This is a genomic window from Acinetobacter sp. 70_2 (genome assembly GCF_056736115.1).
Map to the genome: position 1 here is coordinate 230,687 of NZ_JBWZIP010000013.1, position 115,343 is coordinate 346,029.

The window sequence follows — 115,343 nt, forward strand, 5'->3', positions numbered from 1 at the left end:
GCAGTTGCCCCATAGTACTTTGTTTTAAACCTTCACGCTGCTTGATCGTTTCAACATAACGGGTAATGGCAGGATGTGATTCAATCGCATTCATTTTTAATTGCCATAGCAGCATCGCCCCGACACTTACATCTGCTGCGGTGAACTGTTCACCACATAAATATGGATTTGCTTCACTTAATCCTTGAACCAAAGCTTGGTAAGCATCGTTGTAATCACCATAACCAACAAACATTTTTTGCTCAGGAGTGACTTGTATTCCTAAAGCTTTATCGACGCCAGCTGCTTCCCAAGGGCCTGCCATCATAAACAACCAGCGATAGTACAAACCACGCTTTGGATCATTCAAGGCTGGTGCTAAACCTTTGTCACTAAACTTGTCCGCTAGATATGCACAAATTGCCCCTAACTCATAAATAACGACATCGCCATCTACCAATACAGGTACCTTTCCAAAAGGATTAAGTTTTAAATATTCTGGTGATTTCATCTCAGTTCGGTATGCGACTTCAATACGCTCACATTCAACACCAAGCTCGACTAAAAGCCAGTCGATAACTACACCACGCGATTCTTTGTTAGTATAAAGTTTAAGGCTCATTTTTATGGCTCCTTGTTTATCGTGGTTCTAGTCTACAAGTATCTTTTGTCAGTTTTTGTCAGTAGTCCTTTGCGATTCTTGTGCCCACCACTGCTGGAACAGTTGCTGTTTAAATGATGGATATAACTCTTGGGTTAAACTCAAGTGTTGAATACGATCCATTCTAAAATGCCGAAAGTCCTGTCTTAGTTCACACCATGCAGCCAACACAATTTTGTCATTAAAATATCCCAAGGCAAAAGGCCACAAAGTTCGAACGCTACTTCGCTGTTGTTCATCATGATAATGCATCGAAATTTTGACTTGCTGCCGAATGGCTAAACGTATCTGTTCGACTTGTTTTTCATCTACAGGTAGCCATGTGTTAAATGCTCTTAAAGTCGTCTGCTGTAATAAATATTGACGATGCTCAGGCAAAACAGAATTTAATTTAGCTAAGATTGAGGTAGATGCCGATTGTAAAGATTGATCAGGTACACTCTTCAACCAATACAACGCCAAAAAAATAGCTTCAACTTCATTTTCATTGAGCGTCATTGGTGGCAATACAATATCTTCTTTAAGCTGAAACCCTAATCCCGCCGATGCATCAATTCTCACACCTTGTGCACGTAGACTATCAATATCACGGTAAATACTACGAACACTAATTCCCATGCGTTCAGCCAAGACTTGGGCAGTCACTGGATAACGGAATTCACGGAGTTGTTGTAAAAGATTTAACAAACGAATAGAACGACTCATTTTTCTCGTCTTATTGTTATTGGACATACAATAAGAGGGAATAAATTCCCCCTTCTTATATCATTCTAAATTACGCTACATCTGCTTTAGATAACTTTGCGTACTCTCTTAAAAAGTTATGCAGCTCAGGTACATCTTTAGCAATCGTTAAAGGCTGGAACTGTTGTAGAACTTCGATCGAATGCACACCATAGCCAACACCAATACGTGGCATACCTAAACGCTGTGCCATCTCAAGGTCATAGCTACTATCGCCAATCATGACTGCACGCTCGACACTTACTCCAGTTACAGTCAATATTTCTTGCAACATAAGTGGATCTGGTTTTGAACGAGTTTCATTGGCTGCGCGAGTAACATCAAACAGATGAGTACTCTGTGTTTTTGCAATCACACGGTCTAAGCCACGGCGGTTTTTACCTGTCGCTACAGCAAGTTTTAAACCTTGGGCTTTTAAATCATGGAGTAGCTCAGAAATACCCTCAAACCATGCATCACTTGTCGAGTTTGCAATATAGTGATCGCCATATGCTTTTAAAATCGATTCATGTAGCTCTGGCGCTTCCGGAAATAAAGTTTGCATCACTTCCGGTAAACCTAAACCGATAATACTTTTTGCAGCTTCATCAGTCAGAGTTAACTCATGCTGCTCTGCTGCATGCTGTAAACTTGCAACAATCTGACCAACAGAATTATATAAAGTACCATCCCAGTCAAAAATCACTAATTCGGTTTTCAGACTCATTTTGCTACTCTCAAAGCCTCTAATAACTGGGTCATGTCTTCTGGTAACGGTGCTTCGATAGTCGGATAACCCGGAATATCTAAACGCATGGCATGTAAACACAAACGGCGTGCTTCAGGACCCGCATAAGCAGTGTTATGTCCATATTTATCATCACCCACCAATGGATGTCCAATGCTTAAACCATGTACGCGAATTTGATGAGTACGGCCTGATAGAGGTGACGCATGTACCAACGTGGCATTTTTAAAGCGTTCTGCAACCACCCATTCAGTTTTACTTGGCTTACCTTCTTTAGATACACGTACACGACGCTCGCCATTTGGTAACTCGTAACGAAATAAAGGAGCATCAATGAGTTGTTTATCAAGGCTCACCTGACCTTTTACAATGGCGGCATAGGTCTTACGAATTTTATGTTCACGCAACATATCTTGTAGCAACTTTAAAGTGCTACGTTTTTTGCTAATCATGACTAGACCAGAAGTATCACGGTCAATACGGTGAATCAGTTCTAAATATTTTTTACCTGTTGCCGCGCGTAGTGCCTCAATCAAACCATATGCCACACCACTCCCACCATGTACGGCAATACCTGATGGTTTATTTACAACTAATAATCCTTCATCTTCGTAAACTACACGGCTTAATAAACTTTGTGCCACACTGTCGCTTACAGGAACAGCATTTTCATCTTTTTGTTCATAGCGAATAGGCGCAACACGAATCTGGTCCCCAATTGCAAGTTTGGTCTCGGCTTTAATACGTTTTTTATTTACGCGAACCTGACCTTCACGAATCAAACGATAAATTCGACTCTTTGGTACACCCTTCAAACGTGAAAACAGGAAATTATCGATTCGTTGTCCTGCTTGATGCTCATCCACCTCAAACCAAGTGACACTTTGCCATTGCTGTGTAGAATTCATACTAATATTTAAACCTGAAATTTTACGAAATTTGATTAATAAATGACCGATTAGCTTAGTTTTTTCACAAGAAATCTAAGCTTAGCCCATAGGCAGATGCTGCAAGGTTTGATATAGTCAGCGCACGGATACCACCGTAAGTGAACATCTAAAGGGAAATTTCCCTGATTGAAACCTCAATCAAAATGATGCTTTCATCACCAGCTCGGACAGGTCCTAAAGAATTATGCCGACGCCGAAGGCTTATTATATCGGCAAAATGACAAACTGTTGCGTTTAATTCAGTTTGTTCAAAAAAATATGTTACCAACTCTAGTTGGTTATGGAACGTAAACTGATACACATCAGACAAATCGATCCTTAATGTTGCCTTCAGGCTAAAGCGTTGATGCATTGGAACTGCCGAAAGCACCGATACGATGAGCATTCCGTATCAAACTTCCAATAAAGAAGTCACTTCGCGCCCAATGACAGTGAAAGTCATTAACCAATGCACCGCTCACCCGCCAGTGAAGCAAAAGGGAATTCCGATTTAAAGGTTGAAGCAGTATTGCCTACATCACAGACGAGAATCGAAGCTAAGGCTAAATGTAGCCGGTAACAGATGACTCAGACCACAAGTATTTTGAGATCTGGGAAATGATCCGTCATGTTCGATGTTCGTTCAGAACCTTTAAGTTTGTTAGGTTTGTTTGTGTGAGTCACTATTAGGTGTCACACCCATGAAACGTATGTTGATTAATGCAACTCATGCCGAAGAAGTTCGCGTTGCACTTATCACTGGTAATCGTCTTTACGATTTTGATTTAGAGAATCGTACCCGAGAACAGAAAAAATCCAATATCTATAAAGGCCATGTCACCCGCGTAGAACCTTCATTAGAAGCTGTTTTTGTTGAATACGGCGCAGGTCGTCAAGGCTTCTTGTCTATGCGTGAAATTGCGAATAGCTATTTTCAGGCAGATCCACGTCAAACTTCAAACATTCGTGAACTTATTACTGAAGGCACAGAGCTTTTAGTTCAGGTTGAAAAAGAAGAACGTGGTAATAAAGGTGCAGCCCTTTCTACTTTTATTTCTCTTGCAGGCCGTTATTTGGTTCTTATGCCAAACAACCCGAAAGGTGGTGGTATTAGCCGTCAAATTTCAGGCTCAGTGCGTGAAGAGTTAAAAGAAATCTTGGCATCTTTAAATGTACCTCGTGGTATGAGCGTTATTGTACGTACCGCTGGTATTGGCCGTACTCAAGAAGAATTACAGCTCGACTTACAACACTTGCTTGACCTTTGGGCACAAATTCAAAGTACAGCAAGCTCCGGCCCTTCTCCGATGCTTGTTCATCAGGAAGCTGGCGTTGTAACACGTGCGATCCGTGATTACTTACGTGATGACGTTGCTGAAATCTTAATTGATAGCGAACAAGCTTATAACGAAGCATATAACTTTGTTAAAGCAGTCATGCCACGTCAATTAGACAAATTAAAAACTTATACTTTAAACGAGCCTTTGTTCGCTCATTTTGGTATTGAAAGCCAAATTCAAACTGCTTACGAACGTGAAGTAAAACTTCCTTCTGGTGGTTCAATCGTGATTGACCAGACTGAAGCTTTAGTTTCAATCGACATTAACTCTGCGAAATCAACTCGCGGACATGATGTTGAAGAAACTGCACTGAACACAAACCTTGAAGCAGCAGAAGAAATTGCTCGTCAACTTCGTCTTCGTGATATTGGCGGTTTAGTTGTCATCGACTTCATCGATATGACTAAAGAACGCAACCAACGTATGGTTGAAGCAAAACTCCGTGAAGCAACCCAAAGCGATCGAGCCCGCATCCAGTTCGGTCAGTTGTCTCGTTTTGGCTTAATGGAAATGAGCCGTCAACGCTTACGTCCATCGCTTGAAGAAGCAACAGGTTATGTATGCCCTCGCTGTCATGGTACAGGCATGGTTCGTGACCTACGTTCGCTTTCTCTTTCAATCATGCGTAAAGTTGAAGAGATTGCTCTTCGTGAACGTCATGGTGAAGTTCAAGTTGAAGTTCCAGTTGAAATTGCAGCCTTCTTGCTTAATGAAAAACGCCATAGTCTGGTGTATTTAGAGCAAACTTCTGGTGTACGCGTAACTGTATTACCTCACCCGCACTTAGAAACTCCACATTACGAAATTGCTTATAACCCAGATGGTTTTGCTCCATCTAGTTATGAACGTACTGAAGCAACTCGTTCGAGTGAGAAAGAGTTAGGTTATGAGTCTTCTGAATGGCATTTAGAAGAAGCAGATCATGGCCATGCTCATGTAACAGCTCCAGCTTCAAAAAATGGTTCTGCTCAGAAAAAGACAAGCCATGCAACTCAACCTGTAGCACAACAGCCTGCAGCTCAAAAAGCAGCAAGTCCTTGTGCATGGTTAGAAAACTTATTTGTTCAAAAACAAGCGCAAACTGTTGATCAATCTCGTTCAGCACAAAATGCAGCTGCTGCGATTGAGCAAATGGTAAATACTGGTGCTGTTAGCCGTGGTCAGTTCGGTCAAGTAGCTGTACCTGCTGTTGCAGAAGTTGCGCCAGTTCAAACAAATAACGCTTATATTTCACAGTCACCTGTGAAACAAGAAGTTCGTGAACATGTTGAAAAAGATGATAAATCTCAACAACAACGTCAGAACAACAAAAAGCGTAAACACAAAGAGCAACGTGAACAACATCATCAAGCTCATGAACAACAACATCAAGTTCATGAAGAAGTGGTTCAGTTGTCACGCCAAGAGCAACGTGAGTTAAAGCGTCAGCAAAAACGTCAACAACAGCAAGATCAGCAACATCAAAATAATGATGTACAACAAACTGAAAATGTTGTTCCACGTCGTGATCGCAATAATCAACAACGTCCAAACCGTCCAAATCGCCACCGCGATCCAAGCGTATTAAATGAAAATCAAAATACGCCGGCACCAGTTGTTGTTGATGAAAAACAAATTAAAGTTGATGTGATTGATGCGCCTAAGCAGGATGTCATGAACACTGCTTTAATTATCAATGTTGATCAAGGTCAAAGCGAAATTGTTGCGCTTACACCTGAACGTCAAGTTGAACATGTTGAGTCTGCTCCTGTAGAAGTTGCTCCAGAGCCAACACCAGCTCCTGCTGTAGAAGAGAAAGCTGTTGTTGCTGAAGCAAAAAATGAAGCTCAGCCAACTGAACAAGCTGCTCAGCCACAAATCCAACGTGCTAGCAATGACCCTCGTATGCGTCGTCGTCAGCAACGTGAGGCTAAACAAGCTAAAGCTGCTGTTCCATCTATTGCGCCATCGCAAATTCCAACTTTGGCACAATACACAATTGGTAGCTTAATTCGTCATGTATATGGTGAAGACTGCACCGTATTGATTGAACAATTTGGTTTAGTACCAACCTTTAATCGTGCATTGCAGAAGTTTGCAGAACAGTACGCAAGTACGTTAGTAGTTGAAGTAACTTCTGAAACAGAAGAGAAAAAACCGGTAACTCGTGATGCAGAACTTCCAAGCCATAAACCAGCTGAAGAAGCAGAACCAGCACCAGTGCTTCCGCTTACTCCATCGCAAGCACCGACTCCACGTGTTGCAAATGACCCACGTGAACGTCGCCGTTTAGCAAAATTAGCTGCGGAGCAAGCATTTGAGCAAGTGAAACAACAACACTCTACTCAAGAAGAAGTAGCTGCGCCTGCTCCTGTAGTAGAAGAAACTGTTGTTGCTCCTGTTGCCGAAACACAAGCGCCTGTTGAATCAAAGCAACAACCGCTTGAGCTTGATCAGTCAACTGAAGTTGCACAGCCTGAAGCTGCTCCGGTAGAAGAAAAAACTACAGAAACAGTAGTTGAAGCTCCTGTAGCAAAAGAACCTGCGCCATCAAAAGCAGCAAGCAAAGCGAAAGCAGCCGTTGAAGAAACAGCAGCTCCAACTGAAGCGACAGCTGATGCTGAGTCAGAAGACGCTAAAGCCGACAAGGACAAACCAAGTCGCCCTCGTCGTCCTCGTGGCCGTCCACCAAAAAAAGCTAATCCTGTAGCTGAGTAAGCCATTTGCTCAATTGCAGCTAATTTAAACAAACCTAGTCATTTCGATGACTAGGTTTTTTTTGTTATTTTTAACCAATTAGGTTGATTGCACTAGAAGAAAAGTTTTAAAAGCATGGTGAACCATGAAAACTATTGGACTTTTTGCCCACACAACCTTTTTTGGATTGATCGAAAAATAAATAGGATTGATATGAGCCAGACAACACAGACCGATATCATTACGCTTGGTGATGTTGCCACAAGACTTCCTAGCTTCATTCCCAAAGTACCCCATATCCTAAATGGTCTTAAACAGGCTTATTTAAGAACATCACATACTCCAACAGGTTTGGGTATTGCTTTTGAAAAAGCTGTTAAACGAAATCCGAAAGGCACGGCATTATTATTTGAAGATCAAAGTTATTCTTATGAAGCTTTAAATGAATGGGCAAACCAGATTTCCCATTACTACCTTTCCCTCGGAGCGCGTAAAGGGGACGTCATTGCTGTAATGATTGAAAACCGCTCTGAGCTAATCGCAACAATTGTTGGTTTAGCTAAAATTGGGGTGACCATTGCACTTGTGAATACCTCCCAAGTCGGTAAAGTTCTCGCTCATAGCATCAATCTAGTAAAACCGATTGCCGTTATTGCTGGTGAAGAAGTTCGAGCTGCTATTGATGAAATTCGCCAAGACTTAAATGTGCCTAAAGACCGTTTCCATTGGTTCGCAGATCAAGCAACTCGTCAAAACTCAGGTACAGCACCTCAAGGTTATGCCAATCTAGCTGAACAAATTGATCAATTTCCAAAATTCAACCCATCGACTACTCGTTCTGTGACGGGTAATGATGGTCTATTCTATATCTACACCTCTGGTACAACAGGTTTACCAAAGGCTGTTATTTTCAAGCATAGTCGCTGGACATTAGCGTATGGCACTTATGGCCACATCTTAAACTTAGGCCCAGATGACGTTATGTACGTCACCTTACCGCTTTACCATGCAACAGGTGTGGTGGTTTGCTGGTGTGGTGTCATCGCAGGAAGTGCAACACTTGCAATTCGACGTAAATATTCGACCAGCGCATTCTGGAAAGACGTTCAAAAATTTAATGCGTCTGCAATTGGTTATGTTGGCGAACTTTGCCGCTACTTAATGGATGCCCCTGTTACCGAACTTGACCGTAACCATCGTGTCACCAAAATGATCGGTAATGGCATGCGGCCAAATATTTGGGACAAGTTCAAACAACGTTTCGGTGTTAAAGAAGTCCTTGAGCTTTATGCATCAAGTGAAGGTAACGTTGGATTTAGCAATATTTTCAACTTTGACAACACAGTTGGCTTCTCTCCTACACCATATGCCATTGTTCAGTTCGATAAAGAAAAAAATGAACCAATCCGTGACAAAAACGGCTGGTGTCAAAAAGTTAAAGCAGGTGAAGTAGGTCTATTAATTGGCAAAATTACTAGTCGCTCTCCATTTGACGGTTATACCGACCCTGAAAAGAACAAATCAGTGATTTGGAAAGATGTTTTCAAAAAAGGTGACTCTTATTTCAACACCGGTGATTTAGTTCGTGACATCGGTTTCCGACATGCACAGTTTGTGGACCGTCTAGGCGACACTTTCCGCTGGAAAGGTGAAAACGTATCGACCACTGAAGTGGAAAACATGGTATGTGAATACGAAAAAATCGCTGAAGCTGTCGTTTATGGTGTAGAAATTCCAAATACCAATGGCCGTGCTGGTATGGCAGCCATCACACTGGCAGATGGTGAAGAGTTAAATGATGCAGATTTAACCGAAATGGTATCTGTATTTAAGAAGTGTTTGCCTGCTTATGCTGTACCGGTGTTTTTACGTGTACAAAAAAAGGTCGAAACAACAGGTACTTTTAAATATCAGAAGAATAAACTGAAAGAAGATGCGTTTAATCCGAGCAAAACTTCTGAACGTTTACTCGCTTTATTGCCTGGTGCAAGCAGTTACTGTGACATCACAACTGAAATTTTTGACAATATTCAGGCATATAAATACCGTTTTTAGTTCATTTTTTAGCTAAACAAGAGGAAATCGTGCTTTTTATAGGCAATCATGCAAATGTTTTTAAATTTCCTCTTGTGTTAGTTGAATAACTTGCTAAAATACGCGACATCAAAACGATACGGGTCGTTAGCTCAGTTGGTAGAGCAGCGGACTTTTAATCCGTTGGTCCCGCGTTCGAGTCGCGGACGACCCACCACTTATCTGTTTTGAACCTATTTGGGTCGTTAGCTCAGTTGGTAGAGCAGCGGACTTTTAATCCGTTGGTCCCGCGTTCGAGTCGCGGACGACCCACCAAATTCTAAAAAGCCTCTCACAATTTGAGAGGCTTTTTTTATTGTTATCTTATTTTCTTTTTATGACTAAAAGATGACGATGCATTTGCGATTTAAAACCTCTTCCACCCAATTCATAAAGACTTCTAATCGTTTTGGAATATAACTTCGGTTCGGATATAAAATATTAAGTGGAAGTGATGGTGCACTATAAGTACTAAGCACCTCAACCAAGATTCCCTGCTCAATCTTATCTTGAACGTCATAGTAAGGAACTTGAATAATCCCCAAACCTGCACAGGCCGCAGCACTATAAGCTTCGGTATTATTTACGCTTAAAGCACTATCCATCATCACGGTTCCCCCCTGATATACAAATTCACCCTGCTTTTCGCCTACGGCTCCAGCATAGTTAATCAGTTTGTGCTGAGATAAATCTTCTAATTGTTCAGGCGTACCATACTGTTTTAAGTAATGGGGACTTGCACAGTTCACCATGACCAAATGACCAATAAATCTTGCAATTAAACTACTGCTATCTAACTCACCTACCCGAACAACACAGTCAATTCCCTTTTCAATTAAGTCAGTCATGTCATCAGAACTATTGAGCTGCAAATGAATATCTGGATAGCGTTGATAAAAATCTGACAGCTCAGGAATAATCACTTGATGCACGATACGACTGGGCATTGAAATTTTTAATGTGCCGCGATAATGCTGTTTTTGCATCTGGATCAGTTGTTCTAATTGTTCATAGTCAAACAACAGGTTTTGGCACTCTGGCAATATTCGCTGTCCATCTTGCGTCAAGCTTACTTTACGGGTGGTACGGTGAAATAAGCGTACTCCATAGTGAGTTTCAAGTTGTTGAATAGCACTAGTTACCGTTGAGCGAGGTAGATCGAGTCGATGTGCCACCTCACTAAAACTTTGTCGTTTAGCGACTTCTGTAAAAATAAAAAATTGCTGCAACCGATCCATTTTAATTGTTCGTATTTTCTGAATAGTTAAACCAAACTAGCATAATTGATCAAAAATTACCGCCAATCTAGACTAAAAACACATTAAAACAAGTCATCATAGGAACAACCATCATGGCAACTCATACGCTTAAAGATAAAGTTGTACTGATTACTGGCGGTGCAAAAAACTTAGGTGGACTCATTAGCCGTAAATTTGCAGAACAAGGCGCAAAAATCGCAATTCACTACAATAGTTCAGAAACACAAGCGGATGCAGAACAAACACTCGCAGATGTAAAAGCATTCGGTGTAGATGCTGTTTTAATTCAGGCAGACCTAACTCATATCGATAACATCGAAAAACTTTTCGTAGATACCAAACAGCATTTTGGTGGAATTGATATTGCCATTAATACAGTTGGAAAGGTTTTAAAGAAATTATTTTTAGAAACCACCGAACAAGAGTTTGATAGCATGAGCGATATCAACTCAAAAATTGCCTATTTCTTTATTCAATCGGCAGGTCGTCATTTAAATGACGGCGGAAAAATCTGTTCAATCGTGACTTCTCTTCTGGCAGCCTACACGGGTCTCTATTCAACCTACGAAGGTTTAAAAGCACCTGTTGAGCATTACACCCGCGCTGCATCAAAAGAATTTGGAGATCGCCAAATTTCTGTGACTGCTGTTGCACCCGGTCCCATGGATACACCTTTCTTTTATGGTCAGGAGTCTGCCGAAGCAGTCGCTTACCATAAATCTGCTTCAGCTTTAGGCGGACTAACTAAAATTGAAGATATCGAACCTCTAGTTCGCTTTCTAGTGACCGACGGTTGGTGGATTACGGGTCAAACCATTTTTGCAAATGGGGGCTATACCACCCGCTAAAATTAAAAAAGCCGCATCTCATTGTGCGGCTTTTTCTTTAGGACTATTGGATTATAAGAACTCTTCGAGTACCGAATTTAAGAAAATATGCCCCTGCTCTGTACAAGCCAAACGAGAACTATCCTCTACTAGTAGCTTTCTAGCTCGTAGTGAAGTGAGTACCTCATTTAAATAATCTAAGCTTAAGCCTGTACGCTGTTCATATAACTCAGCCTTCACACCATCATTTAGACGTAAAGCATTCATCATAAACTCAAAAGGTAGCTCATCGGCCTCAATCTTTTTCATTTGCAAATGTTCGGCTGGAACCTTAGCTAAGTAATCTTTTGGCAAACGTGTCTTTTGGAAACGATACACGCCATCTGGATGTGTTACTTTGCCATGTGCACCTGCACCAATCGCAAGGTAATCACCAAATTGCCAATAATTTAAATTATGGGCTGAAGGTTGTTCTTTACGCCAAGCCGACACTTCATAATTGATAAAGCCATTTGCTTTTAGATAGGCTTCGCCTTGCTCTTGAATATCTTCTAACACTTCATCTTGAGGTAAAACAGGCTGAGTTCGGAAAAATACGGTATTTGGCTCAATAGTAAGTTGATACCAACTGATATGTGTCGCACCATGCTCTACAGCAACCTTTAAATCATAAAGTGCTTGTTCTAGCGTTTGCTCAGGTAAGCCATGCATTAAATCGACATTAACTCGCTTAAAGCCTGCTTGTCGTGCCTGCTCAATTGCATCCATAGCATTGTTTGCTGAATGAATACGCCCAAGCTTTTGCAAGTGATCGGTATTAAAAGTCTGTACTCCAATCGACAAACGGTTAATACCCGCCTCTAAATAACCTGCAAACGGGTCATGTTCTAATGTCCCCGGATTTGCCTCTAAGGTAATTTCACAATCATCTTCAAAGTTAAGCCGTGACTTAAGCTGTTCAAATAGCCATGCATAACCTTTGGCAGAAATAAGTGAAGGCGTCCCCCCACCAATAAATACACTGTGAATTGAACGCCCTTGGGCCATCTCGACTTGAGTTTCAAAGTCGGCTACCAATGCTTTTAAATAGGTTTGCTCGAGTTCTGCCGAAAGCGCACCATCAGGCACGGCATGCGAGTTAAAGTCACAATAGGGACATTTACGCACGCACCAAGGCATGTGGATATATAAAGATAACGGAACAGAAGCAGGATTTAATACAGCCAAGGAACAAGGTCCAATTTACACAATATTTCTATTTTAACATGACTGCATCAATGGGCTTATGAAAACATACCTTAATTGCTTTAGACTGTTTTTAAACATACTTAAATATTGATAAAAATGATGAAATTCTCTAGTCAACTTTTCCTGATCTTACCCTTAGCTATGGGAATCGGTGTTGCCATGGCTTTTCAAACCGCCATTAATGCTCAGCTTCGTGAGCAATTACACTCACCTTTGCAAGCGGCATTATTATCATTTTTCATAGGTACTATTGTTTTAGCCATTATGGTGTTCTTCCAAAGTGCCGAGAAACCCACTTTAAGTGAAATATCTAATATTCCATGGCTTCTTTGGACCGGAGGATTCCTTGGGGTTTATGCAATTAGCATGAGCATTTATACTGCACCTAAGCTTGGTTTTTTAACCTTTACAGGACTAGTCGTTTTTGGACAATTGGTTATTTCTATGTTGCTTGACCATTTTGGATGGTTAGGTACAGACAAAACTCCTGTTACATGGCAACGTTTTCTTGGTGGAGTGGTCATCTTTGCTGGTGTGTTACTCACCCTACAGCGCTAGTTTCATTTTTATATTTATAAAGAGTATCTTTTGTGTCGAATGTCACGTCGTTTCGGACTGAATTAAAACAACTCTTCCATTTAATGCTACCTATTTTAATTACGCAGTTTGCTCAAGCAGGGTTCGGATTAATTGACACCATTATGGCAGGGCATTTATCTGCAGCAGACTTAGCTGCTATTGCAGTAGGTGTAGGTCTATGGATTCCTGTTATGCTCCTTTTTAGCGGGATCATGATTGCCACTACACCGCTAGTTGCAGAGGCAAAAGGCGCTAGAAATACAGAACAAATTCCTGTTATTGTTCGTCAGTCATTATGGGTTGCCATCATTTTAGGTGTAATGGCTATGCTCATTTTGCAGCTTATGCCGTTTTTCTTACACGTGTTTGGTGTCCCAGAAAGCTTACGACCTAAAGCAAGCTTATTCTTACATGCCATTGGGTTAGGTATGCCAGCCGTAACCATGTACGCAGCGCTACGTGGCTATTCAGAGGCTTTAGGTCATCCTCGCCCTGTAACCGCGATTAGCTTATTGGCCTTAGTGGTTTTAATCCCTCTAAACATGATCTTTATGCATGGCTTAGGACCAATACCTGCTTTAGGTAGCGCAGGCTGTGGCTTTGCAACCTCCATTTTACAATGGCTCATGCTGATTACATTAGCAGGCTATATCTATAAAGCTTCTGCTTATAGAAATACGTCTATTTTTAGCAGATTTGATAAAATTAACCTGACTTGGGTTAAAAGAATCTTACAGCTTGGTCTGCCAATTGGTTTAGCTGTATTTTTTGAAGTAAGTATTTTTAGTACAGGCGCATTGGTTCTTAGTCCACTAGGTGAAGTGTTTATTGCCGCGCACCAAGTGGCTATTTCAGTTACTTCGGTATTGTTTATGATTCCGCTTTCACTTGCGATTGCCTTAACCATTCGCGTGGGAACCTATTATGGTGAAAAGAACTGGGCTTCCATGTACCAAGTGCAAAAGATTGGTTTGAGCACAGCAATACTTTTTGCTCTATTAACCATGTCATTTATTGCCCTAGGCCGTGAACAAATTGTCTCGGTTTATACTCAAGACATAAACGTTGTTCCTGTTGCGATGTATTTACTCTGGTTTGCAATGGGTTATCAGTTGATGGATGCCCTACAGGTCAGTGCTGCCGGCTGTTTAAGGGGTATGCAAGACACCCAAGCACCGATGTGGATTACGCTTATGGCGTATTGGGTTATTGCTTTCCCTATAGGGCTTTATTTGGCACGTTATACCCATTGGGGCGTAGCTGGCGTATGGCTAGGTTTAATTATTGGCTTAAGCATTGCCTGTGTTTTACTGCTCTCACGGCTCTACCTAAATACAAAGCGCCTAAGTCAAACCTAATAAAAAAGCCGATGAAACATCGGCTTTTTTATTTTATGCAGACTTTGCCCGCGGGCTTGCTCCAATTTGCCAGACAAAAGGTAAATCCGTACGGTTTACTTCCCAATCTCCAATCACTTTTTCTTTATAAATAAGCGGATTATGTGAAGACACAGTCCGCGCATTACGCCAGAAACGGTCAAGTTGTTTCACTTGGCTACTTGCCGATGCACCCAAGGCATTAAATAACTGACTTGTTAAATCAAGCACTAGGTTAGAAATTACGACCTGCCCTTGTGCCGACTCAAGCTCGGCATCTACATTAAACTGGTGCTCTTTCACTTCAGACTCGGCAAAATGACTTTCATAGGCCTTTTGCAATGCCTCAGCGGTTTTTAAGGTAATTGCTTCACTTGCATACGCTTGAGCGGATGCCTTACCCACCACTTGTAAAACTTGTGGGTCGTGACGAACCAAGTCACCATTACCATGACTGAAAATACGTTTACGTTCACGAATTTCCTGACTAAACGTTTCAACTGCGGCACGCGCAATACCCGTTAATGTTGCAAGGTGCACCACCTGATAAAAAGCGGTTTGATACTTAAAACGTTGATCAAATGGAATGAGGTGTGAAGCTGGCAAATGGACCTGATGTACTTTTAAAGTACCACTGCCTGTTGTCTTTTGACCAAAGCCATCCCAGTCATCAATTACGCTCACACCTGTTTCATGGCGGTAAATAGCAGCAATCACATGACGATCATTCACTTCATCGTAAGCAAATAAATCAATCCAGTCTGCAAAAATACTTCCTGTTGAATAGTACTTTTCACCATTTACCACCAAGTTACCCGAAGCGTCTTTGGTGACTCGTGTAACGACATCACCAATCTGTACATTTCCAACTTCTGTCCATGCGTTTCCGACTAAATCACCTTGTACAAAGCGCTGAAACCAGACCTCTTGTGAGTGCTCTTTATGAGCAACCAAACGGTCTTCAACAAATGCAAAATGACCACGTAAAGCTTGCACAATATTGGAGTCAGCTTCTGCTAGCTCTGCTAAAAGCTGGAACAGTTGAGGTAATGAAACCCCATCTCCACCATATTTACGGGGTACTCGTACAGCACCCAACTTGGCTTCTTTTAGCCACTGAATCGGTTCAAAAGGTAAGATTCGCTCTTTTTCCCGTTGAATTGCCCCTTGTGCAATTTTTTCAAAAACGGGACGGAATCTGTTTGCAACCTTTTCATAATCCGCGCCTACCGATAGTTCTTCTAATTCAATTTGAGCTGTTGTCATCGTTATTCTCCTAATCTTGTCTTTTCTTCAATTTAGCTCCATGCATGACGAGGTGGTTGAACTCCATTGAGATAATAGTTACCGACAATGTGATACTTCCAGCGCACAGGGTCATGCAAGGTATGGGTACGGGCATTGCGCCAGTGACGGTCAAGGTTGAGTTCAGATAAAGTAGAACGCGTACCCGATAGTTCAAAAAGCTTATTGGCAGCCAAAATAGCAATTTCTGTGGTGAGTACTTTTGCCTCGGCAACCAATAGTGTGGCTTGGTTTACATGCTCTTCGGTGGTGTCAGCAATGGCCTGATCAATTGCATCTGCGGCCAAGTCCAGTACTGCTTCTGCTGCACGCAGTTTAATTTTTAGGTCACCAATATTTGCAATCGTGTAAGGGTCATCACTGGCTTTTTCCAGACCTGAATCAATCCATGCACGGCTATGATTTTTGACATATTGAATCGTTTCTTCAATTGCACCACGCGCAATACCTGCATCGACCGCAGCCTGAATAAACTGAGAAATAGCACCTGCTGGTGTTGGGCGTTCAAATGCTTGGTAAATCGGAACTAAATATTCTTCACGTACAGGCACCTGATTTAGTTCTACCGTACCGCTAGCCGTAGTACGTTGTCCAAAACCAGACCAGTCATTAATAATATTGACCCCAGATGTTTCACGTGGCACAAGTGCAGCATAAGGTTGCCCCTGTTCATTTACAGCAACAATTGGAATCCAGTGGGCGAGCAAGGCACCCGTTGCAAAGAATTTTTTGCCATTAATTTCATAACCATGTTCGGTCTTTTGAAGTTTAGTCGTGAGGTCCGCGACTGTCTTACTGTGTTTTTCCGAAAATGCATTACCGAAACGAATTCCCCTTAGCACCAAATTAAAGAAGAACTGTTGCTGTTCAGGTTTCGCATCTAGTCTTAAATGTTCAATAAAGGCCAAGTGATTTTGAGGCAACTGAGCAAGAGATGGATCAACACTCGCAATTGTTTTAATCACTTCCGCTAAAGTTCGATATTTAACTTGCGCGCCACCAAATTGCTTAGGTACTGTAATGGCCCATAGGCCACTTTGTGAGAACTGTTGAATTTCATTTAAGGGTAGACGGCGTTCTCTGTCTCGATCAGATGCTTCTTGTGCAAACTCTTGAGCAAGTTGCTTGGCAATCTCAATTGCCTCTTCATCAGAATGAATAATATGCGCATCTTTCGACTGCTCAAACACAGATAAAGGAACCGCTTGAGAGCGCCCATAGGACGAATTTAGACTGGTCATAACTTTTATTGTCTCTATTTCTTATTTAACATGTCATTCACCTTAGCACTAAAAAAACAGCGACTTTATAGATATTAAAGCTTTGTTTATGAAATGAATTTTGAAAAGCTTTTCACATTTTTTACTTTAAAAATAACGTTTTGTTTTTCGAAAATTTTCTTACATGCGCTAAACAATTTCATATAGGCTTTTTAAGTTTTGTCACCTATGATCAAAACTAGACAATATTATGTTGTAGTCAACGAGGTATCGAAGATATGGCAAAGAATGCAAGTTCACCTGGCAAACGATTTATGAAACTTGCAGGAATGACCGCGAGCATTGCAACAAAAACCGTTTCTAACTCGATTCGAAACCTGACTGCGGATGAAGAACAGAAACTGGCTGCAAAAACTAAATTGTTTCAAGATATCGGTCTACAGATTGCAGACACCTTAGGAGAAATGAAAGGTGCTGTCATGAAGGTTGGGCAAATTGCATCGCAATATAAAGATATCTTCCCACCAGAAGTTGCAAAAGCAATATCAAAACTACAACGTCAAGCTCCAGCCATGCCTTTTTCTGCGATTCAGCAACAAGTTGAACGTGAGCTTGGAAAACCACTCAATGCTGCCTTTAAATCTTTTGATGAACAGCCTTTTGCTGCTGCATCAATTGGACAAGTTCACAAAGCAGTTTTGCCAAATGGCCAACAAGTTGTAGTTAAGGTTCAATATCCCGGTGTTGATGAAGCCTGCGAAAGTGACTTAAAACAAGTACGTTTAGCACTACGCTTAATGGGTGTACTTAAAATTGATAAAAAACTGCAAGATCAACTTTTTGCAGAGATTCAAGATAGCCTGTCAGCAGAGCTTAACTATGAAATTGAGGCTCAAAATCTTGAGGTCTTTAAAACTTTTCATAGCAAGTTAGATGGCAAAATTATTATCCCGACTGTTTATAAAGATTACTCTTCAAGACGAATTTTGACTTTAAGCCTTGAACAAGGTGACAGCATTGAAACTGCTAGTTCTTGGCCTATCGAAATTCGAAACACAATTGGCCGTCGTTTAATCCGTGCTTTGGGTCAGGAAATGTTCTTTTTAAAACGTTTTCACTGTGACCCTCACCCAGGTAACTTTGCCTTTCGCCAAGATGGCAGTGTCATTATTTATGACTATGGCAGTGTTAAAACGCTTTCCAATGAAATTGTGTATAGTTTCAAACGACTAGTGAATGCAGCTCGTCATGAAGATATCGACTTAATTGAAACAGAATTACTTGCCTTGCACTCTTTGAACGAGAAAGGTAAATTTCCGAGTGACCTTTATAAGCTCTGGATTGAAGTGTTATTGCGTCCGCTTACCACAACCTATGACTTTGCAGAGAACTCATCACATCATGATGGCATGTTACTTGTGAAGAAGTCTTTAAAATATTGGGATGTCTTTAAGCCTTCACCAGATACTTTAATGGTCAATAGAACCATTTCAGGACACTACTGGAACCTCATTCACTTAAAAGTACATGACAACCTAAATGATTTATTTGAAGAACTTGTTCCGCCGTCTAACTAATTCAATGAACTGATTAATGTAGCCTTTTCGAGGTTACATTGACTTATTTAATGTTATGTTATAACATTTCTTTAATCAAAAATAATTTAGGACAATCTCTCATGCGTAAAGATATTCATCCTGCTTATCAACAAGTGTTATTTCATGACACTAATGCAGACGTCTACTTCTTAATTGGTAGTACCATTCAGACGAAACAAACTAAGGAATATCAAGGACAAGTCTATCCTTATGTGACTCTTGATATTTCGAGTGCTTCACATCCTTTCTATACAGGTGAAGTACGTCAAGCAAGTAATGAAGGCCGTGTTGCAAGCTTTAACAAACGCTTCGCTCGCTTCAATCGTAAGAGTTAATCTTACGTTAAGTTTTAACCAATACACTAAAATCATTGGAAGCCTAAGACTATCTCCTCCACTTAGGCTTCTTTTTTTATGTGGATTTTTTCTATACTTTTTCAGTTGTGTATAAACTAAAACTTATCCACATCTTGTCTAGAAAATATTCTCAATTTTCCAAATATCCCATCATTTTTTTATAGCTCCCAAGCTTTCAAAGCGTGTATTCGATGCTATGCTTAAGCCCCATTTGATAGGAAGTTTAAGATTATGGCACAAGAGTTACTTGCCCAATTACAAGCAGGCACAGCAAAATTTTCAGATGTTTTAGCTCATATTGAAGCACGTTACCAACACACTCCAACAGCTTTTCAAAATGGTGCACAGCATAACGCAGCGACTGAAAATCAAGGCAGTGCAAAAGTTTTCTCTTTTGCCAAGTTACAAGGTTTAGATCAAGCACAAACTTTAAGTTTATTTGCAGAGCACTATGCATCTGTATTGGCTACCCCAGAGGGAACTGATCACCAAAATATTCGTCAGTTTATGCAAAATGGTTGGGATGGTGTGAAGTTTGAAGGTCAGGCTTTAACTGAAAAATAATAAGATTTAAATAAATAATAGAAACGTCTTAATTTTTATTATGAGCACTGCCTTAAATGGAAGTGATATCCAAATGATGGATTGTATAGGCTAACCTTACTTTTCAAGGATGAAAAGTAACAAAAATCCTTTGTTACGCTGATGCTACATCCATGTAGCACAGCATAACGACGGCATCCCTGCCGTCTGTCACGATAGTAAATGACTAATTATTAATTAAACTATTTGATTAATCTTTTATATTCGATACGCGATAACGTCATTCGCAACCTGCGTGGCATCAATAAAAGTTTGTTTTTGCAAAGCATAAGATAAATGGATTCAGTGAACAGGTTCTGCGAATGACAGATGCCTTTGGTTACTTTGGGCAAAACCAAAGTAACTTAATTAGCTGCTTCCATTAGATAACTCAACGATAAGACTCCGTCGTGAAAATCCTACCCAACACTCAACTTCGATGAGCTCTCACAACTTGAAATCATGGTCAATTCTTAAATATAAAAACTCAATGTCCCGCTACCCAATAATAAGTCGCCAACCCCAAACACGTAAAAATTAACGATCCAATTAAATGAATAGAAATAGCCAACATCGCCATGCCCAACTTACCACTTTGCAATAAAGTCACAATCTCAATCGAGAACGTTGAAAACGTAGTTAAAGCACCACAAAAGCCGGTGATTACAAAAAGCTTATAGTTCGGACTTAAATCACTATGAGCAAAATAAGCCATCGCAAACCCAATAATAAAGCCACCGACTAAATTAACAGTGACAGTACCCAGTGGAATTTGCGGATAAATTGGGTTGAGTTTTAAACCTAAAAACCAACGCAACCACGCCCCTAGCACTGAACCTACAGCAATTGAAAGTAAAGGATAATACATAGAACCACCCCTTTAGTGAGATGCTAAAAGAGCAAACAAAAATGATGGGAAAGGTGACATGGCGTACTCCAAAAATAAGCAGAGTACGCAATAACCTACGTACCCAGCGATATAAATACATGAGGGTAACGTAGGCATCATTAGCCGATATGGCGGTTTTTCAAGGGAGGAATGCCATCTCCCCGTTTTAAGTATATTAAATCATCTAAAATTTGATTAAAACATACTTTTTAAATCATGGACGTTCATCGTATTGCGGTAAATCGTCACAAATGCTTTCCCACTCTGCTTTTGAAGCAGCAAAAATATGCATTGTCGGCTTTTGATCTAATGGTGTATCGAGTGACCCAATTCTTACACGATATAGTTCAGGTTGGGCATCACGCGAGCTAATAAGCGGTGAACCACATTCGCTACAAAACCAGCGATACACACCGTTCACAGCAAATTTTTTGACGAGATCTTCACCTTTGGTAATTTTAAAATCTGTACTTTTAACAGGAGCATTGGTGGCAAATGCTGTTCCATTGGATTTTCGGCACCGTTGGCAGTGACACTGAATAATATCTCCGATATCGCCTTTAATTTCATAGCGAATACCCTGACATAAACAACTTCCTTGATAAACTGGTGATGCTTGAGACATGTTCTCGTAAATCCTATTATTATTGATCGCTCAAAAATAACACTTTTCACATATCAAACATAGTACCGAATTTGCCGTTATTTCTCTAAGAATGAATGCACACCTTCACCAGCCGCTCGTCCTGTAGCAAAACATGCTGTAAGCAAATAGCCGCCTGTAGGAGCATCCCAGTCCAGCATTTCACCACAACAAAAAACACCTGAGGTTTGTTTAAGCTCTAGGCTTTCAGTTAATGCACCTTGCTTAACACCACCAGCACAGCTAATTGCTTCCTCAATAGGCCTAAAGCCATCTAGCTTAATTTGAAGTACTTTAATTTGCTGAGCTAAAGCCTCTGGTTGGCTCCATAGCGCTTTATCAACCACTTCTCTAATTAAGTTAATTTTGGCCGTGTCTAAGCCTGCTTTACGCCAGATATTGGTGAGCGATTGTTTTTTACTAACCTGCAATTTTTTAATTAACTGTGACAACTCTACATCAGGCAATAAATCTAAAAATAGATTTAAGCTTTTTCCTTGTTTTTGTTGTTCTCTTAAAGCTCGTCCAAGTTTATAAATGACACCACTTTCTAAACCATAGTGAGTAATCACAATATCGCCATGAGTAACTTGGCTAGGCTCAACCCACGCATTGATACGCTTTAAAGGTTCACCAAAACAGCTTTCCATAAAAGCTGACCAAGTGTGCAATACTCCTGCATTACTTGCTTGAAAAGGTTCAACACTGGATTGATCCATCCATTGCTGCCAAGCACCATCGCTACCCAATTGGGACCAAGATACAGCCCCACAAGCCAATACGACTGCATCGTATTGTTGGGTAAAAGTCTTGCTGCTTTGATTATTTTGGTTTTCTAAAGTCACAGTTGTACCTTGCAAATTAATACAACGATGTCGATAAAAGAATTTAACCTGTTGTTCTGCTAAACGTTTTAACCAAGCACGCAGTAAAGGAGCAGCTTTCATTTCGACAGGAAAAATACGACCGGAACTACCCACATACGACTCTATTCCTAGACTTTTCATCCAGTTCTGAATCCAGACTGCACCCCATTTCTCAACCCACGGTTTAAGCCATTCTGCATGGTCATAACGTTCAATGAACTGGACTAATGGTTCAGCATGCGAGATATTCAAACCTGTTTTACCAGCCATCAAAAACTTACGCGCAGCCGAAGATTTTTGCTCAAACACATCAATTTCATAATCATACTGGCTCAGTACCTCAGCTGCCATTAAACCAGCCGGACCAGCACCGATAATGGCAACCCGCTTATTCGCCATGTGTTTGCCCTTGCAATGGCGCAAACTCATCAAATCGAGTTTGATAACCTTCAGGCTTGGTCATAATGAGCTGCTGACAAAGCTCGCCACGCTCTAAATATTTAATTTCAAAATGAGTACGCGCAGAGGTTTGCACAATTTTTTCTTTTTGGTAAGGCAGCTTCCACACATTTAATAACTGTTGTTCAGCTTCTTCAATATATTCAGGAATATTACTTGCTAAAGTAATAGTTCCACCTGTTTTCAGGCGTGATAATAAAAACTCAAAAAATGGCATATTCAACCAGCGCTGTGCCGGATTATGAGGTTCAGGGTTCGGATAAAGAATAAAAAAATGTTCAACTTGTGCAGGGTGTAAAGCATGTACCACCCACGGCAAAGCATCCGCATGTACAGGTACCAGATTTTCTCGTGGTTCTAAACCATGCTGCTTTTGCATTGCCAAGAATTTTTCTCGGGTTCGTTCAATCGCATATAACGTGTGCTGTGGATTTTGCCCACTGAATAGCAAAGCATGTTTACCTTTGCCCGCCCCAATTTCTACACAAATTGGAGTATTTTCAATTGGGGTAAAATCGCGAGGCGCTTGCATACGTTGTGCTTGAAATTGACGAATCTGCATAATCACATCAAACTAAATAAAAATCGGCACAAGTCTAACAAGTCACCTGACTTTTGCCTAATCTATTTCTCTTCACTTTGAGGATATCGCTTTATGCCACGTACATTCCCCTGCCCACGTTGTGGTGAACCAAGTGTTTGGGAAGGCAATGAATTTCGTCCATTTTGTTCTGAACGTTGTAAACTCATTGATTTAGGCGCTTGGGCAAACGATGAATATAGACTGCCTACCCAAGATGCTCCTCAGCAAAACAAGGGTAGTCAGCATGAAGATGATTATGAAGATTAACCCGCTTTACCTGCGACAAACGGGTTAAATTTTTTTTCATAGCCAATGGTACTCATTGGACCATGACCTGAAATAAATTGGGTTTGATCTGGCAAGCTAAAGCATTCACGTTGAATCGATTCAATGAGTTGCTCATGGTTACCACGTGGAAAGTCTGTTCTTCCTATTGAGCCTTTAAACAGGACATCGCCAGTCCAGAGTAAGCCATGATTCTTGTTATAGAACATGACATGCCCTGGTGTATGTCCTGGTGCGAAGCGCACCTCAAACTCATCTTCACCTAGTTTTAGCACTTCGCCGCCTTCAAGCCATTGATCAACTTTTACTGGCTGTGGAATTGGAAAGCCATAACGTGCTGAAACTTCCTGAATCATATCTAGCCAGAACTGATCTTCTTTATGTGGGCCAACAACAGGAACACTCCATTCTTGTGCGAGTTCACCCACTGCCCCTGCGTGATCTAAATGCCCATGAGTCAGCCATAACGCCTTTACTTTTAAACCTAAGGCTTCTACTTCTTTCTTCAAAACAGCAGCGTCACCGCCTGCATCAATCAAAACTGCTTCTTTTGTTTCACTGTCCCAAACTAAAGAACAATTTTGAGCAAAAGCAGTAACTGGAACAATTTTGACTTGCAGCATAAGAACCTCTGGCTAAAACGCAATTAACGGTGGGCTAAGGTATGGGTAAGGGCATCAAGATTAGCCTGAACTAAACCTGCAAGCAAATCAATATGAGCCTGATCACTGTTTAAAGCAGGAATGTAAGCATAGCTTCCGCCACCTGCTTGTTGAAATAGTTCAGCATTTTGAATCGCTAACTCTTCAAGCGTTTCTAAACAGTCAGCAGAAAAAGCAGGACTTAAAACCTGAACTGACTTAACGCCCTGCTTAGCCCAATCTTCTAAAAGCTGGTCAGTATAAGGCTTCACCCATTCTTGTTTTCCAAAACGTGACTGGAAACTAATCGCCCATTCATCAGCTTTCAAATGCAAAGCTTCAGCGACTAACTTTGCAGTAATGCGACAACGGTCTGCATAAGGATCACCTTTGTCTGCATAAGGCTGTGGAATACCATGAAATGACATCAATAGTTTTTCAGGCTTACCATGCTGTGCTTGATAAGCTAAAACACTTTCTGCCAGTGCTTGAATAAACATTGGGTGCTGATAGTAGTCTTTAATAATGGTCAAACCCGGCAAATTGCGCTGAGTAGGAATCCACTTAGCAAATGCGTCGTATAACGGTGCTGTCGATGTGGCAGAATATTGAGGAAATAAAGGCAATAAAATGACATGCTCTTGTGGATGAGCTGCTAGTTTTTCTAAAACTGTATCAATACCCGGATTACCATAAGTCATAGCGGGTAATACAGTTAAATCAAATTGTTTATTTTCACGCTCTAAATAAGCCTGCACACGTTTTGTTTGCTCAAACACAATTTCACGCATTGGCGAATCGGTAGACCATACCGAAGCATAGGCATGCGCTACTCTTTTTGGACGAAAAGGCAAAATAAACAGATTCAAAATAATCCACCAAATGAATTTTGGAATTTCAATCACACGTGGATCAGATAAAAACTGCTTTAAAAAACGGCGCACCGCTGGGACAGTTGCCTCATCCGGTGTGCCTAAATTCGCTAAAATGACAGTAACTTTCGGTTTTTGTTCAAACGACATGCGCAAATGCCTTTCAGTTCATCTTATGACACTAATGTAACAGTTTTCATGGTCATATCTAAATTGAATTGCTCTAAGCTTTTAATCGAGTCACCCGATGATTCCATTTATAACTCAGCAAGAGCTTTTGCGCTTTTGTCGTTACCTTCCATAAACTATGTTGTTGATCAGTCTTGGTTGGAACAATCCAGCCTTGTGATTGCATTTGATTTTTAATGCGGAATAGCGCTTTATGATTAATCTGTGCACCAGCCACCGCATGTGCTCTTGGTAGCTCCTGACGGGCATCTTCTAACCCAGCATGATTGAGATACTCATTAAGACAAGTTCCAAAGCTTTCTTCTGGCATGGCTGTCTCAAAATGTTTAGCCAAAATACTTAAAAGTTGTGACCAAGTCATTTGTCTCTGGCGCTTAAGCTCTTTAAAGTTACCATCTTGAAAAGCTTGAATCTGATATTCAAACGCAAAAACATCTTGCGGAGCCACTTCATTAGTTGAAGTTGATGACTCTGTGAGTTGTTGTTCTAACTGTAAAACTTTACTTTTTAACCGATTAATTTCATCTTCTAACTGATGCGCTTGACGTGCTGGAACCCAGCCCTGTCCCATATGTTGTTCAACCATTAAAGGTATATTTAAACGAACAGCTAGCTCTAAATCACGTGGGCTTTTAAAGTAAAATACGTGGTGAGCTTCGTGTAATAGTTTTTTTCTAAATGCGAGAAATTTTTCTTTAAGCTGCGGATGAGCCTCTTGTAAATGCATATCCCTGCTTTCAGGTTGTTCATGCATAAATACCACAATAGGTTTAGCTCGACTTAAAGCATATTCATACTCTAAAGCAAAGTAGCTAGCACCAGAAATGGATTGCTCACCATACTGACTACCTAACAGTAAAACCACATAATCCGATTCATCAATTTGCCGACGGGCAAGTGTTGTAGTTAAAGGACTTCTATACTCTAAACCCCAAGCAAAAAAACCCATACTGACTAATGTTTGAGAGAGAACCATACGTTCAGGTTGCATCTCGCGACCTGACGTTGAAATAAAAATCTGATAGCGTGTATCGAGCATAACAATACCCTTATCGCCCCATAATCTTAATATGGCCTAAATAAGCCAAGACTATGAACCGCCCCAAATAAGAAAAAATAAATATAAAAAACGCTTTCTTCTGAATGCCTACAACAGAGCTCAACTCAGATTGTGCAGCGTCCATGTCAATTCTTGTGGAATCATATTCTGTAAAACAGGTTGCAATGCATCGGCATTATTACCACTTACATAACATTCAATACGTGCAACATTCTGACGTATTTGGTCACATAATAACTCATTTTTTATTAAAATACGGGCTGTTTGTCGGGCAACTGCCAATCCCGAATCAACCAGTGTGAATTGGTTATCAAAAAGATGATGAATTGCTTCATTTAAGAACGGATAATGCGTACAACCGAGCACTAAATAGTCAGCCCCTTGATCGGCCGCAGGCTGTAAAACCTCTTTTAATGCATTCAAACAAACAGGGCTCATTTGCTGCCCTGCTTCGACACAAGGAACAAGTTCCAAATTGGTTAAAGTCATGACTTTAACACCCGCTGGAACAGCAAATTTTTCAACAACATCTTTAATAAGTTGCCCACGAAAAGTAGCAGGTGTGGCCAACACAGCAACCACTTTAGAACGTGTCTGTAATACGGCAGGTTTTAATGCTGGTACTAAACCAACAATTGGAAAGTGCTCGCCATAATGTTCACGTAAATGGTCAAGACTAAATGCTGAGGCAGTATTACATGCCACAACCGCAATTTTACAGCCTTGACGATATAGCCAATCAACAGCTCGGGCTGTGAGTTCTCTGATTTCGTCATCAGAACGCGGGCCATAAGGAACATAGGCCGTATCGGCATAATAGACAATACGTTCGTTTGGCAAATATCTGGCAATTTCCGCTGCAACCGACATTCCTCCAATTCCCGAATCAAAAATACCAATAGGGGCATCTGCTGATGCTTTAGGCATAGATTCTAATTCAGTAAATAAAGGCTGTATGGCTGTCATGGCAGTACTAGAGTGTCGCAAAATTTCACTCTATAAAGCTTAAACCTCAAGCGCCTAATTGCAAGTGCAAATTACCACTTTTTAACTGCAAAATGGTTTCATCTTTATCATTTTCGACCAGTGTTCCATAGTTCACGAGATGATAAAAAGCTTGGCGTTGAATAAGTGCATTAATACCAAATCGGACATGCACATAAGGGCGTAATTCGCCTGCATATTCCCGCATAAAAATCGGGTGTTCTGCATCAACCAAAATCACATCTTGATTGGTCGTCGTCAGTTGCAAAAACTGATCACCTGAAATTTCGACCTGATCCACCTGATTGACCAATAAAGGTTCATCTTCAACTTCGATTTCAATTTGTTCTACAGGGGTTTTCAGGTAGAATTTACCCTCTTCTTTCCATAGGACTTTGGTAAACAAATCCAATAGGGCTTGGCGCTTGATTAATTGACCTTCGTGCCACCATTCTCCATTGGCTTTAACCGTTAAATCCATTTTACCGCAATGCTTTGGATGCCATTGCTCTAAAGGTGGGATTGACCTTTTGTGACTTTGCTGTACATCTTTTAAGTATTGTGCAATGTTCATTAAGTTTTTATCATCAGATAACGGTATTTTTCCCATATCCGATGGGGAATTATTTTGATTTACCATAGTTTATGCCTTGCTGACGAGAAAATATGACGACTCAGCCAATTGGCTAGATCATGGTTTAAAACTATACTAGCCAAAACGATAAAAGGCACAATAGCATATTTGCGCCTATGGATTAAAACTCACGGCAGCACCGGATGATCTGACATTACGGTTGCCACCTTTAAGTATTGAGGAGTCCTACATGGAACACATCGAACGCGAATCGATGGAGTTTGACGTTGTCATCGTAGGTGCAGGACCTGCAGGTCTATCTGCTGCGATTAAGATCCGTCAATTAGCGATTGAGAATAACTTACCCGATCTTTCAGTTTGTGTAGTTGAAAAAGGCTCTGAAGTAGGTGCGCATATCTTATCTGGTGCTGTACTTGAACCACGTGCTATTAATGAACTTTTCCCGAACTGGAAAGAAGAAGGCGCGCCTCTTAACGTACCTGTAACTGAAGACAAAACTTTCTTCTTGCTTTCAGAAACTACGTCTAAAGAAGCACCTCACTGGATGGTTCCAAAAACCATGCACAATGACGGTAACTATGTTATTTCACTAGGTAACGTGGTTCGCTGGTTAGGTCAAAAAGCTGAAGAATTAGAAGTTTCTATCTTCCCTGGCTTTGCTGCATCTGAAGTGCTTTACCATGAAGACGGTACTGTAAAAGGTATTCAAACTGGTGACATGGGTATTGGTAAAGATGGCGAACCAACGCATAACTTTACTCCGGGTTATGAGCTTCACGCTAAATACACCCTCTTTGCTGAAGGTTGCCGTGGTCACTTAGGTAAACGCCTGATTGCGAAATATAATCTTGATAAAGATGCTGACCCTCAGCACTACGGTATCGGGATTAAAGAACTTTGGGAAATTGACCCAGCAAAACATAAGCCGGGCTTAGTAATGCACGGTGCTGGCTGGCCATTGGCTGAAACTGGTTCTTCGGGTGGTTGGTGGTTATACCACGCTGAAAACAACCAAGTGACTTTGGGTATGATCGTGGACTTGTCTTATGAAAATCCACACATGTATCCATTCATGGAAATGCAGCGCTGGAAAACTCACCCACTGATTAAACAGTATTTAGAAGGTGGTAAGCGTATTTCTTACGGCGCACGTGCTGTAGTGAAAGGCGGCTTCAACTCATTGCCTAAATTGACTTTCCCAGGTGGTTGCTTAATTGGTGATGATGCAGGTTTCTTAAACTTTGCAAAAATCAAAGGCTCACACACTGCCATGAAATCAGGCATGTTATGTGGTGAAGCTGTATTTGAAGCGATTGCTGCTGGTGTAGAAAAAGGCGGTGACCTTGCGATTGCTCGCGTTACTGAAGGCGAAGATTTATTCGTTAAAGAATTAACTTCATACACTGACAAATTTAACAACAGCTGGTTAAAAGAAGAGCTTTATAACTCTCGTAACTTTGGCCCTGCAATGCATAAATTTGGTCAATGGATTGGTGGTGCATTTAACTTTATCGACCAAAACGTCTTTAAAGTGCCATTCACTTTACACGACTTAAAGCAAGACTTTGCTGTATTGAAAACTGTTGATGCAACTAGCTTTAAGCCAAACTATCCAAAACCAGATGGCAAGCTTACATTTGACCGTTTATCTTCGGTGTTTATCTCAAACACTGTACATGAAGAAAACCAGCCAGCTCACTTGAAGCTTACTGATCCTTCAATTCCAGTGAACGTAAACTTACCAAAATGGGATGAGCCTGCACAGCGCTACTGTCCTGCTGGTGTTTATGAAATCATGGAAAATGATGATGGCTCTAAACGCTTCCAGATTAACGCAGCAAACTGTGTTCACTGTAAGACTTGTGACATTAAAGACCCATCTCAAAACATCACATGGGTAACGCCTGAAGGCGGCGGTGGTCCAAACTATCCAAATATGTAATTCCTTAAAAAAACTCCCCTCAAGTGAGGGGAGTTTTTTTATTAGAATATCTTCGATTTTTTACCAAATACCATAACGGTTGGCCCAATGGCTGTATGTGCAGCACCATAGTCCTGATGAATCTCAATTCGATAATCATCACATTGATAGATATATTTATTGTTCTTTTGCACCCAACCTTTTTGGGGAACCTTAAATTTGTTAAGAATTCTACTTTTAAAAAGATCTAAGTCCGTCTCATAACTTGCCATAGGGCCATCAAGAAAACTCAAACTAAAGGAAGTGATCATTCCGGTATCTAGATCATAAGCAATATGACCAATTCCAGTGACGCCTGTTTTTTTGATCTGGGGATCAACCCCATCGGCAAACTCTAAATGATAACTATCTCCTCCTAACACCACTGGTTTTACTGTAGGGTGAAGCTTTTGAAACTCACGAATATTTTGCCCAACCTTTAAACCTGCGACATTCATGGTTTGTACAGGAATTTCACAGGTTTTTGCATATGCGATTGAATTGAATAAGGCACAAATAACAGCCCCTAAGCATAGATGAGAACTTTTCATCTTTAAGTCCTGAAATGAAGTGTATTCACTGTTTTAGTTTTTATTAGATTCAAGAACATGGAGTTAAAGCTTTAGATATTTGCTTCAGCCCTTTTTCACCAAGTAGTGAAATTCTTTATGACCATTTTCATCTAAGCGTTCTTCTTGCAAAAGCAATTCGTGACCCAAGTGCATACAAAATTTAGGAATATCCCACGAAGTCGAATTGTCTGTTGCGAAGACCTCAACCACATCTCCAGACTTAGATTTACGAATGGCTTGATGCAACATCATGACAGGTTCTGGACAACGTAAACCACGTGTATTGAGTTGTACAGTAGGTGAAATAGGTTGTTCTGACATAACTAACTCGAACAAATAGAATTTTCACATTTTAGCATAAACCGATCACGGACTTATGAACTGTAACTGGTGTTTACATAACAATATGTGTTTTGTCTTTTACTTTGTTTTATAGATGCATAAGGGCCTTTTCTTCGGTATGATCATTGTATTCATTTGATACATTGAGTCTTTAGGAAAGATCATGCAAGAGGAACCGAGTCCGTCGTGGGGAATGCGAGGCTTACGAAAGTGGTTAGGTACAGCGCCCGAAACCCGAGATGAATTATTAAAATTAGTCCAAAATTCACGTCGTTTTTTAGAACCTGATACTGTTGCCATGCTTGAAGGTGTTCTTGACCTTCCTGCTACAAAAATTCGTGAAGTCATGACGCCACGAACAGCAATGATCAGTATGCAAGAAGATGATCAGTTACTTGATATTCTTCACGTATTGGTTGAGTCTGCTCACTCACGTTTTCCAGTTTTCTCAGCTGACCAACCCGATAATGTTGTCGGTATATTACTGGCAAAAGATTTACTGCCATTTTTGACTGAACCAAATACCAAATTAGATATTGGCTCGCTTATGCGCCAGCCATTATTTGTGCCTGAAAGCGCTCGTTCAGATCAAGTTCTTCGTATGCTCAAACATACCCAAACCCATATCGCGATTGTGATTGATGAATATGGCTCTACAGCTGGTCTTGTGACGCTTGAAGATATTCTTGAAGAGATCGTGGGTGAAATTGAAGACGAACATGATACTGCTGATGAAGATGCACAGTACATTGTTCCAGACAGCGACCATACTGTAGCGAATGCATGGATGGTGCAGGCACTTACACCAATTGAACACTTCAACACTGTATTAGATGCTGATTTTTCTGACGATGAAGTAGAAACTGTCGGCGGTTTATTGCTTCAAGAAATTGGTTTAGTCAGTGATTTACAAGGTCAGACTGTTGAACTTGGAAAGTGGTTATTTACGATTGTTGAAGCAGATGCCCGCACTATTCATCTGATTCGAGCTGTACGTCAATGAGAGCATACTTTGAAAAGCTGTTAGATTCTTCGCAACAACAAAAACAGCTTCCTTTAATTTTTCCATTGCTCATTGCTTTATTTTCAGGTGCTGTGTTCAGTTTTGCACTGGCACCTTATTATTGGTGGTGGCTGGCAATTTTGTCTCCGGCCCTACTCTATGCGACATTGCATAAACGCTCAGCCAAACAAGCATTTGCGATTGGCTGGAGTTATGGTTTTGGTTTATGGTTTGTAGGGGCTTTCTGGCTCTACACGTCTATCCATGTATACGGCGATACCAATGCTTTTTTAAGCGTATGTATGATTGCTGTTATGGCTCTTGTGATGGGCTTATTTACAGCATTTCAAACTTGGGTTTATCGACGTTTCTTCCCAGAAACACCCCTGACTTTTGCACCACTCTGGATTATTTTTGAGTGGGCTAAAACTTGGGTGTTTACAGGTTTCCCATGGCTATTTGTAGGGTACGCTTTTACCGAACGTTTACTTGATGGTTATGCGCCGCTATTTGGTATTTATGCAATTTCCTTCGTGGCAATTGTACTAGCGTGTGCTTTAGTCGAAGTTCTACGTAAACGTATTTTCTGGGTTATCCCTGCTGCCCTATTAGTTTTGGGTGCATGGGGAGCATCATATATTCAGTTTGTACAACCTAAAGCGGCTAAACCACTGAGTGTTTCGCTCATTCAAGGTAACATTCCACAAGATTTAAAATGGCTAACCGAATATCAAGTTAGAACATTAGAAATTTATGCTGGTTTGACTCAATCTGAATGGGGCCGTGACCTGATTGTATGGCCTGAGTCTTCAATTCCGCTCTTCCAAACCGACATTGAACCGTTTTTGGATGCGATGGATGCGCAAGCGAAAAAGAACCATACAGCTTGGGTAACTGGCATTCCTTATTGGGATGTCGCGAAATCACATCAAGTTGGTAGTCCTCAGTATTACAACAGCATTATGGCTTCTGGTAGCGACTCAAGCGGTCTCTATAAAAAACAGCGTCTTGTGCCGTTTGGCGAATATATTCCGCTGTCAGGTTTGCTTTCTTGGGTGTTACCTGCCATGCAAAATGACATTAGCATGAGTGGTTTTACACGTGGCGAGAGCAACCAGAAACCGCTTTTAATTAAAGGGCATGCACTTGCGGCTGCAATTTGTTATGAAGTGGCATATCCGAACCTGACACGCCGTAATGCAGAAGACAGCGACTTCTTGGTGACCGTATCTAATGATGCTTGGTTCACTGGAACAGCTGGCCCATGGCAACATTTACAAATGGTGCAAATGCGTGCGAAAGAAAATGGTCGCTGGTTTATTCGTGCAACCAACACAGGCGTAACAGCGTTTATCGATCAAAATGGTCATATCACTGAACAAGCACCGATTGATAAAGAGTTTGTCTTGAGAGGCGATTTACCAGCCATGCAAGGTCAAACTCTCTATAACCGTTTAGGTGATTATCCAATTTTAGGATTTGCGGTATTACTGCTGGTTTTAGGTTGGATTTATCGTCCACGTAAAGTTGATGTGTCTTTTAAATCACGTCGCTAAATTATAATAGCTTTGTACCCAGAGGAACTTCAAACTCTGGGATACAAAGTGCAACATCCCCATCTGCGTTATGAAACCCTGTCACTAAGCATTCTGACTGAATAGGACCAATTTGTTTTTTAGGGAAATTCACGACAGCAACCACTAATTTACCAATCAAATCTTGTGGTTGATAAAGTTTAGTAATCTGAGCACTTGATTTACGTACCCCTAACTCTTCACCAAAATCTACATGTAAAATATAGGCAGGTTTACGCGCTTTTTCAAAAACCTCAGCTTGAATAATTTTACCAACGCGAAGTTCTACTTTTAAAAAATTATTCCACTCGATCTGTTCCACTTTATATTTCTCATATTCTTAAATCTTCAAATCAAAAATACATAATATAAAAAAATAAATTATTTATATTTAATTTGAAAATTCCATGTTAAATTAAGTCCGCTGATTCAAAAGCCGTAAACGTTTACGTCAATCAACGTTCCAACATACCTCCAACAAGGCTTGGAGCTATTTATTCAAAATATTTTTATATTTTGAATGGCGCGGGCGTTTGTTGGTTTACGGAGTCAAAATGGAAAACCAAAAAACTTTCTATAATTTTAAGAAACTTCCAAGTCGTTATACAGCTATTGTTTTACCTTTTCTTCTATCCATCATTATGACTTTTGTAGTGTCCATGGTCAGCACTTTACGAAGTTTAGGACTAGAAGACTTTTCTATAAATGTCTGGATGTCTGCATGGGTCATTTCTTGGTTAATTGCTTTTCCAACGCTGCTTTTAGTCTTACCCGTCGTCCGTAAAATCACAGCACGATTGGTTGAGCCTGCTTAAACAAAAAAATAAAACGTAGATACTGCCTCTACGTTTTATTTAAAAATTTGGTTTTAAATATCAATAAAAAGCGATTGATAATTCCAAAGATAAATAAGCAACTAAGCTTGATAAAAAGACCATTGGTACATAGCGATAAGCTTTAAAAACTAATTGCTCATATTTAGAAGAGATCTGTTTAGCTTGCCATACACTCGCTTTTAATGCAGTGAAAAAGCTCACCATTAACCACGCGCTCACAATACTTAATGCGAAGAAACCAATCATGATTTGGCTGCTACCTTCTGTACTCAGCCATAGTTTTAATGAAACTTCAGCAATTGGTAATAAAGCTAAAATCAATAGGACAGACTTAAGCATTACCCAATGAAACTGGTTTAGTTCATCAAGTACGAGAAATGCTTTCATTTAATCTCTCCTATAGTTTTATAAAGTGCTTTTTTATTTATTATGCAAAGCTTTTATTTAAATATATAGCTTATTTTCTCTTATATTTTAACTTTCTTGTAACTATTAAATATGGGAATAATTCTTATTTTAAATCTCAAATCTAACTATTAACTTTATTATTTTATTTTCAAACAGTTATTATATTTTCGTGATTAATAAAGATTATCAATTCGCATTATCGTTTTATCTTTTTAAACAAATCGATAATCTCTCTTACATTTTAATTAAGGCTGGTAATAAATATCGGCATCGTTACCTTCACCACCTTCTTTACCGTCTGCACCAAATGAATATAGGTCAAAAGGATGGCCGTCTTTTCCAGGAATGACATATTGAATATCATTTTTCCAACTGTCTTTAGGGTAACCACCTTTCACATAACCACCTGGCATCCAGTTTTTTGCTGTAGCAGGTTGGTTAATAAGTGCATCTAGTCCACCTTCTTGCATGGTTGGGAAATGCCCGTTATCAAGCTTGTACTGATCTAAAGCACCCGCTACACCCTTCAAGGTAATTTGAGTCGTATCGATTTTAGCTTTTTCACTACGGCCCATAACGTTCGGTACGATTAAAGCAGCCAATACCCCTAAAATCACAATCACAACCATAACTTCAATAAGGGTAAAGCCTGACGCATGTTTCATTCGTGCACCGCTCGAACGTGCCGCAAGTCCGAAAGCTGTGTTTGAGGAACAAACATCTGATACAGAGCTATGCTCAGAATGGCACGTTGGCTCAAGCTGATTTGAAACCGCAGCTTCACTATGTTGTTTCATCACTGTTTCGCTTTGAATATTTTTTACTTTCATCATTATCTCTAATATCAAAGTTATTAAATCATATTGTTCATATTTACGATTGGTAGCATAACCGCGATTACAATAACCAGCACAATGCTTGCCATTAGAACCAGCATAAGCGGTTCAAGTAATGCCAATAAGGTTGAAATAAATGTTGTCACCTCACGGTCTTGCATAGTCGACGCACGTTCCAGCATACGGTCAAGCTCACCTGATGCCTCACCACTTCGAATCATTTGTACCATCATTGGTGGGAAATAACCACTGCGCTCCAATTGCGTACCCAAGTTACCACCTTCTGTGACACGTTCAGCAGCATGGGCAATAGAGTCACGGATGACCCAGTTATTGGTCACAGCAGCACCAATTTTTAAAGCGTCTACCAAAGGCACACCCGAACGAGTCAAAATAGACAAGGTACTGGCAAAGCGTGCAGCATTAATACCACGTGACAGTTTACCGAATAATGGCAGTTTGAGTGTTAAGCGATCAAAAGCATAATGACCAGCCGTTGTTTTTAAAAACCGCACAAAGGCAACAACGCCTATCACAGCAAAAAGAATAATAAACACCCACGCATGGCGAATAAAATCACTCGCTTTCATTAAAGCGACTGTAATCCATGGTAAGGCATCTTTGCTTTGATCGAAGGTTTTTACAATCTCTGGGACAACGTAGGTCATTAATCCCATCACAATACCAAATGACATGAGCATTAAAATGATCGGGTAAATCATGGCACCTTGAACTTTCTTTTGCATGGCAAAACGGTTCTCAGTGTAGTCGGACAACTGATCTAAAATCAGATCTAAATGACCTGAACGCTCACCTGCCGCAACCGTTGCAATATAAAGGTCAGGAAAACGACCTGACTGTTGCATGCCTTGCGCGAGTGAATGCCCTTCTAATACTCTTGAACGAACAGAGAGTAAAAGATTTTGCACATGTGCTTTTTCACTTTGTCTGCTCACGGCGCGTAAAGCTTCTTCTAGAGGAATTGCAGCAGCAACCAAAACGGAGAGTTGTCTGGTCATCAGTGCCAAATCATAAGCACTAAACTTTTTCTGAAATAATCCGTGGCTTTGATGCTTGTCTTTTTGTTCAACAGGATCAACGCTAATCGGAGTCCATGCTTTATCGCGTAATTGTTGGCGAATCTGACGTGCTGAGTCTCCCTCAAGCACCCCCTTTTGCTGCTTCCCTGAAGCATCAATAGCAGTAAATTGATATGCAGGCATGGTAATGTTCTAATTTTCCAAAAATAATAGTCGCTGCTGTTGCATCTATGCTACGCAATCATTCATATTCATTCTATAGCCTGTGTAGAATACCCAAGTCCTCTTCACGACGCTATGCCGTTTTTTAAAATTGACGAAATGAGCCTCTATGACCATAACGCCAAAACCTGATTCAGTTGTTTATCGTGTGCGTGTTGCCGTACCTGTGCATCTGTACGACACTTTTGACTATACACTCACCAAAGCACAATATGAACGGGCTCAGGTAGGTTCACGCGTCGCGATTTCATTTGGACGGCAAAACCTGATTGGTATCATTACTGAAAAAGTTGACCCACAAGAATCATTTACAGGCACCTTTCAGCTTAAAGCCATTTCTGGACTTTTAGATGATGAACCTATTTTAGATGAACAAGTTTTAAGTTTATTGACATGGTCTGCCCAGTATTACCAATTTCCGATTGGTGAAGTGATGCAAACGGCCCTACCCGCGTTATTGCGTCAGGGTAAACCAATGGATGTATTGTTTCATCTATGGAAAATCATTCCTTGTGACAATGTTGAAGCCTTGTTAAAGCGTTCCATTAAGCAACAAGATGCATATCAAATTTTAAAATTACATCCTGCCGGAACTACAGAAAATATTCTTAATTTAAGTGGTGTAGAAACTGCGACACTTAAAGCACTTCAAAAGAAAGGACTGATAGACTGTACACTTGAGCCTCATGATTTTAGCCCAGCACCTGTGCAATTGGCTCAAATGCCACTTACCCTAAATGATGATCAAAAGAAGGCAACTCAGCACGTCATTAATGCACAGCATCAATACCAAGCATTTTTACTAGATGGCTTAACTGGAAGTGGTAAAACTGAAGTTTATTTGCACATCATGCATGAGGTGTTAAAACAAGGTAAGCAAGTCCTAGTATTGGTTCCTGAAATTGGCTTAACCCCTCAAACTATTTCGCGCTTTAAGTCTCGTTTTAACTGCGATATTGCTTTATTGCATTCAGGCTTAAATGACTCTAAACGCTTACAAGCATGGCAACAGGCACAAACTGGTAAAGCATCTATTATTTTAGGGACTCGTTCCGCCATTTATACGCCGCTGCCACGTTTGGGCCTCATCATTTTAGATGAAGAACACGACCTGTCTTATAAGCAGCAAGAAGGCTTCCGTTATCATGCGCGTGATGTCGCACTGTACCGAGGCCACTTACAAAACTGCCCTGTTATTTTAGGTTCGGCGACTCCAAGCATCGACAGTTATCACTTGGTAGAAACTGGTAAGTTAACTTCACTGCAACTTAACCAACGTGCAGGCCACGCGCTTTTACCTAAAATGCATTTGATTGACCTTAAAATTGTCAAAAAGCAGCATGGTATTAGTCAGCCTTTAATCGAGCAGATTAAAAATACCCTAGCAAGAAAAGAACAGGTTTTAATCTTTTTAAACCGTCGTGGCTATGCGCCTGTACTTGTGTGTGAAAGCTGTGGATGGCAAGCGAATTGTCCACATTGCGATGCGCATTTTACGTTACACACTCAGCCTTATTCTTATTTACATTGTCACCACTGCGGCACGGTTCATCGCTTGCCAGACCACTGCCCTGAATGTCAGCAGAAGAGTTTAAAAACTTTAGGTGCTGGGACAGCTAAGGTTGAAGAACACTTACAAGAGTTATTCCCAGATTATGATGTGATTCGAGTCGATCGTGACAGCACCAGTCGTGTCGGTAGTTGGCAAAAAATCTATGATCGTATTCATCAAAACAAACCAACAATTTTGCTTGGTACTCAAATGTTGGCAAAGGGTCACCATTTTCCACATGTGACCTTGGTTGCTATTTTAGATATTGATGCGGGTTTACTGAGTGTCGATATTCGTGCGCCAGAACGTACTGCACAGTTGATTGTACAAGTGGCTGGTCGTGCAGGTCGTGGAGAACACAAAGGTCATGTTTATTTACAGACTTTAAGGCCAGATCATCCTTTACTCACCACACTCATCGAAAAAGATTATCGGGCGGTTGCCAAACAAACATTAGCTGAACGAAAAGTTGCTTTACTGCCGCCTTATCGTTATGCAGTTTTAATTCGTGCCGAGTCGAAAGATCGTGACTATACCTTGCATTTTTTAAATGAAGCTTCCGAACAGCTTCGCCAAATTGCAGGTGATATTGTTGATATTTGGGGGCCGATTCCAGCACCAATGGAGCGTAAAGCGGGACGTTACCGCGCCCATATGGTGATTTTGTCTGCCGACCGTGCTCGTTTACATTTTTACTTAAGACAATGGTGGGCTCAATTGGTCCATGCACCAAGACAGCATCAACTCAGACTCTCTATTGATGTTGACCCACAAGAATTTAGTTAGATGATTTGAATATCATGGTGTGAAGAAGCCCTTTTGTCTTTACACTTAAAAAGATCAATACATTCGGGGTAATGAATGTCATTCCTACTGCAAGCAACAATTTTTCTTGGAGCTTCTCTGATTTTAGTCCCTTTGGGTAAACGCTTAGGGATTGCAACAGTTTTAGGTTATTTATTTACGGGCATCCTTCTTGGCCCAAGTGTTTTAAATATTGCCCATGACCCTGAAGCCATTATGGAACTGGCTGAGTTTGGGGTCATCTTACTTATGTTCCTCATTGGCTTAGAGTTACGTCCACAACGTTTATGGGAAATGCGTGACTCCATTTTCGTGATGGGAAGTTTGCAAGTGGTGATTACAGGCGTAATTCTCATGCTCACCGTATTGCTACTATTTCAGCAACAACTTGCTGCCAGCTTTGTCATTGGTTTTGCGCTTGCGCTATCTTCTACAGCCTTTGTATTACAGTTACTGACCGAAAAACAACAACTCAACACCACCTATGGTCAGCAATCGTTTTCAATTTTGCTTTTCCAAGATATTGCAGCGATTCCTTTACTGGCAGTGATTCCACTGTTGGCAGGAACAGAATCTACTCATCATGGCATTGCTTATTTTGCGGCCATCATTGCAACATTCAGTGGTCTATTTCTATTTAGTCGCTATGTGATGCGTCCATTTTTCCGTTTCGTTGCAAAAAGTGGTGCAACTGAACTGATTACCGCAGTAGGGTTATTTATTATTCTTGCTGTTGTTCTACTCATGGATACTTTAGGGATTAGCACAACTCTAGGCGCTTTCCTCACTGGGGTACTTTTAGCCGACTCAGAATTCCGTCATGAACTTGAAGCAAGTATTGCTCCATTTAAAGGACTATTACTTGGTTTGTTCTTTATGACTGTGGGTATGACCACGCAACTGTCGTTACTGATTGAAATGCCTTGGCTCATTATTGGTGGAGCGGTCGGTCTGTTGGTGATAAAAACCCTCGTGTTAACTGCGATTGCCCGCTATAAAAAATACAGTTGGAACAATAGTCTGCTGCTTGGAACTTGCTTGGCTCAAGGTGGTGAATTTGCTTTTGTCATTTTAAGTCTTGCGAAAAGTGAAAAAGTTTTAACTGATGCTTTATTAGAGCCTGTTATGCTAATTGTGACGTTGTCGATGGTCCTTACACCAGTAATTTACTGGATTATGGCAACTAAAATCATTCCTTTGTTTAATAAAGAACGTCCACCTGAGTATGATGAAATTCCTCAGCAAGATAATCCAATTATCATCGCTGGGTTTGGACGCTTTGGACAAATTATTGCACGTATTGCCCGCTTGCAGCACTTAGGCTTTACTGCGATCGACAACAACCTTCATCAAGTGGACTTTGTGCGTCGATACGGCGGTAAACTCTATTACGGTGATGTCACGCAACCTGATTTACTTCGCTCGGCAGGCATTGAAAAAGCCCAAGTATTTATTTTGGCAATTGATGATGTCGAAGACTCGATGAATGTTGCACGACATCTAAGATTAAACTATCCAAACATAAAGCTACTAGCACGCGCTCGTGACCGCCATCATGTACACCTGCTAAGAGATTTAGGTGTTGAACATATTTGGCGTGAAACCTATTTATCATCATTAGGTATGGCTTATCGCGCTTTACGCGAACTCGGTATTTCTGATGAACAGGCTTATAATAATATCGAAATCTTTCGAGATTATGATGAGAAATTACTCATACAGCAGCAAAGCATTTATACCGATGAACAAAAGGTTTTTGAAACCCATCGTAATGCGCTAGCTGAACTTGAGCATCTATTTGAAAGTGATGCACAGCAAGCCACATCAAGACATGACGTGGACTTAAAGCGTCATTTACAACCAAATCGTATCGACATTACACGAGATCACGAAGAATAACTTGAGATTTCGCAAAATGGCTATATTAAGGACTTATTCACATTGCCTAAATGATTGCGACAATCGGTACAAAAGTTGCCGTTGTCCTGCTTGCAGCTTCGCTGCATTCCCTAAGCTTGATTAAACCGAAGTTGTTATAATCTGCTTAGGGCCCTGGAGAATATTATGTCTGATTTACGCCAACGCTTTTATATAGAGGACTTTCCTGTTCGCGGTGAAGTAGTTCATCTAGAAGAAGCATTACAAACTATTTTAGCTCAACGCGACTACATGCCTGCGGTTAAAATTCTACTAGGCGAGATGTTGAGCGCGACTGCATTACTTGCAAGTACTTTAAAAATCAAAGGCCGTATCAGCTTGCAAATCCAGGCTAGCGGCTCTTTCAAATGGGCTATGGCTGAATGTAATCACTTAGGTGAAGTCCGTGCTTTAGCAGACTACGAAACAGATCCTCGTTTTGTTGAAGCAACTGACAGCAGTACAGTCCTTGGTGCTTTAGTTAATCCAATTTTATTTATTAACATCGAACCTGAGCATGGTGAGCGTTATCAAGGGATCGTACCTCTTGACCAGACAAATCTAGCGGGTTGTTTGATGCAGTATTATGATTTATCTGCTCAAATTCCCACTCGTATTGTATTGGCAAGTACAGCTAAACGCTCTGGTGGTTTACTGATTCAGCTTTTACCACGTCATGATGAAGAAGAGCAAAAACTGGTTGATGAAGACCTATGGCCGCGTTTGACTATGCTGACTGAAACGCTTAAGCCTGAAGAACTGACTGAGCTTTCAGCGAATGAAATTTTGTATCGTCTCTATAACGAAGAAGAAGTACGCTTGCCAGAAGTTGAACACTTAAAATTTGGCTGTACGTGTTCTAAAGAACGTTGTGCTAAAGCATTACTTCAAATTGGTGTTGATGCTGTTCATGAAACACTGGAAGCTCAGAACCCAATTCAAATGGATTGCCAGTTCTGTAACACCCGTTATGAGTTCACTGCTGAAGAAGCACTAGGTTTATTTGGCGAACATTTGAGTTAATTACTCACTTCATAAAAAGGCGGTCAAACCGCCTTTTTATTTATCTATAGTTTTTTGATGATAATTTTCAGCATCTTATTTTAAATCAGTTAATATGAGCTTACTTTATAGCCTAATAAACAAGATGCTTATATTTCATGAATTATTTTGATTATTTTCTCTTTATTTTCAGTGTCATTATTATGATTGCTACCCCTGGCCCAGTCATGATTTTAGTGGCAAGCGCTGGGCTTAAAGGCGGCTATAAAAAAGCACTCGAAACCATTTTTGGTACAAATCTCGCATCACTGGTTTTAATTTTTATTTCAGTACTCGTACTTAAAGGAGTACTGGGTATTAATGAAAGCTATTTAAATATTATTCGTGTTTTAGGCTGTCTCTATATTGGCTATTTAGGATTTAGTATTCTTAAAGAAGTGATTCAAGCTCCACATCCAGAAGCAATACAAACCGTTTCTGCCCAAAATGGTGGTTTTAAAAAAGGCTTTTTGGTCGGTATTTCAAATCCTAAAGATATTATTTTCTTTTCGGCTTTCTTTCCTCAGTTTGTCTCTATTTCACCTAACTTAAATTTCAGTCTAACTGTTCTTACCCTGACATGGATTGTTTTAGATTTTTTAACCCTATCTTTAGTGTATGTATTTTTCCGCCGTCTTTCTAACAGCCACTTATATCCTAAAATACTCGGCTTATGCGGCCTATTGCTTTTATTAATTGCCTTATACGGTTTATATCAGACTTTTATGTAAAGATTGAGAGGCATAACCCTAATCGACTTATGTCTCTTCCACCTTGCCTCTCCATTTCTGTAAGAGAACAACTCTTATACAATCTAGCTCATTGAAAGCCTTAAAAATTGTTTCATAATGAAATAAACAACACCATCGTGATAAAACATTATGGCCAAAAATTATTATGAAGAATTAGGGGTTACACGAGAAGCCTCTGCTGATGAAATTAAAAAAGCATATCGGAAATTAGCTCGTAAATATCACCCCGATATCAGCAAAGAAAAAGATGCAGAAGAAAAAATGCAGGCGATTAACGTTGCCTATGACACGTTAAGCAATGCAGAAAAAAAAGCTGAATATGACCAAATGTTAGATCACCCACAGGGCTTTAATGACTTTGGTCAAGGTGCAGCTCAAGGTGGATTTGATGGCGCGCGTTTTTATCGTCAGGGCTTTACGGGCGGCGGTGGAGAACAAGCTGATTTTAGCGGTTTCGAGGATTTGTTCGGCCGTTTTGGTGCTGGTTTTGGTGGTGGGCAACAACAATACCAAAGACAACAACGCAGTTACCGAGGTGAAGATCAGCATGCCAGCATAGAGGTCGATCTTGATATTGCCTACCATGGATCAACACAACAGATTACCTTACAAATTCCGACTGTGAATGTCTATGGTGAGCCTGAGGTACAACGTAAAACCCTACAGGTGAAAATACCGAAAGGCATGAAGGAAGGCCAACAAATTCGCCTAAGCGGACAAGGTCAAAGTGGTATCAATGGTGGTGCCAACGGCGACCTTTACATCGAGATTCAATATAAAGACACAGATCGTGTTCATGTCGAAGGCAGTGATGTATATTTAACTGTAGATGTAGCACCTTGGGAGGCTGCATTAGGTCAAGGTATTGAAGTAAAAACACCAGCTGGGTCGTTACATGTCAATTTACCTAAAAATGCAAAACAAGGACAACAGCTACGTTTAAAAGACAAAGGGATACCAAATAAAACGCCAGGCCATCTTTATTTAATTTTAAATATTGTATTCCCGCCTGCACATTCTGAAAAAGAAAAAGAAGCGTATCAGCAATTGGCAGAAGCCTTTGCTTCATTCGAACCTCGTTCATCTCATTAGGGAGCAAGATCATGACAACCATCCATTATCGAGAAATTGTATGTGACGGCCACACCTTTAGTGCTGAAGTCGTTGATGAACAATCTACATTTGACTTACAACAATTTGCCCAAGCCTGTGGTCAAAGCCCGGACTGGATTTTAGAGCTTATTGAGTACGATATTTTAGTGATTGAAAGTACACCTGAAAAACATCAGTTCATGGGTGAAGATGTCGTCCGCGCTCGTAAAGCGTATCGTTTACAACGTGACTTTGATGCAAGTTTGGCAGCAGTTGCGGTGATGTTAGATTTGATTGATGAAGTGCAACAACTTAGAAAACAGTTGAAGCATTTTCATTGAGATTTTTTCTCAATAACTTTTTCAAAAAGGCATGAGCTAACGTGATGGGCGGCATGGATGCCGCCTTTTGGACTGCGGTAACATGGATGTACCGTCAGTCCAAAAAAGGGGTTTTGTTACTTTTGCCCAGTCAAAAGTAAGGATATGCCTATACAATAAGTATCAAATTAATCCCTAAATTTGAGGCAGTACTAACAAATCAACTTTACTGATCTTTGAAAGTTCCTATTACTTCAACCGAGTAATCTTCTCCACTTCCTTCAAAGTCTGCTTAATCGGTTCATACTCCAAAAACCAAAATAAATTCATCCGTTCTTCACGATGCTGTTGTGCCAATAGATCAATAACACTTTTCTCACCACGCCCCACCAAATGCTGTCTATAGAAGTAGTACAGCAATAAAACAGTACTGAGCAACATAACACCGAGCATAATCCAGAAACCCACTGGCGATTTAAGCCCCGGAATAAACTCAAAGTTCATTCCGTAAATACCAGTTAAAAGCGTAAGTGGTGCAAACACAGCGGTAATAATGGCAAGAATACGCATATTCTCATTGGTCTGGTTTGCAATCGCTGAGAAATGCAAATCAATCGCTGACTGAATAGCGCTACGTAAACGTAAAGTATGCTTTTGAATACGTTCGACATGACTCATTAAATCATTCAAACGAACTAACAGAAGATCTTGAGAACTATGCGTCTTCTCACCAATAACATGATGATAGTTTTCTACAATTTCATCTCGAAACTCTTGTAAGGTTTCGATTTGCTCTTCGCATAAATTTTCAACCTGCTGAAAGGCCATGTTTTCATGAAACAGCTGATGCCATTGTTTAAAACGGCGATTACCTTGCAGCAATTGCTGTTGCCAATGCTCGACTCGTCTGGTTAAAGGTGAACGAATATCAAGATAACCATCCACCATGCTATTCAGCAGACGTAAACATAAATCTACAGGTGAATTAGGCAACTTACGGGTTTTGTTTTGTTCTTCTAGAGTTTTACATAAAATATTTTCAAGACGCTGAATATAGTTTTCAATCGACTTGTTGCCCTGCTCACGTACGCTAATGAGTACTTTAGGGGTAAAAATAAAACTAATTGGCGTGGTGGCTAAGCCAAATACACTCTCATGTGATTCCCCATTTTTAATTTCATCATCAGGTGTAACAAGCTTTCTAAAAATAAGCAGGTCATATTCTTCAAGCGTATCAAAGGCGCAAGGGTGCTCAATATTGGCAATATCTCGCATATGAAATTCATTAATTGCGACATCTGCAAGCTGCTGAATTTCTTGTTGCCATTCTTCATTATGGTTAACAACATCAGATCTCACACTATCAATCCAGAAAAACTCCAGAACATGTTCAGTGTGCTTTTCTCGGCTCAAAAAAACATAGCCATCCTTTTGATGACGATAAAAATAATAAACCTGCATACCACGTCGATCTATTTGTGTGTTACTTGCATCATGCCATAAAAAAAGCCCGCATCAAGCGGACTTTTTTAGTGAGTTAAGCAATTATGCTTGCTCAATATCTTTCATAGTCAATTTGATACGACCACGGTTGTCAACATCAGCAACTTGTACTTTCACTTCCTGACCTTCTTTAAGAACGTCAGTTACGTTCGCAATACGCTCATTCGAGATTTGCGAAATATGAAGAAGACCATCAGTACCTGGCATAATGTTTACGAACGCACCAAATTCTACGATACGGATAACTTTACCGTCATAGATTTTACCTGGTTCAACTTCAGCAGTAATCGCTTGGATTTTTGCAATCGCAGCTTTAGCAGCAGCTTTAGTTTCACCAAATACGCGAACTGTACCGTTATCTTCAATATCGATTGCAGCTTTAGTTTCTTCAGTAATTTGACGGATTGTTGCACCACCTTTACCAATTACGTCACGGATTTTGTCCGGATTAATTGTAATTACTTCAAATGTTGGAGCATGCATTGAAATTTCAGGACGAGCGCGTGAAATTACTTTGTTCATTTCATTAAGGATGTGCATACGACCAGCAAATGCTTGGTTTAACGCAACTTCCATAATTTCTTCAGTAATACCTTCGATCTTGATGTCCATTTGAAGTGCAGTAATACCGTTTGCAGAACCTGCTACTTTAAAGTCCATGTCACCAAGGTGGTCTTCATCACCTAAGATGTCAGAAAGTACAGCGAAACGCTCGCCTTCTTTCACTAAGCCCATTGCGATACCAGCAACTGGTGCTTTAAGTGGGACACCTGCATCCATAAGAGATAATGATGCGCCACATACAGAAGCCATTGAAGATGAACCGTTAGATTCAGTAATGTCAGATACAATACGGATCACGTACGGGAAGCGGTCAGCGGCAGGAAGAACTGCTTGAACACCACGACGTGCTAAACGACCATGACCAATTTCACGACGCTTAGGACCAGACTCACGACCTGTTTCACCTACAGAGTATGCAGGGAAGTTGTAGTGCAACATGAAGTTGTCAGTCTTAGTACCAGAAAGCGTATCAACCATTAACGCATCACGTGTGTTACCCAAAGTTGTTGTTACCAACGCCTGAGTTTCACCACGTGTAAATAATGCAGAACCGTGTGCACGGTCTAATACGCCAACTTGAACGTCGATCGCACGAACAGTTTTAGTATCACGACCATCAATACGTGGCTTACCAGACAAGATGTTGTCACGTACTGTACGGTATTTAAGGTCTTCAAATAATTCGTTTACTTCGTCAGCAAGACCAGTTTCGTCATTTTCAGGAACGAACTGAGCTAAAGCTTCTGCATAAAGTGCATCTAATGCTGCATAACGATCTTGTTTAACCGCAATCGTATACGCTTCAGAAATTTTAGCTTCAAAAGCTGCTTTTAATTGCTCACGAAGTGTTTCATTTTTAGCTGGAGCAACCCAAGTTGATTCCACTGCACCGGCAGCAGCAGCAAATTCTTTAATTGCTTGAATCGCGATTTGCATTTCGTCATGACCGAAAAGCACTGCACCAAGCATTTGGTCTTCTGAAAGTTCTTTTGCTTCAGATTCAACCATTAATACAGCCGCTTCTGTACCAGCAACCACAAGGTCAAGGTCAGACTGAGCCATTTGTTCAAAATTCGGGTTTAAAACATATTCGCCGTTAATTAAACCAACACGAGCTGCACCGATTGGACCACGGAATGGTGTACCTGCAATTGCTAATGCAGCAGAAGTACCTAACATTGCAGCAATATCAGCTTCCATAGTTTTGTCAGAAGAAACAACTGTTGCTGTTACTTGAATTTCGTTGAAGTAACCTTCTGGGAACAATGGACGGATTGGACGGTCAATAAGACGTGAAATTAAAGTTTCAGCTTCAGAAGCACGGCCTTCACGCTTACCGTAACCACCAGGGATACGACCAGCTGCATATTGTTTTTCTTGATAGTTAACTGTTAACGGGAAAAAGTCTTGACCCGCTTTTGCTTTAGATTGAGCAACAACTGCAACTAAAACAGTTACGCCGCCCATTGTAATTAAAACTGTATTTGCTTGACGTGCAACGCGACCCGTTTCTAAAACGACTTGATGTTGACCGAATTGGAATTCTTTACGAACGATGTTAAACATTGACATGTATTGTATTTTCCTAATTTTATTCTAGTGAGACCCCTAAGGTTTGGCATTCAGACTACAACTATTGGTAGATAAATGACAAAGCTTAGAAGCCATCACACTAGACCAAAAATTTTAAATAATATTAAACGCAAAGAAGGAGCGCACAAGCGCCCCTTCTATAAATCGCCTAACGGTTGATTAGGCGAAACTTTCTTTCCAGAAACAAAGCATAGCAACATGCGATAAACCGAAAACAAAGCAAAATCGAATTAACGACGTAGACCTAAAGCACCGATCAAAGCAGTGTAACGCTCGTGGTCTTTACCATTTAAGTAGTCAAGTAATTTACGACGTTGGTTAACCATACGGATTAAACCGCGACGGCTATGGTGGTCGTGTTTGTGAGCTTTAAAGTGACCTTGTAAATCATTGATTTGAGCAGTCAATAAAGCTACTTGTACTTCTGGTGAACCAGTGTCGTTTTCAGCGCGAGCAAATTTAGCAATGATCTCTGCGCGGTCTGCATTAGTTAAAGCCATTCGATTTCTCCGAGATGCTTAAAAAATAAAATGATATGAATCAGTTGAGCGCAACTGACTGCCGTGCATCACTACAGCAAGTTGCCTATTTTAAGGTATCTATATATGGATTGCAAAATTGTTTTCAGTTACCTGTCATTTTAGACACTGACATCAGTCTCTTAACCCTGCACACTTGGCTTTCAATAAAAAGAAAGAAACGCGAGGGACGTGTGAAAATATTTTCGACCAATACCTGTCCAGTACCAGATGATATTGGATCGGTCATTCATCACAAAGATGAAGTGCCTGCCGAACAAGGTGGAATGAATGAACGTCAGGTTCAAAAGATCTGGAAAAGTATTGAGTCGCTCTATAAAACCGGGAACTATCCGCTCATTACTTTTTGTTTACGTAGACAGGGGAAAATTTTATTAAATCGAAGCATTGGCTATGCTCAAGGCAACGCTCCAGAAGGTTTGCAAAATAATGCAATCATCGCAACGCCGGATACTCCAGTTTGCTTATTTTCAGCATCCAAAATGATTACTGCCATGTTGATTCATCTTTTAGATGAAAAAGGTGAAATCAACCTACTCGATCCTGTCAGTTATTACATTCCAGAATATGGTGTAAATGGGAAGCGCCGTGCGACGATCTTTCATTTATTAGCACATCGAGGAGGCATTCCTTATGTTGATGGAGAAGTCACTCCTGAATTACTTTTTGATAAAGATGAAATTTTAAAGCGCTTATATGCGGCAAGACCTGTTTCACCAGCAGGCAATCACCTTGCTTATCATGCTGTAACCGCAGGTTATATTTTAGGAGAAATTATTGAGCGAGTCACAGGACAAGACCTTCGCCAATTTGTGCATGAGACCATCGAGAAACCGATGGACATGCCTTATTTCAACTATGGTTTGAAACCAGAATATCGCTCCAAAGTCGCACTCAATTGTGCAACAGGTTTACATCCTCGCTTAGGAACAGATCATTATCTCAATCATGTACTAGGTGGCGGCTTACAACTCGCTGTAGATGTGACCAATGATAGCCGTTTTATGGATACCATCTGCCCTGCCGGTAACATTTATACCAGTGCCGAACAAGCTGGCCGCTTCTTTGAAATGCTTTTAAGTGGGGGAAGCTACCAAGGCAAACAAATTCTAAGTGAAAAAACAATTTTTAGAGCAACCCTCCCCACCACAGGAGTTAACATTGACCGAACCTTATTAATACCGATGCGTTATGCACTAGGTCCCATGCTCGGTAGCAATCCAGTAGGTTTATTTGGTCCGATGACTGGACAAGCTTTTGGTCATCTCGGTTTCTCTAATATTTTATGTTGGGCCGACCCAGAACGCGATATTAGTGTTTCATTACTAACCACTGGAAAATCTGTAGTGGGCACTCATCTCCCTGCTCTAGCTAACTTGCTTTATCAAATTTCTAGCCAATGCCCACGCATTCCTAGAGATCAGCGTCGTTCATTGTTTGGTAGCGATTCACATGAAACAGATCTAGTCTAAATAGTTATAACTTAGCGATGAAATAAAAAACCCAAGCATTTCTGCTTGGGTTTTTGGCGCTGTAGTTCTTGTTTATCGTGTTTATCTCTGTTTTTCTTGTTATATGTAAGATGCTTTCTGCATCTTTCTTCTTGTTTTATTCACTTCCGTTGTTTTTATTTCTATTTCCTTATGTGATGTATTTTGTCATATCCAATTATGAAGAAAAGTAGTATTTTTCTTATCATCATGTAAGCGAAAACGTACAGGTCTGTCTAATATTTAGCGTTTATCTGCAACAGCTAAATAACGTACGGTTCTGTATAACATTTAACTTAACAATTCACGCGAAAAATGACTATTTGAAACTCATATTACAAATAAATATATTAATATGTTCGAGTTAAATGATTGATAATCAGAAGAAGAAATAGCGTGACACAAACAAAGATTTATTTAATTTATTTGACGTGATAAAAACTCAAAATATAAAAAAGCCCTGTAGTCTCTCCCAAAACTACAAGGCTTAGCGGCTGTAAGTTTCCTCTTTATTCACCTACGTCATTGTAAGTTCGCAGTCTCTCGACTTAAGTTATTATTATTGTGCGATTTTGCCCGACATTCCTTGCCAAGCTCGTTGTGCGTTTATAATCTCAAAAACAGGGTGTGTTCTCTAGCAGCAAATATCTCGAATCCATGTAAGCTTTTTCTTACACGAGCAAAAATATTAAGTTTGACTTAACGAACTAACCGATTAACTTTTTCAACTAAACCGCTTTTCCTGGTCGTACGAACTGTAAAAGATTGTAATAAAGCCTCTGGATGAACCAAAAGACTAACTACCTTCTTCGCTCGTGTAATCGCTGTATAAATTAGCTCTTGGCTTAACAAATTCTTGGCGGCCTGATCGAGAACAATAGCAGTATGTGTAAATTCAGAACCTTGCGATTTGTGAATGGTTAAGGCAAATGCACTTTGAATACTTTTAGGTAATCGGTTTGCGGCAACCCACTTATTTAAACTTGGGAAATACACTTCAAACTGCTGAGGCTGGGTTCTATGTTCAAAACATAAACCAATGTCACCATTTGAAATGCCGAGTTGGTAATCGTTATAGGTCATCATGACAGGACGGCCTACATACCATCCTCCTAAAGTCACAATACCTAGCTGTTGCTGTAACCAGCGTTCAGCATATTGATTAAGTTGCTGCAAGCCAAATGGCCCATGACGTACGGCGGTTAAAATACGGTAGTCATCGAATGACTTAACAATATTTTCAATATGCTCAATTGAGCGATCATCTTGTAAATAAGCTTTTAGGCTTTGCACATAGCCTTGAAAACCCATCATCAACTTTTGGTAGTAAGCTTCTAGCTCTATAGATGACTCTTCAGATAAATATTCAAGCTGAACCACATCGGGCATATCAGCTTCTAAAGGAATTGAACGTAGCTCTGAAACCTGAACAATATCAATTTCAAACTGTTGCAAAACCTGCTCATGATTGATGTGACTGGTTTGCATTTGAATAAATCGTGCCACCTGACCAATCAAAGCACCCTCCGCAAAACGACGGCTGGTTTGAAGGTGAACACGGTTTTCAGACAACGCCTCGATTTGCTGTAAATCTGCAAGTACCGCTCCAACATCTACAGAAGCAAGCTGGTTGGCATCGCCTAATAAAATAATTCGACAAGACTCAGGAACCGCTTCAAATAATAACGTTGCCAGATTTAAATCCAGCATAGAGGCTTCATCCACCACAATAACATCATAAGGCAATGGCTGTTTTTGATTAAACCGTGGAGTTTGACTATGCCCCATACCTAATAATCGATGAATGGTTTGGGTACTTTGGTTTCTTAGCTCATCACTAACCAACCCCGACTCAAGAAGCTTGGGGTCATTAAACGAATTTTGTAAGGCTTCTTGCATACGCTGTGCAGCTTTTCCCGTCGGAGCTGCCATTGCTACACGAATATGAGGAATTGCTTGACTCAGCACAGCAATAATACGAGCGAGCGTATAGGTCTTACCTGTACCCGGCCCACCTGTAATAATACTCAAGCTCTGCCGAGTCACCATTTGCAAGGCAGCTCGTTGATGAGGATCAGTGAGTAAGTCTAAATGCTCTTCACACGAAACTGGTTGAATTGGTTGCTGCTTTAATCGGCGAATTTGCTCAGCTAGACGTTGCTCTAGGTTCCAATATCGGTATAATGCCAACCCCTGCCCGTCGTGGACACAAGGGGCAACTTGAGACATCGCTTGTTCAGCAGATATCGCCAGTTGACCAAGTGCTTCTGTTTGCTCTGGGCTAATCTCAATGCAACTATCACCTTGCAAGCTCGCTTCAATCAGCTGCTGCAAAAAACAAGCTGCCTCTGGAGCTTGTGTCTGTGCAGTAAACGGGGCTTGATTTAGAAAGGTACTCCAAGTCGTTAACCAGCTTAAATCGCTTTGTTCAGGGCTATTTAGATTGTCCACACACTTATCCACCTAGTTTTCCACACGCTTGTCCACATGGTTATAGACAGGCTTATCCACACCCCAAGTATTTGTTAATTCTAAAATTAGATCATTTATCAGCATTTTTTATACAATTTTATCCTCAGCAAAGTACCCTAAAATAGCATCAAGACGTAGAACAAATTCTGTACTTGGCTGCCAATAATAATAACCCTGCTCAGCTTCGCCATTCATACCACGCAAATAAAGATAAGTCGCCCCACCTAAATGTTGTTCAATATCATAATTCTGCATTTTGACTTTTAAATAACGATGTAACGCAACCAAATACAAGCCCGCTTGCAACCAATAGCTGGCTAAAGACATACTTTGTGCAATGCTTTCTACACTGTAATCGGCAAGGTTTTCACCTAAGTAGTTACTCTTATAGTCAGCAATGTGATAACGCTGCCCATCAAAATAAACTAAATCGATCGAACCATTTAAATAACGTGCGGAACGGGCCTCTAATAACTCGGGCATTTCCATTCCATATTCAGCAAAAAGTTGCTGAATACGTTTCATGGCTAATACCCGATCTGACAGGGCCAAATAAAAAGGACACTCTGATAAATAGTGCTCTGGCTGTAACTGATTTAAGCGAAAACCTTGATATAACGGCGTGCTTAGAATCTCTTGCAGCCATTCAGCCACAGCGTGATAAAGCAAATATTCCGCTTCTTGTTCTTCGGGAAAGCTTTCTTGGTATTTGATGAATAAATCTTGCCACAAACTACTGTAGTCATTTTTAAAACGACGGCGTATTTCACTTACCCACTCATCTGAACATTGAAAATCGATATGTTCAAAAATTTCATGTAAGAAATTACCTGCGAGCGTCCCTCTCGGAAAATTGCTTTTAATCCAGCTAATGGGCTGTGCTGTGGTCGCTTCAATAGAAATAACCTGATCGAGTTCATCTTCGGCTAAAACAGCTTCATGACTCTGGCTCGCGAGTAAATCGGTACCTACTTTATGTCTTAAATGCTGTGCCAGATAACTAAAACTGGTTTTACCTCTTGAATAGAAACGCTGGTCAGGAAAATGCTGTGCCTGTATCTCAATAATATTGATGTGCTGATTTAAATGCATGGCAGCAGGTGGTTGTTCCAAAATCATTTCATTGGTACAACAACGGTGCTGAAAAGGCTCAGCTCTATTTTTCCAAAAAGCTAAACCTGAAACAGACTTGCCATCTGTATCTTGTAAGAGTGCATAAATACGATGACTTGCCCGAGTTAAAGCAACGTACCATAGACGGTTTTGTTCAGCCAAAGCCCGTTCTTCATGCTGCTTCAGCTCGGTTTCGTTTAAATATGTTTTATCGGCAATCGCAACAACACGTTGTGTTAGAGTTTGAGCCGATTCAGGCATAGTTATATCTTGAGTTGAGAAATTGAGTGTTTTGTTATTTTCCCGAAATGGCTTGTCGGCCCCGAGCAAAAATACAATTTTAAACTCAAGGCCTTTCGACTGGTGAATAGTCATGAGCTGTACGCCAGCTTCACTCGACAATCTACGCTCTAGCTCCCACTCACGGTCAAGCGGTGACTGTAATTGCTTGAGATACCAATGATAGAGATTTTGCGCACCCTGATATTTCTCGCTATGCTGACTCAAAATTTCGGTCAAATGACGCAAGTTCACTACAACCCGCTCATTATCTTTACTCTGGACAGCAACCAGATTTTTCCAAATGCCAAATTGGTTTAAACATTGCTGCCATGCCACTAAAAAGCCCTGAGCTGACCACAATTCCCGAATAGCGTCAAAACCCGTCATAAACTGGCTTAAACCTTCGGCCGTTTGTTCGAGTTGCAACAGCTGTTTAAGGTCCATAGCAAATAAACGGCTAATCAAAGCTCGTTTTACTTTGGCCTCATCGTAAGGATGAAGAATCGCAGTGAGTAAGGCCCCAACATCCTGAGCAATTGTGCAATCAAAAACACTTCGTTTTGATGGCCGGTTAACTCGTATTCCTAAACATTCTAATTCAAATTGAACTTTATCAAGACCATCATGATTACGAGACAAGACCGCAATATCATCTTCATTTAAGGTTTGAGTCTGGGCATCTTTTTGAAAATAAAGTTGTCCAGCATGTGACTGATTGAGTAAATCACGTATTTTCCACGCAACTTGCTGTGCCTCCGTTTCCTTGTCTTTTAGCATGAGCCAACGTAAAGGATGCGGGTTAGGCTGATTTTGATCGACTAAAGCTGGGTGAGGTCGAGTCCCTGCCCGAATCGGGTCATATTGAACTTGCTCACCGAAGTCGATTTGCCTTTGAAATAAGGCATCAACCACTTCAACCAAGTCAGCGACTGAACGATGGTTGTGTATTAATTTATATTCGCGACCATGCTTTGCCTGAATATCTTTATAGGCATTTAAAAAGGTAAGCATGTCCCCACCACGGAAACCGTAAATTGCCTGCTTACGGTCACCCACCATAATCATGCAACCTTTTTGGTAACGTTCTGAATGACGCCAAATGCTAGCGAGCATATCGTCTTGATCTTGGTTAGTGTCTTGAAATTCATCGACCAAAATTAAGGGGTATCGAGCCTGCACAAATACGGCGAAACGTTGCCCCTGCTCGCCCTTTAAAGCTTCTGACAAAGTGCGAATTTGCTGGGAAAAAGTCGTCTCGCCCTTGTTTTGTAAAACCTGCGGTAAACGTTTTTTAACCTCTACACACAAATAGGCTTTTAAATAAATATGAAGCTGATCGAACTGTTCAGCATAGTTTTTCAGCACACCAAATAACTGCTGAATCTGCTGAATACAAGGATGTTGATAGAATCCATCCGAAATTTCGGCAGGACATTTCTTGAAAACTTTCTGATCAGCAAGATGGCCTAAAAACTTAAAAACGAGTTCCCGTTGTACTGCCAAAGACCCATCAAAAACTAAAATACTGTCGCTTTGCTTTAAAACTTGTAATAACTGTGGCAAACATTCACTAAATAACTTATTAAAAGCCCCGTTACGAAATATCGTGCCGCTGACATGTTTATAGTGCTCGCCATCAAGCGAGTAATATGGTTCTAGAAAACTAATATCAATTTCTGTTGCTAACTGTTTGAGCTGAGCAAGTTGTTCAAACTGAATAGTAGGCTTTTCGGGAAGCTTAAAATGAGCCGAACTAAAATTCAGTGAGTCTTCGACCAATTTGACAAAACTGTCGACACTTTTTAACTCTCCTGCCAGATACAACGCATCAATCACGGTTTGAGGCTGAGACTGTATCCATTCACGGAGTACATCGTGAATCAGTTGGCGGCTATAGGTTTTAGCATCATCAGTAATTTGAGCACGTTCAATTTTGCCACTCTCAAAAGCAAACTCACGTAACAGCTTTTGGCTAAAGCTATCGAGTGTTCCGACAAATAGCTCATCCAACTGATCGATCACGAGCTTTAAACGCTCACAGGCATAGGCAATACGTGTCGCAAAATGCTTGAGAACATGTTGGAGTAATAAGTCAGATTCTTGCTCGGCCTGTGAAAGAATCTCTTTTTCAGTCAAGCTCCGCTTAGCATCTAAGTAACGGTAGGTTTCGACTAAACGCGCACGAATTCGACTTTTTAACTCAGCCGCAGCAGCACGGGTGAAGGTGGTCGCAATGACTTGGCGCGGTAAATATTTCTCAAGAAAAATACGCACCATTAAACTCGACAGCGTATAGGTTTTCCCTGTGCCCGCCGAAGCTTCAATTAAATGCAATCCGCTAAATTCAATATCAATAATAGGTTGATAAGACACCTGTACTCTTGAGTTCATGCCTTACTCCGAATGTTGAAATTGAAAAACCGGATGATACAGGTCATAGGCAAACTCATCACAAGCATGTTGAAGCAATGCTTGTGCATCTTGTTCTTGCAAAATGAAACGCCAGTCCTTATGCAACTTACACGCTTCATTTTGTGTCATATCGATAGCGGTAAATGACCCTGTTTCATTCCAGTATTTTAACAGCTCGGCATAACTCTTCTCATCCAGTTTTATTTTTTCTGTCGGATTTGTTGTTTCCCACTGATATACCTTGGCTTTTTCCAGAGGCTTTAGCATTAAAGCTGCTGGTAGCACCAGTGGTTGCTGTTGAGCATAACGCCAGATCTTAAACCACGGTTGTAAATACTGCCGAGCTTGCTCCGAACTAATACCTTTACAGATTACGGTTTGATCACTAAAAACCACTATACGGCGTCTTTCAGCTCCTGCACTTCCCTCATTTAAATAGGCCAACCAAAGCAGGTACTCTAACCAGACTTTTGCACGTCTTTTTGCCCGAGCACTTGATGCTTCCATGCTGACCCAATCCTGAGTTTCAGACTTTGGCACCGTAATATTCATATGCAGCTGTTTGGCAATTCGCCAGCTTCGCTGAGTGGTTTGCGTGACTGCTGGTGCATAATGATGAAGACGCTCAAGCAAACATTCCTGTTCAAAAATACCCTGTTGCCAAGCACTATATTGAACTTTGCCTACAGGTAATTGATCAAGTAGAGCTTCGGGCTGCGCCTGTTGTTCATTTTGCTGTAAAAAATGTCGAATGGTATAACGGCCTAAACCATCTAAAAGCAAAGGTTCGTTCTGATCTAACTCCCCCACACTTCCTAAATTTTCGACACCCAAGGTTTTTAAATAGAGGCGTGCCGGGAAAGTAACATCTTGTATCCACTGATGGCTATCTAAAACCAGCATTTCAGGTATTTCTAAAGGATAAGATGTATTCGCCCAAGGCTTAAGAACACCGGAAGCTTGCTGAATTTGCATTGCCACATTAAACCAATGATCTTGGTAGCGAATGTAGCTGTTCTCGGCCATAAAACCTTTCGGGTCAAACGGCTGTAAATAATGTAAATGGTAGAGTTGTTTTAATTGAGACGGAATTTCAATACCTTCAATCACTTCTCGATCGGGTGCATCTGGCTCCGGTTTTACAATAAGCGCAAGATGTTCACGGAACTCTTGAAGAATACTTGAAGGGTCTCTCACTTCACCGTCATTGACGTCAAAGCCGTTATAAAACAGCCATAAGTTTTCTTGGGCTAAAAGCAAGGCATCTAAGAAAGCACCTTGGTCATCCTCAAGACGGGAACGGTCACCTAGTTGTTGACGTAAGGCATCCATCAAATCAAATGGTACATGCGTATCACGATTTGGAAACTGCCCTGCATCCAAGTTCAACATCACAATTAAGCGATAAGGTAAAGGACGAATTTGTCCAATCTGAGCAAAGGTAATCTGTCCTGTCGGTTCAGCTTGTGCCGTATGGTTTTCTAAAGTTCGCTGAATCTCATCGAGGATATAAGGCAAAGGCAAGGTGATTTTACGTAAGGTACCTGTTTCTGCCTCGGCATAGTAACTCGCAAGCGTTAACATACGCTCTTGTTTTTTCACAATTTCACGAGCAGTTTTTAAAGCAGCAACACCAGCCTTTTCAAACTCGACAATATCTTGCGACAGCACTTGTAGCCAGTATTCAACGGTATGAACTTTTCTTTGCTCATGCATAATGAGCCAGTCACGGCGCTCATTTAAATCTTGATAAATCTGAATGAGCGTACCAATCAGCTCAAAATCGCCCGGTTGAACCTTGGCGTAACTGAGTACCTGATTAAATGTAGCATGTTCGGGAATTGCAATACCGAGTGCTAATCGCTCTAAAGCAAATTTAAAACTATAGCGATAATCTTCATCGCCGTCACATAAGCTACGTTTCAGATGCTCTACATCAAGCCCACGTTTAAACCCTGCATCGGCCAGTAATGCCAAAACTCGTTCTACTTGAGCATATTCAAGTGCATAGCGCTGCTGCGTCGCATGTAAACCAAGCCAGTCAGCGAAATCATCAAAGCTAAATCGCCCTTGCATAAGGTGAATTCGGCCAATTACGGCACGCCATGCATTAAGTGCATCAAGTGACGCAATACCGGCAATTTTTACGGGTAAATGGACACCTTGCTCAGTTGCAGTAGCAGGAAAAACACTTCGTATTAAAGGCTCTACTTCTGCCAAATTAGGTACTAAAACCAAAATATCATTTGGACGACGCGGCTGTTCATGTGGTTTAGCCAACCAGCCAATCAACTGCTCTTTCAATACTTCAAGTTGGCGCAATGTTGAGTGGCAAACATGAATTTGAATGGAGTCATCATTCGGTGCAAGTTCGTACTGTTTAGTCTGTGGTTCCACCAAATGCAAAATATCTGATTGAACTTTGCCAAGTAGACTCTCAGGAAAATCATCTACAAAGGCATCCACCCATTTACCTTCTTCGCCTGTAGATAAGTTTGAAAGTAATGAGAAGTGGTCGCGGGCTTGTTTGCCCAGTCTTGTTAAAAGCGGATGCCTCGACTCACGCGCCTCAGCATTAAAGTTAAGCGTAAATTTATCAAAGAAATCGGCAATTTCAGCATCGGTCGCTTGAGGATTTTTCGCAATAAAACGCTCTTTCACACCTAAGTCATAACGTTGTTTCCACAGGGGATCGACACTATCGGCCCAATATTCCTGTGAAGGGTTATAGTGCAAAATCAGCACATCAATGTATTGCCCTAAACGACGCAAAAACTGAAGCTGGCTAGGCGGTAAATCCAGCAAAGTAAAAACAACAATTTGCTCCGGCAAACGAGACAATGCTTTCTTCTGGCGTTCAGGATGGTCTAATTCCTGCCAAAACAGCTCGTCAATTTGCTGCATTTGCATAAAATCATCATGAAAATGCTGCTGCCATAACCAGCGCTGCCAACGCTCTAACTCTTGTGTTTGCTGCAAAGTAAATGCAGAAATTTCTTTATCTTTCTGCGCAATATACTTTTCGATATCCAGCGCTCGGTCTTGTCCCCACGCTGCTAACCAGTTATTTGGACAAGTACAGGTATTTTCACACCCACGTTGGCACTGTCCCCGATAAACCATGTAGTTACTAAATAAATCGGCAACCTGCTCGGCAACCCAATACAACATTTTTTGTTTTTTTAGCTGCTTCTCAATCCCTTGTTCAAGTCGATCTGCGCTGTCGTAAATACGCTGAACAATAGAATGTAATGGATGTGAGTCATCTATACTCATTTCATCAGGCTGAATAAACTCTTGTAATGCCTGATGTACACGCCATTTAAAAATCAAGCGTGGAATATTGGCCTTACGAACCTGTTCCTTATGCGCTGTGAGGACCTGTTGATAGGCATACCACTGGAAACCACGAACACGTTGATGGAACTGGTAATTGGCGCTCATTCCTTGTTGTTCTGCAAGTTTTTGTACCAGCCATTGCTCTACCGCAGGACTTGGCACAATAAAATGCTGGGCTTTCAAAACCTGTAAAGGATGCGTTGAAGGTTGGGACGTAGATGCCAGTACGCCCTGCAACAACACATCAATACGTTGACTTTGAATAACATGGATGCCCATTTATTTCATATCCTACTCGCATAATTTATGCACAAAATCATAAACATTCATTACTATACAACTGAATCTGACTATGTCACGTTGGTTTAAACACAGCATAATCTAACTTTAGGTGTCACTTGCCTTGTGTTTGGAAGGCACCCTTAAGGAACCCATTACAGGTAAACATTATGAAAATTGATAACATTCCTGACTATATTGATCCTAGCCTAAATCTGGAACAAATTCGCGATGAGTGTCACGAGCTCATTCAAAAAAGAGCTTACGTCTCTGCTGGTGCAGCAATTGTACCCATTCCTTTTTTTGACGTGGTAGTAGATTTGGGAATTTTGTCACAGCTTATTCCCGATATTAATTCCCGCTTTGGCTTAGCACCTGAACATGTCAGCGTTTATGATCCAAAAACAAAAACCATTCATTGGGATGAATTGCGTAAACGTGGCTTTCAATTTTCAGGTTTTGTGGTCGCACGTACTACCGTTAAAAAAACGTTTAATGGTTTCTTTGGAAAAATTGTCACCAAGCAAGTGACTAAATTTATACCATTAGGCGGGCAAATTGTTGCAGCAGGTTTAGGCTATTTTATGATGAAGAAAATAGCCCAAACACATCTTACTGATAGCTACAACCTTGCTAAACGTATTCAACAAAAAAGTCGTGGCACGGTTGTAAACTAAAATCAAATTCACGGCTGAGAGTTTAATCTGCTCTCAGCTGTTTTAAAATAGCTCTTAACACTTCTAAACGCGCAGTATATTTATCATCAGTGGCAACAATATGCCAAGGTGCATATTCGGTACTGGTTCTTTCAAACATATCTGCTGCCGCTTTTAAATAGTCATCCCACTTATCACGATTGCGCCAGTCTTCTGCGGTAATTTTAAAGCGTTTATGTGGTGTCTCTTCTCTGGCCTTAAAACGCTGCTCTTGCTCATCTTTACTAATCGCAAGCCAAATTTTTACCACAATGGTTTCACTATCAAATAAATCTTTTTCAAAACGATTAATTTCGTCGTATGCCCTTTGCCACTCTAACGGCGATGCAAAACCTTCAACTCGTTCTACCAGCACTCGGCCATACCAAGTACGGTCAAAGATTGTAATTTTTTCGGCTTCATTAATACGGTTCCAAAAACGCCACAAATAAGGATGTCTTGCTTCGAAACGTTCAGGTGCGCCAATACAATGAATATCATATTCACGCGGGTCTAAATTTTTGACAATTCGCTTAATGGCACCCCCTTTACCCGAAGCATCCATTCCTTCAAAAGCAATCACAAAATTACGTTTATCAAAACGCATGGTATCGGCAATTTTTTTACTGAGTTTATCGAGCTCTTTTTTGTAATCAGCTTTATCGAGCTGTTCTTTAGAAGGTTTTAACAAACTTTCAGGAATCTTTGCCTGCTGCCATTTTCCTTTGACCTCACTTTCATGTTCAGGCAATTCACGCATATGTTGCAAAAGGTACTGGGCAAAAAATTGATCGCGCTGTTTTTCATCTTCGCCATCAATAATGTACCAGTCGTCGGTAAAACGGCGGCGTAACTTTTGCAAAGTGTCATATTGTTTTTTATTGCGCCAATCTAAACCGTGAAGCTTATGCCAGTGCTGTTCAGAAGGGTCTATTTTATCTAAACGTTTTTGCAGTGACTTCCACGAAAGGTCAAACCAAACCTTAATCACATCGACATAGTTATTTTTTAGGTCCTGCTCAAACGCCCGCATGTTTTCAACATAGGCATCAAAACGGGCATCATCCAAAGGTTCCGATACATGCGTTGCGGTAACCAACAAGTCGCTATACCAATTGCCAAACATCACCACAATTTGGCCTTCAGTTGGAATGAACTCTGAATACGACTGCCAAAAAGCTTCGGTATCTGTCAGCACACGCGGTGCATCTGCTTTTACGCGTAAATATCTTGGATCTAACCATTCTCGAAGCTGCTTAACAGCCTCGCCTTTTCCAGCCAGTTCAATACCACTCATTAAAATGAGTGTACTTTTAGCATTTTTTTTGCCCCGACTATCTTTTAAAGCATATTGTGCTTCAATCAAATCGACTGAAAGCTGTTCCTCGTCTCGAATTTCAAATTTTGGTTGTTGTTCACTCATAGTCCACTGCTCTAATCTTTTATTGTTTAATTTCGTCGTTATTTAACTTATGCGCTTAGATGATGAATTGCTATACAAATTATGTCATTGCGCCAAAATTCTATCTAAAAATTGACGCATAAATCATTTTTTTTACATCTACTCGCCATAGTAGAAGGTTACAATGCCTCTTATGATTTTTTGCAAATAGCCCAATATTAGAGCCTTAAATGTCTAAACTCGCTGCTTTTGATGATCTTTTACAACAATATAAAACATTTAATTATCACGATAATCCAGTGCTTGCCCAACGTTTGCAAGATGTACAAACATGGCTAAAAGAGCGGATGAAAGATACTCATCACGACTTTTTTAATTTGCCAGAGCACAAGCTCATGTCAGAGTATTTTTTAAACCGTTTATATGGTGGTCCAGAGTTTGATGCACTTGCAGCACAAATTGAACGTTTATTGAAATATGCGCATAAAGCCGAAAAAGTCCTACCTGAAAATGCAATTAAAACAGGAACAAAATCGGTAAGTCTGGCTGTACTTGCAACTCAACTTGATGAACAAGTAGCAATGCAGCTTCTTGAAGACTACCCTGCCGATACAGTACTCACTGACGAGATCATGCGTTTAACCTTAATCAAGCTTGATCAGGCAGAAGCTCGTTACCAGCAACTTGCCCTTCTTGATGACTTAGGGGTAGCGTTAGATAAATACATGCGTTCATTTATGATGTTTACTGCTTTTAAAATGTGTAAAGGTATTGCTCAAAAATACCACTTCGAATTGATGTATGATTTTATTCAGGATGGTTTTAGCGCAATGAAACCATTAAAATCGGCTGAGGCTTTTATTAAGACTTTTACGGAAAAAGAACGTCAGATTGTTGAAAAAGTACATTCAGGACATCCGAATCCGTTTAGAGTGTGATAAGGTCGGCACATAGAAAAAACTCAACCTCGCGAAGTTGAGATTTTATTCATTATATTTGCATGATGATGCCTGTAAAAATAGACAAAATCTGTCATCATGCAGAACTTATTCCGTTTCACTTGAGTTTGAGTCTAGGAGAGACAATATGTCTAACGAAAACCAAAAGCCAACATCTCCAACTGAGCAGGCACAAAGTTCAGACAAAGTTAGCCCGTTCCTAAGCTCACCTTTACCGCAAGGTACTCCTCAAGGGCAACAACAAACTTTACAGCAAACCTTAACAGATACACCTGTTAGCGGTTCTGTACCGAAATACAATTTACCACGTGGTGCTAGCAATACTGGCAACGTTGGTGAAACAACTCACTTTGGTTTCTCAACTGTTAAAACTGAAGATAAAGCTCAAAAAGTTGCTGAAGTTTTCCACTCGGTTGCAAGCAAATATGACCTTATGAATGACTTAATGTCATTTGGTATCCACCGTTTGTGGAAACGCTTTGCAATTAATATGTCTGGTGTTCGCCGTGGTCAACATGTGTTGGATATTGCTGGCGGTACAGGCGACTTAGCAAAAGTATTTAGCCGCGAAGTTGGTCCTCAAGGTCATGTGGTACTTTCAGACATTAACGAATCTATGCTGAATGTTGGTCGTGACCGTTTGATTGATGCTGGTTGTACTAATGTCGATTTCGTTCTTGCCAATGCAGAAACACTAGAGCCATTTGCAGACAACAGTTTTGATCTTGTCACCATTAGCTTTGGTTTACGTAACGTGACAGATAAAGATGCTGCACTTGCTTCTATGTTCCGTGTGCTTAAGCCAGGTGGTCGTTTACTGATTCTTGAGTTTTCTAAACCAGTATTTGAGCCATTCTCAAAACTTTATGACCTTTACTCATTCACTGCTTTACCGATTATGGGTAAATTGGTTGCCAATGACTCAGAAAGTTATAAGTATTTAGCTGAATCAATTCGTATGCACCCAGACCAACGCACCTTAAAAGGTATGATGGAAAATGCTGGCTTCCAGAACTGTGACTATCACAACCTGACTGGCGGTATTGTTGCTGTTCACCGCGGTTTCAAACTGTAAGGGATAGCGATATGTGGTCGATTTTGGCACTCGGTGCAGTCGAACGTATCATTCATCATCTGATCGATCTGGATGCCTTAACCCGCATTCAGCTCAATCAGTTACAGGGCAAAATGTTGCGTGTGGTCATAGATAGCCCGCAACTTTCTGTCGATGTATTCTTTGACCAAGAAAAAGTACGTCTTGAACCTACTGCAACTGGGCACAGCGAAAAACCTTCTATTTTTGAACAACGCCCGTTTGATCCACAATTTAAAATTTCTGAAGCAACAGCCACTTTGCATGTCAAAGATGTGGTTGAACTGATCAAACTATTGGTCAGCGATCCAGACCAGATTGGTAATATCCCGCTTCAAGGTGATTATCACCTATTACAGGATATTCAAAGAATTATGCAGCAAGCTGAACCTGATTTAGCTGCGCATTTATCAAAATGGGTTGGCCCTCAACTCGCTCATGAAATTGGCAAGATTCAACTTGCACCAAAGCATTTAAAACGCTCCGTGCAAAGCCATCTATTTTTTGCTGAAGATGCCTTAAAAGAAGACAGTGGTTTATTTGCCCCACGTTGGGAAATGGACGATTTAAATCAGGCTACGCGTAAGCTTAATCAAGACATTGACCGTCTAGAAGCTAAGCTACAGCAGCTCAATGCACAACTACAACCCACTCAAGACTAGGTAAGACTGTATATGATTCCGCACGTTTCACGTTTACTCGAACTTTGGCGTATTGCAGCGCACTATAGACTCGATACGTTGTTCCCTGCGGATGAATTACCTGTTAAAGCTCAACGTGCATTAAATATTATTAAGATGCACCCAGCTGCATGGTCGAGTCGTGAACGCAAAAACCCTTTAAAGCTTAAAGAAGCTTTAGAAGATATGGGCCCGCTTGCAATTAAGCTTGGGCAGTTACTGTCTACTCGACGCGACCTGATTCCACCTGAAATACTCGCGCAATTGGTCTTACTTCAAGATCAAGTCAAACCTTTTGATAGCAATGTTGCCAAACAACGTATTCAAGATTCTTTAAAGGCAGACGTAAATACTCTATTTGCTCGCTTTGATGACCAACCATTAGCTGCTGCTTCAATTGCACAAGTACATACAGCAGCACTGCATGATGGCCGTGAAGTTGTTGTTAAAGTTACTCGTCCGGACATTCGTAGTCAGATTTTACAAGACTTTGAAATTTTAGCTTGGCTAGGCAACACCTTAGAAAGTCGCCTAGAAGCTGCTCGCGCGTTGCATCTCACTGAAATTATTCAAGACTACCGTCAGATCATTTTAAATGAGTTGGACTTGAGTATTGAGGCAGATAACACCCGTCGTATGCGTCATTACTTCACTGGTTCAACCATGATGTATGTGCCCGAAGTGTACATGGACACCAAAGATGTCATGGTGGCTGAGCGTATTACTGGTGTCCCTATTTCAGATACGGCAACCTTTGACCGTTTAGGCATGGACCGTGCACAACTTGCAGAAAAAGGGTTAACTATTTTCTTTACGCAAGTATTCCGCGATAACTTTTTCCATGCCGACATGCACCCCGGCAATGTCTTTGTAGAAACCATCAATCCAAGCAATCCACGCTTTATTGCACTCGACTGTGCGATTATGGGTGAGCTTTCTAAACATGACCAAATGACGGTTGCCCGCATGTTGCTTGCTGTAATGAACAGCAACTTTATGCAGCTTATTCAAATTGTGCATCAAGCTGGCTGGATTCCACCAGGTACAGACCAAGACGCTTTAGCACGTGAGATGCGCCGTACTGTTGGGCCAATGGTATCTAAACCAATGGACCAACTTGATTTTGCGGGTATCTTAATTCAAGTGATGGATATTGCGCGTCGCTTCCATTTAGAAATCCCGCCACAACTCATGCTGCTACTCAAAACTTTGGTGCATGTAGAAGGCTTAGGTACGGACCTTTATCCGCAGCTCGACATCTGGAAATTGGCAAAACCTATTTTGACAGAATGGGTTAAGTCCAACATGAACCCAGTCAAAAATGTAAAAGAACTCGGCCAGCAACTACCTGACCTGCTTTTAGGTGCTCAGGATTTCCCAAGCTTAATTATTGACAGCCTAAATGGTTTAAAGAACCAGTCTGCTTGGCAAGACCGCCAGTTACGTGAAATTCAACAGCTTCGTTTGCAAATGGAACATCAACAGCGCCGTAGCTGGATGTTTGGTAGTAGCATGCTGATTTTACTGACCATTGCAATTATTAGCCCTTGGTTTGTTTCCATTATTTTAATTGTGCTGAGTAGCTTATTAGCGCTTTGGCGTATTTTGAAATAAGTTCTAAATCCCTTGCTAGTGCAAGGGACTTTTTTATGGCTAACTTTAATTTTTAAAAATATAGATCGCTTGTTCGTTCATTGCTAAATTAGCATTCATAAATGCTTGAAAAGAACAAACAATGAAAACACCTCATTTTGCCATTATTGGTGCAGGTACCGCAGGTTTAGCCACTGCCATTTTGCTTGCCCAAGAAGGCAATAAAGTAACTATTTTTGAACAAGTTGATGAATTATCTCCAGTAGGTGCTGGGTTATTACTACAACCCGCGGGCTTAGCTGTATTTGAACATTTAGGTGTACTAGACAAAGCCTTAACCTCAGGTGCGAGAGTCACAGGCCTAGAAGGACAACTTCCGGACAAGCGCCTTTTAGTTAACAGTCATTATCATGAAGCATCAGCAAACCTCTATGGTCTAGGTATACACCGAGCCACTTTGTGTCATGTACTCACTCAAAAGCTTAGTGAGTATTCAAGCCAGATTACTTGGTGCATGAACCATTCTGTTGAAAGATTTGAAGAACATAACGATGAAGTTCGGATATTCGGCAGTCATCAAAACCAAAAGTTTGATGCTTGCTTTGATGGCCTACTCATTGCCAATGGTGCGCGTAGCCAATTACGCCCCAAAGCATGGGTAAGGGTTGACCAAGCTTACCCTTGGGGTGCGGCGTGGAGTATCGTGCCTGAGTGCCAAGTTCTCGATTCTGAAATTCTGCATCAATTTTATGATCGCTCGAAAATTATGATGGGAATTCTTCCTACAGGAGCAGTTCCCACAGAACCTCAACAGCGCCTTTCGAGTATATTTTGGAGCTTACCAACCTCACAATTACAAAGCTTTTTGCAAGATGAACAGGCGAAACAAGCTTGGTTAAAGCAAGTCTCGGAGCGTTGGCCCACAGTTGCAGAATGGCTAAAAGAAATTTTGTATAACAGTCCAACTCAGCCTAAATGGCTATCTGCAAACTACCGTGATGTCGTCATGACTCAATTTGGTCAAGGACGAATTGGGGTAATTGGAGATGCAGCTCATGCAATGAGTCCACAGTTAGGACAAGGGGCCAATATGGCATTATTAGATGCTTGGGCTTTTTCTCAATCATTGCGACATGCTCAAAAGCACCAAACTATTGATTGGCCCTTGCTCTGGCAGCACTACCACCAGCTTCGCCGTTCATCTACTCAGTTTTATCAGTTCCTCAGTCGCTTATTAACTCCACTTTATCAATCTGACCTTTGGTGGGCTGGAGGCTTAAGAGATTTAGTTTTTCCGTGGATGTATCAAATTCCTTATTTTCGAAAAGAAATGGCAATCACAATTTCAGGCTTAAAAACAGGTCCATTCCGCCATCTTGAATATGATCAAGTCGCTCAAGCACCTAAAGAAAGCAGTGCATTTCATTTAAAAAATGAATCTCTGTCTGACTATTAACCCAACCAAATAATAGCGAGTAACACATGAAAATCAGCCATCTTGATCATCTTGTTTTAACTGTCTCAAATATTGAAATTACCTGTAATTTCTATCAAAACGTGTTGGGATTTAAGGTCATCACTTTTAAAGGTGATAGAAAGGCTCTACAGTTTGGAAATCAAAAAATAAATTTACACCAGCAAGGTCACGAGTTCGAACCTAAGGCATTGCAACCGACTCCTGGATCTGCCGATCTGTGTTTTATTTCAGACACACCCATTTCAGAAGTGGTAGCACACCTTAATCAGTTAAATATTCAAATTGAAGAAGGTCCTGTTGAACGTACTGGTGCGGTGCACCCTATTCTTTCAGTTTATATTCGTGATCCAGATCAAAACTTGATTGAGATTTCAAATATCCTCACGCCTTAGTCATTTGAATAAGATACCGATTGGTAAGCGTTACAAGCTATTCATTACACTGACAAAGACAAAAAGGACAAAGAATTTTTCCGCAAAGCGACGTTGATGCCGTACACTATACAAGCTATTTTTAGCATCTGATTGAAATCAATTTATAGTTTATATTTCTTTGGTGATTCCTCATGAATAACACGCAATGGCTCGATGAAGTAAAATTTAACGAACAAGGTCTTATCCCTGCCATTGCTCAACATCATCAAACCGGACGTATTTTGATGGTAGCGTGGATGAACCGTGAATCACTTGCGCTCACAGCAGAAAAAAATCAGGCTGTGTACTTCTCTCGCTCTCGCCAAAAACTTTGGCACAAGGGTGAAGAATCAGGCCATTTCCAAACAGTTTATGAAACTCGTTTAGACTGCGATGGTGATGTAATCGTATTACAAGTTGAGCAACACGGCGGTATTGCATGCCATACAGGTCGAGAGTCTTGTTTCTACCGTAAACTCACCCCACAGGGCTGGGAAATTGTCGATGCACAATTAAAAGACCCTACTGCAATTTATGGCGATAAAGCCAAAACTGAAAGCCATGATCATGCTCACACCACTGAACAAGTTGATGTACTTGCTCACTTAGGGCAATTGATGCAAGAGCGTAAGCAAGCTGAAGCGGATACGTCATATGTTGCAAGCCTTTATAAAAAAGGTATTAATAAAATCTTAGAAAAAGTCGGCGAAGAAAGCGTAGAAACTATTATTTCTGCGAAAGACTACGCTGCTCAAAATACAGAAAGCAATTTAAATGACTTGATTTATGAAACTGCCGATTTGTGGTTCCATAGCATTGTCATGTTGGGTTATTTCGATCTTAATCCACAACTTATTATTGACGAATTAGCTCGTCGTCAGGGTTTATCTGGTTTAGTTGAAAAAGCTAACCGTAACAAGGTTTAAAATCACTCAGTGTCGAATATCGAAAAACCTAAAGCCACCTATGAGCAAGCAATTGCCATAGATAACGGACGTCTTGGGCAATCATTTAAAGTGATCGCCTATGCGGGTACAGGTAAAACTACTACATTACAAATGATTAGCGATGCCATGCCTGAACGGCGCGGTATGTATTTGGCTTTTAACAAAGCCATTGCTGGTGAAGCTCAAAACAAATTTCATCGCAATGTAGACTGCCGTACTTTCCACTCGCTCGCGTTTCGTAGTGTGCCACGTGGTGTGACAGATAAATTACGCTTGCCGCGCTTAAGTCCAAGCTTTATTGCTAAAGAATATCGACTAGAACCGATTACGTTACGACGCATGATGGGTGGACGTTATGAAAAATACGTCTTAATGCCAAGTCGTCTAGCGAGTCTTGTTGCCAATGCGGTGAGTTATTTCTGTTCGACTAGCTCACAATACCCAGCTCCTCGACACATTCAGGCACCCAACTGGTTACATCCAGACGATATTACCGAGCTACAGACCCACCTTTACCCTGCTGTTGAACGGCGCTGGTTAGAGTCTATCGACCCAAATCATCAAGCCGGAATTGGTCACGATATTTACCTCAAACTTTGGGCATTGTCTGAACCAAACATTCCAGCCGATTATGTCTTATTTGATGAAGCACAAGATGCTGATCCTTTAATGTTGGGTATCTTACTACGTCAAAAAAGTACGCAGGTTATTTATGTAGGCGATGCACATCAGCAAATCTACGCGTGGCGTGGTGCAGTTAATGCGATGCAACAACTGCCTTTGCCAGAGTCTCGCTTAACGACTTCTTTCCGTTTTGGAGAGGCAATTGCCGATGTCGCCAATGCGTTGCTAGGTGGTTTAAATGAAACAGTTCCGCTGCTTGGCAATCCGAACCAGAAATCGAGTGTAGTCAATAAACCGCATACCAAGATGCGTGATGCGATTTTGTGTCGTACCAATGCTCGGGCAATGGAGCTTTTATTAGCAGGCTTAGTTCACGGCGATAAAGTAAGTTTGCAGGCAGACCATCAAAAACTAAACCGTTTTGTAGATGCCGCAAGCCTCTTGAAGCAAGGAAAACGAGTTACTGACGTTCCCGAGTTAGCATGGTTTAACTCATGGCACGATGTACATGAATACTGTGAAACTAATGAAGGAAGTGATATCAAACCATTGGTTAAACTGGTAGATGATCACGGTACTGATCCATTAAAAAAGGCACTTGCTAAAATTACTCCCCTTGAGCAAGCTGACTATGTCATCTCAACTGCCCATAAAGCAAAAGGACTAGAGTGGAATCGTGTCCATATTGAAGATGACTATCAATTTAAAATTAATGGCTTAGAACACAAGATTACAGATGAAGAATTAAGATTACTTTACGTGGCCTGTACTCGTGCTAAAGTAAGTCTAAACATCCATCATCTTTATGATCTGATACAACAATTAAAAGTAAGGGCGCCTTTAAGTCTTCGTAAGTCGGTTGGTTGAAGCGCTCATAATTAGGTGAGCCTATGAGACTTGAATCCATCCAATTTAAACATGTTGCTCTGTTTCATGACCTAAAGATCCAGTTTCAATATGATAAACAACCGATTACTTTAATTTTAGGTGAGCAGGCAACCGGTAAAAGTATGCTACTCAAGCATATTTACCATGCTTTAACGTGGTTTCCTGCTCGCTTGAAAGATGTTCGTACCCCGGGCGTAGTCATGCCTGATCAAGACATTACACATTCTCGGTTACAGTCTAAAATAGAAGTCAGCATTCATATTCCATCAGAGTTCGGGCAACTGCCTGAAACCACTTCTGCACAGCAAACCGACACATCTGTTTGTAGCTGGAAGCTATTTAAAACCTTAAATGCAACTGGCGTGGGCATTAGTCAAGTTGAAACTCAGCAGCTCGATCAAACCATTACTCTTTATCATCAAGTCACAAGAAAAGACCCACTTCAAGGCCTTCCCTTACTTGCTTACTACCCATCTGAGCGATTTGTTAACGATATAAATTTGCTGAATAAAAACCTGCCAGGGATTACTCAGTCTATTTCTGCTTATGAAATTAGCTTAATCCCGTTTACCACCTTTGCTCGTTTTTTTGAATGGCTACGTGAAATTAGCGATATTGAAAATGCACAAGCAGCTCATGTTGTACAACGAATTATTTCCCGACAATCAAACCCACAAAATCAGGAAGAACTTTTACGTCAACTTCAAATCGAATTGACAGGGCAGCCTAAACAACTGCCTTCACCAAATTTATATGCGCTGAAATCGGCATTAAAGATTATTTTTCCAGAACTTGAAGACCTCTATTTACAATATCATCCACGTCTTCAACTTATGGCACATTACAAGGGTGAAGCTTTAGCCTTTCAACAACTTTCCAATACCACAAAAACATGGATTGCACTCGTAGGCGATGTGGTTCGCAGACTTTGTTTGCTCAACCCATTGAGCTTAGACCCTTGCCTTGAAGGCGAAGGAATTTTGTTAATTGACCAGATCGATTCACAACTAGATGCTCTGCATTGCTCAGAAATTTTAAATCGGCTTCATCAGGCATTTCCGCGTTTACAAATTATAGTGACTGGAAGCCGTGAAGAGTTACTTGAACATGCAACTGCTTATCAATGCCTTAAATTAGAACATGGCAAAGCAAGCCAACTTGATTTAAATACGACTCAACAGCAGCTTGAACACCTTTACACCCTCTTGCACCGAGATGAAGTTTTAGCGCCACATATAGATCCATTGCCACTTGATACCGAACCTACAACAATTCAAATTGACAATTTGTACCAACAAATCCAAAACTTAAATGAACAACAAAAAAATGAATTATTACGTATGATTCATACAGGAGATACTTCGGAAGAAACCTCATCTCTATAAAATTTATTATCCATATAGCTCAATTTTTATAATAAAAACCGGATTCGCTAAATATACGATGAAATCTGTTTTTTGAGCTGAAAAATCACTAGATGTTGTTACCACATGTAATAACATCAGATTTTTAATGATTTTTTAGTGTACAATAAATTTCATTTTGTGTTTTTATTATTCAAGTTGCGCAATACAACTTGTTTCTCGCTTTATTTTTCTAATTTGGTCGGGTTTTCAGAATATAAGCTTTGGAAATCTCTTTGAATTCCTATCTATTCTGAAATTAAAATTTCACCTTTAGGCTTCGGTCTAAATTATATATGGATACGAGTGTGCTACCGATAATTATCTTATTACCGTTAATATTAGGCACCACCCTTGTTTCATTGCTTCAACGGTTTTCACGTGGAGTAACGGCTTTAGGGGCGATCGGAGTCAGTTTAACCAGTTTTGGTTTATTACTGACTCAGGCTAAAACTGTGCTTGGTGGTGCAAGCATTCAACAAAGTTGGGATTGGTTACCGCAATTAGGAATTAATCTAAGCTTTAGACTTGATGCCCTTGGTTTATTATTTTCTCTTCTTATTACCGGTATCGGTACACTCATTTATATTTATGCCTATTATTATCTAGGCCCTAAAAATTCATTAAGTAAACTCTATTTATTACTCATGCTGTTTATGGCAGCAATGCTGGGTATTTCCCTTTCTAACAATTTAATTATTTTATTAGTGTTTTGGGAACTTACTAGTATTTCATCATTTTTACTGGTGGGTTATTGGAGTCATTACGAAGCAGCACAACGCGGCTCGCGTATGGCACTTACCATTACAGGAATGGGTGGACTCGCCATGCTAGGTGGATTTGTCTTACTAGGACAAATCACCGGTACTTATGAAATTAATGCTATTGTCGGAATGAAAGACCTTATTCAAAGTCATCATCTTTTCGTTCCGATGCTTTTGCTTATTTTACTCGGTGCTTTTACTAAAAGTGCTCAGTTCCCTTTCCATTTTTGGTTACCCAATGCAATGGCAGCACCCACTCCGGTGTCGGCTTATTTGCACTCTGCAACCATGGTTAAAGCTGGTATTTTCTTATTAGCACGTCTTGCACCTATCTTTATTGGTGCCGCGCTTTACCACAACATTGTCACATTTATCGGCCTATTTACACTCTGTATGGCTGCATGCTTTGCCATCTTTAAAGAAGATTTAAAAGGATTATTGGCCTACTCCACCATTAGTCATTTAGGCCTTATTGTCTGCTTATTAGGTATTGGTTCACCTTTAGCGGTTGCCGCTGCAATTTTCCATATTATTAACCATGCTACCTTTAAAGCTGCCCTGTTTATGATTGCAGGGATTATTGACCATGAAACAGGTACACGTGATCTTAGAAAATTAAGTGGCGTTTGGCAGCTGTTACCGTTTACCGCAACGCTCACTATGATTACCGCGGCATCAATGGCAGGTGTTCCACTGACCAATGGCTTTATTTCTAAAGAAATGTTCTTTACTGAAATGTTGGCGAACCTTTCAGGCTCAGCTGTTATTTTTGCAAGTATTATTGCAACGCTTGCTGGTATTTTTGCAGTCAGTTATTCAATTCGCTTAGTTCACGGCGTATTTTTTGATGGTCCATTGGGTAAACAAGTACCAAATAAAAATGCCCATGAACCACCGATTGGCATGCGAGCACCAGCCATATTACTTGCGACACTATGTATTTTGGTGGGTATTTTCCCTGCCCTACTGGTTGAGCCTTTAGTTAATAGCGTGACACGTGCAAGTCTAATGCAACCTGATTTTGCAGGAACTCATCTTGCAATCTGGCATGGATTTAATGCTCCTCTTGTGATGAGTATTATTGCTTTGATTGGCGGCACGCTTTTCTATTTTGCTTTAGCAAAAGATGGCATGATTCGTAAAATCGACCTCGACCCACGACTTGGTCGTTTACAAGGTCGTGTTTTATTTGATTTGTTCTTAAAACATTTGCTATTAACCAGCCGAAAAATCAAACAAAAAACTGAGAATGGTTCACTACAAAGTTACCTGTTCTTAATAATTGCTTTTAGCATCATTCTGGTCACTTTGCCTTTACTCAATCAAGGCCTTACCACAGGTACACGTGAACTCACACATGCACCATGGATTGCAGTAGTTCTTTGGCTGACCTTATTCTCGGGCTGCTGGATGATGCTCTGGTTCCACCATGAGCGCATTAAAGCAGTACTCATTAGTGGTGCAATTGGTCTCGTGGTTACTATGGTATTTGTTACTATGTCAGCACCTGACCTAGCACTCACCCAAATTACGGTAGATGTGGTTACGACTGTACTTTTGTTGATGAGTTTATCTTTATTACCACAGCTTACGCCTTATGAGTCTACTCGCTCTAGACGTTTGAGAGATGCATTTTTAGCAATCATTGGTGGCTTAGGTATTGGCTGGATTACGTGGCTCATTTTAACGCGTGACCATAATTCGATTTCATGGTTCTTTGCTCAGCAATCTTTACCACTTGGCGGCGGCTCTAACATTGTAAATGTCATTTTAGTTGACTTCCGTGGTTTCGATACCTTTGGTGAAATTACCGTACTAGGGATTGCTGCGATTGGCGCGCTCTGTCTTATGGATGGCATGCGCGTACACGGCACCACCATGACACAAGGCCTCACCTATCGCTTTAACCCATCTCCGCTTATGTTCCGTATTACAGCCTCTTGGGTGTTGCCTTTAGCACTAGTGGTAAGTGTCTATATCTTTATGCGCGGACATAACTACCCTGGCGGTGGCTTCATTGCAGGTTTAATTACCTCAATGGCACTTATTATTCAGTACATTGCTTTAGGTCAAGACCAAGCAGAACAAATGTTAAAAGCACAATCGGGTCGTCTTTATGAGGTCTGGATTGGTTCCGGTTTAACAATTGCAGGCTTAACAGGTATTGCTGCATGGTTCTGGGCACGTCCATTCTTAACCAGTGCTCATGTCTATGTTGAGTTACCAGTTTTAGGAAAACTACATCTGGCTTCAGCAGCGAGCTTTGATTTGGGTGTGTATATCACAGTGGTAGGCGCCACTATGCTACTCATTTCTGTATTAGGGGACTCTCGCCATTCGAGTATGTCTGGTCCTGTACCTCATGGGGAGAAATCATCATGATCAGTTTAGAATTCTTACTGGCCTCTGCCATTGGGCTACTTGTTGCGACAGGCATCTATCTCATTTTACGTGCACGTACCTTCCCTGTGGTATTGGGATTAGCCGTACTCGGTTATGCAGTTAACCTATTTTTGTTTGCGATGGGCCGCTTGCAAGTGAGCTCACCAGCAATCTTGACTGAAACCACTAATATTACAGACCCGCTTCCACAAGCTCTTGTTTTAACTGCAATCGTTATCGGTTTTGCGACCACAGCGTTTATTGTACAACTGGCTTTACGCAGCCGTTATGAATCAGGTAGTGACCACGTTGATGCTAAAGAAGATATTTCTCCAACATACGACCCACGTGAGGATGAGCCGTGATGTTTGATTTTTTATCTTTTTGGCAAGCTAATACACCAATTTTCAGTATCCTCATCCCAGCATTCACTGGTTTTATCTTATTGCTTTTAGGTAACCCTGGCGCTGGTGCATTAAAAGAAGATTGGCGACAACCTTGGCGTCGTGGCATTAGCCTCGTCTCAGCAATTGCTGGTTTAGTCACTGCGATTAGTTATCTAATCGTTGCAAATACTGGTCAAATCACGGTTTACCAGTTAAGCGAGTGGTCAGCACCGTTTGGTATTGTGCTGGTACTCGACCGACTTTCTGCATTTATGCTGGTTTTAACCTATGCATTAGCAGTTCCAGTTTTATGGTATGCCAGTGAAAACTGGGATACCAGAGGTCGCTATTTCCACACCATATTCCATTTTCTTTTAATGGGATTATGCGGAGCATTTCTGACAGGTGACTTATTTAACCTATTTGTTTTCTTTGAAATCTTGCTCATGGCGTCGTATGTCTTATTGCTACATGGACAAGGCAAACCGCGTTTTCAGCTTGGCGTACACTATGTCATTATCAACCTTTTAGCCTCTGCCCTATTCCTAATTGGGCTTGGTATGATTTATGGCAGTGTAGGCAGTCTAAATATGACTGACGTTTCACGCCTTTTACCAACTTTAGATGCAGATCAACACAAATTAGCAGTCGCTGGCGCCTTACTCTTATTTGTCGTGTTTGGTATTAAAGCGGCCATGCTACCAGTTGGTTTTTGGCTACCAAAAACTTATGCCGTTGCAAGTACACCTGTCGCAGCGATTTTTACCATTATGACCAAAGTAGGCATCTATGCCATTTTGCGTGTCAATGGAACGGTATTTAACGATGTACTTAGCCAAGAAATCTTTAAAAGTTGGTTACTTCCAATTGGCTTAATTACGTCTCTATACGGTGTGATTGGAGCAATCGGTGCAGATCGCCTTAGACGTTTTGTTGGTTTTATGGTGCTGTCTTCGATTGGCACATTATTGACTGCGATTGCTATGTCAAATACACAAGCGTGGTCAGGAGCACTATTCTATTTAGTTCACAGTACACTGATCGGTGCTGCATTTTACTTGTTCTGTGGTTGGATGACGTCACAGCGTGGTGACTTTAAAGACCATTTAAAAATTGCGCCAAGAATTAAGCAAGAAAAAGCAGCGATGCTGACTTACTTCTTAATTGCAATGATGCTCGCAGGTTTACCACCTTTTAGTGGCTTCTTTGGTAAAGTATTTATTTTACAAGCGACTGTTGAAACTGCATATCAAGGTTGGGTTATTGGTATTGTGCTTGTGGTCAGTCTATTAAGCATTATTGCGTTAACACGAGTCGGATTTATTCTATTCTGGCGTGCTTCACCGCCAGAAGAAGACCCAATCAATCCTGCTTATATTATTTATCGTGCTTTACCTGAACGAGCACCGCCACGTAATGATTCAGTGATTTATATTTTGCTTGCAGGCTTAGTGGCTTATGTTGTGTTTGCTTCACCTGTGTTGCACTACACCACAAGTACTGCTCAGCAAATTCAAAATCATGCCTTATATCAGCAATCTATTCTGAAGACTGATCAAAACGGCGAAGTCATTAGTGTCCAGCCTTATGACTCAACTTATTTACCTGAAACAAAATACGGTGGAGAAGTTGAAGATCATAATGCCTATCTCGTTCCGGACATTATTTCTAAAGACACATTCAACGGTGTACATATTTCTGAATATAAACATCGCCAAATTCAGCAGCAAGAAAAATTGCAAACACCAACCATTGCTGATGAAAGTCAACTGAAACCTATGGAGCCATAACAATGCAGCTATCTAAATTGCTTGACCGCTGGTTTCCGCATCCATTTGTTTCTTTTTTAATTATCATCTTTTGGTTAATGCTCTCGCATAGTCTTGATGCAAGCGACCTACTTATGGCTGTAATTTTGGGACTTGTGATTCCTCGATTGGTTCGACCTTTTATTACTAGAACACCGCACATTCATTGGCAACCAGCAGTAAAACTATGTTTTGTTGTACTGTGGGATATTATTGTTTCCAATTTTCGCGTTGCTAAACTGGTATTAGGGTCACCAAAAAAATTGCATCCAAAATGGTACCGTGTGCCTTTAGAAACAGAACATGAGCAAGTAAATTCTTTACTGGCAATGATTATTACCACAACACCGGGTACAGTCTCTGCTGGTATTGATCAAGAGCGTGGTGACATTTTGGTACACTCGCTCAGTACAGAAAATACTGAAAGTGATGTGCAAGACATCAAACAACGCTATGAGGCTCCACTCATGGAAATTTTTGATGTGAAAAGCAAATCGGAGGACAACACATGACCATCCTACCTTATGCGCTTGGCATTAGCTTGATTGCCATCACGATCTCTATGCTGCTGTGTCTTTTTCGGATGGTGATGGGACCATCAATTGTAGATCGCCTTTTAGCTCTCGATACTCTTTTTCTAAATGCAACTTGTCTCATTGTGGTATTAGGTATTTATTGGACCACCACCTCTTTATTCGAAGGGGCTTTATTGGTTGCCATGTTAGGGTTTGTTTCGACAGCTGCGTTAGCACGTTATTTCACCACTGGTCATGTGATCGATTAAAGGGAGGTCAAAATGCAATTTACAATGGAAATTATTGTTTCGATCTTTCTAGTTTTTGGCTCATTTTTTATGCTGGTTGGATCGATCGGAATGGTACGCCTACCCGATTTATTTATGCGACTCCATGCACCTACCAAGTCGAGCACATTAGGCTTAGGTAGCTTTTTAATTGCTTCAATGATCTTTTTTGCTTTCCAAGGTCGCTTTGGTTTTGCCGAGTTACTTATTACACTTTTGGCTTTTATTACTGCACCTGTATCAGCCAATTTAATTGCTCAAGCAGCGCTACATTTACGTTTACGCTCGCTGAGTGGTGAAGTCCCTGAAGCTATTGAACGTCCATTACCATGGGATCGTTACAAAATCGGACAGCGCTTTTCACAAAACAAAACTCCGATGGAACCTCCCAAGGAATAAAAAATTGAACAAATAAAAAAGCCACCCAAAGGTGGCTTTTTTATTTTGAGTACGAATTACTCTTCGTCATCTGACTTACGTTCAGGTAAATCTTGTACCGCTTTTTCAATAAGACCAAACATATAGTTACCATATGCATTCGTCTTATCGTAATGGAAACGTAAGCGAGGTGTAATACGGGTTTTAATACGACGACTGAGTTCATGACGCAAGAAACCAGAAGCTTTATTCAATACATCTAAAGTTTCTTTATTCGCTGCTTCACTTTGTTCGTCACCGAGCTCACGTCCCATAACGGTAACGTAAACTTCAGCATATCCCATATCAGCACTGACTTTCACGGCTGAGATGGTCACTAGACCACCCAGACGCGGATCTTTTAACTCCTGACGGATTAGATCAGACAGCTCACGCTGTACTGAATCCGCCATTCGCTTTAAGCGTTGGCTACCCGCCATTAAAGACTCCGTTTAATCAATTGAACATCATATACTTCGATCTTATCTTGTACTTTGATGTCTTTATAACCTTTCACCGCAAGACCACATTCCATACCGGCACGAACTTCTTCAACCACATCTTTATAGCGGCGTAATGATTCAAGCTCACCTTGGAACACAACCACGTCATCACGTAATACGCGAATCGGTTTATTACGATGTAATGTACCTTCAAGTACCATACAGCCTGCTGCTGCACCAAACTTACTTGAGTGGAATACTTCACGTACTTCAGCAACACCCAAGATTGTTTCACGGTGTTCAGGAGCAAGTTTACCGCTCATGGCATCTTTCACATCATCAATCAATTCATAGATGATGCTGTAGTAACGAATGTCGATACCGTCTTGGTCACTGCGTTGACGAGCAGCTGTATCAGCACGAACGTTGAAGCCTAACAATACAGCTTCTGAAGATTCAGCAAGAATCACATCAGACTCTGTAATCGCCCCAACACCCGAACTAATTACACGAACTTTTACTTCATCAGTAGAGAGTTCATATAAAGCAGCATTCAATGCTTCTAAAGTACCACGTACGTCTGTTCTTAAAACAACGTTCACTGTAGGAACATCTTTTTTGCCCATTGACGACATGATATTTTCAAGGCGCATCGCGCTTTGACGTTCAATACGTTTTTGACGTTCACGGTCAGCACGAGCATCGGCAACTTCACGTGCTTTCTTCTCGTCATTTACAACAAGAACTTCATCACCTGCCATTGGAGCATCTGGAAGACCCAGAATTTCTACTGGAATAGATGGTCCTGCTGATTTAATCGGCTTACCGTTTTCATCAGACATTGCACGGACACGACCATAAGATGAACCTGCAAGAACAAGGTCACCAATATTTAATGTACCGTTTTGAACAAGAATAGAAGTTACTGCACCACGGCCTTTATCAACACGCGCTTCAATAACAACACCTTGCGCAGCACCTTCAGCAGATGCTTTTAATTCCATCAATTCTGATTGAATAAGAATTAAATCAAGGAGCTCATCAATACCTTGTCCAGTATGTGCAGAAACTTTAGCAATCGGAACATCACCACCCCATTCTTCTGGAACGATTTGTTTCGTTGTTAATTCATTTAACACACGGTCTGGATCAGCAGATTCTTTATCCATTTTGTTGATTGCAACAATAATTGGAGTACCTGCTGCACGAGCATGATCAATTGCTTCTGCAGTTTGTGGCATTACACCATCATCTGCCGCAACAACTAATACCACGATATCTGTTGCTTTAGCACCACGTGCACGCATTGAAGTAAACGCAGCATGTCCCGGGGTATCAAGGAATGTAATAATTCCTTTGTCTGTTTCAACGTGATACGCACCAATATGCTGTGTAATACCACCTGCTTCACCAGCCGCCACTTTCGAACGACGGATACGGTCAAGCAATGATGTTTTACCATGGTCAACGTGACCCATAATCGTAACAACTGGTGGACGAGTTGTTTGCTCACCACGTGCTTCTTCAGCAGCTTCAAGCAAGTTATCTTCCGCTTGTGTATCAGAAACTAGAACAGGATTGTGTCCCATTTCTTCTACAACAAGTGCTGCTGTATCTTGGTCAATAGCTTGATCTTGGTTAACCAACTCACCCATTTTCATAAGTGTTTTGATAACTTCACGTACTTTAATCGCCATTTTTTGAGCAAGATCGGCAACAACAATACTTGAACCGATTTCTACATCATAGACTTGCTTTTTAACTGGCTTTTCAAATCCATGCTTATTTGCTTGGCTTGATTTTAAACCACGTTTGTTATGGTTAACGAAGCTTTGCTCTTCTTGACCACGACGGCCGCCTTTCTTACCAGCACGCGGGTTAGTAGTTGCGCCACCGCGTTTAATTTCACGGTCTTCTTGCTTGAATGAATCTTCATAAGCTTGGCCAACAAGACCTGAAGCAAGTGGAGAATCATCAATTACACGAATTGTGGTAGTAGCATCGTCATTTGAATATTTAGATGCCATTTTGCGCATTTGTTCAAGCGTACGTTGCTGAGCTTCTTCAGCCGCTTTACGACGTGCAGCTTCTTCAGTTGCTTTTAACTGAGCTGTTTGAGCTTCACGCGCTTTCTTTTGCTCTAATGTTTCTGCTGGTTTTGGTGCAGGTTTTACTGTACCACCACCACGTTTTTTCACTACAACAGCAGCTTTAGGAGCTGACTGTGCAGCGCTATCTTGTTGGTGAGCAGCACGCATCGCATCTAAAGTTGCTTTTGCTTTTTGCTCTGTTTGAAGACGCGCTTTTTGCTCTGCAGTATCACGCGCTTGTTGATCTGCACGTGTTTTAGCTTCTGCTTCTGCACGCGCTTTAGCTTCTGCTGCAATTTGTTCTGGGTTTGGTTTAGCAAAAACCTGTTTTTTACGTACTTCTACGTTAATTGTTTTTGCTTTACCTGAAGTACTTGCAACTTTAGCGGTACTGGTTGTTTTACGTTTCAACGCAATTTTTCCTGTGTTACCACTTTCCTGACCATGCACTTTTTTCAAATGATTGACTAAAGTGTCCTGTTGTTCAGTGGTAATAATGTCGTCTGCTGTACGTTGAGGCAAACCTGCTTCGCGAGCCTGTTCTAGGAGCTTCTCAACAGGACGTCCTACACTGAGAGCTAACTCTTTAATCGACTTGTCCGTCATATTTCATCTCCTAGTTAAACCATGATTCGCGAGCTTTCATGATCAATTGACCAGCTTTTTCATGACCAAGACCTTCAATATCAGAGATATCGTCAGTAGCCTGATCTGCCAAATCATCAACGGTAATAATACCGCGAGCGGCAAGCGAGTAAGCGATCTCAGAAGTCATGCCTTCCATTGTGAGAAGGTCTGCGCTCGGTTCTTGAATATTTTCTTGCTGTTTCAAAGCATCAGTAAGAGCTGCTTCTTTTGCACGACTTTGCAATAACTCAACCAATTCAGCATCAAGCTCAATTTCGTCAAAAGTTTCAGCAGGAACATAAGCAATCTCCTCTAAAGAAGTGAAGCCCATTTCTACCAATGCCATTGCTAAATCTTCTTCAATATCTAAACGTGATACAAACATGTCGAGATATTGCTGAGCTTCATTTTGCTGACGAGCACGATACTCTTCTTCAAGCATCATGTCGAGTTTGTAGCCAGTTAAATCAGAAGCTAAACGAACGTTTTGACCTTGTGAGCCAATCGCACGAGCTAATTGATCGCTGGTTGCAAAAATAATATCGGCACTTCTTGCATCTTCATCAAGCACGATGCCTGAAACATCAGCTGGTTCTAATGCGCTAGCAATGTATTGAGCTGGATCATCAGACCAGACCACTACATCAATACGTTCACCGTTTAACTCTTGTTGTACGGCTTGAATACGCGTACCACGCATACCAATACATGCACCTACAGGATCAATACGGTGATCATTTGTTTTCACTGCAATTTTAGCACGAACACCCGGTTGGCGTGCTGCTGCTTTAATTTCAATAATTTCTTCAGAAATTTCAGGAATTTCTTTTTTCATCAAAGCAATTAACATTTCAGGCTTAGCGCGTGATAACAACAACTGAGCGCCACGACCTTCACGGTTAACATTATATAAAATAGCGTTTACACGTTGCTTTGGACGAAGGATTTCTTTAGGAATCATTTCTTCGCGAGCAAGATAAGCTTCTGCGTTATCACCCAAGTCAATGATGAAGCCATCTTTGGTTTGTTTTTTCACTTCACCGTAGATCAACTCACCCACTTTAGATTCGTATGCATCAGCAACTAAAGCACGCTCAGCTTCACGGATTTTTTGTACGATAACTTGTTTTGCAATTTGTGCAGCAATACGACCAAACTCAATGGATTCTACTTCGAGTTCACGCACGTCACCAATCGACCATTTAGATGGATCAACGTCAGAAATCGCATCTTGGCAAGCTGGCATTTCATGATCTTCATCTGCCACTACAGTCCATTGACGGAACGTACGGTAATCACCAGTTTTACGATCAATCTCTACACGAAGCTGAGCTTCTTCAGCATGCGTACCTTCGTAAAATCTTTTCTTCGTTGCAGCAACTAAAGCTTGTTCTAAAGCCTCGAAGATCGCTTCACGACTAACACCTTTTTCATTACTAACCGTTTCTACAACGGTAAGAATTTCGCGGCCCATAAGTCACCTACCGATTTCTTATATAATTTAAATAAATTTAATCTTGATAGATCAAGTTTGCTTTATCGATATTGTTGCTGTCGATATCAAGCACATGCTTTCCTTCAACTTCAACCTGAATCTCTTCATTTTCAAGGTCTACAGCAAGGAGTTTTGCTTGAAATTTACGGCGATTTTCTACTGCTGCAATTAAACGCAAAGCAACTTGTTGTCCAATGTAACTTTGCAATTGTTCGAGTTGAAAAAATGGGCGATCCCAACCTGGTGAAGAAACTTCTAAAGAATACTCACCTGAAATCGGATCATGAACATCCAACATCGCGCCGACTTGTTGTGTAACTCGCACACAATCTTGTACGCCAATACCACGACCTTGTTCTACTTCACCATCTTCATTAATCACTGGTTCAGCATTTTCATCAACCGGTCTATCGATATAAATACGCAATAATGAACGTTTACCTTGTGGAAGGAATTCGATTCCCCACAAGTCAACACCACATGCCTGCACTGCTGGAGCAATCATGTCATACAATGCTTGGGATTTATTTGATAATTTCATTTACTCTCGTCATTCTCGTGCGATTCAATCGGTTGTTTTAACCGACACAGACCTACTATAGTGAAGCATGACTATTTGACCAATTGATGTCGACACTACACGATAGCGATACGATAACCAATAAAAAAGGGCGTTAATCGCCCCTATGTAGCACAGAAAACAATAGTCCACTGTGCAAAAAGGCCCACCTGTCTGTGAGCCTCTTTCAAGAAACTTGGTAGCGGGAGCTGGATTTGAACCAACGACCTTCGGGTTATGAGCCCGACGAGCTACCAGACTGCTCCATCCCGCATCAACGTGCAAAAATTATATACAAATATCGAAAAAAGTCAATGTAAACTTATCCAATATTCGCTTGATTAAGTTGCACCTTAATCAAATTGGTAGCGGGAGCTGGATTTGAACCAACGACCTTCGGGTTATGAGCCCGACGAGCTACCAGACTGCTCCATCCCGCATCAATAAACTGCTTGCACTCAACTTTCTGGTTCAAAGTTGGTGCGGAAGGGGGGACTTGAACCCCCACGCCCGAAGGCACTACCACCTCAAGGTAGCGTGTCTACCAATTCCACCACCACCGCAGCTTGTGGGACGCATTCTAGTCCTTCCAACTGCAAAAGGAAAGCCCTATTTCGAATTATTGACCCGTTTTTGGTGCATTTGGTGAAGTTTCAGGCGATGTTGTTTGAGCTGGTGCTGTTGTTTGTACAGTTTTCAAGCTATATGCTTCCGTCGTCTGTTTTTTCGCAAAAACAGCGAGAGTTAAACTCGTTACAAAGAACAATGCAGTTAAAACAGCAGTCAGGCGTGTAAGGAAGTTACCCGAACCCGATGCACCAAATACAGTTGCTGCACCGCCACCACCAAAAGAAGCACCAGCATCTGCGCCTTTACCATGTTGCACTAAAATCAATGCAATCATCAGTACAGCTAAAATAATATGTACAACAAGTACAAAAGAGTGCATACCCTATCCTCGTTATTTGCTTTGCGCGAAGGCTTGTACAATTTGATAAAAAGATGCTGCATTTAATGAAGCACCGCCGACCAACGCCCCATTAATGTCTAGACATGCAGCCAATTCAACAGCATTTTCAGCTTTTACACTACCACCATATAAAATAGCAATATCTGAACCTGCTGAAGTAAGCTGACATAAGCCTTCACGAATTTTAGCGTGCATCGCTTGTGCATCTTGTGGAGAAGCTGTTTTACCTGTACCAATTGCCCAAATAGGTTCATAAGCAATCACGACTTGGTTTTGCCATTGTTCAGCAGTAACCACAGGTGCAATATCGCAAATTTGCTGTAAAACAACTTGCTCTGCCTGACCTTGCTCACGCTGTTCAAGACTTTCACCCACACAATAAATGACAGTCAAACCCGCATTTAATGCATTTTGGAGTTTCGCTTTCAAAATTTCAACGTTGTCGCCAAAAATATCACGGCGTTCAGAGTGTCCGACCAGTACGAAATTAATTTGACTATCTTTTAATAATTCTGCACTAACTTCGCCCGTATAAGCACCTGTACCTGCAACACGCGATACATCTTGCGCAACCGCATATACTGTTCTTGCAGCATCCTGCAATTGCGCCTGTACTGTTGTAAGTGCAATAGAAACAGGGGCAACGCCCACATGGCAGCTTTCATCTGCAATTTGGTTTTGTTGCAATAATTGTTTAAATTCTTCTATAAGTTGGTTGGCGTTAGCACGCATTGGATTCATTTTCCAGTTGCCAACTACCCAAGGCGTAATCGTCGAACCCGACATACTGCTCACCTTTCATCAAAAATGCAGCACATTCTACACGCATTTATACAAATTTCAGATACTTTTCTTTAATGGGATTACTTATATCTTTTCTACTCTTTGAAATTAAAAAAAACTTTATAAGGACTCAAACTTAAACATTTTAAAAATTAATCTATAAAAACTTCGACTGGTTCAAGCTTTAACAGTCTGAGTAGGACTAGAGCAACATTTTATAAGGTAGTAATTTTACATAACAAAAGTATAATTTTTCATATACCAATTATAAACACATTAGCATAGGCAGGCAGATGTCAGCATTACATACATCTCCAAAATTTACGGGGTTTTTTCGGCGTTTAGTCGAAGAAAAGCATGTGTCGGCAGCGACCATGCAAAATGCATTAGATGCAGCAAAGAGAGCTAAGCAGGATACAGTCGCATATTTAATTGAAGAGGTTCATCTCTCCCCTTCTTTATTGGCTGAAACAATCTCTGCTGAGTTTGCTGAACCATATTTTGATCTTGATGTATATGACACATCTCAGATTCCTAAAGATCTGGTCGATCAAAAACTGATTTTAAAACATCGAATTTTGCCCCTTATTCAAAGAGGGCAAATTTTATATGTCGCGACCAGCAATCCAAGCAATATTGAAGCGATTGATGCGATCCGTTTTAACAGCAAACTGATGGTTGAGCCTGTCATTGTCGAGCACCATAAACTAGAAAAAGTTTTAGGTCAGCATTTTGCAGAAGAAAGCAGCTTTGACTTTAATGATGAAGAGTTTGATCTTGATGTCAGTCTTGATGGCCCTACCACTCAAGAGGATGAAGAAGAAACGCCACAAGGTGATGAAGCACCTATTGTTAAATATATTAATAAGTTGCTCATTGATGCCATTCGTATGGGTGCTTCAGATTTACATTTTGAACCGTATGAAAAGTCATATCGGGTACGTTATCGTGTCGATGGTGTGTTACGTCAAATTGCCAATCCACCTTTACAGCTTGCGAACCGTTTGGCATCACGTTTAAAAGTAATGTCTCAAATGGACATTTCCGAAAAACGTGTTCCACAAGATGGTCGTATCAAACTCAAACTATCAAAGACCAAAGCAATTGATTTCCGTGTGAACTCTCTTCCGACCTTATTTGGTGAAAAGTTAGTTCTTCGTATTCTTGACCCATCAAGTGCAATGCTGGGAATTGACGCATTAGGATACGAAGAAGAACAAAAAGCTTTATTTATGGAAGCTTTAGATAAACCACAGGGCATGCTTTTAATCACAGGTCCAACAGGTTCTGGTAAAACTGTATCTTTATATACAGGTTTGAATATTTTAAATACTGAAAGTTCTAATATTTCTACTGCCGAAGATCCAGTGGAGATCAATCTTGAAGGTATTAATCAGGTTAACGTGAACCCAAAAGTAGGTCTCACTTTTGCTGCCGCGCTTAAATCTTTTTTACGTCAAGACCCTGACATTATTATGGTGGGTGAGATTCGTGACTTGGAAACAGCAGAAATCGCAATTAAAGCTGCACAAACGGGACACATGGTGATGTCGACGCTACATACCAACAGTGCTCCAGAAACACTAACCCGTCTACGCAATATGGGGGTTCCCTCTTTCAATATTGCAACATCAGTAAACTTAGTTATTGCCCAGCGTTTAGCGCGACGTCTTTGCTCTCAGTGCAAAATACCTGCTGATATTCCTAAACAAAGCCTATTAGAAATGGGTTTTACTGAACAAGACTTAGCACATCCAGACTTTTGCGTTTTTCAACCGGTAGGTTGTTCTGAATGTCGTGAAGGCTATAAAGGCCGTGTCGGTATTTATGAAGTAATGAAAGTTACACCTGAAATTTCCAAGATTATTATGGAAGATGGCAATGCTTTAGAAATCGCGGCTGCTTCTGAAAAACTGGGGTTTAATAATCTACGTCGTTCAGGTTTAAAAAAGGTAATGCAAGGTGTGACCTCTCTACAAGAAGTTAACCGTGTGACCAGTGAATAAGACATTATTTAAAATAAGGATAATCTAATGGCTGTCAAAAAGGCACAAATGATGCCGACTTTTGCTTATGAAGGGGTTGACCGTAAGGGCGTAAAAATTAAGGGGGAACTTCCAGCTAAAAATATGGCTTTAGCTAAAGTGACCTTACGTAAACAAGGGGTTACTGTTCGAACCATACGTGAGAAACGTAAAAATATTCTTGAAGGTTTATTCAAGAAAAAAGTAACAACACTTGATATTACGATTTTCACTCGACAACTTGCGACCATGATGAAAGCCGGTGTACCACTAGTACAAGGCTTTGAAATTGTCGCTGAAGGTTTGGAAAACCCAGCTATGCGTGAGGTAGTACTTGGTATTAAAGGTGAAGTTGAAGGTGGAAGTACCTTTGCTTCCGCTTTAAGAAAGTATCCTCAACATTTTGATAACTTGTTTTGTTCACTTGTAGAGTCAGGTGAACAATCAGGTGCACTTGAAACTATGCTGGACCGTGTGGCGATTTACAAAGAAAAAAGTGAATTGCTCAAGCAGAAAATCAAGAAAGCAATGAAATACCCAGCAACAGTTATTGTAGTAGCGATTGTGGTGACTATTATTTTGATGGTTAAAGTCGTACCCGTTTTTCAGGATCTATTTTCTTCATTTGGAGCAGAATTACCAGCATTCACACAAATGGTCGTGAATATGTCGAAATGGATGCAAGAATATTGGTTCATCATGATTATTGCATTTGGCGCAATTATTGTCGCTTTTCTAGAAGCAAAAAAACGTAGTAAAAAGTTCCGTGATGGCTTGGATAAATTAACGCTTAAATTACCTATTTTTGGAGACTTGGTCTATAAAGCAATTATTGCCCGTTATAGCCGTACGCTTGCCACAACATTTGCAGCCGGGGTTCCACTCATTGATGCGCTTGAGTCGACTGCTGGTGCAACCAATAATGTCATCTATGAAAAAGCCGTTATGAAAATTCGTGAAGATGTCGCAACGGGTCAACAGCTTCAGTTTGCTATGCGGGTCTCTAATCGTTTTCCTTCTATGGCTATACAAATGGTGGCAATTGGTGAAGAATCGGGTGCACTAGACAGCATGCTCGATAAAGTTGCCACTTATTATGAAAATGAAGTGGATAATGCCGTTGATGGTTTAACTTCTATGATGGAACCTTTAATTATGGCAATTTTAGGAGTACTTGTAGGCGGTCTAGTAATTGCTATGTATCTTCCAATTTTCCAAATGGGCTCAGTTGTATAATGCAAGAAATCATTGCTTATTTTATTCAAAACTTAACTGCTCTTTATATTGCTGTTGCACTCGTGAGCCTATGTATTGGTAGCTTTCTAAATGTAGTGATTTATCGCACTCCAAAGATGATGGAGCAAGACTGGCAGCAAGAATGTCAAATGCTCCTCAATCCAGAACAACCGATTATTGACCATGAAAAACTGACATTAAGCAAACCTGCTTCCTCATGCCCCTCATGTCATCAACAGATTCCTTGGTATCAAAATATTCCTGTCATAAGCTGGTTAATGCTAAGAGGAAAATGTGGACACTGTCAGCACCCGATCAGCATTCGCTATCCAGCGATTGAACTACTCACCATGCTATGTTCACTGGTGGTGGTTATGGTGTTTGGCCCAACCGTACAAATGCTTTTCGGCCTAGTCCTCACATGGATACTAATTGCCCTCACCTTTATTGACTTTGATACACAACTTTTGCCTGATCGCTTTACCCTACCTTTAGCTGCCCTTGGCTTAGGTATTAATACCTTTAATATTTATACCTCACCCAACTCGGCCATTTGGGGCTACCTTATCGGCTTTCTATGTCTTTGGATTGTCTATTACCTCTTTAAAGTGATTACTGGCAAAGAAGGTATGGGTTACGGCGACTTTAAGTTACTTGCAGCCTTAGGTGCATGGATGGGACCATTGATGCTGCCATTAATTGTGTTATTGTCATCGTTACTTGGCGCAATCATTGGCATCATTTTATTAAAATTAAGAAATGACAATCAGCCTTTTGCTTTTGGGCCATATATTGCCATTGCTGGTTGGGTTGCCTTTTTATGGGGTGATCAGATTATGAAAATTTATTTGGGAGGTTAAGATGGCTTTTATTCTGGGAATCACAGGTGGAATTGGCAGTGGAAAATCTGCTGCAACACAATGGTTTGAGTCTCAAGGAATCCAAGTCGTCGATGCCGACATTGTTGCGCGTGAAGTAGTTGAAAAAGGCCAGCCTGCTCTTCAAAAAATTCAACAAACTTTTGGAGACTGGGTACTTCAACCCGATGGTAGTTTAGACCGCCGCGCCTTACGTGAATATATTTTCCAAAATCCAGAAGCGCGCCACACACTTGAACAAATTACCCATCCTGCAATCCGTCAATCTATTATTCAACAGCTACAAAATCCCAAAAGTCCCTATGTGATTTTAGTTTCACCACTTCTTTTTGAAACCAACCAGCATGAATTGGTTAATCACACCTTATTAGTTGATGCGAGCGAACAAACTCAAATTCAGCGTGCAAGCCAGCGAGATGGGCAAAACCAAGAACAAATTCAGAAAATTATTGCCGCACAAATGCCACGCGAGCGTAAACGCGAACTTGCTAATGACATTGTGTTTAATGACGGATTACTCGAACATTTATATCAGCAATTAGAGCCTTTACATCAAAGCTATTTGAAGCGCACAAACTAATTTTGCTTATTTTGCTGCTTAATTTTTTGTGTCAGGCTATCTTGTCTAAACCAACGCCAAGGCTGTAAAGCACCTATTCCCATGCCGACTAAGCCCACCACAATTGATGGGCTTAATGACTCGCCAAGTAAAGGTACAGCTAAAATAGCGGCAATAAACGGCGCCAAAGTCACAATACTTCCCGTTTTAAAAGCACCTAGTCGCTGAATGGCAGCAACATAAGTCAAAGTTGCGATAATAACGACAAATACACCGTGGAAAATGCCCTGTATCGCTAAATGAACAGGACTAACTTCCATGAAATGCTTTGGTAAAAATAAAGCATAGATGGGTAAGTAAATAATTGCAGACCAAATCGCAACACTTGCCATAGAGTGCCATGCAGAAAGTTTCCACTGTTTAAGTAATACAGTGAAAATACCCCACCAAACCGCACTGATAAATAGAAGTAAATCACCTACGCCAAAAGCAGAAGCATTACCTTGCAGCATCAAAACACTCATGAGAGCCAAGGCAGTGATCATAATTGCCAGACTCACCCATGTATGCTTATCAAATGGTTGTCTAAATAAAATATAGGCAGCTATAGCTGTGCAGATAGGGATACAACCATTTAAAAAAATGGCAGCATGTGCAGCAGGAGCATAGAGAAACGCGGTGTAGACGGTAAGACAATAAATGACTCCGCCAATCAATGCCAAAATAACCGCATGCTTACTCCATAAAAAAGCGAGATCTTTTTTATAAATTAAGATAGGCATTAAAATTAGGAAGGCTATAGCAAAGCGCAATGCTGCAATATCCCAAGCACTGATGTGCCACTGTGCATTTAAACGGGCAAAAAGCGTAAACCCGCCCCAAATGCACATGGTTACCAATACAAAGAAATACCCTTGCTTACGGGGAGACATACTAAGACTGCTTACACACTAGAAAGGCAGCTCTATTATATCTCAGAACGCTGACGGCAGGCCTCATAAAGTGCCATACCTGTTGCCACGCTTACGTTTAGACTCTGCAAGTTTCCAGACATTGGAATATAAACTTTATGATCACACTGTGCCTGAGTGATTGGACGCAAACCCGTATCTTCAGCTCCCATCACGATCACGACTGGACCAGAGAAATCACATTTTTGAATTGGTAATGCACTTTCATCAAGCATGGTGCCAATCACACGGGTATGAGTGGTTTCTTTAAGATGGGCTAATGTACGCGCTAAGTTTGTTACTTGAATGAACTTAACTTTTTCGGCCCCACCCGCTGCAACTTTACGAGCAGTTGGGGTTAAACTTGCTGAACGATCACGAGGCACTATCACGGCCTGAACACCCATTGCAGCGGCTGTACGAATACAAGCGCCTAAGTTATGTGGATCGGTCACCTGATCTAATGCCAGTAATAAAGCATCTGGAGTTTCAGCCATGATCTGATCTAGATCTTTTTCATTTAAAATTGGGTGCGGACGTACTGCTGCCACTACGCCTTGGTGAAATGGCAAGCCCGCAAGCTTTTCGAGGCTATCACGACTTGCTTTTTGTACACTAATTCCAAAAGGCTCAGCCAATTGCAGAATCTTCTGCAAACGCTGATCGTCGCGCCCTTTCAATGTAAACAAGGTCAGCACGCGCTCCGGCTCAAGTTCTAACAATGACTCCACTGAGTGAACGCCATAATAATATTCCGGTTTTGCCATGCATGACCTCTAACAACGTTTGAGCAAAAAATAAAAATCCTGTAAAGCCGACTTCACAGGATTTCTTTGGGCATAGTGTACCCGATTTAAACAGTAATTTCTTAGCCTTCTAAGTGGCAAACATAATCGAGTACTTCATCAGTCTCGATTTTGAAAACGCTATTACCTGGTACATAAAATGATTGACCAGCACGGAACAATTCACTTTCATTGCTGTCTGCAATTTTAACGCGACATTCACCTGAAATAATTTCCATACGCTCAGGAACGTGTGTTTCAAATGTTAAAGGCTGCTCAGTCGGCAAAATAACACCTAATGTTTTTTTCGTTCCATCTTCAAATTGCACGGTATGGCTGATACATGCTCCACCAAAATAAACATTTGATTTTTTGATGACCGTTACATGATCAAATTGGGTTGAACTCATGCACACTCTCCAGATAATGCCGCATTTATATAAATTATGATGAATGTAGTTTAATTGTGCCTAAATAACTAATCAATCAGTTTTCATATGGATAGACTTGTAATTTCCACTGCTGTAACTGAATTTTTTTAGCAAAAGCGTGGGGTAAATTTACTTCAATATTTCGACTCTTCGACACTATTGCATCATATCTGCAAACTTCATCGTGATTTTCATCGAGTAAAACCCAATAAACTTTCTCTGCTGTTAGGTGAGTAACAGCAGTTGTAACCACTGGTGAACCATTATCCATGCCAACATGAAAATTGTCTGGGTCATTTTGCATTGAAGCTGACTCATAAACTGGAAAATCGGCACTATTTTCATCAAATTGCTGGCTATCATGTACAAGCACACTTTGTTTTAAAGTCGGCCAAATACAATAACGTAGATAATGTTGATCTATGACTCGATTGTCCGGATACCTTCCAGTGGCAACATAATCTCTGATATGTGCTTCAATATTATGAAAAATACCTGAGCATCCACCCCACATACCCGCCAAAATCAATTCAGTATGAGAATAACTATCTCTCATTAAATGAAACCACGCATCACTTTTGAGCCATGCATCTACAGCCGCCTTTTCGCGGTGCGACACAATTGAATCGGCATCACGTATTAGAAAGCGTTTAATTGTAGGATCATCCATCACAAAAAAGCGCCAAAACAGTCCAGATAGTTGTTTTTGAGAATCTGTAACTTGGATGACTTGCGCGCCCTTTTCTTTTAATCGCTGTTGTACCAGCACTGGTACAGTATCATCGACATAAAATCGACACGTCCATTCTGGATAAATCTGTTTAGCTAGCTGAGTATTTAAAATAGAGGTTTCACAATAGCGAGGATTTGCCCCAAATAATGAGAAGGCAATAATATTTTCTTCAGGGTTTGTACTAAATGCTGGTGGTGCATGATCTGGAATCGATAAAACAGGTTCGCTCTTCGCTAGCTCTTTTTTTGTTGTAATTGCTAAGCGCCCAAATTTGATTGTTTCTTCTTTTTTATTTAAATGATGACAAACCTCTGTGAGTCCATCATATAAGTTTGTATTAACGTTAGAACCACTTGCTTTAATGGCTTGCATATAATGTTGATATGCATCTTCATAACGGCGTAACCGCAGCTCAGTATAAGCTAAATCAGATAATGCTCCCGGATGCTGTGGTACTAGATTTACCGCTTTTTTTACATGCTGATAAGCTTTGGCATAATCGCCTTGTGCAGCAGCCTGTTTAAATGCATTAAAATGCTGATTTAAAATTTTATTCATTTCAGCAGGATTAATTTTTTTATGGCGGTTCATCATTCCTATGGGTGCTTTCGGTAAGCTTAATGTTTTTTTCATTGTAAAGATCCGCAATCTTGCTGTTCTATTATTTCAGTTAGAATAATAGATCACTTGTAGCAAATTCAAAACTTCTCTATCTTTAACCCATAATTTGGCGCGTTGGATGCGTTTATGCTCACACATTTAACTTTAATCAATTTTGCATTAGCTGATCATTTAGCTATTGATATAGAACAAGGATTTAATGTTCTAACAGGTGAGACAGGTGCCGGAAAATCATTATTACTGGATGCACTTTCTGCCTGCTTAGGGGAACGTACAGATACAAATTATGTCCGCTATGGTTCAGACAAAGCGGATATCACCGCTGTTTTTACTTATCAGGACAATAGCCCAGAAGCAAAATGGCTACAAGACCATGAGCTAGATGATGACTCTGGGGAAATTCATTTACGTCGTGTTATTTTTGCAACTGGTCGCAGTAAAGCTTGGGTTAATGGACGTCCGAGCAGCCTCTCTGAGCTTAAAGAATTAGGTCGTTTATTGGTTCAATTATATAGCCAGCACAGCCAACAACAGCTACTTGAGCCACCTTATCCAAAGCATTGGTTAGACCGTTATAACAATTTTTATGTAGAAGCAAACGATGTTCGTGAGGCCTATAGCACATGGCAACGCACAATTCGTTTACACCAAGCAGCTTTAGATGCTCAAGCAACCCGTCTACAACGTATTGCGACTTTAGAGCTACAAATCGAAGAGCTTGAAGAAATCATTCAAACTGATTACAAAGAAATCGAGCAAGAGTTCGACCGCCTCAGTCATCATGAACATATCATGCAAGATTGTAGCTATAGCCTGAATGCGCTTGATGAAGCTGAGCAAAACATTACTCAAGAAATGTCATCGATCATTCGCCGTCTAGAATCTCATGCGGGGCGTAGTGAACAGCTTTCTGAAATTTATAATTCTTTACTCAATGCTCAAAGTGAAATTGATGATGCCACATCAAATTTACGTCAGTTTATTGACCGTCAGAGCTTTGACCCTGAACGGATGGAAGAACTGAATTCCAAATTGGAAGTTTTCCATCGTCTAGCACGTAAATATCGTACTCAGCCAGAGACACTTAAAGAAGAATATGAAACTTGGCAAAATGAGCTTGAACAGTTACATCAGCTTGAAGACCCAGAAACTCTGGCAGAGCAAGTAGAAAAGTCACACCAAGAATTTTTAGAAAAAGCCCATCATTTAGACAATATTCGTCGTGAAGCTGCTATCCCACTTGCAAAACAATTAACTGAACAAGTGAAACCTTTAGCGCTACCTGAGGCTCACTTTGAGTTTAAGTTTGAACCATTAGAACAGCCAAGTTCGGAAGGTCTAAGCTTCATTCAACTTTTATTTACTGCCAACAAAGGCATACCACCACAACCATTGGCACGAGTGGCATCTGGTGGTGAGCTTTCACGTATTGCACTTGTTATGCAAGTGATGAATGCTGAAAAGACTGAGGCAGAAGTTTTGGTATTTGACGAGATTGATGTCGGGATTAGTGGTGGTACAGCTGAAGTGGTTGGACGTTTACTTGCTGACTTGGCTCAACATGTCCAACTGCTATGTATTACTCACCAAGCACAGGTCGCTGCACAATCTGATCAACATTTGTTAGTTAAAAAGCAACAAACTGATCCGGCAAGCAGTACCATTGTACAACTCGATGAAAATCAGATTATTTTTGAGTTGGCACGTATGTCGGGCGGTGTTGAAATTAATGAAACAACCTTGCAGCACGCAAAACAATTACGCCAACTTAAATTTCAGGCTTCTTCAAATTAATAAAGAAAATGAGAGAAAAAGATTGGCGAAATCCGATTAACTCTTGTATGTTGATAAAAAGAACCTATATAGATAAAAGGGTCGAGAGACCCTATAGCGACATTTTTTGAGGGAGAACCGCTTAGGTGACCAAACAATATATGACTCACCGTTGTCTGATTGCCCCGCCAGAAATGGCAGATGACTTTTTTGCAAATACTGTAATTTATCTTGCCCGCCATGACGAAGAAGGTGCTCAAGGTATTATTATCAATCGCCCTGCTGGTATCCAAATTAAAGAACTACTCAATGATTTAGACATTGATGCAGACAATGTAAATCCGCATGAGGTTTTACAAGGTGGTCCTTTACGCCCAGAAGCTGGCTTTGTTCTTCATACTGGCCAACCAACATGGCACTCTTCCATTGCTGTGGGTGAAAATGTCTGTATTACCACCAGTAAAGATATTCTCGATGCAATCGCTCATAACGAAGGTGTTGGGCGTTACCAAATTGCCCTCGGTTATGCGAGTTGGGGTAAAAATCAATTAGAAGATGAAATCGCTCGTGGTGATTGGCTTATCTGTGATGCCGACATGGATCTGATTTTCAACTTGCCGTATGACGACCGTTGGGATGCAGCCTATAAAAAAATTGGTGTAGATCGTACATGGCTGGCTTCTGAAATCGGACACGCTTAATGACTGCAACACAATCAAAATCAATTATGGCTTTTGACTTTGGCACTCAAAAAATGGGAATGGCGATCGGTCAATCTGCAATTGAAAGTGCTAACCCACTGCCGTTATTTGTGATGAAAGATGGAATTCCCAATTGGGACCAGCTTTTAAAAATTGTAAAAGAGTGGCAGCCGGATTTGTTTATTGTTGGTCTTCCATTAAATATGGATGATAGCGAGTCAGAACTTTCTACACGTGCCCGCAAATTTGCAAGACGTTTACGCCATCAAACCAATATTGAAACGTGGATGGTAGATGAGCGACTCACTACACGTGAAGCAAGAGAAGAGCTGGGCTTTTACCAAGAACAAGGCCGTGCAAAGAAGTTATCAGCAGATAGTTTTGCCGCAGCTTTGCTGATTCAAAGCTGGTATCGCAATCCTGTTGGCTTAACGCCATAAAATAAAAAAGCATGTTTTACACATGCTTTTTTATTGAGTTTAAAAACTTAAGCTTTTTATTTTTCAATAATATGTACTGTCGCAGTACGGCCAGATACAAACGCCAGCTGATTTTTTGGTGCTTCGTCTAATACAATTTTTACAGGTACGCGCTGCGCTAAACGAACCCAGCTAAAGGTTGGGTTTACGTTTGCAAGCAATTTAGAACTGCTTGAACGCTCGCGGTCTTCAATACCCGACGCAATACCTTGCACATGTCCTTTAATTTTCTGACTGTCACCCATTAATTGCACACTTGCCTGATCGCCAATATGAATACGGTCTAATTTTGTTTCTTCAAAATATCCCACAACATAAAGCTGTTTACGATCGAGCAATGCTGCAACTGCTTGTCCGACTTGAACATAGTTACCAGGACGCAAATCAAAGTTAGAAAGTGTTCCATCTGCCGGTGCAACAACAGCCGCACGGTGCATATTGAGTTCTGCTAAATGTAAGTTACTTGTTGCTGCTTCAACCAGTGCCTGCTGCTGTTTAATAGTGGCTTCAGCTTGTTGAATCGCCGCTTGGAGTTGCTCATGTTCCGCATGTGATTGATCGCGAGTTGCAAAAACCTGATCTTGTTCTTGTTTAGAAATCGCGCCATCCATTAAGTTTGAATAACGGTTTGCGTTTTTCTCGGCTAACTTAATGTTCGTGCTCGACTTAATCAAGTTTGCTTTGGCTTGCGCTAAACCTGCTTGTGCCTGAGCATATGCCGCTTTTGCTTTTGCCAAATCAGACTTTGCTTGCTCTACATCTAAAGCTCGGCGAGAGACATCAATTTTAAAAAGCACCTGACCTTTTTTGACAGTCTGGTTATCTTGAACCAATACTTCCGTTACAAGCCCTGCTACATCTGAGGAGACTTGAATAACGTCACCACGAACTCGGCCATCACGTGTCCACGGCGCTGCATTATAGTAGTTCCATAAATGCACAATGGTATAGACCGCAATCATTAATGCGACAATCAAAATCACTGGACGAATGACTTTTTTCAACTCCAATTGATTCATTTTACTCACCTAACTCAATCTTTAATCTGGCAATCATCTTTAAGCACCTAACCCAACAAAAATTTGGTGTATCACCAAAAGTAGTAAAAGGTAAAAACACAAATTGAAAATGCTGGGTAGTGCGATCCAGCCTTGTGCAATCCATTTGTTAGTTAGAGGACTTAACAAGCGGAAACATATATATGCAAATAAGGCTTGGACGAGCAAAGCGGGCACGTAAATACCGTAGACATTAAACTCACCCATGCGCTGTGGCTCCTGTAAGCGTACGATCTGCATTCATTTGGTTTGATGAAACATGACACATGCTATAAGCAATATTATTTAGCGAAATAAATAATCTTTGACGCAAAGTCATATCTTCTATATTTGAAGCAAGTTGTTTTAGTTCAAACAAGGTCTGATGAATGTGCTGTACCAATACATCACTTTCATCTTTTTCATTTTCTTTGGCTCTAAATAGCTCATCTAAATCTTGTTGCAAACGCCCAATATGATGAGCCAGTTCTGAAGATGACTGAACCTGATTTGCTAACTCTTGCAAACGGGTTAAATCAACAATTGCACTTGATTCAACAAGTGCCTGATGAATTGATTTTTTAATCTCTTCTGACTGAACCATTTTGGTATTTAAAACACCTACACGGTCTAACATCGCACGCAAATGAACTTTGAATTCAATACCATAAGGAATATAAATCGCTTGGCGCATCGCGCGATAATGTAAAGCCAGAATACGATTTGCACTGGTATCGGGTGACATAGCACGTACAACATCTATCACAATGAGAGATACCAATACACCGATGACCATACCAAATGAACTGTCTAGGTAAGACACTGCATCCATGCTATAAGCATTGTGCAAGTTCAGACCCATCATGGTATTAATACCGAGCACCATACCCACAGGCATGAGTGCCTGATTTGCCATCATAGAAACCGCAAATAAGAACATCGGTAGTAAAACGAGTCCAAGCTCCCAAAATGTAGTGACATGAGGGAAAACACCAAAAGCATAAATAAACACTAAAACAGCCGATGCCACACTGCCCCATATAAAAATACGTAAGACAGGAACAGGGTTATCTAAGGCTGTTAAAATACAAGCGGTTACGGCCCCAATCTGTGCCATCATAAATCCAGCCTTCCAGCCAGACAGAATCCACACACCTGTCACAATAAATGTAATGAGTACCGCACTAATACCGCCTCTGACGGCTACGCCATGATCTCGGTGCAAACTTGGATATTTAGTCGTCATTGGGGTAATGTTATCTGGTATCTCTTTATTACCCTGCTTGATGCGTTGCCATAAAACTTTCACAGCTAAAACATTACTAATAAAGTGGCGGACATCCATTTTCATAGCAGCCAATAAAACTTGCTGATGTTCAGAAGCCAAGTCATTTAAGTTCAAAAAGTCATTTTCAAACTCAGCAGGTAACTGCAAAACATTTTCATCAGTCATCTGGTCTTTTTGTTCGAGAAAATGAATCACATGACCTGAAAGCTGTTTTAATTTGTCCGCATGACTTTCAATAAAATTCAGTTCTTGTAACTGTTTAATTCGTTCAGACAAAGCAACCAAGTTTGCAACTACCATCGACATTTGATGCAGCATTTCTTGCAAAGGCTTGGTCATGCCATGCAATTCACCTTTTTCATAGCTCAAGTGAACTGCTAATGCATGAATATCTGTCGTATCACGAGTAATCGCAGCCAAAAGCTGTGTATTGTTTTGCTGTTGATCTGCGTTTAACAAGTTTGCAAACAGGTTCTCTGTATCTTTGAGTGTTTTGGTTACACGCTGCTTAATTGCCGAACCAATATGCATGGGCAAAATAGTTGCCGAAACTACAGCACTCGAAATCACACCAATTGAAATCTCAAGTACGCGCGCCAAAGCGATATCAAAAATATTGTACTGATCAATATAAGTAATCGCGTTATACGCAATCATTGCAGTTGAATAACCCGCCAGCATAAATGCATAACTGCGAGGCGTCCGGTCAAGTAAGGATACATAAAGCGCAAAGCCCACCCACAGTGATAACACCACCGTAAATATCCACGGCGTATTAATCAGATGAGGTGTGATTGTTAACGCAACAATGGCACCACCCACCGTGCCTAAAACACGATAGACACACTTAGACGACACCATACCCGAATAAGGGTTGGCGATAATCAGGACGGTACCGATCGACCACATTGGATTAATCAGGTCTAATTCAAACGAAACAAATAATGCCAACATGCCGGCAATAAATGTCTTTATTGCAAAAATTAGATCAAGCTTACTCGGGCGAAAAGCCAGTATTTGCTTTAATAACATGAACTCATCTCAAATACAGATTTGAACTGATGAGCATGCTCCTCAGTGTCCCCTTGCCTTTTAAAAAGACAACACGACTTTGTCATTTGCCTTATAGACAAATGAGTTAATGAGAGCATCCTTCAATACAATGATTTTTCCTACATCTTTGCATGATGTGCCGAGATGATTTCAGATTGACCGCTATTTATACGACCAAGCTTAGGAAAGGAGAGACATCGAAAAAGTCGGCAGAGTAAACCAATTTCTCGATTAGATATTTTGTTGCACAATTTTTTCAAATTAAAGTGATTTAGTCAACTAAAATATCTTAATTTGATAATTTGATATGTTTTTAGTTAATCATATATGATGTGCGAATCAAGAGAACTTTTCTGATTCTGAGCGTAAAATATTTAAATCAGGTAGTTATCTTGGAATTGAGACAAAGCTTCAATTTTTCTGTTATAAGAACTCAAGTGTGACCCGTTTATTAAGGATACGAATAAGACATCATGGCAATTTCAAGTTTTGGCAAAATTTTAACCGTACTGGATTTATTTTCAGTTTCACGACCAGTGATTAATGTCGATATTATTTGCGAAGAACTTGGCTTGTCTAAACCGACCAGCTACCGTTATCTAAAAGAACTCGTATCAGCCGACTTATTAAAACGTATTAATGGTACTTCTGGCGATTACACTTTAGGCTCAAAAATAGCAGTTCTTGACTATGTATCAAGAACAACAGACCCATTGGTCCAAATCAGCACACCGTTTATGCGAAATATTGTAGAGCGCACCGAACTCTGCTGTTTACTGACCTATTTAAATGATGACTACTGTATTGATATTCATCATGAAATTTTCAAAGATACTGAATTACTTTCGTATGGCCGAGGCTGTCCACGCCCGATTTATGTCGGTGCATCACCCAAAACAATGGTGTCACATTTAAGTAAACAGCGCATGCATGACTACTATGAACGTTTTAAACATGAACTGTCGCAGTCAGGGTTTGCTCTAGACGAACCAAGCTTTATTCAACGTATGCGTAAAATAAAGAAACAAGGCTTCTATTTCTCACAAGGTGAGATTGACCCTAATGTTTCAGGCCTTGCCGTACCCGTTCGTTTTTCGAGTAAAGAAGTTCCTTTAGCGTTAACGCTAGTGGCATCCAAGAACCGTTTTGATTTTTTAAATATTCAAAAACTGATTGAAATTTTGCAAGAAAATGCTGGATTGATTGAGCAGCGTTTTATGGAACTTTCAGAAAAAGGTGAGATCTAAAATAATATTTTTGATAATTTAAAGTTTTCTTACACTTTAGAGCATTGAAAATATCTAAACATTCTCATATTATGATTTTAGCACCTATTGATGATTCTTTTCATCAGCAGCTCATCAATAGAAGGCTCTCCCTCAGAGGAATAAGCTCATGCTGCCATCATGGGCTTTTTTCTTGCCTAATTTTTAGCAAAAAGTTATGAAAACTTGAACTGACGAAAAGTCAGATTAATACGTGGCTGTAAAATTTTTGTCGAACGATTTAAACGGTGTTGCCAATATTGTTGAGTCTCACCGCGCATCACAATGAGTTGACCTGGCTGTAACCACATTTCAACTTTTTCTTTGCTTTGAATATGCCTAAAAGAGAACTTTCGCGTTGCTCCAAAACTTAAGGAAGCAATTGTAGTAGTTCTGGCTAAAGATACATCCGAGTCACTATGCCAAGCCATTCCTTGCGTTCCGTCTTCATAAAGATTGGCTAAGCAAGAATTAAATTTTTCTGAAAGTATCTGCTCTACTTGCTGTTTTAGCTTGGCAAGCGCTCTGTCCCACGGTAAAGAATCACGAAAAACACCAGAATATTTATATCGATAATGTTCGTCACCATACCAAGCGACTTTACGGGGAGTAATAAAATGCTTGCCGTATAACTTCGCTTCATCATGTCGCCATGCCAGATGTCGGTACAAATAATGAAAATATTGCTCGGCTTCTTCGGCACTTAAAATACATCCGTAGTCCTGAACTTCGCCATCATACGGTAATAAATTTGTACAAGGTTCTGGAGAAAATAAATCTAGTGTCATGCAATCCCCCCTTGCTGCTTAGCCATCTCTCAAGCTAACAATGCCATTTTACGCCCTTTTTGCCAATGATATTTATTAACTACACCAATTGCGAGAGTCACTCTATTCTGGCACTTTGCAATAAAAAAAGCCTTTCTCAAGGAAAGGCTTTTTAGAATCTTATTTGGTTTTATGGCTGCTTTAGATATGGCCACGCGGCTTTTAAATAAATAAACATTGACCACAAAGTCAGAATGACTGCGGTATATAACAAAGCATAAGCCAACATTTCTAAAGGCTGCCAATTCAGCAGGAATACACTAATCGCAATCATTTGAAATGCGGTTTTATATTTACCTACAGTTGACACTGCTACACTGGTTCGCGCACCAAGTTCTGCCATCCACTCACGTAAAGCAGAAACAGTAATTTCCCGTGAAATAATAACAATTGCAGCAAAAGCCATCGCAATGGTAGGTTTCCACTGCACTAGAACAATAAGTGCAGCTGCGACCATCAGTTTATCTGCAACCGGGTCTAGGAATCGGCCAAATGCTGAAGTCTGGTTTAACGTTCGTGCTAGATAACCATCAAACCAATCGGTTACGGCAGCCAGCACAAAAATTGCAGTCAAGATAATATGACGAGTCATACTTCCTACGTGCTCACCAATACCTATTGCAGGCGGCCAATATGCAATCACCAAAAATACAGGAATAAGCGCGATACGCGCCAAAGTTAGGATATTTGGGATATTCAGGATTCGCCCTGTGGTCATAAACACCGCCAATTTAGTCTTCACGCATCTTTTAACAGACAAAGACACATACTTCAATATTGTATCTATCTGTAACAGCCACTTTATACGAAATATGTGAATCGAGAAAGTGGATTGCTTAGGTAAATACCGTAACAGTTTGCCGCAAAATTGCAATTAAATGATCACTTTGGTCCCAAAGATATGCATATTCTGTGGAATAACCCTCAGCTGCATGTTCTGTGACGACTTTATATTTAAACCAGTCACACAATTGATCCTGGACTGAGTTCACATAAGTAATATGCCACGTTAAAGAACTCGCAGGTGCAACTTGCTTAAACATTGGCAAAACACCCGACGGCCAAATATCCATCAAAACAATCAAATCAGGCAATGTTAGTTGACGATTTTCATGTTGCTCTGGGGAGAACCTTGACCAACCACCAAAGTCTGGATGCTCACTTGCTGTCACTGGATAATTACCCTCAGCCCAACAGACTTCGAAATGCTGAAAGCATTCAGGCATATGTTTGGCAAAAGGAATGACAGATAAATTTTCAGGTTGAACATATACAGGAGCAACGGGTTCTTGTTTTACCTCAATACTCGATACACGAGGCGCCCCAAAACTTGCGACCAAAATGGTTTGTACTGCACCATCTTGCCATAAACGAGCCTCAAGCGTAGTGACTGACTTCCCTTCTCTTAAAATTTCAATAGTCAATCGGGCAGAGCCTTGCTGTACAGGACCCACAAAAGTAACACTACAACTTAATAATCTTTTATTTGAATCTTGAATATGGGAGCATGCTTTTTGCATTAATAGCCCAGCAACAAGGCCACCAAAAACCGTTCGCCCCTGTAACCAACCTGCGGGTATATCAATCCATTCATTTTGTTTTACATCTTCAAATAGCTGTAATAATGACATGCATATCCCTAAGTCATGTGCGTGATTAGGAAGTATCTTTCATTATTTTGACCATCATGTGAATGATCATTCAGCTATTAATTTACGAGCGCTTTTGTCACTCAAATTTTAAACACGTGGCTACTCATGCAAAATTTTATAAATCGTTCTTGCCATCACTTCACCTAAGCCCGGCACTACCGTCAACTCTTTTTCCGATGCTTTTAACACGCCTTGAATCCCACCAAAATGTGTTAATAAATCTCGACGGCGTTTAGGCCCTAAGCCCGGAATTGCTTCTAAAACTGAGGTACTACGGCGTTTATCACGCTTAGCGCGGTGTTTGGTAATGGCAAAACGGTGAGCTTCATCACGCACCTGTTGAATCAAATGTAGAGCTTTATGATCTTCGGGTAACTGGATTTTTGTACCGTCAGTAAAATGAAGCGTTTCAAGTCCCGGTTTACGTCCTTCACCCTTTGATACACCAATCATGAAAGCTTCAAGCCCAAGCTCTTGCATCACTTCCATGGCCATATGAAGTTGACCTTTACCACCATCGATTAAAAGCAAGTCAGGCAGCATCGCCTTTTTATAGCGACGCGTTAAAGCTTGTCGCATCGCAGCATAATCATCGCCCGCGGTAATATCTTGAATGGCAAATTGTCGGTAGTCCCGTTTACGTGCACCGCCTTGGTCGAACACTACGCATGATGCGATCGGCGCTTCGCCCATGGTATGACTAATATCAAAACATTCGATACGATCAACTGGACGGCCAACCACCTGCTCAAGCTGGTGGAAACGCTCATTGAGCTCTAAGTGGTTACTCAACTGCCCTTTAATCGCATGTTGAACATTCATTTCGGCAAGTTCTAACCATTCAGCACGTGTTTCTCGTACACTGCTCTTAATCTGGACTTTCTTTCCAAACTGCTGTGCTAAGGCTTCTTCCAACTCTTTACGGTCAGGTAAGGCAGTATTTACAATCAGTTCGCTTGGTACTTCATCGGCAACCTGAAAGTAAAAGTTTGCCATAAAGTCACTTAGCATTTGACCAAGGTCATCGCCTAACATATCGGGAAAATAGCTTTTACCGCCTAGCATACGTCCATTACGTACATGCATAATCTGCACACATGTCACGCCAGCCTGATAGGCAATTGCCAAAATATCAGCCTCACCTTTTACTTTGAAAACAGCTTGTTGTGCCTGTACTTCACGGAGTAAAGATAATCGATCCCGATAAAAAACAGCTTTTTCAAATTCAAGATCTGCCGCTGCCTGCTCCATTTTCGCAATCAGCTCTTGATTTAATTCTTTGGTGTCACCTTGTAAGAAACGAATACTATTATTCACATCATCTTTGTAATCTTCTGGTGAAACTAAGCCTACACACGGGGCCGAACAACGTTTGATTTGATATTGCAAACATGGACGTTTGCGCTGTGAAAAGTAACTATTTTCACACTGACGGACATTAAAAAGTTTTTGTAAAACCAGTAAGGTATCTCGCGCACTATAAGCACTTGGATAAGGTCCAAAGAATTTACCAATTTGGTGCTTACCTTTGCCACGTCCACTGGCAATTCGTGGATACGGTTTATCTGCCGATACAAAGATATAGACGTATGACTTGTCGTCTCGCAACATGATATTATAAGGCGGACGATGTTGTTTAATTAAGTTTTGTTCTAAAAGCAGCGCTTCAGTTTCTGAACGCGTGACAAGCGTTTCAATATCATAAATTCGCGCAACTAAAGCCTGAGTTTTCGGATGTTCAATGGTTTTAACAAAATAACTCGATACCCGATTTTTTAGGTTTTTCGCTTTGCCCACATATAACAACTCACCATCTTTCCCTAGCATTTTATAAACGCCTGGAAGCTGGGTCATATGGGCTAAAATTTTTTCAATATGAGGACGAGCGTTTTGATTCACTATTGGCATGCATGGCTTTAATACTGAACACCTAATGTGATGTTTTCATCCTTACTTTTCAAGTGCTTTACTGTGCCAGAACCTAAATTTGACAAGGGATGACGAAGTAGTCCGACAAAGTGTGTCGTAGGTCTTTAGGAATCGAGACGATAGTAACTATATTTCACGTCTTTTTCTTTATACACCGCATAGGTTTTTTGACGAAAATCTGAGAACCAGCCATTACCGGTATAGCCAGCAATATGTCCGTAGGTATGACCACTGGTACGTTCAATAATATAAATATCGCCTTCTTGAGGACGGTTGAATGCTGGTTTAATTTTCTTATAGCCGTTCTTTTCTAGAGTATGCCCCCAGTCAGATGCAGCTACTGGATGCTTTGAAACATCTGCACCTGCTGCCTGTAAAGCAATACGGATATTCTTGGCGCATTTTTCTTTACTGTGCTTTGCTGACATGCTCTCAAGTTTGCTTGAGAACTTATGCAGATCGATATTTTGGTCTTCTACTTTATGCCTTTTAGAAGCCAATCGGCTATGCTTTTTAGTCTCAGCCGAAGCTTTGTTTAACATCGCTTTCGTTTTTAAGTCACCCTGAGAACTTTCTTCTTTTCTCAATTTAATGTGGTGAACATGTGCATGAGCTACGTGATGAGCATGAGCCATTTTGAAACCTACTTCCGCTAACCAGTCTTCGAAAAAACGGAGCAATTGTAGAATCAAAATTATGCGTTGGCTTTTAATAGTTGTAACAAATTGCCAGCACTGTGAAATGGGTCACAAAAAACAATTTATCAAATTTATTCTATAAAAAAATCCCTTTCGAGCTTACTAAAGATTGGTCAATCCCATCTATTTCAACACGATTGACCTAGCACTTATGGAGAATTTCAGATTAGTTTAAATTATTTAAATAAACTGTTCGCTCTGCAGTTTTTTGAATAAAGCACTGTGTATATTGCATCTCCTGATTTTGCTTACGCATATCAGCAGTCCAATAATCGGATTGCTTTTGGTAAGTTTCTAAGTCCTTTTCAGGAATTTCTTCCACACTTTTTTGTGCCAGTACTTTACATTCAACATCACGTTTTTTAAACCAGTCCGATTGATCTTGTTTAAATTGAGTTTTTTTCTCAGCGCTCAATTTATCCCAAGTCAGATTTAAGCGTTCCACTTGCTTCGCTTTGTCGCTATCTAATTCTTTTTTACGAACATCCATGGCTTCTTGAGCCAAAGCAGTCTGCTCTTCATTATTTTGTTCAGACATTTGTCTATTTTCTTCAATATTTTCGTCAATCAACTCATTTTCTTTAACATAAGCCGCATATTGCACAGCTTTAGTGGCAACAAAAACCAATCCTTCAATCACAGTGTTTTGACTTGGTAAATCAAACACCAACCCCTCTTTATCTGTTTTTGTGATGTTATAGAAAAATTCACCTTTCAATTGATCATTTTCAAGAGTCAAAGATGATTCATTATCCGAAAAATAGTCATTCAGCGTCTGTGATTCTTCATTAGAGTGACGCAGTTCTTCAACATATGCTTTTTCCGCACGTTTTTGTAAACCTTTAGGAAATGAAACAACTAACTGGCTTTCACAGCTGAGTTGTGTATTTTTTTGGCTTTCATCTTCTAATGGTAAAGTGCGAATATTTTTAATTTCAAACTTCAAACCTTGATTAATTTTATTAAGAATATCAGCATCAACCTGATATTGACTTTGTCTTAAGCTACGTTCGATTTGCTTCAAATATTCTTTTTTCAAAGAGGTTTGAATCTGATTTAAATTGTCAGGATGCGTACAGCTCCAATCCGAAATTGCCTCAACTTTTTCTGTTTTTGATTTTGGCTCTGGCTTAGATTTACCACATCCAGTTAATATTACTGCTGCACTGAATGTAGTTATTACTAAAGCTTGTTTCATCACCGTATTCATTTATATTCCACGCAAATTTTTAAAATTTATTAAGTACAAGAAAGGCATATATTTACCAGTCGCATTATCATCCCAATAATTAATATAAAATTCACCTAAAATTTTAAATAAAATACTCCCCACGCTAATAAGCATCGTTTTAAATGCATAAAAATAAATCTAAATTATTTAAATAATCACAATAAAAAAACGCCCTTTCGGGCGCTTTAATTAAAATACATATGGTCGCACAAAAATCAGGAAGAAAATTCCAAGCATGAGGAACCATTTTAAGAAGTAATATAATTTGCGGTTTTTAGCTTTTAATGCTTTGGCTTTAATACGAATTTGGTACACATAACCAAATGCTTTATTTAATCCACCCGTTTGGTCACCTGTTTCATTCGGTGAACTTGCTGCAGTCATCACGTTACGACCAAACCAATGGTTAAAACGTTCCATCCATTTCACTTTCATCGGACGCTCAACGTCTGCGAAGAAAATAATACGGTTTTGATCGGTCTTATTTTCAGCATAGTGAATATAAGTTTCATCAAACACAACACTTTGACCGTCACGCCAAGAGTATCTTTCACCATCTACATCAATAAAACAGCGATCATCATTTGGTGTAATTAAACCTAAGTGATAACGAAGTGAGCCTGCGTACGGGTCACGGTGTCTAACCAAACGGCTATCAGGAGCAAGTTCGGTAAACATTGCCGCTTTAATCGTTGGTAATGTTTTCAGTAAAGCTGTCGTTTTTGGACAAAGCTCAGCTGCCGAAGGATGGCTCGACTCATACCATTTCAGGTAAAAACGTTTCCAACCTGTTTTAAAGAACGAGTTGAAACCCAAGTCGTTATAGGTACTCGAAGCTTTAATCCCACCTTGGTCATATAAAGCTTTCGCTTCATCTCGAATCATTTCCCAATTTTCATCTAACACTTTTAAATCTTTAAAGTGTTGAGTGTCGATATAAGGCTGATTCGGTACCTTTGAAAAGATGTACATTAAAAAGTTAATCGGTGCGAGCAAGGTTGAATGGTCAAAAAATTGACGATAAAACGAGTGACGCACTTTGCCGCGATGTTGGATATACAATGCAGATATTACAAAAATCGCTAATACGATCCACTTAATCATATAGTTACTCGCATTTAAGCATCTTTAAAAATACTTCGAAGGAATTTAAAATTGGAGAAATAATAACAAACTCTCGAAGAAAATTCAGACTCATATGAGTAACTATTATTTTTATCAAAAAAAATCTCAAGAACATTTATTCTTGAGATTTCTTAAACTCAGATTTTAAATTAGTTTTGATAAGGTTTCCAATTTAACGCATTCAGAGAAACAAGTGCGTTTGCAGCAGTTTCATTATAGACATAACAACCTGATTTCAATTGTGCAATTCTTAACTGAGCAAAACGGATGCGTTGGGGATCATTGGCATTTTTTAGGTATGTTTCCCAATGCTTAACTTCTTGATCAGCAGTCCAACCAATATCACTTGTATAACTTGCTGTGTATGGCTTACCTTGATATTGCACCGCAACACTATCGCTCGCAGCAAAACCTAGACTAGTATCATAAACTGTAGTCCACTGAACTGTTTGCCATGTTCCTTTAACTGCTTTATAAGTAAAGCCGAATGGATTAGTTTGATTCAAATAATTAAGGTATGAAGCATTGTCAGCATCGAACTCGTCAAAACTCTGGTTAATTTCATAATCTTGACCGACATTAAATGCAAAAGACTCTTGATTAGATTTTTTTGAAATTAAACGATAGCAACTACTTCCGTCAGGAAATTTATTCTGTCCATAAGTATTAAGAAATATACGACCATTAGTCGTACTTGCATCATTTACTGGAAAGCCTACTGCTCGGTAGCCCGGTAAAACAGCGTCAAACATATTCTGACCAGACAGATTAACTCTTTCTAGTTTCCAATCCTCTTTAACATCACCAATCAGGTCTAATGTCCAATCCGTTAGCGAATTAATATTCATAACATTAATCGCTCTATCAGTTGGCAGATAGAGTTTTTTCTCTGTGAGCAAATACTCACCTAAAGCTTGATTAGAAGATCCATCAGTTGATTTTTTATTGAATATTTCAAAATAAGAAATATTTAACGCATCTGTTTCATTCGCATTGTAATCCATAAAATAGTAACGACTTCCATTCGCCGTAGAATCTTGTGATGCACTACTTTGATCGTTATTTACGGAATTATTATCACTAGAACCGCCACCTCCACATGCACTCAACATAAATGGAAGGATGGCTAAAATCATAAACTTATTTTTTAACATAATATTACTTTGTCTAACATTTTTATAACACAAAGTTTATCCAAAGATAAAAAAATAGACAACCCTTTCTGTCTAATAATTCACAAAGTATCTTAATTTTCATTAACAGTTCAAAAAACCAAGGTTATTCAACCGTCTTTATTATTTTTTTCATTTATGCGCTTTTCCCACTGAAATCTGTATTTCTTTATTGTTCTTTTATCATTCATTTCATCATTTACTACATTCTCTTATGGGCCCTTCAACTCTTGCTTATCAAGCTATTACCCCCAATAAAAAAACATATTTTTCATATAAATAAATTAAAAAAAATTATTTGTAGACAATTGATGACCCTTGCGTCACGGCTTGATACAACTTGTTGGCTTCTTTTTAGATATAGTTATCGTAAGATTAGCGAAGCATAAATGTGTACCGGAGCTGTACACACGCTTCATAACATCAACTTAGAAATCCTCCAAAACTAAGGAGATCAGGCATGATCCACGCTGGCAATGCCATTACCGTCCAAATGCTTGCGGACGGAATTGCAGAATTCCGCTTTGACTTACAAGGTGAGTCGGTCAATAAATTTAACCGTGCAACAATTGAAGATTTCCAAGCTGCTATCGCAGCAGTAAAAGCCAATAACGATATTAAAGGCTTAGTCGTAACTTCTGGCAAATCTACATTTATTGTTGGGGCAGATATTACCGAATTTGGCGAAAACTTCGCCCAAGGCGAAAAAGCGATTGTTGACTGGCTTATGCCTGTTCACGAGATCTTCAATAGCTTTGAAGATTTAGACCTTCCAAAAGTTGCTGCTATTAATGGCATGGCTTTAGGTGGCGGTTTTGAAATGTGCTTAGTGTGTGACTATCGTGTGATGTCAGAAGCTGCACAAGTGGGCTTACCAGAAATCAAACTCGGTATTTATCCTGGTTTCGGTGGTAGCGTTCGTTTAAGCCGTGTTATCGGTATCGACAACGCAGTTGAATGGATGGCAATGGCTGTTCCTAAAAAACCGGCTGCCGCTCTTAAAGATGGTGCTGTTGATGCTGTAGTGGCTGCTGACAAATTACTTGAAGCTGCAACTGACTTGGTTAAACAAGCAATTTCTGGTCGTTTAAACTGGAAAGCAAAACGCCAAGAAAAACTTGACGCTGTAAAATTGAACCCACTTGAACAAATGATGGCGTTCAACACAGCAAAAGGTGCTGTACTTGCTAAAGCAAACCCTGCTCAATACCCTGCTCCAAAATTATTACTTGATTCATTACAAGCAGGTGCAAGCCTTGCACGTGATGAAGCGTTAAAAGTTGAAGCTGAAGGCTTTGCTAAAGCAGCAATTACTCCACAAGCTGGTGCATTGATTGGTTTATTCATCAATGACCAAGTTGTGAAAAAAGCATCTAAACAACATGAAAAAGGTGCTCACCCTGTAAATCAAGCGGCTGTACTTGGCGCTGGTATTATGGGTGGCGGTATTGCTTACCAAGCGGCAAGCAAAGGTACTCCAATTATCATGAAGGATATTGGTAACCCACAACTTGCATTAGGTATGTCAGAAGCAAACAGCTTGTTAACTAAACAGGTTGAACGCAAAAAAATGAAACCTGCGCAAATGGGTGAAACGCTTGCTCGTATCCGTCCTACTTTAAGCTACGATGAGTTTAAAGAAGTTGATATCGTGATCGAAGCGGTAACTGAAAATCCAAAAGTTAAAGAAATCGTACTTGCAGAAACTGAGAAAAATGTTCGTGAAAATACGATCATTGCTTCTAACACTTCTACAATTTCAATTACACGTTTGGCAAAAGCATTACAACGTCCTGAAAACTTCGTTGGTATGCACTTCTTCAACCCAGTTCACATGATGCCGCTTGTAGAAGTTATTCGTGGTGAAAAAACTTCTGAAGAAGCAATTGCAACGACTGTCGTTCTTGCTCAAAAAATGGGTAAAACACCAATCGTTGTAAACGACTGCCCAGGGTTCTTGGTTAACCGTGTATTGTTCCCTTACTTCGGTGCATTTGACCTTCTTGTAAAAGACGGCGCAGATTTCCAGCAAATCGACAATGTAATGTCTAAGTTTGGTTGGCCAATGGGTCCTGCTTACCTGATTGATGTTGTAGGCATCGACACAGGTGTACATGGTGCTGAAGTCATGGCGGAAGGTTTCCCTGACCGTATGAAGCCAGACTACAAAGGCGCAATCCAAGCAATGTATGAAGCGAAGCGTCTTGGTCAAAAGAATGACGTAGGTTTCTACAAATACGAACTCGACAAGAAAGGCAAGAAAGCAAAAACTGTTGATCCAACAGCGTATGAAGTGATTGCTCCATTCGTAACTGGTGAAAAACGCGAATTTGATAACCAAGAAATCATTGACCGTATGATGCTTGCTTTCTGTAACGAAACAGTTCGTTGCTTGGAAGACAAGATTGTAGCAACTGCATCTGAAGCAGACATGGCAATGATTATGGGTGTAGGTTTCCCTCCATTCCGTGGTGGTCCATGCCGTTACATCGACCAAACAGGTGTTGCTGAATACGTTGCGCTTTGCGACAAATATGCACACTTAGGTAAGGCTTATGAAGCGCCGCAAATGTTGCGCGACATGGCTGCTAACAACAAAAAATTCTACGGTTAAGGAGCGACGTGAATGGCTACTTTAAATCCACGTGACGTTGTGATTGTTGATGGCGTTCGTTCTGCCATGGGCAAATCTAAAAACGGTATGTTCCGTAATGTACGTGCCGACAGTTTATCTGCTGAACTTGTACGTGCGCTCGTTGCCCGTAACCAGTTTGATGTAAACGAAGTTGAAGACCTGATCTGGGGCTGTGTAAACCAGACTCTAGAACAAGGTATGAACATTGGTCGTAACATCGGTTTATTGGCTGACTTGCCTAAAACTGTTGCTGGTCAAACAGTGAACCGTCTTTGTGGTTCGTCTATGCAAGCAATCCACACTGCGGCAGCACAAATTGCGACCAACCAAGGTGACATCTTCATTATTGGTGGTGTAGAGCATATGGGCCACGTAGGTATGATGCACGGCATCGACCTTAACCCAGAAGCATCTAAACACTATGCGAAAGCATCTAACATGATGGGCTTAACTGCTGAAATGTTAGGTCGCATGAACGGCATTACGCGTGAAGAACAAGATGCGTTCGGTGTTGAATCTCACCGCCGTGCTTGGGCTGCAACTCAAGAAGGTCGTTTCAAAAACGAAATCGTTGGTGTTGAAGGACACGATGCAAATGGCTTTAAAATCCTTTGCGATATTGACGAAGTAATTCGTCCAGATGCAAACCTTGAAGCGTTCAAAGCATTAAAACCTGTGTTTGATCCTAAAGGTGGTTCAGTAACAGCAGCAACTTCTTCTGCTCTTTCTGACGGTGCTTCTGCAATGTTGCTTATGTCTGCTGAACGTGCTCAAGCATTAGGTTTAAAACCACGTGCTGTCATTCGCTCTATGGCAGTTGCAGGCTGTGACGCAGCAATCATGGGTTACGGTCCAGTTCCAGCAACTCAAAAAGCGCTTAAACGTGCTGGTTTAACGATGGAGGATATTCAAACTATCGAATTAAACGAAGCATTTGCTGCTCAAGGCTTATCAGTAATGAAAGGCTTAGGCGTTTATGACAAGCAAGACATCATTAACTTAAATGGTGGTGCGATTGCTTTGGGTCACCCACTAGGCTGTTCTGGTGCGCGTATCACCACTACGTTGTTAAACGTAATGGAACAACAAGATACTCAAATTGGTCTTGCGACTATGTGTATCGGCCTTGGTCAAGGTATTGCAACGATTATCGAACGTGTTTAATTAACATCTAGATAAAAAAATCCCCGCTCAATGTGGGGATTTTTATTTTATCGGCCTTTTAAACCATCTTGAATTTGCTGTTGTAAATTTATAATGTCATTAAGATTTACTTTCATCGTACCATCACGATAAGCATCAACATTACTTCGGTTAATGTTCAGCGGCTTTAACATTTCAAAAATACCATTGGTTGGGTCAGAAGACTGAATCCCACCTGCTACTGCCAAAATATATTCTCGTAAAAATGGAGAAAGTTGTGAGAGATCAGGCTGCACCATAACGGGCTGATAATCTACGGTCGTCATACCTTCAGGGACTAAAGCATTCTGTATATCGTTATGTATTTTATATTCATGGTGTTGTAGTGCTTGGCGTACCTTCTTATCTTCTTGAAACGGCACAAAGCCCACCTCGTCACGTAGCTCAGATTCAGCCATAACGCGAATAGTGGGTAAAGTCGTTACCTCTTCTGCCTGAACAGTTGCCAAACCCATAAAAGCAAATGCAGCGATTAAAGCTGATTGTTTTAGAAAGTTCATAACTTGCTCCAAAAAAATCAGTCATCCTATTTCAATCAAAAGATGAAGATTCAAATAAAGGTCTCTATAAATAGGCTACAACAAACTGTATCTTGATTCAGTAAAGCTCGGATAAACGGTAAATATAATTAAAATTTTTAATGTAATAGTGAGGGACTTTTATTAATAGAAAGCCGAATAGAAAAACCACCCTATAAATGATTTATAACCATTTATAGAGTGAAATTTATCTTATAAATTTTTAGTCGTTCTCTAACATTTCTTTTAAAGAATTCACGACTTGCGGAAATGCCGTATAACCTTCCCGACCTAAAAAGTGCCCACCATTAGGAACTGTAATGTACGGCGCATCAATATCTTTAGCCAATTGAACTGTCAGTTTTGGTGGAACCAAATCATCATTATCAGACAAATACACCAGCTTTTTGTTTATCCCCTTAAAGTAATTGGTGTCGACTTTGCTCTTTGTTATATAAGCTGTGAGAGGTGAAGAATCTGCAATTGGTCCAGAGAATCCAGATACTAAAATCATTCCTCCAATATGTTGATAACCATGTCTTTGCAAAAAGTGCAGCAAAGTAATCACACCCAAACTATGTGCCACAAAATAGGTATTTTCATTAACCTGTGGAATCTGTTCATCTAAAACCTTCTGCCAAGCATCTACATCGGGATGCTCAGAATCTGGAAATGGTATTAGGGTCACAGATGTATGTTCATCTTCTATTTGATGTTTTAGATCCAAGAACCAGTGATCATTTATAGAAGCTGAATACCCATGAAGTACAAATATTTGACGCATGTTCTTCTCCTGAAGTTCCAGTGTTTTGGCATTTGCAACAAATGACATCCATCCGAATAACACCAATAAAATGAGTTTTCTGATCATTGAACAAGTACCATTTTGAAAGATAAAAACATGCTAAACTATGACACCACTGTTAAGGTCAAGCCTATTTTATGAACCTCGCTAAAGTCGCTGAGCTTACAAAAGTTAGTCCGCGTATGCTGCGTTATTATGAAAGTTTAGGGCTAATACAACCGCATCGTGCAAGCAATAACTATCGAAGCTATACCCAAAAAGATATTGAAAATATTAGGAAAATTAAAATATTAAATGATGCAGGTATGCCCCTAAAAGACATTCAGGTGTTATTACCGTGTTTTGATTTAGATGAACGAGTATTTACGCTCTGCCCTATTGTTCAAGAAAAGCTACAAACAGAACTGATGCATGTCTCTGAGCAGTTAAACAAACTACAAACTTCTCAAAGTTTATTACAATCTTTCTTGGCAAAAGGCAAAGCTGAGAGCACCAATACATAGTAGTTGATGCTCATACTGTAACTATTCTTCTAGCTCATTTTCTAAAGCAGCCACGTTCTTTTTCTTAATACTTTCAATTTTTGCATTAAGCTTTAAAACATGTTGGTAAAGCTCGTTAAATTTTTTAACT

The 115,343-nt window shown here is 40.5% G+C and carries 101 protein-coding genes, 5 tRNA genes, 1 pseudogene and 1 riboswitch (2 of these 108 running past the window's edge); of the genes and pseudogenes, 49 read left to right on the forward strand and 58 right to left on the reverse strand.

The genetic code is table 11. From position 1 onward, the window contains the following. The 4 genes from AC1PJ9_RS07140 to AC1PJ9_RS07155 form a co-directional block, all read right to left on the reverse strand. Positions 1 to 601: the 5' portion of a glutathione S-transferase family protein gene (locus AC1PJ9_RS07140; protein ID WP_022575817.1), read on the reverse strand. Its footprint begins 5 nt before the window's first position; the window shows 601 of its 606 coding nt (coding positions 1–601); the start codon lies at positions 599 to 601; the stop codon falls past the left edge of the window. 48 nt (positions 602 to 649) lie between these two features. Then, positions 650 to 1,345: a helix-turn-helix transcriptional regulator gene (locus AC1PJ9_RS07145; RefSeq protein ID WP_263612844.1), complete on the reverse strand. Its 696-nt coding sequence runs from the start codon at positions 1,343 to 1,345 to the stop codon at positions 650 to 652. A 70-nt stretch (positions 1,346 to 1,415) separates the two neighbouring features. Then, the gene (locus AC1PJ9_RS07150; protein ID WP_263612843.1) at positions 1,416 to 2,090 is read right to left on the reverse strand and encodes an HAD-IA family hydrolase; all 675 of its coding nucleotides are present in this window, start codon (positions 2,088 to 2,090) and stop codon (positions 1,416 to 1,418) included. Beyond that, on the reverse strand, positions 2,087 to 3,019 hold the full coding sequence (locus tag AC1PJ9_RS07155; RefSeq protein WP_087607023.1) for an RluA family pseudouridine synthase: 933 nt from the start codon (positions 3,017 to 3,019) through the stop codon (positions 2,087 to 2,089). Before AC1PJ9_RS07155 ends, AC1PJ9_RS07150 begins: the two co-directional genes overlap by 4 nt. 722 nt (positions 3,020 to 3,741) lie before the next feature. Here AC1PJ9_RS07155 and AC1PJ9_RS07160 point away from each other — a divergent pair. From AC1PJ9_RS07160 to AC1PJ9_RS07175, 4 genes are all read left to right on the forward strand, one after another. Continuing rightward, on the forward strand, positions 3,742 to 7,077 hold the full coding sequence (locus AC1PJ9_RS07160; RefSeq protein ID WP_311087167.1) for an Rne/Rng family ribonuclease: 3,336 nt from the start codon (positions 3,742 to 3,744) through the stop codon (positions 7,075 to 7,077). A gap of 192 nt (positions 7,078 to 7,269) precedes the next feature. Further along, positions 7,270 to 9,111: a long-chain-acyl-CoA synthetase gene (locus AC1PJ9_RS07165; RefSeq protein ID WP_263612841.1), complete on the forward strand. Its 1,842-nt coding sequence runs from the start codon at positions 7,270 to 7,272 to the stop codon at positions 9,109 to 9,111. 120 nt (positions 9,112 to 9,231) lie between these two features. Next, positions 9,232 to 9,307: transfer RNA gene (locus AC1PJ9_RS07170), tRNA-Lys, on the forward strand. 22 nt (positions 9,308 to 9,329) lie between these two features. After that, positions 9,330 to 9,405, forward strand: a tRNA-Lys gene (locus tag AC1PJ9_RS07175). A 65-nt stretch (positions 9,406 to 9,470) separates the two neighbouring features. Here AC1PJ9_RS07175 and AC1PJ9_RS07180 read toward each other — a convergent pair. Beyond that, positions 9,471 to 10,367: a LysR family transcriptional regulator gene (locus tag AC1PJ9_RS07180; protein WP_311087168.1), complete on the reverse strand. Its 897-nt coding sequence runs from the start codon at positions 10,365 to 10,367 to the stop codon at positions 9,471 to 9,473. Positions 10,368 to 10,480: 113 nt separating this feature from the next. Between AC1PJ9_RS07180 and AC1PJ9_RS07185 the strand changes: the two genes are divergently transcribed. Then, positions 10,481 to 11,236: an SDR family oxidoreductase gene (locus AC1PJ9_RS07185; protein ID WP_311087169.1), complete on the forward strand. Its 756-nt coding sequence runs from the start codon at positions 10,481 to 10,483 to the stop codon at positions 11,234 to 11,236. A 51-nt stretch (positions 11,237 to 11,287) separates the two neighbouring features. Here the strand turns inward: AC1PJ9_RS07185 and hemW are convergent, their stop codons facing one another. After that, positions 11,288 to 12,442 (reverse strand): radical SAM family heme chaperone HemW, encoded by a 1,155-nt coding sequence (hemW, locus tag AC1PJ9_RS07190; RefSeq protein ID WP_311087170.1) that lies wholly within the window; start codon positions 12,440 to 12,442, stop codon positions 11,288 to 11,290. 117 nt (positions 12,443 to 12,559) lie between these two features. Between hemW and AC1PJ9_RS07195 the strand changes: the two genes are divergently transcribed. Together AC1PJ9_RS07195 and abeM are read left to right on the forward strand one after the other, a co-directional pair. Continuing rightward, positions 12,560 to 13,021, forward strand: coding sequence for a DMT family transporter (locus AC1PJ9_RS07195; RefSeq protein ID WP_311087171.1), 462 nt, complete (start codon positions 12,560 to 12,562; stop codon positions 13,019 to 13,021). 32 nt (positions 13,022 to 13,053) lie between these two features. After that, entirely contained in the window at positions 13,054 to 14,400 is a 1,347-nt protein-coding gene (gene abeM, locus AC1PJ9_RS07200) for a multidrug efflux MATE transporter AbeM (protein ID WP_174742973.1), read from the forward strand. A gap of 33 nt (positions 14,401 to 14,433) precedes the next feature. On the opposite strand, the gene AC1PJ9_RS07205 is transcribed toward abeM, so the two are convergent. Then, on the reverse strand, positions 14,434 to 15,684 hold the full coding sequence (locus AC1PJ9_RS07205; protein WP_002067275.1) for an acyl-CoA dehydrogenase family protein: 1,251 nt from the start codon (positions 15,682 to 15,684) through the stop codon (positions 14,434 to 14,436). Positions 15,685 to 15,716: 32 nt separating this feature from the next. Further along, positions 15,717 to 16,964 carry an SfnB family sulfur acquisition oxidoreductase gene (locus tag AC1PJ9_RS07210; RefSeq protein ID WP_311087172.1) on the reverse strand — a complete coding sequence of 416 codons (1,248 nt, stop codon included), beginning with the start codon at positions 16,962 to 16,964 and terminating at the stop codon, positions 15,717 to 15,719. Positions 16,965 to 17,221: 257 nt separating this feature from the next. On the opposite strand from AC1PJ9_RS07210, the gene AC1PJ9_RS07215 reads away from it, so the two are divergent. The 3 genes from AC1PJ9_RS07215 to AC1PJ9_RS07225 all read left to right on the forward strand — a co-directional run bounded on the left by AC1PJ9_RS07215 (position 17,222) and on the right by AC1PJ9_RS07225 (position 19,461). Then, a complete protein-coding gene (locus AC1PJ9_RS07215) occupies positions 17,222 to 18,520 on the forward strand; it encodes an ABC1 kinase family protein (protein WP_311087173.1) in 1,299 nt (432 codons plus the stop codon). Between the two features lie 101 nt (positions 18,521 to 18,621). After that, the gene (locus AC1PJ9_RS07220; protein ID WP_001224256.1) at positions 18,622 to 18,876 is read left to right on the forward strand and encodes a type B 50S ribosomal protein L31; all 255 of its coding nucleotides are present in this window, start codon (positions 18,622 to 18,624) and stop codon (positions 18,874 to 18,876) included. A 252-nt stretch (positions 18,877 to 19,128) separates the two neighbouring features. After that, positions 19,129 to 19,461 (forward strand): HopJ type III effector protein, encoded by a 333-nt coding sequence (locus tag AC1PJ9_RS07225; protein ID WP_002114866.1) that lies wholly within the window; start codon positions 19,129 to 19,131, stop codon positions 19,459 to 19,461. A gap of 505 nt (positions 19,462 to 19,966) precedes the next feature. On the opposite strand, the gene crcB is transcribed toward AC1PJ9_RS07225, so the two are convergent. The 4 genes from crcB to AC1PJ9_RS07245 form a co-directional block, all read right to left on the reverse strand. Next, positions 19,967 to 20,347, reverse strand: a complete 381-nt coding sequence (gene crcB, locus AC1PJ9_RS07230; RefSeq protein ID WP_151682962.1) for a fluoride efflux transporter CrcB — start codon at positions 20,345 to 20,347, stop codon at positions 19,967 to 19,969. A gap of 124 nt (positions 20,348 to 20,471) precedes the next feature. After that, positions 20,472 to 20,538, reverse strand: a riboswitch (Fluoride riboswitch). Between the two features lie 44 nt (positions 20,539 to 20,582). Then, entirely contained in the window at positions 20,583 to 20,993 is a 411-nt protein-coding gene (locus AC1PJ9_RS07235; RefSeq protein ID WP_263612831.1) for a GFA family protein, read from the reverse strand. 77 nt (positions 20,994 to 21,070) lie between these two features. Next, entirely contained in the window at positions 21,071 to 22,276 is a 1,206-nt protein-coding gene (locus AC1PJ9_RS07240) for a TIGR03862 family flavoprotein (RefSeq protein ID WP_311087174.1), read from the reverse strand. Next, a complete protein-coding gene (locus AC1PJ9_RS07245) occupies positions 22,266 to 22,904 on the reverse strand; it encodes a class I SAM-dependent methyltransferase (RefSeq protein WP_311087175.1) in 639 nt (212 codons plus the stop codon). The genes AC1PJ9_RS07240 and AC1PJ9_RS07245 overlap by 11 nt, the downstream gene beginning before the upstream one ends. 87 nt (positions 22,905 to 22,991) lie before the next feature. Here AC1PJ9_RS07245 and AC1PJ9_RS07250 point away from each other — a divergent pair, with 87 nt between their 5' ends. After that, a complete protein-coding gene (locus AC1PJ9_RS07250) occupies positions 22,992 to 23,186 on the forward strand; it encodes a DNA gyrase inhibitor YacG (protein ID WP_004698974.1) in 195 nt (64 codons plus the stop codon). Here the strand turns inward: AC1PJ9_RS07250 and AC1PJ9_RS07255 are convergent. The 5 genes from AC1PJ9_RS07255 to AC1PJ9_RS07275 all read right to left on the reverse strand — a co-directional run bounded on the left by AC1PJ9_RS07255 (position 23,183) and on the right by AC1PJ9_RS07275 (position 27,590). Next, positions 23,183 to 23,827 carry an MBL fold metallo-hydrolase gene (locus tag AC1PJ9_RS07255; RefSeq protein ID WP_019456911.1) on the reverse strand — a complete coding sequence of 215 codons (645 nt, stop codon included), beginning with the start codon at positions 23,825 to 23,827 and terminating at the stop codon, positions 23,183 to 23,185. The genes AC1PJ9_RS07250 and AC1PJ9_RS07255 overlap by 4 nt on opposite strands. Positions 23,828 to 23,850: 23 nt before the next feature. Beyond that, entirely contained in the window at positions 23,851 to 24,867 is a 1,017-nt protein-coding gene (gene hemH, locus AC1PJ9_RS07260) for a ferrochelatase (RefSeq protein ID WP_311087176.1), read from the reverse strand. Positions 24,868 to 24,940: 73 nt separating this feature from the next. Further along, positions 24,941 to 25,945, reverse strand: a complete 1,005-nt coding sequence (locus AC1PJ9_RS07265) for a DUF4062 domain-containing protein (protein WP_311087177.1) — start codon at positions 25,943 to 25,945, stop codon at positions 24,941 to 24,943. A 120-nt stretch (positions 25,946 to 26,065) separates the two neighbouring features. Continuing rightward, positions 26,066 to 26,932, reverse strand: coding sequence for a glutamate racemase (gene murI / locus AC1PJ9_RS07270; RefSeq protein WP_039251168.1), 867 nt, complete (start codon positions 26,930 to 26,932; stop codon positions 26,066 to 26,068). 46 nt (positions 26,933 to 26,978) lie between these two features. Further along, positions 26,979 to 27,590: a DUF1285 domain-containing protein gene (locus AC1PJ9_RS07275; RefSeq protein WP_311087178.1), complete on the reverse strand. Its 612-nt coding sequence runs from the start codon at positions 27,588 to 27,590 to the stop codon at positions 26,979 to 26,981. A 184-nt stretch (positions 27,591 to 27,774) separates the two neighbouring features. Between AC1PJ9_RS07275 and AC1PJ9_RS07280 the strand changes: the two genes are divergently transcribed. Next, positions 27,775 to 29,487: an electron transfer flavoprotein-ubiquinone oxidoreductase gene (locus tag AC1PJ9_RS07280; protein WP_077169109.1), complete on the forward strand. Its 1,713-nt coding sequence runs from the start codon at positions 27,775 to 27,777 to the stop codon at positions 29,485 to 29,487. A 41-nt stretch (positions 29,488 to 29,528) separates the two neighbouring features. Here AC1PJ9_RS07280 and AC1PJ9_RS07285 read toward each other — a convergent pair whose 3' ends face one another. Continuing rightward, the gene (locus AC1PJ9_RS07285; protein WP_311087179.1) at positions 29,529 to 30,056 is read right to left on the reverse strand and encodes a hypothetical protein; all 528 of its coding nucleotides are present in this window, start codon (positions 30,054 to 30,056) and stop codon (positions 29,529 to 29,531) included. An 84-nt stretch (positions 30,057 to 30,140) separates the two neighbouring features. Beyond that, positions 30,141 to 30,398 carry a sulfurtransferase TusA gene (gene tusA, locus AC1PJ9_RS07290; protein WP_002053527.1) on the reverse strand — a complete coding sequence of 86 codons (258 nt, stop codon included), beginning with the start codon at positions 30,396 to 30,398 and terminating at the stop codon, positions 30,141 to 30,143. A 184-nt stretch (positions 30,399 to 30,582) separates the two neighbouring features. Here tusA and AC1PJ9_RS07295 point away from each other — a divergent pair, with 184 nt between their 5' ends. Both AC1PJ9_RS07295 and lnt read left to right on the forward strand, forming a co-directional pair. Then, a complete protein-coding gene (locus AC1PJ9_RS07295; protein WP_004883488.1) occupies positions 30,583 to 31,422 on the forward strand; it encodes an HlyC/CorC family transporter in 840 nt (279 codons plus the stop codon). Continuing rightward, entirely contained in the window at positions 31,419 to 32,978 is a 1,560-nt protein-coding gene (lnt, locus tag AC1PJ9_RS07300; protein WP_311087180.1) for an apolipoprotein N-acyltransferase, read from the forward strand. The genes AC1PJ9_RS07295 and lnt overlap by 4 nt, the downstream gene beginning before the upstream one ends. A 1-nt stretch (position 32,979) precedes the next feature. Here lnt and AC1PJ9_RS07305 read toward each other — a convergent pair whose 3' ends face one another. Beyond that, positions 32,980 to 33,318, reverse strand: a complete 339-nt coding sequence (locus tag AC1PJ9_RS07305) for a tRNA-binding protein (protein ID WP_311087181.1) — start codon at positions 33,316 to 33,318, stop codon at positions 32,980 to 32,982. Positions 33,319 to 33,550: 232 nt separating this feature from the next. Between AC1PJ9_RS07305 and AC1PJ9_RS07310 the strand changes: the two genes are divergently transcribed. After that, positions 33,551 to 33,811 carry a DUF2798 domain-containing protein gene (locus AC1PJ9_RS07310; RefSeq protein WP_032047914.1) on the forward strand — a complete coding sequence of 87 codons (261 nt, stop codon included), beginning with the start codon at positions 33,551 to 33,553 and terminating at the stop codon, positions 33,809 to 33,811. A gap of 60 nt (positions 33,812 to 33,871) precedes the next feature. Here AC1PJ9_RS07310 and AC1PJ9_RS07315 read toward each other — a convergent pair whose 3' ends face one another. The 3 genes from AC1PJ9_RS07315 to gspF all read right to left on the reverse strand — a co-directional run bounded on the left by AC1PJ9_RS07315 (position 33,872) and on the right by gspF (position 36,299). Beyond that, positions 33,872 to 34,219 carry a hypothetical protein gene (locus AC1PJ9_RS07315; protein ID WP_311087182.1) on the reverse strand — a complete coding sequence of 116 codons (348 nt, stop codon included), beginning with the start codon at positions 34,217 to 34,219 and terminating at the stop codon, positions 33,872 to 33,874. 266 nt (positions 34,220 to 34,485) lie between these two features. Further along, a complete protein-coding gene (gene gspG, locus AC1PJ9_RS07320; protein WP_311087183.1) occupies positions 34,486 to 35,070 on the reverse strand; it encodes a type II secretion system major pseudopilin GspG in 585 nt (194 codons plus the stop codon). 23 nt (positions 35,071 to 35,093) lie between these two features. Then, complete coding sequence (gspF, locus tag AC1PJ9_RS07325) at positions 35,094 to 36,299, reverse strand: type II secretion system inner membrane protein GspF (protein WP_004699003.1); 1,206 nt, start codon at positions 36,297 to 36,299, stop codon at positions 35,094 to 35,096. Positions 36,300 to 36,447: 148 nt separating this feature from the next. Between gspF and AC1PJ9_RS07330 the strand changes: the two genes are divergently transcribed. From AC1PJ9_RS07330 to AC1PJ9_RS07355, 6 genes are all read left to right on the forward strand, one after another. After that, the gene (locus AC1PJ9_RS07330; protein WP_311087184.1) at positions 36,448 to 38,676 is read left to right on the forward strand and encodes a primosomal protein N'; all 2,229 of its coding nucleotides are present in this window, start codon (positions 36,448 to 36,450) and stop codon (positions 38,674 to 38,676) included. A gap of 75 nt (positions 38,677 to 38,751) precedes the next feature. Further along, complete coding sequence (locus tag AC1PJ9_RS07335; RefSeq protein ID WP_311087185.1) at positions 38,752 to 40,593, forward strand: monovalent cation:proton antiporter-2 (CPA2) family protein; 1,842 nt, start codon at positions 38,752 to 38,754, stop codon at positions 40,591 to 40,593. 165 nt (positions 40,594 to 40,758) lie between these two features. Continuing rightward, positions 40,759 to 41,634 (forward strand): Hsp33 family molecular chaperone HslO, encoded by an 876-nt coding sequence (hslO, locus tag AC1PJ9_RS07340; protein ID WP_004699009.1) that lies wholly within the window; start codon positions 40,759 to 40,761, stop codon positions 41,632 to 41,634. Between the two features lie 137 nt (positions 41,635 to 41,771). Further along, the gene (locus AC1PJ9_RS07345; RefSeq protein WP_004699012.1) at positions 41,772 to 42,383 is read left to right on the forward strand and encodes a LysE family translocator; all 612 of its coding nucleotides are present in this window, start codon (positions 41,772 to 41,774) and stop codon (positions 42,381 to 42,383) included. A gap of 150 nt (positions 42,384 to 42,533) precedes the next feature. Further along, positions 42,534 to 43,496 carry a DnaJ C-terminal domain-containing protein gene (locus AC1PJ9_RS07350; protein WP_019456898.1) on the forward strand — a complete coding sequence of 321 codons (963 nt, stop codon included), beginning with the start codon at positions 42,534 to 42,536 and terminating at the stop codon, positions 43,494 to 43,496. Positions 43,497 to 43,507: 11 nt separating this feature from the next. Continuing rightward, positions 43,508 to 43,837, forward strand: coding sequence for a chaperone modulator CbpM (locus AC1PJ9_RS07355; protein WP_019456897.1), 330 nt, complete (start codon positions 43,508 to 43,510; stop codon positions 43,835 to 43,837). 228 nt (positions 43,838 to 44,065) lie between these two features. On the opposite strand, the gene AC1PJ9_RS07360 is transcribed toward AC1PJ9_RS07355, so the two are convergent. The 3 genes from AC1PJ9_RS07360 to rpsO all read right to left on the reverse strand — a co-directional run bounded on the left by AC1PJ9_RS07360 (position 44,066) and on the right by rpsO (position 47,976). Further along, positions 44,066 to 45,277, reverse strand: coding sequence for a magnesium transporter CorA family protein (locus tag AC1PJ9_RS07360; RefSeq protein ID WP_311087186.1), 1,212 nt, complete (start codon positions 45,275 to 45,277; stop codon positions 44,066 to 44,068). Positions 45,278 to 45,361: 84 nt separating this feature from the next. Beyond that, positions 45,362 to 47,449: a polyribonucleotide nucleotidyltransferase gene (gene pnp, locus AC1PJ9_RS07365; RefSeq protein ID WP_288422346.1), complete on the reverse strand. Its 2,088-nt coding sequence runs from the start codon at positions 47,447 to 47,449 to the stop codon at positions 45,362 to 45,364. Between the two features lie 257 nt (positions 47,450 to 47,706). Next, positions 47,707 to 47,976: a 30S ribosomal protein S15 gene (gene rpsO / locus AC1PJ9_RS07370; protein WP_001229357.1), complete on the reverse strand. Its 270-nt coding sequence runs from the start codon at positions 47,974 to 47,976 to the stop codon at positions 47,707 to 47,709. A 212-nt stretch (positions 47,977 to 48,188) separates the two neighbouring features. On the opposite strand from rpsO, the gene AC1PJ9_RS07375 reads away from it, so the two are divergent. Continuing rightward, on the forward strand, positions 48,189 to 49,487 hold the full coding sequence (locus tag AC1PJ9_RS07375; RefSeq protein WP_288422347.1) for a serine hydrolase domain-containing protein: 1,299 nt from the start codon (positions 48,189 to 48,191) through the stop codon (positions 49,485 to 49,487). A 717-nt stretch (positions 49,488 to 50,204) separates the two neighbouring features. Here the strand turns inward: AC1PJ9_RS07375 and recD are convergent. The 3 genes from recD to AC1PJ9_RS07390 form a co-directional block, all read right to left on the reverse strand. Then, the gene (gene recD / locus AC1PJ9_RS07380; protein ID WP_311087187.1) at positions 50,205 to 51,956 is read right to left on the reverse strand and encodes an exodeoxyribonuclease V subunit alpha; all 1,752 of its coding nucleotides are present in this window, start codon (positions 51,954 to 51,956) and stop codon (positions 50,205 to 50,207) included. 108 nt (positions 51,957 to 52,064) lie between these two features. Then, positions 52,065 to 55,763: a UvrD-helicase domain-containing protein gene (locus AC1PJ9_RS07385; RefSeq protein ID WP_311087188.1), complete on the reverse strand. Its 3,699-nt coding sequence runs from the start codon at positions 55,761 to 55,763 to the stop codon at positions 52,065 to 52,067. A 3-nt stretch (positions 55,764 to 55,766) separates the two neighbouring features. Next, positions 55,767 to 59,402 (reverse strand): exodeoxyribonuclease V subunit gamma, encoded by a 3,636-nt coding sequence (locus tag AC1PJ9_RS07390; protein ID WP_311087189.1) that lies wholly within the window; start codon positions 59,400 to 59,402, stop codon positions 55,767 to 55,769. Positions 59,403 to 59,572: 170 nt separating this feature from the next. Between AC1PJ9_RS07390 and AC1PJ9_RS07395 the strand changes: the two genes are divergently transcribed. Continuing rightward, positions 59,573 to 60,079 carry a hypothetical protein gene (locus AC1PJ9_RS07395; protein WP_263612819.1) on the forward strand — a complete coding sequence of 169 codons (507 nt, stop codon included), beginning with the start codon at positions 59,573 to 59,575 and terminating at the stop codon, positions 60,077 to 60,079. A 22-nt stretch (positions 60,080 to 60,101) separates the two neighbouring features. On the opposite strand, the gene pap is transcribed toward AC1PJ9_RS07395, so the two are convergent. Then, positions 60,102 to 61,520: a polyphosphate:AMP phosphotransferase gene (gene pap, locus AC1PJ9_RS07400; RefSeq protein ID WP_263612818.1), complete on the reverse strand. Its 1,419-nt coding sequence runs from the start codon at positions 61,518 to 61,520 to the stop codon at positions 60,102 to 60,104. Between the two features lie 209 nt (positions 61,521 to 61,729). On the opposite strand from pap, the gene AC1PJ9_RS07405 reads away from it, so the two are divergent. From AC1PJ9_RS07405 to AC1PJ9_RS07475, 15 genes are all read left to right on the forward strand, one after another. Further along, positions 61,730 to 62,437 (forward strand): DUF8198 family protein, encoded by a 708-nt coding sequence (locus tag AC1PJ9_RS07405; RefSeq protein WP_075383397.1) that lies wholly within the window; start codon positions 61,730 to 61,732, stop codon positions 62,435 to 62,437. 148 nt (positions 62,438 to 62,585) lie between these two features. Then, positions 62,586 to 63,533 carry a bifunctional demethylmenaquinone methyltransferase/2-methoxy-6-polyprenyl-1,4-benzoquinol methylase UbiE gene (gene ubiE, locus AC1PJ9_RS07410; protein WP_263612816.1) on the forward strand — a complete coding sequence of 316 codons (948 nt, stop codon included), beginning with the start codon at positions 62,586 to 62,588 and terminating at the stop codon, positions 63,531 to 63,533. 11 nt (positions 63,534 to 63,544) lie between these two features. Then, the gene (locus AC1PJ9_RS07415) at positions 63,545 to 64,213 is read left to right on the forward strand and encodes a ubiquinone biosynthesis accessory factor UbiJ (protein WP_263612815.1); all 669 of its coding nucleotides are present in this window, start codon (positions 63,545 to 63,547) and stop codon (positions 64,211 to 64,213) included. Positions 64,214 to 64,225: 12 nt separating this feature from the next. Continuing rightward, complete coding sequence (locus tag AC1PJ9_RS07420) at positions 64,226 to 65,845, forward strand: ABC1 kinase family protein (protein WP_311070258.1); 1,620 nt, start codon at positions 64,226 to 64,228, stop codon at positions 65,843 to 65,845. A gap of 121 nt (positions 65,846 to 65,966) precedes the next feature. Next, the gene (locus AC1PJ9_RS07425) at positions 65,967 to 67,280 is read left to right on the forward strand and encodes an FAD-dependent oxidoreductase (RefSeq protein ID WP_311087190.1); all 1,314 of its coding nucleotides are present in this window, start codon (positions 65,967 to 65,969) and stop codon (positions 67,278 to 67,280) included. Between the two features lie 26 nt (positions 67,281 to 67,306). Beyond that, the gene (locus AC1PJ9_RS07430) at positions 67,307 to 67,693 is read left to right on the forward strand and encodes a VOC family protein (protein WP_311087191.1); all 387 of its coding nucleotides are present in this window, start codon (positions 67,307 to 67,309) and stop codon (positions 67,691 to 67,693) included. A gap of 173 nt (positions 67,694 to 67,866) precedes the next feature. Next, positions 67,867 to 68,640, forward strand: coding sequence for a bifunctional phosphoribosyl-AMP cyclohydrolase/phosphoribosyl-ATP diphosphatase HisIE (gene hisIE / locus AC1PJ9_RS07435; protein WP_311087192.1), 774 nt, complete (start codon positions 67,867 to 67,869; stop codon positions 68,638 to 68,640). Positions 68,641 to 68,649: 9 nt separating this feature from the next. Continuing rightward, positions 68,650 to 70,152, forward strand: a complete 1,503-nt coding sequence (locus AC1PJ9_RS07440; RefSeq protein ID WP_016803971.1) for a UvrD-helicase domain-containing protein — start codon at positions 68,650 to 68,652, stop codon at positions 70,150 to 70,152. A gap of 23 nt (positions 70,153 to 70,175) precedes the next feature. Further along, positions 70,176 to 71,558 carry an AAA family ATPase gene (locus AC1PJ9_RS07445; protein ID WP_311087193.1) on the forward strand — a complete coding sequence of 461 codons (1,383 nt, stop codon included), beginning with the start codon at positions 70,176 to 70,178 and terminating at the stop codon, positions 71,556 to 71,558. 314 nt (positions 71,559 to 71,872) lie between these two features. Continuing rightward, positions 71,873 to 74,722, forward strand: a complete 2,850-nt coding sequence (locus tag AC1PJ9_RS07450) for a monovalent cation/H+ antiporter subunit A (RefSeq protein WP_311087194.1) — start codon at positions 71,873 to 71,875, stop codon at positions 74,720 to 74,722. Continuing rightward, positions 74,719 to 75,087, forward strand: a complete 369-nt coding sequence (locus AC1PJ9_RS07455) for a Na+/H+ antiporter subunit C (protein ID WP_000624229.1) — start codon at positions 74,719 to 74,721, stop codon at positions 75,085 to 75,087. Before AC1PJ9_RS07450 ends, AC1PJ9_RS07455 begins: the two co-directional genes overlap by 4 nt. Further along, positions 75,087 to 76,898 (forward strand): monovalent cation/H+ antiporter subunit D, encoded by a 1,812-nt coding sequence (locus AC1PJ9_RS07460; RefSeq protein WP_311087195.1) that lies wholly within the window; start codon positions 75,087 to 75,089, stop codon positions 76,896 to 76,898. The genes AC1PJ9_RS07455 and AC1PJ9_RS07460 overlap by 1 nt, the downstream gene beginning before the upstream one ends. A 2-nt stretch (positions 76,899 to 76,900) precedes the next feature. Beyond that, entirely contained in the window at positions 76,901 to 77,428 is a 528-nt protein-coding gene (locus tag AC1PJ9_RS07465; protein WP_311070250.1) for a Na+/H+ antiporter subunit E, read from the forward strand. Beyond that, on the forward strand, positions 77,425 to 77,700 hold the full coding sequence (locus AC1PJ9_RS07470) for a monovalent cation/H+ antiporter subunit F (RefSeq protein WP_002053531.1): 276 nt from the start codon (positions 77,425 to 77,427) through the stop codon (positions 77,698 to 77,700). The genes AC1PJ9_RS07465 and AC1PJ9_RS07470 overlap by 4 nt, the downstream gene beginning before the upstream one ends. A 12-nt stretch (positions 77,701 to 77,712) precedes the next feature. After that, positions 77,713 to 78,117 carry a Na+/H+ antiporter subunit G gene (locus tag AC1PJ9_RS07475; RefSeq protein ID WP_311087196.1) on the forward strand — a complete coding sequence of 135 codons (405 nt, stop codon included), beginning with the start codon at positions 77,713 to 77,715 and terminating at the stop codon, positions 78,115 to 78,117. Between the two features lie 56 nt (positions 78,118 to 78,173). On the opposite strand, the gene AC1PJ9_RS07480 is transcribed toward AC1PJ9_RS07475, so the two are convergent. The 9 genes from AC1PJ9_RS07480 to tpiA all read right to left on the reverse strand — a co-directional run bounded on the left by AC1PJ9_RS07480 (position 78,174) and on the right by tpiA (position 85,105). Then, complete coding sequence (locus AC1PJ9_RS07480; RefSeq protein WP_002157043.1) at positions 78,174 to 78,575, reverse strand: ribosome-binding factor A; 402 nt, start codon at positions 78,573 to 78,575, stop codon at positions 78,174 to 78,176. Beyond that, complete coding sequence (gene infB / locus AC1PJ9_RS07485) at positions 78,575 to 81,274, reverse strand: translation initiation factor IF-2 (RefSeq protein ID WP_311070247.1); 2,700 nt, start codon at positions 81,272 to 81,274, stop codon at positions 78,575 to 78,577. The genes AC1PJ9_RS07480 and infB overlap by 1 nt, the downstream gene beginning before the upstream one ends. Positions 81,275 to 81,284: 10 nt before the next feature. Then, the gene (gene nusA / locus AC1PJ9_RS07490; RefSeq protein WP_263612804.1) at positions 81,285 to 82,769 is read right to left on the reverse strand and encodes a transcription termination factor NusA; all 1,485 of its coding nucleotides are present in this window, start codon (positions 82,767 to 82,769) and stop codon (positions 81,285 to 81,287) included. Between the two features lie 37 nt (positions 82,770 to 82,806). Further along, the gene (gene rimP / locus AC1PJ9_RS07495) at positions 82,807 to 83,331 is read right to left on the reverse strand and encodes a ribosome maturation factor RimP (RefSeq protein WP_151283486.1); all 525 of its coding nucleotides are present in this window, start codon (positions 83,329 to 83,331) and stop codon (positions 82,807 to 82,809) included. A 215-nt stretch (positions 83,332 to 83,546) separates the two neighbouring features. Next, a tRNA-Met gene (locus AC1PJ9_RS07500) sits at positions 83,547 to 83,623 on the reverse strand. 89 nt (positions 83,624 to 83,712) lie between these two features. Beyond that, a tRNA-Met gene (locus tag AC1PJ9_RS07505) sits at positions 83,713 to 83,789 on the reverse strand. A gap of 38 nt (positions 83,790 to 83,827) precedes the next feature. Next, positions 83,828 to 83,912 (reverse strand) — tRNA-Leu (locus tag AC1PJ9_RS07510). Positions 83,913 to 83,968: 56 nt separating this feature from the next. After that, positions 83,969 to 84,298: a preprotein translocase subunit SecG gene (secG, locus tag AC1PJ9_RS07515; protein ID WP_002156913.1), complete on the reverse strand. Its 330-nt coding sequence runs from the start codon at positions 84,296 to 84,298 to the stop codon at positions 83,969 to 83,971. Positions 84,299 to 84,310: 12 nt separating this feature from the next. Next, positions 84,311 to 85,105 carry a triose-phosphate isomerase gene (gene tpiA, locus AC1PJ9_RS07520; RefSeq protein ID WP_311087010.1) on the reverse strand — a complete coding sequence of 265 codons (795 nt, stop codon included), beginning with the start codon at positions 85,103 to 85,105 and terminating at the stop codon, positions 84,311 to 84,313. Between the two features lie 290 nt (positions 85,106 to 85,395). Between tpiA and pilB the strand changes: the two genes are divergently transcribed. The 4 genes from pilB to coaE are packed head-to-tail and all read left to right on the forward strand — an operon-like array spanning position 85,396 to position 89,820. After that, a complete protein-coding gene (gene pilB / locus AC1PJ9_RS07525; RefSeq protein WP_263612802.1) occupies positions 85,396 to 87,108 on the forward strand; it encodes a type IV-A pilus assembly ATPase PilB in 1,713 nt (570 codons plus the stop codon). Positions 87,109 to 87,135: 27 nt separating this feature from the next. Next, on the forward strand, positions 87,136 to 88,362 hold the full coding sequence (locus AC1PJ9_RS07530) for a type II secretion system F family protein (protein WP_263612801.1): 1,227 nt from the start codon (positions 87,136 to 87,138) through the stop codon (positions 88,360 to 88,362). Continuing rightward, on the forward strand, positions 88,362 to 89,222 hold the full coding sequence (locus AC1PJ9_RS07535) for a prepilin peptidase (protein WP_263612800.1): 861 nt from the start codon (positions 88,362 to 88,364) through the stop codon (positions 89,220 to 89,222). Before AC1PJ9_RS07530 ends, AC1PJ9_RS07535 begins: the two co-directional genes overlap by 1 nt. Before the next feature lies 1 nt (position 89,223). Further along, positions 89,224 to 89,820: a dephospho-CoA kinase gene (gene coaE, locus AC1PJ9_RS07540; RefSeq protein WP_263612799.1), complete on the forward strand. Its 597-nt coding sequence runs from the start codon at positions 89,224 to 89,226 to the stop codon at positions 89,818 to 89,820. On the opposite strand, the gene AC1PJ9_RS07545 is transcribed toward coaE, so the two are convergent. The 4 genes from AC1PJ9_RS07545 to AC1PJ9_RS07560 form a co-directional block, all read right to left on the reverse strand. Beyond that, a complete protein-coding gene (locus AC1PJ9_RS07545) occupies positions 89,817 to 90,731 on the reverse strand; it encodes a DMT family transporter (protein WP_263612798.1) in 915 nt (304 codons plus the stop codon). The two genes, coaE and AC1PJ9_RS07545, sit on opposite strands and share 4 nt — an antisense overlap. 35 nt (positions 90,732 to 90,766) lie before the next feature. Then, positions 90,767 to 91,516 (reverse strand): 23S rRNA (guanosine(2251)-2'-O)-methyltransferase RlmB, encoded by a 750-nt coding sequence (gene rlmB, locus AC1PJ9_RS07550; RefSeq protein ID WP_263612797.1) that lies wholly within the window; start codon positions 91,514 to 91,516, stop codon positions 90,767 to 90,769. Between the two features lie 101 nt (positions 91,517 to 91,617). Beyond that, a complete protein-coding gene (ppnP, locus tag AC1PJ9_RS07555) occupies positions 91,618 to 91,944 on the reverse strand; it encodes a pyrimidine/purine nucleoside phosphorylase (RefSeq protein ID WP_000099685.1) in 327 nt (108 codons plus the stop codon). Between the two features lie 76 nt (positions 91,945 to 92,020). Next, the gene (locus AC1PJ9_RS07560; RefSeq protein ID WP_311087011.1) at positions 92,021 to 93,331 is read right to left on the reverse strand and encodes a tetratricopeptide repeat protein; all 1,311 of its coding nucleotides are present in this window, start codon (positions 93,329 to 93,331) and stop codon (positions 92,021 to 92,023) included. A gap of 114 nt (positions 93,332 to 93,445) precedes the next feature. On the opposite strand from AC1PJ9_RS07560, the gene recN reads away from it, so the two are divergent. The 3 genes from recN to ruvX all read left to right on the forward strand — a co-directional run bounded on the left by recN (position 93,446) and on the right by ruvX (position 96,233). After that, a complete protein-coding gene (gene recN / locus AC1PJ9_RS07565) occupies positions 93,446 to 95,113 on the forward strand; it encodes a DNA repair protein RecN (RefSeq protein WP_311087012.1) in 1,668 nt (555 codons plus the stop codon). A 125-nt stretch (positions 95,114 to 95,238) separates the two neighbouring features. Then, positions 95,239 to 95,793: a YqgE/AlgH family protein gene (locus AC1PJ9_RS07570; protein ID WP_001979301.1), complete on the forward strand. Its 555-nt coding sequence runs from the start codon at positions 95,239 to 95,241 to the stop codon at positions 95,791 to 95,793. After that, positions 95,793 to 96,233, forward strand: a complete 441-nt coding sequence (ruvX, locus tag AC1PJ9_RS07575; protein ID WP_000127528.1) for a Holliday junction resolvase RuvX — start codon at positions 95,793 to 95,795, stop codon at positions 96,231 to 96,233. Before AC1PJ9_RS07570 ends, ruvX begins: the two co-directional genes overlap by 1 nt. Before the next feature lie 56 nt (positions 96,234 to 96,289). Here the strand turns inward: ruvX and AC1PJ9_RS07580 are convergent, their stop codons facing one another. From AC1PJ9_RS07580 to AC1PJ9_RS07590, 3 genes are read right to left on the reverse strand one after another with little or no spacing between them, the layout of a single operon-like run. Beyond that, entirely contained in the window at positions 96,290 to 97,291 is a 1,002-nt protein-coding gene (locus AC1PJ9_RS07580) for an HlyD family secretion protein (protein ID WP_174723304.1), read from the reverse strand. A 39-nt stretch (positions 97,292 to 97,330) separates the two neighbouring features. Beyond that, on the reverse strand, positions 97,331 to 97,537 hold the full coding sequence (locus AC1PJ9_RS07585; protein ID WP_263612794.1) for a DUF1656 domain-containing protein: 207 nt from the start codon (positions 97,535 to 97,537) through the stop codon (positions 97,331 to 97,333). Continuing rightward, on the reverse strand, positions 97,530 to 99,629 hold the full coding sequence (locus tag AC1PJ9_RS07590) for an FUSC family protein (protein WP_311087013.1): 2,100 nt from the start codon (positions 99,627 to 99,629) through the stop codon (positions 97,530 to 97,532). The genes AC1PJ9_RS07585 and AC1PJ9_RS07590 overlap by 8 nt, the downstream gene beginning before the upstream one ends. 494 nt (positions 99,630 to 100,123) lie before the next feature. On the opposite strand from AC1PJ9_RS07590, the gene AC1PJ9_RS07595 reads away from it, so the two are divergent. Then, positions 100,124 to 100,897, forward strand: coding sequence for an IclR family transcriptional regulator (locus AC1PJ9_RS07595; protein ID WP_263612792.1), 774 nt, complete (start codon positions 100,124 to 100,126; stop codon positions 100,895 to 100,897). 194 nt (positions 100,898 to 101,091) lie between these two features. Here AC1PJ9_RS07595 and AC1PJ9_RS07600 read toward each other — a convergent pair whose 3' ends face one another. The 9 genes and pseudogenes from AC1PJ9_RS07600 to AC1PJ9_RS07640 form a co-directional block, all read right to left on the reverse strand. Then, positions 101,092 to 101,703, reverse strand: a complete 612-nt coding sequence (locus AC1PJ9_RS07600; protein ID WP_263612791.1) for an alpha-ketoglutarate-dependent dioxygenase AlkB family protein — start codon at positions 101,701 to 101,703, stop codon at positions 101,092 to 101,094. Positions 101,704 to 101,872: 169 nt separating this feature from the next. Further along, positions 101,873 to 102,460 (reverse strand): CDP-diacylglycerol--glycerol-3-phosphate 3-phosphatidyltransferase, encoded by a 588-nt coding sequence (pgsA, locus tag AC1PJ9_RS07605; RefSeq protein WP_002156973.1) that lies wholly within the window; start codon positions 102,458 to 102,460, stop codon positions 101,873 to 101,875. A 118-nt stretch (positions 102,461 to 102,578) separates the two neighbouring features. After that, entirely contained in the window at positions 102,579 to 103,373 is a 795-nt protein-coding gene (locus tag AC1PJ9_RS07610; RefSeq protein WP_263612790.1) for a thioesterase family protein, read from the reverse strand. Positions 103,374 to 103,493: 120 nt separating this feature from the next. Then, positions 103,494 to 105,293, reverse strand: coding sequence for an excinuclease ABC subunit UvrC (gene uvrC, locus AC1PJ9_RS07615; protein ID WP_263612789.1), 1,800 nt, complete (start codon positions 105,291 to 105,293; stop codon positions 103,494 to 103,496). 134 nt (positions 105,294 to 105,427) lie between these two features. After that, complete coding sequence (locus tag AC1PJ9_RS07620; protein WP_263612788.1) at positions 105,428 to 105,958, reverse strand: CHAP domain-containing protein; 531 nt, start codon at positions 105,956 to 105,958, stop codon at positions 105,428 to 105,430. 229 nt (positions 105,959 to 106,187) lie between these two features. Beyond that, on the reverse strand, positions 106,188 to 107,231 hold the full coding sequence (locus tag AC1PJ9_RS07625) for a lysozyme inhibitor LprI family protein (protein ID WP_263612787.1): 1,044 nt from the start codon (positions 107,229 to 107,231) through the stop codon (positions 106,188 to 106,190). Then, positions 107,228 to 107,354: pseudogene (locus tag AC1PJ9_RS07630) on the reverse strand (hypothetical protein). Before AC1PJ9_RS07630 ends, AC1PJ9_RS07625 begins: the two are co-directional and overlap by 4 nt. Before the next feature lie 87 nt (positions 107,355 to 107,441). After that, positions 107,442 to 108,356 carry a lipid A hydroxylase LpxO gene (gene lpxO, locus AC1PJ9_RS07635; RefSeq protein WP_004699120.1) on the reverse strand — a complete coding sequence of 305 codons (915 nt, stop codon included), beginning with the start codon at positions 108,354 to 108,356 and terminating at the stop codon, positions 107,442 to 107,444. Positions 108,357 to 108,526: 170 nt separating this feature from the next. Then, the gene (locus AC1PJ9_RS07640) at positions 108,527 to 109,531 is read right to left on the reverse strand and encodes a hypothetical protein (protein WP_263612786.1); all 1,005 of its coding nucleotides are present in this window, start codon (positions 109,529 to 109,531) and stop codon (positions 108,527 to 108,529) included. Positions 109,532 to 110,009: 478 nt separating this feature from the next. Between AC1PJ9_RS07640 and fadB the strand changes: the two genes are divergently transcribed. After that, entirely contained in the window at positions 110,010 to 112,163 is a 2,154-nt protein-coding gene (fadB, locus tag AC1PJ9_RS07645) for a fatty acid oxidation complex subunit alpha FadB (RefSeq protein WP_263612785.1), read from the forward strand. Between the two features lie 12 nt (positions 112,164 to 112,175). Further along, on the forward strand, positions 112,176 to 113,348 hold the full coding sequence (gene fadA, locus AC1PJ9_RS07650; RefSeq protein ID WP_263612784.1) for an acetyl-CoA C-acyltransferase FadA: 1,173 nt from the start codon (positions 112,176 to 112,178) through the stop codon (positions 113,346 to 113,348). Between the two features lie 47 nt (positions 113,349 to 113,395). Here fadA and AC1PJ9_RS07655 read toward each other — a convergent pair whose 3' ends face one another. After that, on the reverse strand, positions 113,396 to 113,887 hold the full coding sequence (locus AC1PJ9_RS07655) for a hypothetical protein (RefSeq protein WP_263612783.1): 492 nt from the start codon (positions 113,885 to 113,887) through the stop codon (positions 113,396 to 113,398). Positions 113,888 to 114,128: 241 nt separating this feature from the next. Beyond that, entirely contained in the window at positions 114,129 to 114,776 is a 648-nt protein-coding gene (locus AC1PJ9_RS07660) for an RBBP9/YdeN family alpha/beta hydrolase (protein ID WP_263612782.1), read from the reverse strand. A 71-nt stretch (positions 114,777 to 114,847) separates the two neighbouring features. Between AC1PJ9_RS07660 and AC1PJ9_RS07665 the strand changes: the two genes are divergently transcribed. After that, positions 114,848 to 115,213 carry a MerR family transcriptional regulator gene (locus AC1PJ9_RS07665; RefSeq protein ID WP_263612781.1) on the forward strand — a complete coding sequence of 122 codons (366 nt, stop codon included), beginning with the start codon at positions 114,848 to 114,850 and terminating at the stop codon, positions 115,211 to 115,213. Positions 115,214 to 115,234: 21 nt separating this feature from the next. On the opposite strand, the gene AC1PJ9_RS07670 is transcribed toward AC1PJ9_RS07665, so the two are convergent. Then, positions 115,235 to 115,343, reverse strand: partial view of a hypothetical protein gene (locus tag AC1PJ9_RS07670; RefSeq protein ID WP_263612780.1) — the 3' portion only. The gene runs 650 nt beyond the window's last position; 109 of the gene's 759 nt are visible here — the last part of the coding sequence; the start codon falls outside the window, past its right edge; it ends in the stop codon at positions 115,235 to 115,237.

Coding starts and splice junctions, on each gene's coding strand:
- AC1PJ9_RS07390 (WP_311087189.1), bottom strand. CDS start 59,402: ATGGGCATCCATGTTATTCAAAGTCAACGTATTGATGTGTTGTTGCAG.
- tpiA (WP_311087010.1), bottom strand. CDS start 85,105: ATGTCGGGTTCGACGATTACGCCTTGGGTAGTTGGCAACTGGAAAATG.
- AC1PJ9_RS07225 (WP_002114866.1), top strand. CDS start 19,129: ATGGCACAAGAGTTACTTGCCCAATTACAAGCAGGCACAGCAAAATTT.
- fadB (WP_263612785.1), top strand. CDS start 110,010: ATGATCCACGCTGGCAATGCCATTACCGTCCAAATGCTTGCGGACGGA.
- lpxO (WP_004699120.1), bottom strand. CDS start 108,356: ATGATTAAGTGGATCGTATTAGCGATTTTTGTAATATCTGCATTGTAT.
- lnt (WP_311087180.1), top strand. CDS start 31,419: ATGAGAGCATACTTTGAAAAGCTGTTAGATTCTTCGCAACAACAAAAA.
- gspG (WP_311087183.1), bottom strand. CDS start 35,070: ATGAAAGTAAAAAATATTCAAAGCGAAACAGTGATGAAACAACATAGT.
- AC1PJ9_RS07585 (WP_263612794.1), bottom strand. CDS start 97,537: ATGGGTGAGTTTAATGTCTACGGTATTTACGTGCCCGCTTTGCTCGTC.
- rpsO (WP_001229357.1), bottom strand. CDS start 47,976: ATGGCTTTAACTAATGCAGACCGCGCAGAGATCATTGCTAAATTTGCT.
- AC1PJ9_RS07535 (WP_263612800.1), top strand. CDS start 88,362: ATGCAAGAAATCATTGCTTATTTTATTCAAAACTTAACTGCTCTTTAT.
- crcB (WP_151682962.1), bottom strand. CDS start 20,347: ATGTATTATCCTTTACTTTCAATTGCTGTAGGTTCAGTGCTAGGGGCG.
- AC1PJ9_RS07155 (WP_087607023.1), bottom strand. CDS start 3,019: ATGAATTCTACACAGCAATGGCAAAGTGTCACTTGGTTTGAGGTGGAT.
- AC1PJ9_RS07445 (WP_311087193.1), top strand. CDS start 70,176: ATGAGACTTGAATCCATCCAATTTAAACATGTTGCTCTGTTTCATGAC.
- AC1PJ9_RS07560 (WP_311087011.1), bottom strand. CDS start 93,331: ATGAAAAAAACATTAAGCTTACCGAAAGCACCCATAGGAATGATGAAC.
- AC1PJ9_RS07220 (WP_001224256.1), top strand. CDS start 18,622: ATGCGTAAAGATATTCATCCTGCTTATCAACAAGTGTTATTTCATGAC.
- AC1PJ9_RS07455 (WP_000624229.1), top strand. CDS start 74,719: ATGATCAGTTTAGAATTCTTACTGGCCTCTGCCATTGGGCTACTTGTT.
- tusA (WP_002053527.1), bottom strand. CDS start 30,398: ATGTCAGAACAACCTATTTCACCTACTGTACAACTCAATACACGTGGT.
- AC1PJ9_RS07665 (WP_263612781.1), top strand. CDS start 114,848: ATGAACCTCGCTAAAGTCGCTGAGCTTACAAAAGTTAGTCCGCGTATG.
- pilB (WP_263612802.1), top strand. CDS start 85,396: ATGTCAGCATTACATACATCTCCAAAATTTACGGGGTTTTTTCGGCGT.
- AC1PJ9_RS07460 (WP_311087195.1), top strand. CDS start 75,087: ATGTTTGATTTTTTATCTTTTTGGCAAGCTAATACACCAATTTTCAGT.
- AC1PJ9_RS07385 (WP_311087188.1), bottom strand. CDS start 55,763: ATGAACTCAAGAGTACAGGTGTCTTATCAACCTATTATTGATATTGAA.
- pnp (WP_288422346.1), bottom strand. CDS start 47,449: ATGTTTAACATCGTTCGTAAAGAATTCCAATTCGGTCAACATCAAGTC.
- AC1PJ9_RS07150 (WP_263612843.1), bottom strand. CDS start 2,090: ATGAGTCTGAAAACCGAATTAGTGATTTTTGACTGGGATGGTACTTTA.
- AC1PJ9_RS07335 (WP_311087185.1), top strand. CDS start 38,752: ATGTCATTCCTACTGCAAGCAACAATTTTTCTTGGAGCTTCTCTGATT.
- AC1PJ9_RS07315 (WP_311087182.1), bottom strand. CDS start 34,219: ATGAAAGCATTTCTCGTACTTGATGAACTAAACCAGTTTCATTGGGTA.
- AC1PJ9_RS07210 (WP_311087172.1), bottom strand. CDS start 16,964: ATGACCAGTCTAAATTCGTCCTATGGGCGCTCTCAAGCGGTTCCTTTA.
- AC1PJ9_RS07250 (WP_004698974.1), top strand. CDS start 22,992: ATGCCACGTACATTCCCCTGCCCACGTTGTGGTGAACCAAGTGTTTGG.
- AC1PJ9_RS07195 (WP_311087171.1), top strand. CDS start 12,560: ATGATGAAATTCTCTAGTCAACTTTTCCTGATCTTACCCTTAGCTATG.
- AC1PJ9_RS07580 (WP_174723304.1), bottom strand. CDS start 97,291: ATGAATCAATTGGAGTTGAAAAAAGTCATTCGTCCAGTGATTTTGATT.
- AC1PJ9_RS07640 (WP_263612786.1), bottom strand. CDS start 109,531: ATGTTAAAAAATAAGTTTATGATTTTAGCCATCCTTCCATTTATGTTG.
- AC1PJ9_RS07420 (WP_311070258.1), top strand. CDS start 64,226: ATGATTCCGCACGTTTCACGTTTACTCGAACTTTGGCGTATTGCAGCG.
- AC1PJ9_RS07430 (WP_311087191.1), top strand. CDS start 67,307: ATGAAAATCAGCCATCTTGATCATCTTGTTTTAACTGTCTCAAATATT.
- AC1PJ9_RS07415 (WP_263612815.1), top strand. CDS start 63,545: ATGTGGTCGATTTTGGCACTCGGTGCAGTCGAACGTATCATTCATCAT.
- AC1PJ9_RS07545 (WP_263612798.1), bottom strand. CDS start 90,731: ATGTCTCCCCGTAAGCAAGGGTATTTCTTTGTATTGGTAACCATGTGC.
- AC1PJ9_RS07600 (WP_263612791.1), bottom strand. CDS start 101,703: ATGACACTAGATTTATTTTCTCCAGAACCTTGTACAAATTTATTACCG.
- AC1PJ9_RS07620 (WP_263612788.1), bottom strand. CDS start 105,958: ATGGCTCATGCTCATCACGTAGCTCATGCACATGTTCACCACATTAAA.
- AC1PJ9_RS07625 (WP_263612787.1), bottom strand. CDS start 107,231: ATGAATACGGTGATGAAACAAGCTTTAGTAATAACTACATTCAGTGCA.
- AC1PJ9_RS07180 (WP_311087168.1), bottom strand. CDS start 10,367: ATGGATCGGTTGCAGCAATTTTTTATTTTTACAGAAGTCGCTAAACGA.
- gspF (WP_004699003.1), bottom strand. CDS start 36,299: ATGCCTGCATATCAATTTACTGCTATTGATGCTTCAGGGAAGCAGCAA.
- murI (WP_039251168.1), bottom strand. CDS start 26,932: ATGACAGCCATACAGCCTTTATTTACTGAATTAGAATCTATGCCTAAA.
- ubiE (WP_263612816.1), top strand. CDS start 62,586: ATGTCTAACGAAAACCAAAAGCCAACATCTCCAACTGAGCAGGCACAA.
- rimP (WP_151283486.1), bottom strand. CDS start 83,331: ATGAAATTATCAAATAAATCCCAAGCATTGTATGACATGATTGCTCCA.
- pgsA (WP_002156973.1), bottom strand. CDS start 102,460: ATGACCACAGGGCGAATCCTGAATATCCCAAATATCCTAACTTTGGCG.
- AC1PJ9_RS07265 (WP_311087177.1), bottom strand. CDS start 25,945: ATGCTCGATACACGCTATCAGATTTTTATTTCAACGTCAGGTCGCGAG.
- hemH (WP_311087176.1), bottom strand. CDS start 24,867: ATGTCGTTTGAACAAAAACCGAAAGTTACTGTCATTTTAGCGAATTTA.
- AC1PJ9_RS07235 (WP_263612831.1), bottom strand. CDS start 20,993: ATGTCTCAAGCATCACCAGTTTATCAAGGAAGTTGTTTATGTCAGGGT.
- AC1PJ9_RS07215 (WP_311087173.1), top strand. CDS start 17,222: ATGGCAAAGAATGCAAGTTCACCTGGCAAACGATTTATGAAACTTGCA.
- AC1PJ9_RS07280 (WP_077169109.1), top strand. CDS start 27,775: ATGGAACACATCGAACGCGAATCGATGGAGTTTGACGTTGTCATCGTA.
- AC1PJ9_RS07470 (WP_002053531.1), top strand. CDS start 77,425: ATGACCATCCTACCTTATGCGCTTGGCATTAGCTTGATTGCCATCACG.
- ppnP (WP_000099685.1), bottom strand. CDS start 91,944: ATGAGTTCAACCCAATTTGATCATGTAACGGTCATCAAAAAATCAAAT.
- AC1PJ9_RS07345 (WP_004699012.1), top strand. CDS start 41,772: ATGAATTATTTTGATTATTTTCTCTTTATTTTCAGTGTCATTATTATG.
- AC1PJ9_RS07275 (WP_311087178.1), bottom strand. CDS start 27,590: ATGGTAAATCAAAATAATTCCCCATCGGATATGGGAAAAATACCGTTA.
- AC1PJ9_RS07530 (WP_263612801.1), top strand. CDS start 87,136: ATGGCTGTCAAAAAGGCACAAATGATGCCGACTTTTGCTTATGAAGGG.
- AC1PJ9_RS07240 (WP_311087174.1), bottom strand. CDS start 22,276: ATGGCGAATAAGCGGGTTGCCATTATCGGTGCTGGTCCGGCTGGTTTA.
- AC1PJ9_RS07165 (WP_263612841.1), top strand. CDS start 7,270: ATGAGCCAGACAACACAGACCGATATCATTACGCTTGGTGATGTTGCC.
- pap (WP_263612818.1), bottom strand. CDS start 61,520: ATGAGTGAACAACAACCAAAATTTGAAATTCGAGACGAGGAACAGCTT.
- coaE (WP_263612799.1), top strand. CDS start 89,224: ATGGCTTTTATTCTGGGAATCACAGGTGGAATTGGCAGTGGAAAATCT.
- AC1PJ9_RS07655 (WP_263612783.1), bottom strand. CDS start 113,887: ATGAACTTTCTAAAACAATCAGCTTTAATCGCTGCATTTGCTTTTATG.
- AC1PJ9_RS07350 (WP_019456898.1), top strand. CDS start 42,534: ATGGCCAAAAATTATTATGAAGAATTAGGGGTTACACGAGAAGCCTCT.
- AC1PJ9_RS07310 (WP_032047914.1), top strand. CDS start 33,551: ATGGAAAACCAAAAAACTTTCTATAATTTTAAGAAACTTCCAAGTCGT.
- hisIE (WP_311087192.1), top strand. CDS start 67,867: ATGAATAACACGCAATGGCTCGATGAAGTAAAATTTAACGAACAAGGT.
- AC1PJ9_RS07360 (WP_311087186.1), bottom strand. CDS start 45,277: ATGCAGGTTTATTATTTTTATCGTCATCAAAAGGATGGCTATGTTTTT.
- AC1PJ9_RS07610 (WP_263612790.1), bottom strand. CDS start 103,373: ATGTCATTATTACAGCTATTTGAAGATGTAAAACAAAATGAATGGATT.
- AC1PJ9_RS07405 (WP_075383397.1), top strand. CDS start 61,730: ATGTCTAAACTCGCTGCTTTTGATGATCTTTTACAACAATATAAAACA.
- AC1PJ9_RS07595 (WP_263612792.1), top strand. CDS start 100,124: ATGGCAATTTCAAGTTTTGGCAAAATTTTAACCGTACTGGATTTATTT.
- AC1PJ9_RS07450 (WP_311087194.1), top strand. CDS start 71,873: ATGGATACGAGTGTGCTACCGATAATTATCTTATTACCGTTAATATTA.
- recN (WP_311087012.1), top strand. CDS start 93,446: ATGCTCACACATTTAACTTTAATCAATTTTGCATTAGCTGATCATTTA.
- AC1PJ9_RS07330 (WP_311087184.1), top strand. CDS start 36,448: ATGACCATAACGCCAAAACCTGATTCAGTTGTTTATCGTGTGCGTGTT.
- AC1PJ9_RS07660 (WP_263612782.1), bottom strand. CDS start 114,776: ATGATCAGAAAACTCATTTTATTGGTGTTATTCGGATGGATGTCATTT.
- secG (WP_002156913.1), bottom strand. CDS start 84,298: ATGCACTCTTTTGTACTTGTTGTACATATTATTTTAGCTGTACTGATG.
- ruvX (WP_000127528.1), top strand. CDS start 95,793: ATGACTGCAACACAATCAAAATCAATTATGGCTTTTGACTTTGGCACT.
- AC1PJ9_RS07395 (WP_263612819.1), top strand. CDS start 59,573: ATGAAAATTGATAACATTCCTGACTATATTGATCCTAGCCTAAATCTG.
- AC1PJ9_RS07160 (WP_311087167.1), top strand. CDS start 3,742: ATGAAACGTATGTTGATTAATGCAACTCATGCCGAAGAAGTTCGCGTT.
- AC1PJ9_RS07425 (WP_311087190.1), top strand. CDS start 65,967: ATGAAAACACCTCATTTTGCCATTATTGGTGCAGGTACCGCAGGTTTA.
- AC1PJ9_RS07285 (WP_311087179.1), bottom strand. CDS start 30,056: ATGAAAAGTTCTCATCTATGCTTAGGGGCTGTTATTTGTGCCTTATTC.
- AC1PJ9_RS07255 (WP_019456911.1), bottom strand. CDS start 23,827: ATGCTGCAAGTCAAAATTGTTCCAGTTACTGCTTTTGCTCAAAATTGT.
- AC1PJ9_RS07185 (WP_311087169.1), top strand. CDS start 10,481: ATGGCAACTCATACGCTTAAAGATAAAGTTGTACTGATTACTGGCGGT.
- AC1PJ9_RS07205 (WP_002067275.1), bottom strand. CDS start 15,684: ATGACAACAGCTCAAATTGAATTAGAAGAACTATCGGTAGGCGCGGAT.
- fadA (WP_263612784.1), top strand. CDS start 112,176: ATGGCTACTTTAAATCCACGTGACGTTGTGATTGTTGATGGCGTTCGT.
- AC1PJ9_RS07295 (WP_004883488.1), top strand. CDS start 30,583: ATGCAAGAGGAACCGAGTCCGTCGTGGGGAATGCGAGGCTTACGAAAG.
- AC1PJ9_RS07355 (WP_019456897.1), top strand. CDS start 43,508: ATGACAACCATCCATTATCGAGAAATTGTATGTGACGGCCACACCTTT.
- rlmB (WP_263612797.1), bottom strand. CDS start 91,516: ATGGCAAAACCGGAATATTATTATGGCGTTCACTCAGTGGAGTCATTG.
- AC1PJ9_RS07480 (WP_002157043.1), bottom strand. CDS start 78,575: ATGGCGGGTAGCCAACGCTTAAAGCGAATGGCGGATTCAGTACAGCGT.
- AC1PJ9_RS07465 (WP_311070250.1), top strand. CDS start 76,901: ATGCAGCTATCTAAATTGCTTGACCGCTGGTTTCCGCATCCATTTGTT.
- AC1PJ9_RS07145 (WP_263612844.1), bottom strand. CDS start 1,345: ATGAGTCGTTCTATTCGTTTGTTAAATCTTTTACAACAACTCCGTGAA.
- nusA (WP_263612804.1), bottom strand. CDS start 82,769: ATGGGCCGCGAAATTCTTACCGTTGTAGAAACGGTTAGTAATGAAAAA.
- infB (WP_311070247.1), bottom strand. CDS start 81,274: ATGACGGACAAGTCGATTAAAGAGTTAGCTCTCAGTGTAGGACGTCCT.
- hslO (WP_004699009.1), top strand. CDS start 40,759: ATGTCTGATTTACGCCAACGCTTTTATATAGAGGACTTTCCTGTTCGC.
- AC1PJ9_RS07590 (WP_311087013.1), bottom strand. CDS start 99,629: ATGTTATTAAAGCAAATACTGGCTTTTCGCCCGAGTAAGCTTGATCTA.
- AC1PJ9_RS07475 (WP_311087196.1), top strand. CDS start 77,713: ATGCAATTTACAATGGAAATTATTGTTTCGATCTTTCTAGTTTTTGGC.